Annotated in this window: 83 protein-coding genes, 2 tRNA genes and 4 rRNA genes (2 of these 89 running past the window's edge); 47 read left to right on the top strand and 42 right to left on the bottom strand. The window is 62.2% G+C overall.

The annotated features are described in order from the left end of the window. Nucleotides 1–802 carry the 5' portion of a phosphate regulon sensor histidine kinase PhoR gene (gene phoR, locus ACTYOL_RS27235; RefSeq protein WP_197891693.1) on the bottom strand. 506 nt of this gene lie to the left of the window's left edge, so only the first 802 of its 1,308 coding nucleotides appear in the window; its start codon is at nucleotides 800–802; the stop codon falls past the left edge of the window. A gap of 45 nt (nucleotides 803–847) precedes the next feature. Next, nucleotides 848–1,537, bottom strand: coding sequence for a phosphate regulon transcriptional regulator PhoB (phoB, locus tag ACTYOL_RS27230; RefSeq protein WP_003253341.1), 690 nt, complete (start codon nucleotides 1,535–1,537; stop codon nucleotides 848–850). A gap of 170 nt (nucleotides 1,538–1,707) precedes the next feature. Between phoB and ACTYOL_RS27225 the strand changes: the two genes are divergently transcribed. Then, nucleotides 1,708–2,079, top strand: a complete 372-nt coding sequence (locus ACTYOL_RS27225) for a COG4315 family predicted lipoprotein (protein ID WP_063541824.1) — start codon at nucleotides 1,708–1,710, stop codon at nucleotides 2,077–2,079. Nucleotides 2,080–2,183: 104 nt separating this feature from the next. Here the strand turns inward: ACTYOL_RS27225 and ubiA are convergent, their stop codons facing one another. Further along, nucleotides 2,184–3,074 (bottom strand): 4-hydroxybenzoate octaprenyltransferase, encoded by an 891-nt coding sequence (gene ubiA / locus ACTYOL_RS27220; protein WP_197891692.1) that lies wholly within the window; start codon nucleotides 3,072–3,074, stop codon nucleotides 2,184–2,186. Continuing rightward, nucleotides 3,074–3,631 carry a chorismate--pyruvate lyase family protein gene (locus ACTYOL_RS27215; RefSeq protein WP_153774185.1) on the bottom strand — a complete coding sequence of 186 codons (558 nt, stop codon included), beginning with the start codon at nucleotides 3,629–3,631 and terminating at the stop codon, nucleotides 3,074–3,076. Before ACTYOL_RS27215 ends, ubiA begins: the two co-directional genes overlap by 1 nt. A 202-nt stretch (nucleotides 3,632–3,833) precedes the next feature. On the opposite strand from ACTYOL_RS27215, the gene ACTYOL_RS27210 reads away from it, so the two are divergent. From ACTYOL_RS27210 to ACTYOL_RS27195, 4 genes are all read left to right on the top strand, one after another. Next, nucleotides 3,834–4,001 carry a rubredoxin gene (locus tag ACTYOL_RS27210; RefSeq protein WP_011536423.1) on the top strand — a complete coding sequence of 56 codons (168 nt, stop codon included), beginning with the start codon at nucleotides 3,834–3,836 and terminating at the stop codon, nucleotides 3,999–4,001. 30 nt (nucleotides 4,002–4,031) lie between these two features. Continuing rightward, nucleotides 4,032–5,180, top strand: coding sequence for an NAD(P)/FAD-dependent oxidoreductase (locus ACTYOL_RS27205; RefSeq protein ID WP_444757364.1), 1,149 nt, complete (start codon nucleotides 4,032–4,034; stop codon nucleotides 5,178–5,180). 187 nt (nucleotides 5,181–5,367) lie between these two features. Continuing rightward, nucleotides 5,368–5,667: an HU family DNA-binding protein gene (locus ACTYOL_RS27200; protein ID WP_054894882.1), complete on the top strand. Its 300-nt coding sequence runs from the start codon at nucleotides 5,368–5,370 to the stop codon at nucleotides 5,665–5,667. Between the two features lie 152 nt (nucleotides 5,668–5,819). Then, nucleotides 5,820–6,197 (top strand): hypothetical protein, encoded by a 378-nt coding sequence (locus ACTYOL_RS27195; protein ID WP_054894881.1) that lies wholly within the window; start codon nucleotides 5,820–5,822, stop codon nucleotides 6,195–6,197. A gap of 39 nt (nucleotides 6,198–6,236) precedes the next feature. Here the strand turns inward: ACTYOL_RS27195 and ACTYOL_RS27190 are convergent, their stop codons facing one another. The 6 genes from ACTYOL_RS27190 to exbB all read right to left on the bottom strand — a co-directional run bounded on the left by ACTYOL_RS27190 (nucleotide 6,237) and on the right by exbB (nucleotide 12,949). Continuing rightward, nucleotides 6,237–7,640, bottom strand: a complete 1,404-nt coding sequence (locus ACTYOL_RS27190) for an aminoacyl-tRNA deacylase and HDOD domain-containing protein (protein WP_153774186.1) — start codon at nucleotides 7,638–7,640, stop codon at nucleotides 6,237–6,239. 80 nt (nucleotides 7,641–7,720) lie between these two features. Continuing rightward, nucleotides 7,721–9,799 carry an ATP-dependent DNA helicase RecG gene (recG, locus tag ACTYOL_RS27185; RefSeq protein ID WP_063541818.1) on the bottom strand — a complete coding sequence of 693 codons (2,079 nt, stop codon included), beginning with the start codon at nucleotides 9,797–9,799 and terminating at the stop codon, nucleotides 7,721–7,723. Nucleotides 9,800–9,803: 4 nt separating this feature from the next. Continuing rightward, complete coding sequence (locus tag ACTYOL_RS27180) at nucleotides 9,804–10,730, bottom strand: hydrogen peroxide-inducible genes activator (protein ID WP_065864604.1); 927 nt, start codon at nucleotides 10,728–10,730, stop codon at nucleotides 9,804–9,806. 93 nt (nucleotides 10,731–10,823) lie between these two features. Further along, nucleotides 10,824–11,558, bottom strand: a complete 735-nt coding sequence (locus ACTYOL_RS27175) for an energy transducer TonB (RefSeq protein WP_063541816.1) — start codon at nucleotides 11,556–11,558, stop codon at nucleotides 10,824–10,826. Beyond that, nucleotides 11,555–11,983 carry a TonB system transport protein ExbD gene (gene exbD, locus ACTYOL_RS27170; RefSeq protein WP_054894876.1) on the bottom strand — a complete coding sequence of 143 codons (429 nt, stop codon included), beginning with the start codon at nucleotides 11,981–11,983 and terminating at the stop codon, nucleotides 11,555–11,557. Before exbD ends, ACTYOL_RS27175 begins: the two co-directional genes overlap by 4 nt. A gap of 3 nt (nucleotides 11,984–11,986) precedes the next feature. Further along, nucleotides 11,987–12,949 (bottom strand): tonB-system energizer ExbB, encoded by a 963-nt coding sequence (exbB, locus tag ACTYOL_RS27165; protein ID WP_153774188.1) that lies wholly within the window; start codon nucleotides 12,947–12,949, stop codon nucleotides 11,987–11,989. A gap of 192 nt (nucleotides 12,950–13,141) precedes the next feature. Between exbB and ACTYOL_RS27160 the strand changes: the two genes are divergently transcribed. After that, nucleotides 13,142–13,993 (top strand): SDR family oxidoreductase, encoded by an 852-nt coding sequence (locus tag ACTYOL_RS27160; protein ID WP_197891688.1) that lies wholly within the window; start codon nucleotides 13,142–13,144, stop codon nucleotides 13,991–13,993. A 92-nt stretch (nucleotides 13,994–14,085) separates the two neighbouring features. Here the strand turns inward: ACTYOL_RS27160 and ACTYOL_RS27155 are convergent, their stop codons facing one another. The 5 genes from ACTYOL_RS27155 to ACTYOL_RS27135 form a co-directional block, all read right to left on the bottom strand. Beyond that, entirely contained in the window at nucleotides 14,086–14,817 is a 732-nt protein-coding gene (locus ACTYOL_RS27155; protein ID WP_444757363.1) for a hypothetical protein, read from the bottom strand. 55 nt (nucleotides 14,818–14,872) lie between these two features. Next, entirely contained in the window at nucleotides 14,873–15,253 is a 381-nt protein-coding gene (locus ACTYOL_RS27150; RefSeq protein WP_029612280.1) for a RidA family protein, read from the bottom strand. A 23-nt stretch (nucleotides 15,254–15,276) separates the two neighbouring features. After that, nucleotides 15,277–17,385, bottom strand: a complete 2,109-nt coding sequence (gene spoT, locus ACTYOL_RS27145) for a bifunctional GTP diphosphokinase/guanosine-3',5'-bis pyrophosphate 3'-pyrophosphohydrolase (RefSeq protein WP_054894872.1) — start codon at nucleotides 17,383–17,385, stop codon at nucleotides 15,277–15,279. 59 nt (nucleotides 17,386–17,444) lie between these two features. Beyond that, nucleotides 17,445–17,708 (bottom strand): DNA-directed RNA polymerase subunit omega, encoded by a 264-nt coding sequence (gene rpoZ, locus ACTYOL_RS27140; RefSeq protein WP_003253383.1) that lies wholly within the window; start codon nucleotides 17,706–17,708, stop codon nucleotides 17,445–17,447. Between the two features lie 216 nt (nucleotides 17,709–17,924). Beyond that, nucleotides 17,925–18,797: a LysR family transcriptional regulator gene (locus tag ACTYOL_RS27135; protein ID WP_054894871.1), complete on the bottom strand. Its 873-nt coding sequence runs from the start codon at nucleotides 18,795–18,797 to the stop codon at nucleotides 17,925–17,927. Nucleotides 18,798–19,006: 209 nt separating this feature from the next. Here ACTYOL_RS27135 and ACTYOL_RS27130 point away from each other — a divergent pair, with 209 nt between their 5' ends. The 3 genes from ACTYOL_RS27130 to ACTYOL_RS27120 all read left to right on the top strand — a co-directional run bounded on the left by ACTYOL_RS27130 (nucleotide 19,007) and on the right by ACTYOL_RS27120 (nucleotide 22,829). Further along, complete coding sequence (locus ACTYOL_RS27130; RefSeq protein ID WP_054894870.1) at nucleotides 19,007–20,389, top strand: glutamine synthetase family protein; 1,383 nt, start codon at nucleotides 19,007–19,009, stop codon at nucleotides 20,387–20,389. A 4-nt stretch (nucleotides 20,390–20,393) separates the two neighbouring features. Next, complete coding sequence (locus ACTYOL_RS27125) at nucleotides 20,394–21,167, top strand: gamma-glutamyl-gamma-aminobutyrate hydrolase family protein (RefSeq protein WP_444757362.1); 774 nt, start codon at nucleotides 20,394–20,396, stop codon at nucleotides 21,165–21,167. Nucleotides 21,168–21,281: 114 nt separating this feature from the next. Further along, nucleotides 21,282–22,829, top strand: a complete 1,548-nt coding sequence (locus ACTYOL_RS27120) for an APC family permease (protein ID WP_444757361.1) — start codon at nucleotides 21,282–21,284, stop codon at nucleotides 22,827–22,829. Nucleotides 22,830–22,909: 80 nt separating this feature from the next. On the opposite strand, the gene gmk is transcribed toward ACTYOL_RS27120, so the two are convergent. Then, nucleotides 22,910–23,530 (bottom strand): guanylate kinase, encoded by a 621-nt coding sequence (gene gmk / locus ACTYOL_RS27115; protein ID WP_444757360.1) that lies wholly within the window; start codon nucleotides 23,528–23,530, stop codon nucleotides 22,910–22,912. A gap of 12 nt (nucleotides 23,531–23,542) precedes the next feature. Beyond that, on the bottom strand, nucleotides 23,543–24,406 hold the full coding sequence (locus ACTYOL_RS27110; protein ID WP_054894866.1) for a YicC/YloC family endoribonuclease: 864 nt from the start codon (nucleotides 24,404–24,406) through the stop codon (nucleotides 23,543–23,545). 226 nt (nucleotides 24,407–24,632) lie between these two features. Here ACTYOL_RS27110 and rph point away from each other — a divergent pair, with 226 nt between their 5' ends. Continuing rightward, nucleotides 24,633–25,355 carry a ribonuclease PH gene (gene rph / locus ACTYOL_RS27105; RefSeq protein ID WP_063541806.1) on the top strand — a complete coding sequence of 241 codons (723 nt, stop codon included), beginning with the start codon at nucleotides 24,633–24,635 and terminating at the stop codon, nucleotides 25,353–25,355. Nucleotides 25,356–25,381: 26 nt separating this feature from the next. Then, a complete protein-coding gene (locus ACTYOL_RS27100) occupies nucleotides 25,382–25,750 on the top strand; it encodes a DUF4870 domain-containing protein (protein ID WP_054894864.1) in 369 nt (122 codons plus the stop codon). 10 nt (nucleotides 25,751–25,760) lie between these two features. Here ACTYOL_RS27100 and ACTYOL_RS27095 read toward each other — a convergent pair whose 3' ends face one another. The 10 genes from ACTYOL_RS27095 to ACTYOL_RS27050 all read right to left on the bottom strand — a co-directional run bounded on the left by ACTYOL_RS27095 (nucleotide 25,761) and on the right by ACTYOL_RS27050 (nucleotide 35,592). Then, nucleotides 25,761–27,719, bottom strand: coding sequence for a DUF7844 domain-containing protein (locus ACTYOL_RS27095; protein WP_444757359.1), 1,959 nt, complete (start codon nucleotides 27,717–27,719; stop codon nucleotides 25,761–25,763). Beyond that, nucleotides 27,716–28,036 (bottom strand): DUF2388 domain-containing protein, encoded by a 321-nt coding sequence (locus ACTYOL_RS27090; RefSeq protein ID WP_054894862.1) that lies wholly within the window; start codon nucleotides 28,034–28,036, stop codon nucleotides 27,716–27,718. The genes ACTYOL_RS27095 and ACTYOL_RS27090 overlap by 4 nt, the downstream gene beginning before the upstream one ends. A gap of 36 nt (nucleotides 28,037–28,072) precedes the next feature. Further along, nucleotides 28,073–28,366, bottom strand: coding sequence for a DUF2388 domain-containing protein (locus tag ACTYOL_RS27085; protein WP_054894861.1), 294 nt, complete (start codon nucleotides 28,364–28,366; stop codon nucleotides 28,073–28,075). 86 nt (nucleotides 28,367–28,452) lie between these two features. Then, nucleotides 28,453–28,770, bottom strand: coding sequence for a DUF2388 domain-containing protein (locus ACTYOL_RS27080; RefSeq protein ID WP_065864593.1), 318 nt, complete (start codon nucleotides 28,768–28,770; stop codon nucleotides 28,453–28,455). Nucleotides 28,771–29,084: 314 nt separating this feature from the next. Further along, nucleotides 29,085–29,297: a DUF1127 domain-containing protein gene (locus ACTYOL_RS27075; RefSeq protein WP_054894859.1), complete on the bottom strand. Its 213-nt coding sequence runs from the start codon at nucleotides 29,295–29,297 to the stop codon at nucleotides 29,085–29,087. Nucleotides 29,298–29,674: 377 nt separating this feature from the next. Then, nucleotides 29,675–31,168 (bottom strand): acetyl-CoA hydrolase/transferase family protein, encoded by a 1,494-nt coding sequence (locus ACTYOL_RS27070; protein ID WP_151925827.1) that lies wholly within the window; start codon nucleotides 31,166–31,168, stop codon nucleotides 29,675–29,677. A gap of 189 nt (nucleotides 31,169–31,357) precedes the next feature. Continuing rightward, complete coding sequence (locus ACTYOL_RS27065; protein WP_054894857.1) at nucleotides 31,358–32,809, bottom strand: NAD(P)(+) transhydrogenase (Re/Si-specific) subunit beta; 1,452 nt, start codon at nucleotides 32,807–32,809, stop codon at nucleotides 31,358–31,360. A gap of 2 nt (nucleotides 32,810–32,811) precedes the next feature. Continuing rightward, entirely contained in the window at nucleotides 32,812–33,126 is a 315-nt protein-coding gene (locus ACTYOL_RS27060) for an NAD(P) transhydrogenase subunit alpha (RefSeq protein WP_023378063.1), read from the bottom strand. A gap of 11 nt (nucleotides 33,127–33,137) precedes the next feature. Continuing rightward, nucleotides 33,138–34,259, bottom strand: coding sequence for a Re/Si-specific NAD(P)(+) transhydrogenase subunit alpha (locus tag ACTYOL_RS27055; protein WP_197891678.1), 1,122 nt, complete (start codon nucleotides 34,257–34,259; stop codon nucleotides 33,138–33,140). Nucleotides 34,260–34,692: 433 nt separating this feature from the next. Next, complete coding sequence (locus ACTYOL_RS27050) at nucleotides 34,693–35,592, bottom strand: LysR substrate-binding domain-containing protein (protein ID WP_444757358.1); 900 nt, start codon at nucleotides 35,590–35,592, stop codon at nucleotides 34,693–34,695. 165 nt (nucleotides 35,593–35,757) lie between these two features. On the opposite strand from ACTYOL_RS27050, the gene ACTYOL_RS27045 reads away from it, so the two are divergent. The 8 genes from ACTYOL_RS27045 to rrf (ACTYOL_RS27010) all read left to right on the top strand — a co-directional run bounded on the left by ACTYOL_RS27045 (nucleotide 35,758) and on the right by rrf (ACTYOL_RS27010) (nucleotide 44,104). Beyond that, nucleotides 35,758–36,939 carry an acyl-CoA dehydrogenase gene (locus ACTYOL_RS27045; protein ID WP_054894853.1) on the top strand — a complete coding sequence of 394 codons (1,182 nt, stop codon included), beginning with the start codon at nucleotides 35,758–35,760 and terminating at the stop codon, nucleotides 36,937–36,939. Between the two features lie 15 nt (nucleotides 36,940–36,954). Then, a complete protein-coding gene (locus tag ACTYOL_RS27040) occupies nucleotides 36,955–38,175 on the top strand; it encodes a CaiB/BaiF CoA transferase family protein (RefSeq protein WP_444757357.1) in 1,221 nt (406 codons plus the stop codon). 568 nt (nucleotides 38,176–38,743) lie between these two features. Then, a 16S ribosomal RNA gene (locus ACTYOL_RS27035) occupies nucleotides 38,744–40,280 on the top strand. Between the two features lie 76 nt (nucleotides 40,281–40,356). After that, nucleotides 40,357–40,433, top strand: a tRNA-Ile gene (locus ACTYOL_RS27030). 6 nt (nucleotides 40,434–40,439) lie between these two features. Then, a tRNA-Ala gene (locus ACTYOL_RS27025) sits at nucleotides 40,440–40,515 on the top strand. A 222-nt stretch (nucleotides 40,516–40,737) separates the two neighbouring features. Next, nucleotides 40,738–43,630, top strand: a 23S ribosomal RNA gene (locus ACTYOL_RS27020). Nucleotides 43,631–43,763: 133 nt separating this feature from the next. Beyond that, a 5S ribosomal RNA gene (rrf, locus tag ACTYOL_RS27015) occupies nucleotides 43,764–43,879 on the top strand. Between the two features lie 109 nt (nucleotides 43,880–43,988). After that, a 5S ribosomal RNA gene (gene rrf / locus ACTYOL_RS27010) occupies nucleotides 43,989–44,104 on the top strand. The 16S, 23S and 5S rRNA genes sit together here with 2 tRNA genes alongside, the layout of an rRNA operon. A 118-nt stretch (nucleotides 44,105–44,222) precedes the next feature. Here rrf (ACTYOL_RS27010) and ACTYOL_RS27005 read toward each other — a convergent pair. The 6 genes from ACTYOL_RS27005 to ACTYOL_RS26980 form a co-directional block, all read right to left on the bottom strand. Then, complete coding sequence (locus ACTYOL_RS27005) at nucleotides 44,223–44,690, bottom strand: SRPBCC family protein (protein ID WP_444757356.1); 468 nt, start codon at nucleotides 44,688–44,690, stop codon at nucleotides 44,223–44,225. Between the two features lie 35 nt (nucleotides 44,691–44,725). Then, nucleotides 44,726–48,157, bottom strand: coding sequence for an amino acid adenylation domain-containing protein (locus tag ACTYOL_RS27000; RefSeq protein ID WP_444757355.1), 3,432 nt, complete (start codon nucleotides 48,155–48,157; stop codon nucleotides 44,726–44,728). A 10-nt stretch (nucleotides 48,158–48,167) separates the two neighbouring features. Next, nucleotides 48,168–49,097: a diiron oxygenase gene (locus ACTYOL_RS26995; RefSeq protein WP_112899478.1), complete on the bottom strand. Its 930-nt coding sequence runs from the start codon at nucleotides 49,095–49,097 to the stop codon at nucleotides 48,168–48,170. Continuing rightward, a complete protein-coding gene (locus ACTYOL_RS26990) occupies nucleotides 49,094–49,870 on the bottom strand; it encodes a DUF3050 domain-containing protein (protein WP_444757354.1) in 777 nt (258 codons plus the stop codon). Before ACTYOL_RS26990 ends, ACTYOL_RS26995 begins: the two co-directional genes overlap by 4 nt. A 590-nt stretch (nucleotides 49,871–50,460) precedes the next feature. Then, entirely contained in the window at nucleotides 50,461–51,045 is a 585-nt protein-coding gene (locus ACTYOL_RS26985) for a thioesterase II family protein (protein ID WP_444757353.1), read from the bottom strand. A 72-nt stretch (nucleotides 51,046–51,117) separates the two neighbouring features. Next, nucleotides 51,118–51,810 (bottom strand): GntR family transcriptional regulator, encoded by a 693-nt coding sequence (locus ACTYOL_RS26980; protein WP_112899477.1) that lies wholly within the window; start codon nucleotides 51,808–51,810, stop codon nucleotides 51,118–51,120. A gap of 204 nt (nucleotides 51,811–52,014) precedes the next feature. Here ACTYOL_RS26980 and lapG point away from each other — a divergent pair, with 204 nt between their 5' ends. After that, nucleotides 52,015–52,776: a cysteine protease LapG gene (gene lapG, locus ACTYOL_RS26975; protein WP_172964801.1), complete on the top strand. Its 762-nt coding sequence runs from the start codon at nucleotides 52,015–52,017 to the stop codon at nucleotides 52,774–52,776. Nucleotides 52,777–52,785: 9 nt separating this feature from the next. After that, complete coding sequence (lapD, locus tag ACTYOL_RS26970; protein WP_065862969.1) at nucleotides 52,786–54,732, top strand: cyclic di-GMP receptor LapD; 1,947 nt, start codon at nucleotides 52,786–52,788, stop codon at nucleotides 54,730–54,732. A 98-nt stretch (nucleotides 54,733–54,830) separates the two neighbouring features. Here lapD and ACTYOL_RS26965 read toward each other — a convergent pair whose 3' ends face one another. Together ACTYOL_RS26965 and ACTYOL_RS26960 are read right to left on the bottom strand one after the other, a co-directional pair. Then, nucleotides 54,831–55,172 (bottom strand): hypothetical protein, encoded by a 342-nt coding sequence (locus ACTYOL_RS26965; RefSeq protein ID WP_054895500.1) that lies wholly within the window; start codon nucleotides 55,170–55,172, stop codon nucleotides 54,831–54,833. Nucleotides 55,173–55,331: 159 nt separating this feature from the next. Continuing rightward, nucleotides 55,332–74,582 (bottom strand): retention module-containing protein, encoded by a 19,251-nt coding sequence (locus ACTYOL_RS26960; protein ID WP_444757352.1) that lies wholly within the window; start codon nucleotides 74,580–74,582, stop codon nucleotides 55,332–55,334. 338 nt (nucleotides 74,583–74,920) lie between these two features. Here ACTYOL_RS26960 and ACTYOL_RS26955 point away from each other — a divergent pair, with 338 nt between their 5' ends. The 7 genes from ACTYOL_RS26955 (at nucleotide 74,921) to ACTYOL_RS26925 (ending at nucleotide 83,729) form a co-directional block, all read left to right on the top strand. Further along, entirely contained in the window at nucleotides 74,921–76,258 is a 1,338-nt protein-coding gene (locus ACTYOL_RS26955) for a TolC family outer membrane protein (protein WP_063541776.1), read from the top strand. Between the two features lie 45 nt (nucleotides 76,259–76,303). Beyond that, nucleotides 76,304–78,460, top strand: a complete 2,157-nt coding sequence (locus ACTYOL_RS26950; protein ID WP_444757351.1) for a type I secretion system permease/ATPase — start codon at nucleotides 76,304–76,306, stop codon at nucleotides 78,458–78,460. After that, the gene (locus ACTYOL_RS26945) at nucleotides 78,450–79,826 is read left to right on the top strand and encodes an HlyD family type I secretion periplasmic adaptor subunit (RefSeq protein WP_065862335.1); all 1,377 of its coding nucleotides are present in this window, start codon (nucleotides 78,450–78,452) and stop codon (nucleotides 79,824–79,826) included. The genes ACTYOL_RS26950 and ACTYOL_RS26945 overlap by 11 nt, the downstream gene beginning before the upstream one ends. 215 nt (nucleotides 79,827–80,041) lie before the next feature. Continuing rightward, on the top strand, nucleotides 80,042–80,941 hold the full coding sequence (locus ACTYOL_RS26940) for a TauD/TfdA dioxygenase family protein (protein WP_063541772.1): 900 nt from the start codon (nucleotides 80,042–80,044) through the stop codon (nucleotides 80,939–80,941). An 18-nt stretch (nucleotides 80,942–80,959) separates the two neighbouring features. Then, complete coding sequence (locus tag ACTYOL_RS26935; RefSeq protein WP_444757350.1) at nucleotides 80,960–81,979, top strand: ABC transporter substrate-binding protein; 1,020 nt, start codon at nucleotides 80,960–80,962, stop codon at nucleotides 81,977–81,979. 6 nt (nucleotides 81,980–81,985) lie between these two features. Beyond that, nucleotides 81,986–82,849 (top strand): ABC transporter ATP-binding protein, encoded by an 864-nt coding sequence (locus ACTYOL_RS26930; RefSeq protein WP_054895006.1) that lies wholly within the window; start codon nucleotides 81,986–81,988, stop codon nucleotides 82,847–82,849. A gap of 16 nt (nucleotides 82,850–82,865) precedes the next feature. Further along, on the top strand, nucleotides 82,866–83,729 hold the full coding sequence (locus ACTYOL_RS26925; protein WP_054895005.1) for an ABC transporter permease: 864 nt from the start codon (nucleotides 82,866–82,868) through the stop codon (nucleotides 83,727–83,729). 39 nt (nucleotides 83,730–83,768) lie between these two features. On the opposite strand, the gene ACTYOL_RS26920 is transcribed toward ACTYOL_RS26925, so the two are convergent. Continuing rightward, the gene (locus ACTYOL_RS26920; protein ID WP_444757349.1) at nucleotides 83,769–84,326 is read right to left on the bottom strand and encodes a WYL domain-containing protein; all 558 of its coding nucleotides are present in this window, start codon (nucleotides 84,324–84,326) and stop codon (nucleotides 83,769–83,771) included. 204 nt (nucleotides 84,327–84,530) lie between these two features. Between ACTYOL_RS26920 and ACTYOL_RS26915 the strand changes: the two genes are divergently transcribed. The 8 genes from ACTYOL_RS26915 to gcvP all read left to right on the top strand — a co-directional run bounded on the left by ACTYOL_RS26915 (nucleotide 84,531) and on the right by gcvP (nucleotide 95,849). Next, complete coding sequence (locus tag ACTYOL_RS26915) at nucleotides 84,531–85,343, top strand: tetratricopeptide repeat protein (protein WP_063541768.1); 813 nt, start codon at nucleotides 84,531–84,533, stop codon at nucleotides 85,341–85,343. A gap of 140 nt (nucleotides 85,344–85,483) precedes the next feature. Continuing rightward, on the top strand, nucleotides 85,484–85,927 hold the full coding sequence (locus ACTYOL_RS26910) for a MarR family winged helix-turn-helix transcriptional regulator (RefSeq protein WP_063541766.1): 444 nt from the start codon (nucleotides 85,484–85,486) through the stop codon (nucleotides 85,925–85,927). Next, nucleotides 85,924–88,011, top strand: coding sequence for an FUSC family protein (locus tag ACTYOL_RS26905; RefSeq protein ID WP_444757348.1), 2,088 nt, complete (start codon nucleotides 85,924–85,926; stop codon nucleotides 88,009–88,011). Before ACTYOL_RS26910 ends, ACTYOL_RS26905 begins: the two co-directional genes overlap by 4 nt. Further along, nucleotides 88,008–88,220 (top strand): DUF1656 domain-containing protein, encoded by a 213-nt coding sequence (locus ACTYOL_RS26900; protein ID WP_054895000.1) that lies wholly within the window; start codon nucleotides 88,008–88,010, stop codon nucleotides 88,218–88,220. The genes ACTYOL_RS26905 and ACTYOL_RS26900 overlap by 4 nt, the downstream gene beginning before the upstream one ends. Continuing rightward, entirely contained in the window at nucleotides 88,217–89,092 is an 876-nt protein-coding gene (locus ACTYOL_RS26895; protein ID WP_063541762.1) for an efflux RND transporter periplasmic adaptor subunit, read from the top strand. Before ACTYOL_RS26900 ends, ACTYOL_RS26895 begins: the two co-directional genes overlap by 4 nt. Beyond that, entirely contained in the window at nucleotides 89,089–90,507 is a 1,419-nt protein-coding gene (locus ACTYOL_RS26890; protein WP_444757347.1) for an efflux transporter outer membrane subunit, read from the top strand. The genes ACTYOL_RS26895 and ACTYOL_RS26890 overlap by 4 nt, the downstream gene beginning before the upstream one ends. 375 nt (nucleotides 90,508–90,882) lie before the next feature. Further along, on the top strand, nucleotides 90,883–92,859 hold the full coding sequence (locus ACTYOL_RS26885; RefSeq protein WP_444757346.1) for a methyl-accepting chemotaxis protein: 1,977 nt from the start codon (nucleotides 90,883–90,885) through the stop codon (nucleotides 92,857–92,859). A 116-nt stretch (nucleotides 92,860–92,975) separates the two neighbouring features. Next, complete coding sequence (gene gcvP / locus ACTYOL_RS26880; RefSeq protein WP_444757345.1) at nucleotides 92,976–95,849, top strand: aminomethyl-transferring glycine dehydrogenase; 2,874 nt, start codon at nucleotides 92,976–92,978, stop codon at nucleotides 95,847–95,849. A gap of 77 nt (nucleotides 95,850–95,926) precedes the next feature. Here gcvP and ACTYOL_RS26875 read toward each other — a convergent pair whose 3' ends face one another. The 3 genes from ACTYOL_RS26875 to ACTYOL_RS26865 form a co-directional block, all read right to left on the bottom strand. Further along, nucleotides 95,927–96,241 (bottom strand): DUF2388 domain-containing protein, encoded by a 315-nt coding sequence (locus tag ACTYOL_RS26875; protein WP_054894995.1) that lies wholly within the window; start codon nucleotides 96,239–96,241, stop codon nucleotides 95,927–95,929. A 92-nt stretch (nucleotides 96,242–96,333) separates the two neighbouring features. Next, entirely contained in the window at nucleotides 96,334–98,013 is a 1,680-nt protein-coding gene (locus ACTYOL_RS26870) for a GspE/PulE family protein (protein ID WP_444757344.1), read from the bottom strand. Nucleotides 98,014–98,114: 101 nt separating this feature from the next. Beyond that, complete coding sequence (locus tag ACTYOL_RS26865) at nucleotides 98,115–98,441, bottom strand: hypothetical protein (RefSeq protein ID WP_153774818.1); 327 nt, start codon at nucleotides 98,439–98,441, stop codon at nucleotides 98,115–98,117. A 126-nt stretch (nucleotides 98,442–98,567) separates the two neighbouring features. Here ACTYOL_RS26865 and ACTYOL_RS26860 point away from each other — a divergent pair, with 126 nt between their 5' ends. After that, nucleotides 98,568–99,038 carry an Lrp/AsnC family transcriptional regulator gene (locus tag ACTYOL_RS26860; protein ID WP_153774819.1) on the top strand — a complete coding sequence of 157 codons (471 nt, stop codon included), beginning with the start codon at nucleotides 98,568–98,570 and terminating at the stop codon, nucleotides 99,036–99,038. Between the two features lie 60 nt (nucleotides 99,039–99,098). Here ACTYOL_RS26860 and ACTYOL_RS26855 read toward each other — a convergent pair whose 3' ends face one another. Further along, nucleotides 99,099–100,478: a CYTH domain-containing protein gene (locus ACTYOL_RS26855; RefSeq protein ID WP_063541748.1), complete on the bottom strand. Its 1,380-nt coding sequence runs from the start codon at nucleotides 100,476–100,478 to the stop codon at nucleotides 99,099–99,101. Between the two features lie 104 nt (nucleotides 100,479–100,582). Between ACTYOL_RS26855 and argE the strand changes: the two genes are divergently transcribed. Both argE and argA read left to right on the top strand, forming a co-directional pair. After that, the gene (gene argE, locus ACTYOL_RS26850) at nucleotides 100,583–101,725 is read left to right on the top strand and encodes an acetylornithine deacetylase (protein ID WP_065862346.1); all 1,143 of its coding nucleotides are present in this window, start codon (nucleotides 100,583–100,585) and stop codon (nucleotides 101,723–101,725) included. Between the two features lie 125 nt (nucleotides 101,726–101,850). Continuing rightward, nucleotides 101,851–103,149 (top strand): amino-acid N-acetyltransferase, encoded by a 1,299-nt coding sequence (argA, locus tag ACTYOL_RS26845; RefSeq protein WP_063541744.1) that lies wholly within the window; start codon nucleotides 101,851–101,853, stop codon nucleotides 103,147–103,149. A 151-nt stretch (nucleotides 103,150–103,300) separates the two neighbouring features. On the opposite strand, the gene ACTYOL_RS26840 is transcribed toward argA, so the two are convergent. Then, nucleotides 103,301–104,677 (bottom strand): glutamine synthetase family protein, encoded by a 1,377-nt coding sequence (locus ACTYOL_RS26840; protein WP_054894988.1) that lies wholly within the window; start codon nucleotides 104,675–104,677, stop codon nucleotides 103,301–103,303. Nucleotides 104,678–105,345: 668 nt separating this feature from the next. On the opposite strand from ACTYOL_RS26840, the gene ACTYOL_RS26835 reads away from it, so the two are divergent. The 7 genes from ACTYOL_RS26835 to ACTYOL_RS26805 all read left to right on the top strand — a co-directional run bounded on the left by ACTYOL_RS26835 (nucleotide 105,346) and on the right by ACTYOL_RS26805 (nucleotide 113,657). Further along, nucleotides 105,346–106,704 carry a glutamine synthetase family protein gene (locus tag ACTYOL_RS26835; RefSeq protein ID WP_054894987.1) on the top strand — a complete coding sequence of 453 codons (1,359 nt, stop codon included), beginning with the start codon at nucleotides 105,346–105,348 and terminating at the stop codon, nucleotides 106,702–106,704. Nucleotides 106,705–106,752: 48 nt separating this feature from the next. Further along, the gene (locus tag ACTYOL_RS26830) at nucleotides 106,753–108,114 is read left to right on the top strand and encodes an aspartate aminotransferase family protein (RefSeq protein WP_197890527.1); all 1,362 of its coding nucleotides are present in this window, start codon (nucleotides 106,753–106,755) and stop codon (nucleotides 108,112–108,114) included. Nucleotides 108,115–108,283: 169 nt separating this feature from the next. Then, nucleotides 108,284–109,381, top strand: a complete 1,098-nt coding sequence (locus ACTYOL_RS26825) for a polyamine ABC transporter substrate-binding protein (protein ID WP_063541740.1) — start codon at nucleotides 108,284–108,286, stop codon at nucleotides 109,379–109,381. 162 nt (nucleotides 109,382–109,543) lie between these two features. After that, on the top strand, nucleotides 109,544–110,638 hold the full coding sequence (locus ACTYOL_RS26820) for a polyamine ABC transporter substrate-binding protein (protein WP_444757343.1): 1,095 nt from the start codon (nucleotides 109,544–109,546) through the stop codon (nucleotides 110,636–110,638). Between the two features lie 69 nt (nucleotides 110,639–110,707). Beyond that, complete coding sequence (locus ACTYOL_RS26815) at nucleotides 110,708–111,850, top strand: ABC transporter ATP-binding protein (RefSeq protein ID WP_054894983.1); 1,143 nt, start codon at nucleotides 110,708–110,710, stop codon at nucleotides 111,848–111,850. A gap of 35 nt (nucleotides 111,851–111,885) precedes the next feature. Further along, nucleotides 111,886–112,767 carry an ABC transporter permease subunit gene (locus ACTYOL_RS26810; protein WP_178117587.1) on the top strand — a complete coding sequence of 294 codons (882 nt, stop codon included), beginning with the start codon at nucleotides 111,886–111,888 and terminating at the stop codon, nucleotides 112,765–112,767. Continuing rightward, the gene (locus ACTYOL_RS26805; protein ID WP_065862352.1) at nucleotides 112,764–113,657 is read left to right on the top strand and encodes an ABC transporter permease subunit; all 894 of its coding nucleotides are present in this window, start codon (nucleotides 112,764–112,766) and stop codon (nucleotides 113,655–113,657) included. The genes ACTYOL_RS26810 and ACTYOL_RS26805 overlap by 4 nt, the downstream gene beginning before the upstream one ends. 666 nt (nucleotides 113,658–114,323) lie before the next feature. Here ACTYOL_RS26805 and ACTYOL_RS26800 read toward each other — a convergent pair. Further along, nucleotides 114,324–114,779 (bottom strand): REP-associated tyrosine transposase, encoded by a 456-nt coding sequence (locus ACTYOL_RS26800; RefSeq protein ID WP_444758182.1) that lies wholly within the window; start codon nucleotides 114,777–114,779, stop codon nucleotides 114,324–114,326. 274 nt (nucleotides 114,780–115,053) lie between these two features. Here ACTYOL_RS26800 and ACTYOL_RS26795 point away from each other — a divergent pair, with 274 nt between their 5' ends. After that, nucleotides 115,054–115,343: the beginning of an efflux RND transporter periplasmic adaptor subunit gene (locus ACTYOL_RS26795; protein ID WP_054891095.1), read on the top strand. It continues 799 nt past the right edge of the window; the window shows 290 of its 1,089 coding nt (coding positions 1–290); the start codon lies at nucleotides 115,054–115,056; its stop codon lies off the right edge, out of view.

The following is a 115,343-nucleotide window of genomic DNA, read 5'->3' as shown; positions in this document are numbered from 1 at the left end:
TGGCCAGTAACAACAGGTCGTTGAGCAGGGTCTGCATGCGCGAGCCTTGCTGGCTCATCTGCTGCAGCGCGCGAGCCCAGCGCGGGTTCACGTCCTCGACGTTATCCAGCAGCGTCTCGAGGTAGCCGGCGATCACCGTCAGCGGCGTGCGCAGTTCGTGGGAGACGTTGGCGACGAAGTCCTTGCGCATCTGTTCGAGCTGGTGGATGCGGGTTACATCGCGCACCAGCATCAGGTGCTCGTTGTTGCCGTAGCGGGTGATGTGCAGTTGCACGCGCAGGCGGTCGTTGATTGGTGAGGGGATTTCCAGCGGTTCGATGTAGTTTTCCGCTTCGAAGTATTCCTTGAAGCGCGGATGACGGACCAGGTTGGTGACCGGTTGCCCGCCATCTTGGGGCGTCTTGAAGCCCAGCAGGGTCTCGGCGGCGCGGTTCCACCACTCCAGGTTGCCATCGCTGTCGAGCATGATCACCGCATCGCGCAGGGCAGCGGTGGACTCCTGGACTCGGTCGATCACCGCTTGCAGGCGCCCGCGGACACGCTGGTCGCGGCGCTGCAGGTGGTAGATGCTGTCGAACACTTCGCCCCACAGCCCGTAGCCGTCCGGCGGCGCCTCGTCGGGCTGGTGGTTGCGCAGCCATTCGTGCAGGCGCAGCAACTGCTTCAGGGTCCAGCCCAGGTAGAGCGCCAGGCCAACCGCCAGGCTCCAGCCGTATTGCCCGCTGATCAGCCCGCCGAGCAGGCAGACGCTGATCAGCAGGAGCAGGTGGCGAATCAGGGTCGCGTGCCAGTTCGGGTTCAATTCACAGTCCTTGTACAGCGGCTTGCAGTGAAGCGTGCGGGCGCGTCAGCTCTTGGTCGAGAAACGGTAGCCGGTGCCGCGGACGGTTTGTACCAGATTTTCGTAGGCTTCACCCAGTGCCTTGCGCAGGCGACGGATGTGCACGTCGACGGTGCGCTCCTCGACATAGACGTTGCCGCCCCAGACCTGGTCGAGCAGCTGGCCACGGGTGTAGGCGCGCTCCTGGTGGGTCATGAAGAACTGCAGCAGGCGGTATTCGGTCGGGCCCATCTCGGCGGGTTTGCCGTCGATGGTAACGCGGTGGCTGATCGGGTCGAGCAGCAGGCCGCCGACTTCGATCGGTGCCTCGCTGTCGCTCGGGCCGGTGCGGCGCAGCACGGCCTTGAGGCGGGCCACCAGCTCGCGGGGCGAGAACGGCTTGGTGATGTAGTCGTCGGCACCGACTTCCAGGCCCTGGATCTTGTTGTCCTCTTCGCCCTTGGCGGTGAGCATGATGATCGGGATGTCCCCGGTCAGCTCGTCGCGCTTGAGACGGCGTGCCAGTTCGATGCCGGAGGTGCCGGGCAGCATCCAGTCCAGCAGGATCAGGTCCGGCTTGCGGTCGACGATAATGGCGTGGGCCTGCTGAGAGTTCTCTGCCTCGAGGCAGTCGTAGCCGGCCATTTCCAATGCAACGGCGATCATCTCGCGAATAGGCGCTTCGTCGTCGACGATCAGAATGTTCCTGCCAACCATGCTCAAAACTCTCCCATCTATGATGTCTTGGCCCGCATTAGATAACGGAATTATTGCAGCTGTGTGACAGGGCGTTGGCCGTTCTGGCGACATTGCATGACTGCGCTAGGCTTCACAGGGCCGCTGCGGCGGTGTTTCTCCTTCTTCCCCCCGACACGATGGTGATTCCAATGACACGACATACGCTGAGCTGGATGGCCCTTTTCGCTGCGCTGGCATTGCCGGGGGTGGCGTCGGCGCACCACGCGATGGAGAAGGACGGCATGTGGGTCGACCATGCCGGCATGACCCTGTACACCTTCGACAAGGATGCCGGAGGCAAGTCGATGTGCAACGGTGATTGCGCAACCAACTGGCCGCCGCTGCTGGTCAAGGCCGAGGATGAAGCGGCCAAGGACAAGTGGACGGTGATCGAGCGCGATGATGGCAAGAAGCAGTGGGCCTATGATGGCAAGCCGCTGTACACCTTCATCAAGGACAAGAAAGCCGGGGACAAGACCGGTGATGGCGTGAAGGATGTCTGGCATATCGCCAAACCCTGACGCGTGGTCGGTCTTTGTGGGAGCGGGCTTGCCCCGCGATTGCGTCAGTGAATTCACCAGTGCGATCGCGCGGCAAGTCGCAGCGGCGAACCGCTGCGCTCCCTTCAGCGCAGCGCGTAGTCCAGCACCACGCCGATGAAGATCAGCAGGCCCGCCCAGTGGTTGTGCAGGAACGCCTTGAAGCAGGCATCGCGATCCAGCGTGCGGGTCGACCAGAACTCCCAGGCGAAGCATGCCAGGGCGCCCAACAGGCCCAGGTGGAACCAGCCACCCAGTTCGAAGTGGTTGCCGGCCAGCAACAGGCAGCCGAGCGACAGCACCTGCAAGGTCAGGATGATCACCCGATCGGCCTCGCCGAAGAGGATCGCCGTGGATTTCACGCCGATCTTCAGGTCGTCGTCGCGATCTACCATCGCATAGTAGGTATCGAAGGCTACCGTCCACAGCAGGTTGGCGATGTACAGCAGCCAGGCCGCCGCTGGCAACTCACCCCCTGCAGCGGTGAAGGCCATTGGGATGCCCCACGAATAAGCGGCGCCCAGCACCACCTGCGGGTAGTAGGTGTAGCGCTTCATGAACGGGTAGCAGAACGCCAGGGCAACGCCGCCAAATGACAGCCACACGGTGCTGGCGTTGGTGCACAGCACCAGCAGGAAACTGATCCCTGTCAGCACCACGAACAGCATCACCGCTTCGCGGGGCTTAATCCGGCCGCTGGCCAGGGGGCGATCGGCGGTGCGCTTGACGTGGCCGTCGACCTTGCGGTCGGCGAAGTCATTGATCGCGCAGCCCGCCGCGCGCATCAGCGCAACTCCGAGGCCGAAGATCAGCACGTTGGCCAGGGTTGGTGCACCCCTGGCGGCGATCCACACGGCCGCGAGCGTAGGCCACAGCAACAGGTAGATGCCGATGGGACGGTCCAGGCGGCTGAGCTGGACGAAGTCCCAGGCTCTGGGGTGCAGGCGGTTGAGCGACTTGAGCAGCTGCAGGTACATCAGGGCGATACCTCCTTGTCCGCCTGCCACATCGCTGGCAGGAATACCTCGGCGACCAGCAGGTCCAGGCCATCGCGTTCGAAGCGCGAACGGCGGCCCCAGAGGTTGGCGCTGGCAACCTCCGTCGGCATCCACGCCTGTGGGTACGTACACACCTCGATGGGGTGGCGAATGAACGCCTGGTCGCAGAACAGCAGTTCGCCGAGCGAGCGGCTGCCCAGGGTCGCCAGATCAAGACCGCCGCGCTCCAAGGCTTCGCGGCTGGCGACGCTGCGGGCGAATACCCAAGGCTGGTCATGGCCGCGCAGATAGACTTCACGCACCCATCCCTGCGCGCCTGGCGCAAGATTCAGGGCGAGGCATTCGTCGTCACGCAGTGGTTGCCAGCCTTCGAACAGCGGCGTCACGCAGAAGTGGTCGTGGGAGAGGCGGGTCAGGCGACGGGTCAGGGAGCCTTCGTCGAACAGCCAGTCGAGGGTGCGCTGGTCGAGGTCGCTCGCCAGCTGTGGATACGCCAGCCACGCGACAGCGGCTGCTTGCGGGGATTCGTACGACACGTCGGTATGCTTGTTACATCCAGAGAGGCGGCGAGCTTAGCATGATTGCCGGGTTTGCTTGCATACTGCCGGCCGGGCCAGTACAAAGCCCGTCATGAATTGCGCGGTGAGTGCTTCGCGGGGGAGCCCGCTCCTATGCAGGGGCGGGTTCAGCCATGAGAGAACCATCAGCGGCAACACAACGCCTGACCGAGGAACCCTGATGAAGAAGTGGCAATGCATTGTCTGTGGCCTGATCTACGACGAGGCCGAGGGCTGGCCGGACGACGGGATCGCTCCAGGCACCCGCTGGGAAGACGTGCCGGAAGATTGGCTGTGCCCCGATTGTGGTGTAGGCAAGAGCGACTTCGAAATGATCGCCATCGGCTGATCGACGACCCCCTGCAAGAGGAAGCACGACATGACGTCCCCTGTGGTGATCATCGGCACTGGCCTTGCGGGCTATAACCTGGCCCGGGAATTTCGCAAGCTCGACGCTGACACGCCGCTGTTGCTGATCACCGCCGACGACGGTCGCTCCTATTCCAAGCCGATGCTCTCCACCGGCTTTGCCAAGCACAAGGACGCCGACGGCCTGTGCATGGCCGAGCCGGGCGCCATGGCCGAGCAGCTCAAGGCCGAGATTCGTACCCATACCCGTATCAGCGGCATCGACCCTGGTCACAAGCGCTTGTGGATCGGCGAGGAGGCGGTGCAATACCGCGACCTGGTGTTGGCCTTGGGTGCGCAGACGGTACAGGTGCCGATTGAGGGCGACGGCACCGAGCTGGTCTTTCCGATCAACGACTTGGAAGACTACGCGCGCTTTCGTGCCGCCGCCGCGGGCAAGCAGCGCGTGTTGCTGCTGGGTGCCGGGCTGATCGGCTGCGAGTTTGCCAACGATCTGACCCTCGGCGGCTACCAGTGCGACGTGGTGGCGCCCTGTGAGCAGGTGATGCCGACCTTGTTGCATCCTGCTGCCGCCAGTGCGGTGCAGGCTGGCCTGGAAGGGCTGGGCGTGCGCTTCCATCTGGGCCCGGTGCTGACCCGCCTGCAACGCACCGGCGGCGGACTCGAGGCTCACTTGTCCGACGGCAGCGTGATTGCCTGTGATCTGGTGGTCTCGGCCATCGGCCTGCGACCGCGTACAGACCTTACCGCCGCTGCCGGGCTGCAGGTGAACCGGGGGGTGGTGGTGGATCGCCAACTGCGGACCTCCCACGCGAACATCTTCGCCCTGGGCGATTGCGCCGAAGTGGATGGCATCAACCTGCTCTACGTCATGCCGCTGATGGCTTGCGCCCGCGCGCTGGCGCAGACGCTCGCCGGCAACCCCACGGGTGTGAACTATGGCCCGATGCCTGTCACGGTAAAGACGCCCGCGTGCCCGCTGGTTGTTTCGCCAGCACCGATGGGCCGAGAGGGAACCTGGCAGGTCGAAGGGCAGGGCAGCGACCTGAAAGTGCTGTGCTACAGCGCCGATGGCCAGTTGCTGGGCTATGCCCTCACGGGGTCGGCGGTGATGGAAAAGCTGGCGCTGAATCGGCAGCTTCCGCCTCTAATGGCCTGAATGCCGTTCGAACTGTCGTATTTGGCCTGTTCTTGGCGCGACAATGGCCGCTCAGACACTGGCGCGGCCACGGTGAGCGTGCCATTCTCACTTCCGTCTGCCGCAGATTAGAGCCTGCGGCGCCTTGGGCGCTGCTTTCGCAGGTAGCACGGCATAACAACAAAAATCCCGTCAAAGAGGCTTCACTATGCGTAAACCAGAACTCGCCGCCGTCATCGCCGAAAAGGCCGATCTGACCAAGGAAAAGGCCAATCAGGTGCTGAACGCGATTCTCGACAGCATCACTGGCGCGCTCGACAAGGATACCGTCACCCTGGTCGGTTTCGGCACCTTCGAGAAGCGTCACCGCGGCGCGCGCACCGGCAAGAACCCACAGACTGGTCAACCGGTGAAGATCAAGGCCAGCAACACTGTTGCCTTCAAACCTGGCAAGAACCTGCGTGACAGCGTCAACGTTCCCGCCAAGCCAGCCAAGAAAGGCAAGTGATCGATTCCTGACACTCGAGTGTCATCCGAACGGGCGCCCCAGGGCGCCCGTTGTGCTTTCTGGCATGCAGAAACAATGCGGCGAGCTGGCGTAAAAAGTTTAAGAAAGGGATAAACTGCGCGCTTCAGTCATATTTCAATCGAGGCGCGCTGATGAAGTTTCGCTTTCTTCTCTGGGCCATGGGGCTGCTGATGGCCAGGGCCAGCCGTAACAACCCGGCGTTCCAGCAGCAACTGCGCGACAAGGACCTGGTGTTCCAGATGCAGACCTTGGATGGCAAAGTGGCCCGGCATTTCACGGTGAGTGGTGAGCGCATCAGCAGCAAGGGTGGCCTGCACCCTCAACCGGCCTTTGCCATCGCCTTCAAGGATGCCGCGTTCGGCTTTGCCACCTTGCAGGCTGGCAACAAGCAGTTGGCGTTCATGCAGGGGATCCAGGACAAGAACATCCAGATCAAGGGCAACCCGGCATTGGTGATCTGGTTCCAGGGGCTGATGAAATACCTCAAGCCCCGCAAGAAAAAGGCCTGAATCCGCCTGTGTACGAGCGGGCAAACCCGCTCTTGCCAGTCAGTGTGGGGCCTGGAACTGCGAGGCCAGTTCGCGCAGCAGCGCTTCGGCTTCCAGCACCTTGCTCACTACGTCCTCCGCCTTGTCGCGGGTCAGCCCAAGGCGTTCGAGCAGCGCCTCCGGAATCTCTTCCTGCGGTCCTGAGCCAATGCCCCGCGAACGCAGCAGCGACGTGGCCAGGCACACGAGGTTCGGGTAGGCCGAATACTCGCCTTCATAGCTTGGGTCGTGCTGGAAGCGCAGCGCCGCGGACAGCTCATCCGGCATGTCCCACAGCTTCATCAGCCAGGCGCCGATCTGCTCGCGGCTGATGCCCAGCAGGTGCTGCTCGACATAGCTGTGGTACAGGTGCGGGTTGACCTCAAGATGACGACAGATCAACGAGAAATGCGGCGGGAACACGTGGGCCAGCAGCAGATAGCCGAAGTTGTGCAGCAGCCCCGCCAGGTAGGTTAGACCCGCTTCGGGGCGTTCGGCGCGCGGCATGGCGCGGGTCAGGCCTTCGATCACTGCGGCTGTGTAGATCGACTGCTGCCAGTAAGGCGTGGCCTGCTGCGGATGGTCTTTCGGCAGGCTCAGGGTCTTGCCCAGGGCCAGGCCCAGCGCAAGGTTGATCACCAGGTCGAAGCCCAGCACGCGAACGATGGCATCTTCCACCGAGCGGATCTTGCCGGGTGACGCGTAGTAGGGCGATGCGGCCCAGCTCACCACCTGTGCGGCCAGTGCCGGGTCGGTTTCGACCACGCCGGTGATGTCGTCGACGCTGGCGTTGGGGTCGACGCGCAGCTTGATGATCTTCTGCGCGGTGTCGGCCAGTGGCGGGATCTCGATGGTCTGCTCCAGGCGCTGCTGGATGCGTCGGGCAGTGAAAGCCTGGACCGCGTTGGAGATTTCCTTGGTGTCGTCGTGGGGGCGGTCGAGGTTGCGCTGGATGCTTTCGACTTCAAGGCCAAAGCTGCCTGCGCTGGCCTTGCTCAGCATGCGCTTGAAGTTGTCGCGGGCCACTTCCAATAGCAGCCCAGCCTCACCGGACTGGATCAACAGGCTATCGGCGTTGAGCAGCCGTTCGTCGTACAGGCACGGTGAGCTGGTCAGGGCCGGGATTGCCGGCAAGGCCTTGAGCTGGTGCTTGTCGAGCATCTTCTTCAATCGCTCCAGCGGCACGGCCTTGAGTTTGCGACCGGTCAGCTCTTCCAGGCGCTTCAGGTCCAGCAGATGGCTTTGTGGGAACAGCACCATGAGCGCGCCGACTTCATCGTCCAGCAGAACGGCCTGGACGCGCGATTTCGCGGGCAGCCGCGGGTGTTCGGACACCTCGCGATAGGCTACGCCGAGCTTTTCCAGCAGCAGTCGGATGACCGACGGAGCGTGCGGGGTTGCGGTGTCCAGGGCCACTTCAGTCATGGTCTGTTTCCAAAGGTGTCTTTTCAAACGCGAAGTATAACCATCCTGAGCCCCGAGCTGGGGCACGAATGGGACCGGTGTCACACTTGGCCGTATTGTTGGCCGTGACGCAGCCACCGATCCAGTAGCGGGCTGACATGATCGGGCCAGCGTGCCAGCAATGCCTGTGCGGCGTCGCGTACTGCGGGCAGCAGGTCGGCGTCACGCATCAGGTCGGCGACCTTGAATTGCAGCAGGCCGGTCTGTCGGGTGCCGAGCATTTCGCCGGGGCCGCGCAGCTCAAGATCCTTCTCGGCGATGACGAAGCCATCGTTGGTCTCGCGCATGATCCCTAAGCGTTCGCGGCCGATCTGTGACAGTGGCGGGTGATAGAGCAGCACGCAATGGCTGACGGCGCTACCCCGACCGACCCGGCCACGCAGCTGGTGAAGCTGGGCCAGGCCCAGGCGTTCAGGGTTTTCGATGATCATCAGGCTGGCGTTGGGCACGTCCACCCCCACCTCGATCACCGTGGTGGCCACCAGCAATTGCAGATGGCCGGCCTTGAATTCGGCCATCACCGCGGCTTTTTCCGCAGGCTTCATGCGCCCGTGGATCAGGCCCACACGCAGCTCGCCGAGCGCGCTGCCCAGCTCTTCGAAAGTACTTTCGGCGGCCTGGCAGGTCAGCTCTTCGGATTCCTCGATCAGGGTGCACACCCAGTATGCCTGGCGCCCTTCGGCGCAGGCAGCGCGGACCCGCTCTACCACCTCGAAGCGGCGACTGTCGGCCACCAGCACGGTATTGACTGGCGTTCGGCCGGGCGGCAGCTCATCAAGAATGGAGGTATCGAGGTCGGCGTAGGCGCTCATGGCGAGCGTACGCGGGATGGGGGTGGCGGTCATGATCAACTGGTGCGGACACAGCGTGCCGTTCACGCCCTTCTTGCGCAGAGCCAGCCGTTGCTGCACGCCGAAACGGTGCTGTTCGTCGATGATCGCCAGGGCCAGGTGGCGAAACTTCACTTCTTCCTGGAACAGCGCATGGGTGCCGACCACCATGGGGGCGCCGCCGGCGATTTGCTCCAGCGCACTGGCGCGAGCCTTGCCTTTGAGCTTGCCAGCCAGCCAGGCGACTTCTATCCCCAAGGGTTCGAGCCAGCGCTTGAAGGTGATGTAGTGCTGTTCGGCGAGGATCTCGGTGGGCGCCATCAGCGCGACCTGGTAACCGGCCTCCAGCGCCTGCAGCGCTGCCAGCGCAGCAACCACGGTCTTGCCGGCACCCACGTCACCTTGCACCAGGCGCATCATCGGCTCTGGCTGGCTGAGGTCATAGGCGATCTCGTTGCCTACCCGCTGCTGGGCACCGGTGGGAGTGAATCCGAGGTTGGCCAGGTACTGTCCGGGCAGGCGGCTGGCCTTGGGCAGCACCGGGGCTCGCAGGGCACGCAGGCTCTCACGCAGACGCTGCTGGGAGAGCTGGTGCGTGAGCAGTTCCTCGAATGCGAGGCGGTGCTGGGCCCAGTGCTGGCCTTCGGCAAGCTCGTCGAGGTCGGCGTCGGCGGGTGGGTTGTGCAGGTAGCGGATGGCGTCGTCCAGTGGCGCCAGGTGATAGTCGCGGGCCAGCTCATCCGGCAGCCAGTCGGGCAGGCTGCGCGGGCCGAGCTTGCTCAGGCTGAGCTGGCAGAGCAGGCGCAGACGCTGCTGGGTGAGGCCTTCGGTTGTCGGGTAGATCGGCGTCAGGGTCTGCTCGACCGGCGGTGGCGGTTCGTCGCCGTTGAGCGCGCGGTACTCCGGATGATAGATCTCAAGGCCAGAGGCACCGGGGCGTGCCTCACCGTAGCAGCGCAGGTGGGTGCCACGCTTGAGGCCTTCTTTCTGCGCATTGCTGAAGTGATAGAAGCGCAGGCTAAGCACGCCTGTGCCGTCGCCCAGGCGTACCACCAGGCTGCGGCGTTTGCCCATGGTCACGTCAGCCCCGCTGACCACGCCCTCGATCACGGCATCCTGACCGGGACGCAGGGCGCCGATCGGTACGACGCGGGTGCGGTCCTGGTAGCGCAGTGGCAGGTGGAACAGCAAGTCCTGCAGGCTTTCCAGGCCGACCTTGGCGAGTTTTTCCGCCATGGCCTCGCCGACGCCCTTGAGCTCGGTGACCGGGACCTTCGACAACTCCGTCATGGCATCAGGCCGGCTGTGGCGCAGGCGTCTTGGCGACCGAACAGAGGCGGATCGAATCGGCGAGGATCTCGATTGCCTTTGGCCGCGGGAAGCTGGCGCGCCAGGCGATGGCAACGGTTCGGAACGGTGCAGGCGCTGTCAGTGGACGCACTTCGATGACGCCAGGGGCGTAGTGATGACTGTGCACCGCCGACAACGGCAGGATCGAAACACCTAGGCCCGAGGCGACCATATGACGGATGGTCTCCAGCGAGCTGGATTCGACCGTGGTGTGCTTCGAGGCATCGTTACCCTTGTTCAGGGTCGGGCAGGCTTCGAGCACCTGGTCGCGGAAGCAGTGACCTTCGCCGAGCAGCAGCAGGCTCTTGTCGTTGAGCAGGGCGGTGTCGATGGTCTTCTTGGCGGTCCAGGGGTGATCGGCCGGCATCAGCGCGCAGAATGGCTCATCGTACAGCGGTAGCGTCAGCACGTCGGCCTCGTTGAACGGCAGCGCGATGATCACCGCGTCCAGTTCGCCGTTGCGCAGTTTCTCGCGCAGCACGTGGGTGAAGTTCTCTTCGATGTACAGCGGCATCTGCGGGGCAACCCGGTGCAACTGTGGAATCAGGTGCGGGAACAGGTAGGGGCCGACGGTATAGATGGCGCCGACTTTCAGTGGAGCAGTGAGCTGGTTCTTGCCGGCCTGGGCCAGTTCGCGGATGCCTTGGGCCTGCTCGAGCACCTTCTGCGCCTGGGCGACGATGCTTTCGCCAACCGGTGTCAGGCGTACGGCGCTCTTGCTGCGCTCGAAGATCAGCACGCCCAGCTCGTCCTCAAGCTTCTTCACCCCGACCGACAGGGTCGGCTGGCTGACGTGGCAACGCTCGGCGGCATGGCCGAAGTGCTGCTCCTGAGCGAGTGTGACGATGTAGCGGAGTTCAGTGAGGGTCATAACGTGCGTCCATGAAGTTGCGGCCCCAGCATAGCGGGTGCAATCGATAGACGCACGTTATCAGACTTGCGGTTTTGTGACAGATGCAATGTATCAGCGCTTGTCCAACGAGTAGACGAAGGGCGCCACTACCTCGATCGTGCCATTGTTCAACAACTCCGCAGGCGGCTTGGGTACCGTGCCGGCGCGGCGGATCATGTCCATCGTCGCGCGGTCCAGTGCAGCACTGCCTGAGCCTCCGGCCAGTGAATACGACAGCACCTTGCCCTCGGCATCGACCACGAAGCGCAGCCGGTTGATCCCTTGCAGGCCACGGCGACGCGCGTCTTCCGGGTACTTCTTGTACTTCGCCAGGTGACGCAGCAGGTCGCTTTGCCACGTCGGCAGGGCGTTGCTGTTGGAGGCGATACTCGGCTGCGGCGCTGCCGACTTCTGCGGCGGAGCGTTGCTTGGCGCGGTATCGGCCACTTGTTCCTTGGCCGGTGGTTCGTCCTTCGGCGGCTCAGGCTTTTTCTCGGGCTTGGGCGGCTGGGGCTTGGCCTTCGGCTTGGGCGGCTTAGGGATCGCGATCTTCGGTTTCGGAGCCTCCACCAGCTTGGGCAGCGGTGGCTCTTCGACCGGCGCAGGCGGCTGTGGAGCCGCTTTCGGTGGCGGCGGTGGCGCAGGCTCGGGGACCGGTGCCAGCTCGACCATCATCGCTGCCGGCGGCAGCTCGATGGCCTGGGGCACCGACCAGTTGAGCGTCAGCACTACGGCGATCACGTGCACACCGAGCACGGCTGCCAGGCTGGCACCGTAGCGCACCAGGTTGGAGCGCTTGTTCGTCATTTCTTGGCTGCCGTCTCGAGTCCGACCAGACCGACCTTGAGGTAGCCGGCCGCGCGCATGGTGTTCATCACTTCCATCAGGTCGCCGTAGTCAACACCCTTGTCGGCCTGGAAGAAGATGGTGGTTTCCTTGTCGCCCTTGGTCTTGGCGTCGAGCATCGCGCCAAGCTGTTCGGGCAGGGCCACCGCGTCATCGCCGACGTACAGCTTCTTGTCGGCCTTGACGCTGACAAACACCGGTTTCTCGGGCCTCGGTGCAGGTTTTGCGGTCGAGGCTGGCAGGTCGACCTTGATGTCGACCGTCGCCAGTGGTGCGGCAACCATGAAGATGATCAGCAGTACCAGCATCACGTCGATGAACGGCGTGACGTTGATTTCGTGGTTTTCGGCGAGGTCGTCGCCACCTTCGTTGAGATGCAGGCCCATGGCTTACCCCACTTTCACCATGTGCGGGGCGGCGCGCTCGCCAGCCTGATGGTCCAGGTCACGGCTGACCAGCAGCAGGACCTGCGCCGAGGCGTCGGAGACCTGCGCCTTGTAGCCGGCGATGGAACGGGCGAAGACGTTGTAGATGACCACGGCCGGAATCGCGGCGACCAGGCCCAGGGCGGTGGCCAGCAGGGCTTCGGCGATGCCTGGGGCAACGACGGCGAGGTTGGTGGTCTGGGTCTTGGCGATGCCGATGAAGCTGTTCATGATGCCCCACACGGTGCCGAACAGGCCGACGAATGGCGCGGTGGAGCCGATGGTGGCCAGCACGCCGGTGCCGCTGCTCATGTTGCGACCGCTGGCAGCGACCAGGCGCTCCAGGCGGAAGCTGACGCGTTCCTTGATGCCTTCCTTCTCGCGGGTGTTGGCCGACAGGCGCATTTCCTCGAGGGCGTCGTGGATCAGGGTATGAGCCAGGGTGCCCTCCTTGTCGGCGACGCTGCTGGCTTCTTTCAGGCTGGCAGATTTCTTCAGCAGGGCGATTTCACCGCGCAGGCGGCGCTTGGCGCCCATCAGCTCGAAGCCCTTGGCGATCCAGATGGTCCAGGTGATGATGGAGGCGATGGCCAGGCCGATCATTACCGCCTTCACGACGATATCGGCGTTCTTGTACATGCCCCATGGGGACAGGTCGTGGGCCATGCCCAGCGAGGTGTCTTCGACCAGTGCTTCGACGTTCTCGCCTGCTGGCGCCTGGGCCTCGGCGGGCTCAGCGGCGTTCGCGGATGCCTGGCCAGTGGCGGCCGGGTCAGCCGGAGCGACTGCAGCAGGAGGGGTGGCGCCGTTGGCGGCAGGCTCTTCAGCCATGGCGGCCGGGGCCAGCACCAGGCTGAACAGCAGCGCGGCGATGGCGCGCCAGGCGCGCGACGTGGTTGGCGAAGCGGAAGGTTGAGTACGAGTCATGCTGGCCGGACCTGATGAAGAAAAATAAGGTGGTGTTCTCCATGGCCTCGAGGCGGGCCGAGAACTGATCAGGGCGCCATTATTGCAAGTAATTCTTGTTAACAAAAGTAATAGAGTAACTTTTTTTACGCTTTGGATAGCCGCTGATCGTCTAATACGGCTAGCCTGGGCCTTTCGTTCTGGAGTGAAGTGATGTCGGATCTGTCCGCGATGATCGTAGGTTGTGGTGATGTAGGCAGCCGCCTGGCCCGGCAACTGCTCGCCTGCGGCTGGCAGGTACATGGGCTGCGTCGCACGGTGGCGCAGCTGCCCGCAGGCGTTCTGCCGGTGGCAGCCGATCTGTCCGACGCCAGCATTCCTGCAGGCTGGCCTGAGCGTTCGCCGGACTATCTTGTGTATTGCGTGGCTGCCAGCCAGCACGATGAAGCCGGTTATCGATCCGCCTATGTGGAGGGTTTGCGCCATGTGCTGAGCTGGTTGGCGGACAAGGGGCAGCACCCGCGCCGCTTGCTGTTCGTGTCCAGCAGCAGCGTCTATGCGCAGCAGGGCGGCGAGTGGGTCGAGGAAGGTGCGGCCACCGAGCCCGAGGGGTATTCGGGGCGGATCATGCTGGAGGCCGAGCGCTTGGCGCTCGAGAGCGGGATTCCCGCCAGCCTGGTGCGTCTGACGGGGATCTATGGCCCCGGCCGCGAGTGGCTGCTGAGCCAGGTGCGCCAGGGATATCGGGTGGCCGAGGAGCCGCCGCTGTACGGCAATCGCATTCATGCCGAGGACGCGGCCGGTTTGCTGGCGTTCCTGCTGCAGGCAGACGCGGACGGGGTGGCGCTGGAGGACTGCTACATCGGTGTCGACGACGATCCGGCCCCGCTGGCCGAGGTGGTGGCCTGGCTGCGCCAGTACATGGGCGTTACCGAGTGGTCGGACGAGCAGCGCGTGCGCCGCACCGGCAGCAAGCGCTGCAGCAACGCGCGGGCACGGGCGCTGGGCTGGGTGCCGCAGTATGCGAGCTACAAGGAAGGCTACGCGGCGATCCTGAAAGGCTGACCGGGTGCCCGTAGGAGCGGCGAACCGCCGCTCCCAAGGCTTGAGCGGGCTGTCAGATTCTGGACGAGACAATTGCTCCTGCGAGTAGTGGATCAGTCGCGCTCAAGCACCCACTGCCGCGCGCCAGCCGCGAGTTCTGGCATTTCGTCGGGCTGCGCACGGTTGACTGCACGGAAGATCTCCAGCTTGTCGTCATCACGCTTGAACAGCCAGGGGGCGCCGCGTTGGTCGCGCTCCAGCCAGAGGCTGTCGTTGTCGCCGCCCATGGTCGCGCAATCGCCGGCCAGGCAAAGGGCGTAACGGTCCAGATCGGGCAAGCCGGTCACGCCGCCGTCGTCGGCGAAGCGGACCTTGGCTCCCTGGCCTGGGCCTTCGACGATTTTCCATTCGCCACCCAGGTACGCCTTGTACAGCGCCTTCTCGAAGCTGCCACCCAGCGGTGCGTCGGCGGGTGTCGGGGGCTTGCTGCGCACGAAGGTCTGCTTGGCGCCGGAGGCGTCGGTTGTTTGCAATTCGTCGCCATCGAGGCTCAATTGCTCGCTCTGGCCGCCTTCGAAATTGGCTTGCCATTGCTTGTCCGCCGCGACGAGGCTGCCCTCAGCGGCTTCGAAACCATTGCTGTAGCGGGCTTGCTGGCTGACGACGTCAATCTTCCATTCGAATACCGGGCCATGGCTGGACAGCGCCTTGCGCAAGCTGTCGCCCTTGACGGCGGCGTCGATGGCATCCTGGTTGATCCAGGTACCGTTGAAATCTTCAGGTTTGTGGCTGGCGCAGCCGCCCAGAAGCAGGGCTGCCAGCGCGAGAGGCAGGGCATGACGCATGGTGGGAACCTTCAGGAAGGAAAGGCGGCAGGCCGGGCGCCCGCCGCCTGGGGCATCACTCGATGACGAGGATGGCGTCCATCTCGACTTGCGAGCCCTTTGGCAGGGCAGCCACGCCAATCGCGGCACGGGCTGGGTAGGGCTGCTCGAAGTAGCGACCCATGACCTCGTTGACCTTGGCGAAGTGGCTCAGGTCGGTGAGGAAGATGTTCAGCTTGACGATATCCTTGAACGAACCGCCAGCGGCCTCGGCAACAGCCTTGAGGTTTTCGAAGACCTGCACGGTCTGTGCCTCGAAGCCTTCAACCAGCTCCATGGTCTTGGGATCCAGAGGAATCTGGCCCGACATGTAGACGGTGTTGCCAGCCTTGATCGCCTGGGAGTAGGTGCCGATGGCGGCAGGGGCCTTGTCGCTGTTGATGACGGTCTTGGTCATGTTGACTCCTTGCGGTTGACGGACTACGCACGCGTTCGGGTGATGCGGACCACGCCGGTCAGGGTGCGCAGCTTCTTGATCACGCGAGCCAGGTGCACGCGGTCGCGCACGCTGACCACCAGTTGGACCACGCTGACGCGACCGTCGCGCTCATCCATGCTGATCTTCTCGATGTTGCCGTCGGCGGCGTTGACGCTGCTGGCCAGCAGGGCGATCAGGCCGCGCTGGTGTTCCAGTTCGACACGCAGTTCGACATTGAACTCGCCGGTGACGTCCTTGGCCCAGGAGAGCTGCAGGCACTTCTCCGGGTTGTGTCGGATTTCACTGATGTTGCGGCAGTCTTCCAGGTGCACGACCATGCCCTTGCCCGCCGACAGGTGGCCGACGATGGGGTCCCCCGGGATCGGCGTACAGCACTTGGCGTAGCTGAGCACCAGGCCTTCTGTGCCGCGGATCGCCAGCGGGCCCTCTGGCGATGGTAGTTGCTCGCCTTCGGCCGACAGCAAGCGGCGTGCGACCACGTAGGCCATGCGGTTGCCCAGGCCGATGTCTTCGAGCAGGTCTTCGACGAGCTCCAGGCGGTATTCGGTGAGGATGGCCTGGACGCGCTCGGCGGCGATCTTGTCCAGGCTGCTGTCGAAGCCTGTCAGCACTTTGTTCAGCAGACGTTCGCCGAGGCTGATGGATTCGGAGCGGCGCTGCTGTTTGAGCGCATGGCGAATGTGCGTGCGTGCCTTGCCGGTAACCACGAAGTTGAGCCAGGCCGGGTTTGGGCGTGCGCCCGGTGCACTGACGATCTCGACCGTCGAGCCACTTTGCAACGGCTCGGAGAGCGGTGCCAGGCGACGGTTGATGCGGCAGGCGATGCAGCTGTTGCCGACGTCGGTGTGCACCGCGTAGGCGAAGTCGACGGCAGTGGAGCCTTTGGGCAGCTCCATGATCCGGCCTTTGGGCGTGAAGACATAGACCTCGTCCGGGAACAGGTCGATCTTCACACTCTCGATGAACTCCAGCGAGTTGCCGGCCCGCTGCTGCAGCTCGAGGATGCCCTTGACCCATTGACGGGCGCGGGCGTGGCTGCCCTTGGGCTGTTCTTCCTCGTTCGACTTGTACAGCCAGTGCGCGGCGATGCCGTTGTTGGCCATCTCTTCCATTTCGCGGGTGCGGATCTGGATTTCGATGGGCACACCGTGCATGCCGAACAGCGTGGTGTGCAGCGACTGGTAGCCGTTGGCCTTGGGAATCGCGATGTAGTCCTTGAAGCGCCCCGGCAGCGGCTTGTACAGGTTGTGCACGGCACCCAGCACGCGGTAGCAGGTGTCGACCTTGTCAACGATGATGCGGAAGGCGTACACGTCCATGATCTCGTTGAAGGCGCGGCGCTTGCCGCGCATCTTCTTGTAGATGCCATAGAGGTGTTTCTGCCGGCCGCTGACCTCGCCCTCGATGCCGTCCGCCGCCAGGCAGTTGGCCAGCGAGGTCTCGATCTTGGCGACGATTTCCTTGCGGTTGCCGCGCGCGCTCTTCACCGCCCGGTGAATGAGCGAGGAGCGCATGGGGTGCATGGCCTTGAAACCAAGATCCTCGAACTCCACGCGCACGGTGTGCATGCCCAGCCGATTGGCAATGGGGGCGTAGATCTCGAGGGTTTCCTTGGCGATGCGCCGGCGCTTTTCACCGGACAGCACTTCCAGGGTGCGCATGTTGTGCAGGCGATCGGCCAGCTTGACCAGGATCACGCGGATATCGCGGGCCATGGCCATGGCCATTTTCTGAAAGTTCTCGGCTTGCGCCTCGGCCTTGGTCTCGAAATTCATCTGGGTCAGCTTGCTGACCCCGTCGACCAGCTCGGCGACGGTTTCGCCGAACTGCTGGCTGAGAGCTTCCTTGGCGATGCCGGTATCTTCGATAACGTCGTGCAGCATGGCGGCCATCAGGCTCTGATGGTCCATGTGCATGTCGGCGAGAATGCTGGCGACTGCCAGCGGATGGGTCACGTAGGGCTCGCCACTGCGGCGGCGTTGCCCGTCGTGTGCCTGTTCGGCATAGAAATAGGCCCGGCGAACAAGATTGACCTGTTCGGGGCCCAGATAGGTCGACAGCCGCTCGGCGAGGGCTTCTATACCCGGCATGGTTTCACCTCTTGCAGAGGAAGAGGATCGTGTGCCGCGCGACGTCGACCGGGCATGAATCAGACGGCCTCGTTGTTCTCGTCCTCGAACGCAGCGAACACCGGATCCTCGGTGACGATCTCTTCGGCGGCGATGAATTCATTGGTCACGATGCCTTCGGCAATTTCGCGCAGGGCGACGACGGTTGGCTTGTCGTTTTCCCACGCCACGCGTGGCTCCTTGCCGCCGGTGGCCAGTTGGCGGGCGCGCTTGGTCGAGAGCATGACCAGCTCGAAGCGGTTATCCACGTGTTCCAGGCAGTCTTCAACAGTTACGCGGGCCATGGTCTTCCTCAGTAGCAGATGCGATTAGCGTGCAGCCCAGAATGGGCAGGCGGACTCGATAGTTTAAAAAATCACCAGCCAATAGGGAAGGGCTGTTTTGTCTGGTGATCCGTGTCACCTGCTCGTGGGGGCGGGCTTGCCCGCGAAAGGGCCGTAACAGACAGCCTCTCGCTTGAACCTGACGATAACGCTTCCCGTCCCGCGAACACAACAGCTTCAGCGCATCGCGTCGCGCAAGCGTGGGGTCAGTTCCTCGAACAAGGTCTGTACCGAACGCAGCGCTCGACAATCGGGGCGGGTCAGCAGCCACAGTTGGGTGTCACAGCCTGGCAGCGCGCCGCTCAAGGCCTCGACACCGGGCAAGGTGTCGACCATGTAGTCGGCGAGCGCCGCCACTCCCATGCCGGTGCTGACCAACTGAGCAATCGTCGACATGCCACTGCACTGGTAGCGTGGGATCAGGTCGGGGTGCTGCTGGTTGCGCCAGACTACCGTGGGGTGGTCCTGCATGGCGTCGTCAGGGGCGATCCACGGCACGCTGTTTGGCGACTCGGCCAGGCGCTCGCGAAACTCCGGGCGTCCGCAGATTACATAGGACGTCGAGCCCAGGCAGCGTCCGACCAGATGCTCCGGCGGTGTGTTGGTCAGGCGCAGGGCGATGTCGGCGTCGCGTCGGCTCAGGTTGGCGAAGGTGTTGGAGGTGCCCATTTCCAGCGACAGCGCGGGGTAGTTGGGCATGAATTCGGCCAGTGCGGGCAGCAACAGGCTGTGCAGCACGGCTTCGGTGCAGGTCAGGCGCACGGTACCGCTGACCACCTGCTCGCCGCTGGTCAGGGCGATGCGCGCGGCGTCCAGCGCCTGCTCGGCCCGTTCAGCCTGTTCGGCCAGGGCCTGTGCGGTGTCGGTTGGCAGGTAGCCCTTGCGGCTCTTGACGAACAGGGCGGTGCCCAGCGCCGACTCCAGTCGCCGGATCGAGCGAAACACCGTCGAAACATCGACCTTGAGCAGCTCGGCGGCCTTGGCCAGTGAGCGACCACGTTCCAGCGCCAGGACCAGGGCGAGGTCCGCGTGATTGATCTGATATTGCATTTGTGCACGCTCTGCTTGCCGATTTGCCAATGTCTGTTGCACTGGAGCCCACTTTATAGTGGAACGGCCCCCGGGAATCAATGCACCGGGCGAGCCACAGAATTTCCCCACGATGGGGCAGTGAAAAGAACAACAGCAGCAACCATCGTCGCCCTCGAGGCGCCAGCCATATCCCCACATCGCCGCTCCGAATCAAAGGATGTACAGCCATGACGTCGGTCTCCCCGTGCGCCCGTTCTTCCCGCGAGATGAATGAATTCCTGGAAGCCCACCCGGACACACAGTACGTCGACCTGTTGATTTCCGACATGAACGGCGTGGTGCGTGGCAAGCGCATCGAGCGGGCCAGCCTGCACAAGGTGTACGAGAAGGGCATCAACCTGCCGGCTTCGCTGTTCGCCCTGGATATCAACGGCTCGACCGTCGAAAGCACGGGTCTCGGCCTGGATATCGGCGATGCCGACCGCATCTGCTATCCGATCCCAGGCTCGCTCTCCAACGAACCCTGGCAGAAACGGCCGACGGCGCAGTTGCTGATGACCATGCACGAAATCGAAGGCGAGCCGTTCTTCGCCGACCCGCGTGAAGTGCTGCGCCAGGTGGTGAGCAAGTTCGATGCGCTTGGCCTGGATATTTGCGCAGCGTTCGAGCTGGAGTTCTACCTGATCGACCAGGACAATCTGAACGGTCGGCCGCAGCCGCCACGCTCGCCGATCTCGGGCAAGCGCCCGCAGTCCACCCAGGTCTACCTGATCGACGACCTGGACGAGTACGCCGACTGCCTGCAGGACATGCTCGAAGCCGCCAAGGAGCAGGGTCTGCCGGCGGATGCGATCGTCAAGGAAAGTGCCCCGGCGCAGTTCGAGGTCAACCTGCATCACGTCGCCGATCCGCTCAAGGCTTGCGACTACGCGATCCTGCTCAAGCGCCTGATCAAGAACATCGCCTACGACCACGAGATGGACTCGACCTTCATGGCCAAGCCCTACCCGGGCCAGGCGGGCAACGGCCTGCACGTGCACATCTCGCTGCTGGACAAGAAAACCGGCAAGAACATCTTCGCCAACGACGATGCGCTGCAGAGCGAAACCCTGCGTCACGCCATTGGCGGTGTGCTGGAAACCATGCCGGCGTCGATGGCCTTCCTGTGTCCGAACATCAACTCTTACCGTCGCTTTGGTGCTCAGTTCTATGTGCCGAACGCCCCGAGTTGGGGTCTGGACAACCGCACCGTCGCCCTGCGCGTGCCCACCGACAGCAGCGATAACTTGCGTATCGAGCACCGCGTCGCAGGTGCCGATGCCAATCCTTACCTGATGCTTGCCGCGATTCTCGCTGGTATCCACCACGGCCTGACCAACAAGGTCGAACCCGGCGCGCCGATCGAGGGCAATTCGTACGAGCAGCTTGAGCAGAGCCTGCCGAACAACCTGCGTGATGCCTTGCGAGCGCTGGATGACAGCGAGGTCCTCAACCAATACATCAGCCCGGAATACATCGACATCTTCGTGGCCTGCAAGGAAAGCGAGCTGGCGGAGTTCGAAGTGTCGATCTCCGACCTCGAATACAACTGGTACCTGCACACGGTGTAAGCCCATGAGCGCAATCGCGGTTCCCTTGATTGGTGTCACCGCCTGCCGCCAGCAGGTTGGGAAGAACTCGTCGCACACGGTGGGCGACAAGTATGTCGAGGCGGCAGGTTTTGCCGGGCTGCCTGTGATCCTGCCGGCGCGCGACACGGCCAGCGACCCGCAAGCGCTGCTGGCGCGTCTGAATGGCATTCTTTTTACCGGCTCGCCTTCAAATGTCGAGCCGCATCATTACAATGGCGCCCCCAGCGTGGACGGTACCCGGCACGACGTTGCGCGTGACCGCCTGACCCTGCCGTTGCTGCAGGCCGCCATAGCCGCCGGCGTGCCGGTGTTGTGCATCTGCCGTGGATTCCAGGAACTCAACGTGGCCTTGGGCGGCACTTTGCACCAGCGGGTGCATGAACTGCCCGGCTGCCTGGACCACCGCGAACCTGAGGACGCACCCCTGGAGGTGCAATACGGGCCTCGACACACGGTCGGCATTGCGCCGGGCGGGCTGTTCGAGCGCCTGGGCCTGGCGGAGCAGTTCGAGGTCAACTCGCTGCACAGCCAGGGCATCGACCGTCTGGCCCCGGGCCTGCGTGTCGAGGCACGGGCCCCGGATGGCCTGATTGAAGCGGTGTCGATGAGTGATGCGTCGGGCTTCGTGCTTGGCGTGCAATGGCACCCGGAGTGGCGTTTCGCCGAAAACCCGGTCTCCCTACGTCTGTTTCAGGCGTTTCGTGAGGCCTGCATTGCCCATGCTGCTCGGGAGGGCTCGCGCCAGAAGGCATTCTGACGTTACCCGAAGGTCTCGGATGACCCATCCCCTGCAGCAAGCTTTCAATGAGTGAAAGCGGGCCTTGTTCGCAAGGCCTGTGAAAACAATACCAATAGCAACGGCAAATAACTCATGAGCGAATACACAGAAGCCGGCCGCCCTCCCGATGTGGCGGCCGACGCGGGCAGCAACACCCAGCGCGCCAGCAAAGGCCTGGCCAAAGGTCGCCTGGGCCTGCTGGCCAGCGTGGTGCTGGGCATCTCCACCATTGCCCCGGTCTACACCCTGACCGGCGCCCTTGGCCCGACCGTGCGTGAGGTCGGCGCCCATCTTCCAGCGGTCTTCATCGTCGGCTTCCTGCCGATGTTGCTGGTTGCCCTCGGCTACCGTGAGCTGAACGCCGCGGAGCCCGACAGCGGCACCTCTTTCACCTGGTCGGCACGTGCCTTCGGCCCGATGATCGGCTGGATCGGTGGCTGGGGGCTGGTCGTCGCCACTACCATCGTGCTGTCGAACCTGGCCGGTGTGGCGGTCGATTTCTTCTACCTGTTCATCGGGCAGATCACCGGGCATCACGAGTATGCCGCGCTAGCGGACAACCTGTTGATCAACGTCACTACCTGTTGTGCGTTCATCGCCCTGGCGGTGTGGATCTGCTGCCGGGGCATGGGTACCACCATGACCGTGCAGTACGGCCTGGTTGCCCTGCAATTGCTGGTGTTGGTGGGCTTTGGTTTTGCTGCGTTCGGCGAGACCACCGCGCCACCGCAGCTGGAATTCGATTTCGCCTGGTTCAATCCCTTCGGGGTCGAATCGTTCTCGGCCTTCGCGGCCGGGCTGTCGCTGTCGATCTTCATCTTCTGGGGCTGGGACGTGTGCCTGACCGTCAGCGAAGAGTCCATCGGCAGCGACGAAGTGCCTGGCAAGGCTGCCACCTGGACGGTACTGCTGATCCTCGGCCTGTACCTGTTCACCGCCATTGCCACCCTTCAGTTCGCCGGCATCAGCGACACTGGCCTGGGCCTGGGCAATCCGCGTATCCAGGAGAACGTCTTCGCCCACCTGGCAGGTCCGGTGATGGGGCCGCTGGCGATCCTGATGTCGATTGCGGTGCTGGCCAGCACGGCGGCGTCGCTGCAGTCGACCTTCGTGTCGCCGGCGCGCACCCTGCTCGCCATGGGCTACTACGGTGCGGTGCCGCAGCGCTTCGCCAGTGTCTGCCCGCGCTCGCAGACGCCGCGTTACGCGACCATTTGTGCGGGCGTGGCTGCGGCCTTGTTCTACCTGACCATGCGTACCCTGAGCGAGAACGTGCTGGCAGACACCATCACCGCACTGGGGATGATGATCTGCTTCTACTATTCGCTGACCGCGTTCGCCTGTGTCTGGTACTTCCGCGACAGCCTGTTCGACAGCCTGCGCCACTTCTTCATGCGCGGCCTGTGCCCGCTGGTGGGTGGGGTGATCCTGTCGGTGATCTTCGTGCGTACCGCGATCGACAGCGCCTCGCCCGACTTTGGCAGCGGCTCGCATGTCGGTGGGCTGGGGCTGGTGTTCGTGATCGCGGCGATCATCTCGGTGCTGGGGATCGTGCTAATGATGCTGTCGCGACTGCGTGCGCCGGCGTACTTCCTCGGCGCGACCTTGCAGCAGCAGGCGAAGTTGCAGTTGCAGGAATAAGGCGCAAGGGGTGGCTGCTGCGCAGCCCAATCGCGGGGCAAGTCGTTGCGACTTGCCCCGCGCTGGTTTCAGCGCGTGGTTCAGCCGACCAACTGCTTCAATAGCTCACCATGGCGCTGCTGCTGCTTCTTGAGCAGCAACCGGTTCGAACGGAACACCGACTTCAGGTCTTCGAGGGCGTCTTCGAAGTCATCGTTGACGATGACGTAGTCGAATTCGTTGTAATGCACCATCTCGCTGACCGCTTCCTTCATGCGCCCGGCGATGATCTCTTCACTGTCCTGGCCGCGCCCGTCCAGACGCTGGCGCAGGGCTTCCTGGCTCGGTGGCAGGATGAAGATCGACTGGGCCTCGGGCATCAGCTTGCGCACTTGCTGCGCACCCTGCCAGTCGATTTCCAGGATCAGGTCGAAGCCTTGGTCGAGGGTTTCCTGCAGCGCGCTGCGGGAGGTGCCGTAGAAGTTGCCGAACACCTCGGCGTGCTCGAGGAAGTCGCCTTGGGCAATCAATGCCTTGAACTCCTCGTGAACCACGAAGTGATAGTTCACTCCGTGGATCTCGCCTGGGCGCATGGCACGGGTGGTGTGGGAGACAGAGACGCGGATCTGCTGGTCTTGCTGGGTCAGAGCAGTGACCAGGCTGGTCTTGCCAGCGCCGGAAGGCGCCGAAACGATGTAGAGGGTGCCGCTGCTGTGCTTCATGGTGGGGTGGCCTTACTCGATGTTCTGTACTTGTTCACGCATCTGTTCGATCAGCACCTTCAGGTTGACCGCTGCTTGGGTGCTGCGCGGGTCGAAGGCCTTTGAGCCGAGCGTGTTCGCCTCGCGATTGAGTTCCTGCATCAGAAAGTCCAGGCGTCGCCCGGCGGCGCCGCCCGACTTGAGCACGCGGCGCACCTCGGTGACATGGGTGCTGAGACGGTCGAGCTCTTCGGCGACGTCGCTCTTTTGTGCCAGCAGCACCATCTCCTGCTCCAGGCGCTGCGGGTCGAGCTCGGCCTGCAGGTCGTTGAAACGGTCGACGATGCGCTGGCGCTGGGCGGCCAGCATTTGTGGCACCAAGGCGCGCAGGGTGGCGACTTCGGTGGTCATGGCGTCCAGGCGCTCGTTGATCAGTCGGGCCAGCTCCTGGCCCTCGCGCAGGCGGCCGGCCTTGAGCTCGGCGAGCGCCTCGTCGAACAGTGCCATCGCCTCGGTGTTCAGCGCCTGTGGGTCGGCGGCATCGGCTACCAGCACGCCGGGCCAGGCCAACACTTCGAGGGGATTGAGCGGGGCTGGCTGATTGATCAGCCCGGCCACGGTCTCGGCGGCAGCGACCAGTTGCGCGGCGCGCTCGCGATCGACCTGCAACGGCTTGCCGGTGCTGTCTTCGGACAGGCGCAAGGTGCATTCGACCTTGCCGCGCGACAGCCCCTGGCGCAGGCCTTCGCGTACCGCGCCCTCAAGATCGCGCAGGGCTTCGGGCAGGCGCAGGTGCGGTTCGAGATAGCGGTGGTTGACCGAGCGCAGCTCCCAGGCCAGGGTGCCCTGGCTGCCGGCGCGCTCGACGCGGGCAAAGGCGGTCATGCTGTGCACCATGGGGAGTACCTCGCGAATTCGGTTTGTACGGGGAAGCCTTTCGGCTGCAAGGCGCAGGATTGTAGCGCAGTGCGGCGATGGCGCCCAATCGGACCATGCTACAGGGCGTCGCAGGCATAGGTGGAAAAAGTCGACGGGTTGCGAGGCCGCGACAATAGGCATGTCCTCGCAGGACGCACGGCTCTATAATGGCCACCTGATTCGAATTCCAGTACAGGTATCCCAGATGAAACGTCCAAGTGGTCGCGCTGCCGATCAGCTTCGCTCGATCCGCATCACCCGCAACTACACCAAGCACGCCGAGGGGTCGGTACTGGTCGAGTTCGGTGACACCAAGGTCATCTGCACGGTCAGCGTCGAGAACGGTGTACCACGCTTCCTCAAAGGCCAGGGGCAGGGCTGGTTGACGGCCGAGTACGGCATGCTGCCGCGCTCCACTGGCGAGCGTAACCAGCGTGAGGCCAGTCGTGGCAAGCAGGGCGGCCGCACCCTCGAGATCCAGCGCCTGATCGGCCGTTCGTTGCGCGCAGCCCTGGACATGAGCAAGCTGGGCGACATCACGCTGTACGTCGACTGCGATGTGATCCAGGCCGACGGCGGCACCCGCACCGCTTCGATCACCGGCGCAATGGTGGCCCTGTGCGACGCCCTGGCGGTGATCAAGAAGCGTGGCGGTCTCAAGGGCGGCAACCCGCTCAAGCACATGATCGCCGCGGTGTCGGTGGGCATGTACCAGGGCGAGGCAGTGCTGGACCTCGACTACCTCGAAGACTCGGCTGCCGAAACCGACCTCAACGTGGTCATGACCAGCGCCGGTGGCTTCATCGAAGTGCAGGGCACTGCTGAAGGCGCGCCGTTCCAGCCTGAAGACTTCAACGCCATGCTGGCGCTGGCGCAGAAGGGCATGACCGAGATCTTCGACCTGCAGAAGGCTGCATTGGCCGACTGAAGCTGCGCCAAGGAGGCGATGGACCCATGAGTGAGACGAATCTGCCGATCGAAACGCCGAGCGCCGAAGTTCGGCAATGGGCGATGTTCTGCCACTTCAGCGCCTTGCTCGGGCTGGTGATGCCGCTCGGGCATCTGCTCGGGCCACTGGTGATGTGGATCTGGAAGCGTGAGGTCGATCCGTTCGTCGATGCCCAGGGCAAGGAAGCGCTGAACTTCCAGATCAGCGTCACCATTGCCGGATTCATCTGCTTCCTGCTGATGTTCGTGGTGATCGGCATCGTGCTGTTCGCCATCCTGGCGGTGGCAGTGCTGATCCTGATCATCCTGGCAGGGGTTCGGGCCAATGAAGGCAAGCCGTACCGCTACCCGCTGATCTGGCGGCCGATCAAGTAGCCCTATGCGCTCAAGGCAGCTGCAAACCGCCCGCTGCCTTGTGCAGGGTGCGCAGGTGTTCTCCTATCTGCTTCACGTTGGCCTCGATGGCCGCAATTTCCTTCGCGCGGGCTGGCTCCAGCAGCGCTCTGACTTCCTTGTCCAAATCGGTACTCAGGCGTAGCAACTGCGCCTGCCGTTCACTGCTGACCTTTTCCAGGTGCACCCGCTCCTGGGGTTGCGGCAAGCCGTAGCCATCCGCTTCGAGCAGCTCGGCCGGTCGGCTGAGGAAGCCACTGTTGGCAAGCATCTGCTGCAGCGTGGCATTGGCCTTGTCGATGCTGCCGTCCTTGAGTGCGGTGGCATTGAGGTAGCGTTGCTTGACTTCGTCCTGGGCCAGCAGCAACTGGCGGCGCAGGCTGGCCTGCTCAAGCAGCAGCAAGGCCGCACTGGTGCGCAAGTCGGCCTGGGCGAACCAGGGGCGGCGTTGCTCGGCATCCTGGGCCAACCAGTCTTCCACGGCGCTCTGTTTGATCGGCAACTGCTTCTTCAGCACTTCGAACATGGCCTGGTAGCGGTCGCGATAAGAGTCGAAGCGATAGCCCAGGCGCAGCGCTTCGCGCGGATCGTCGAGTACGCTGGTGTCGGCCAGACCCCTTCCCTTGAGGACTTCGAGCAAGCCGTTGGGCATGATCGCGTCGAGATCGCTGAAGCGCTGGTCGGCGGTGCCGCTGCGCATCAGCTTGAGGGTTTCCACCGCGCAATTGTTGGACAGGAAATAGTAATTGCCGTCGTAGCTCCAGTGCATTTCGGCAGCCTGGCGCACCAGGTCCTCGATCTGCTGGCGATCGAGCTTGAGCGGCACGGAGGCCAGGCTGCGCAGTTCGGTCTTGGTGTACTCGTCGATCACCTGGCCCAACGGCAGGACGAACAGGCGCGACGGATAGGCGCCAGTCAGGCCGTCCCAGCTGGACAACTGCACATCATTGACGAACGCGCGGTACGACAACACTAGATGACGGTCCAGGTCCAGGCGGCAGTCCGGCCCGCGTGGGCGGCCCGGTGCACAGATCACCAGGCGCAGCATGCTGTGTCCCCAGCGGCTGACCCAGTTCTGATTGGCCTCGGCAAGCAGGTAGTCGACTTCGTAGACGCGCTCGGGGTCGATTTCGCCCAGCGGCTCGCGAGCGAAGTCACTGCCGGCGTTAAGGAACGGCAGGCCCTTGGCGCAGGTATCTTGCTGAGGTGCCCAGCCGAAATGATCGTGCAGGTACTGGTTCAGGGCCGGGCGCCGGCAGCCATAGCTCGGGTCGAGGAGGAAGTACTCCATGTTGACCGCGACAAACTCCTTGGGGCTGCTCAGCTCATAGCTGTCCGGGGTGCGTACCAGTTGACCGTTGTGCTGTTCACGCTCGCCACGGCGGCCGACGTACTGCGGCCAGCCGGCAAGGTCGAGCAGGCGCGGATCGTCACTCAGGGTGAAGCGGCGAGCAGTCTGACCACGGCATTGCTGGGGCAGGCCGATCTGGCCGAGGGTGCCCTGCTGGCGGTTGCAGCGGGCGATCAGCGAGCGCTCGGCACTGGGCCACAGGCGCGCGCGATCATAGATGTGGGTGAGCTCGTGCAGCACGGTGGCCAGCAGTTCTTCCCGCACCGTGCCGTGGGGGCGATGGGTTTTTTCCGTGGCGGCACTGCCATCGGCTAGCCCTGGTAGCAGGCGGCTATTGAGATCTAGCGTCGAGACTGGCGAGGCCTGGCCGTAGGCATCGGCGGGCATCTTGTCGGTCCAGCCGACCTGGATACGGCGATCCAGGCGCTGTTTGAAGGAGGGGGGCAGCTTCGAAAGCGCCTCATCCAACAGCTGCTGGGAGGCCTGCTGCTGTCGAGCGTCCAGGCCGACAGTCTGCAGCTCGAGCTGCAGGTCGGCCAGGGCGGGCGTGCCGAGCAGCGTCAGGGCGCAGCCGAGCAGCCAGGCACGCACGCGCTTCACAGTGACAGGATGGCTTCGGCCAGTACCTGGTCGCTGGCGTCGCGCGCTTCAGGCACACGCTCGCGCAGGGTGTCGAATGCAGCTTCGAGCTGGGCGCCACGGATATCGCCATTGCTGGCGACGAAGCTGGCGGCGTCGTCGCGGGCCTCGCGCACGACCTTGGAGTCGCGGATCGAGGTGGTGGTGTCGGATGTGAAATCGATCGAGCGGCCAAAGGCGCGAACGATGATATTGCTGGTGGCCACCAGGGTTTGCGCCTGGGCCAGGTCGGCCAGCAGCAACATGCCGAGGGTAGCGGCGATCAGCGGTTTACGCATGGAGCATCTCCGAAAAATACAGGGAGTCAGGTGTGATCATTGGACGAGAATTGCTTCTGCCAGTTCAAGGTCACCGACGGACTGACGCGAATAGATATGGCGCAGTTCCGTCAGTGCGGCTTGCAACCGCGCGCCACGAATCCGGCCGTCACTGGCGACGAATGCGGCCGCATCATCATGGGCCATGCCGACGATCTTGCGGTCGAACGGCGCAGTGGTCACCTGGCTGGTGACATAGCCGGTCATGACCGGAAACTGGGTCGTGACATCCATGGCATGGGCGCTTCCCATACTGGCAATGGCGAGCAGCAAGGGCACAAGGTAACGCATGGGCTTGGACAACGCTCTGTCGGCAGGGTGAATGCTGTTCCCGCAGGCGACGGGGGCGCCGTGGCCTGCGGGTACGATGGTTGGCGTCAGAGGGCCAGGATGGCCTGCGCCAGTTGCGTGTCGCTGGCTTGCAGTGCAGGCATCTGCTGGCGGATATGGATGAAGGCACTTTCCAGCTTCGCGCCGCGGATATCCCCTTGGCTGCCAACGAAGCTGGCAGCGTCGTCACGGGCGGCCTGGACGATCTTGTCGTCACGGAACGAAGAGGAGACGTCGGAAGTGGCGTCGGTGGACGCGGCCACTGCGCCAACCACGGCATCGGTGGTGACGACGAAGCTGGTGGCGTGGGCGGTGCCCGCCAAGCTCAGCAGCATGGCAGCGCCAAACAGGTGTTTACGGGACATGGTAGGGGCTCCTGCGGGGGGGTAGTTCTGGTTATTCGGACGCTCGCACTGCTCGTCACGGTACTTTAGATAATAGGCAGCGCGTTTGACCAAGCTAACAGGCCGTTGTCGCAAGCGTATCACGTGGCTCTGTTTCCAGATGTGAAGGACGAGACCAGACGGAACTGTTACGGTCCTTTTTTAATTATTGGAAATTGTACTGCTTCTGTGTCGAGCTGCTCAACTGCGGGGGTTTGAAACAAAAAACCCGTCGCAGTTCCCTGCGACGGGTTTTGAGAATTCGCGGTGCCGGCGTGGTGCCGGCAAGCCGGAGCTTAGCGCCAGAAAGGCTTGCTCAGCTCTTGGTAGCGCTGGGACTCGCTGATACCGGCGTCGGCCAGCAGGCGGGCATCCAGACGAGCCAGTTGACGGCGGCTGGCGATGCGACGCTGCCACAGCAGCAGGGTCGACAGGGCGCGCAGAGGAGCCGAGGCTTTGGATTCAACGTTGTTTTCGAAAACCAGACCGGAACTGAGGGTACGTTCCATGATGTGTCATCCTTCCGCTTGTGGCGGGATTAGGTAGTGATTTAACTGATGCCAATGATCCTCCTCTGTCGTCCATAACAGTAGATACAGTTCACCAGTATTGCGATGGGCCAGTTAACTGTTAAACGCTACTGTTGCACTCCGAATTGGCATAACTGTACTGGTCTGCACTGTTTTCGTGCATTTTCGCTGCGTTTTAAAATATCGGCGGGATTGATGCGGGGATTTTAGCGGTACAGTAGTACAGTTTTATAGATTTAACCGTTTAACTGTTTTTTCACGGCAGACATGATCGCGGGACGAGCCCGCTCCTACAGCTGAAGTGTAGGAGCGGGCTTGTCCCGCGATGGGCTCAGAAGACCGATACAGCTGGCCGATCAGCCAGCCAGCATCCGCCCGCTTTCTTCCAGGTTTTCGTGCCAGCTCAGTGCTTCGCGCAGGATATGCGGGGTGTGCCCGCCTCGCTGGCAGGCGCGGTCGAAGTAGTCGTTCAGTGCGGCGCGGTAGTCCGGATGCACGCAGTTGTCGATGATCGCCCGGGCACGTTCGCGCGGTGCAAGGCCGCGCAGGTCGGCCAGGCCCTGTTCGGTAACCAGGATGTCCACATCATGCTCGGTGTGATCGACATGGCTGACCATCGGCACCACGCTGGAAATTGCACCACCCTTGGCAATCGACTTGGTCACGAACACCGCGAGGTGGGCGTTGCGGGCGAAGTCGCCAGAACCACCGATACCGTTCATCATCCGGGTGCCGCACACGTGGGTGGAGTTGACGTTGCCGTAGATGTCGAACTCCAGCGCGGTGTTGATCCCGATGATGCCCAGGCGACGCACCACTTCAGGGTGATTGGAAATCTCCTGCGGGCGCAGCACCAGTTTGTCCTTGTAACGCTCGAGGTTGCCGAATACGTCGGCATTGCGGCGGGTCGACAGAGTGATCGAGCTGCCCGAGGCGAAGCGCAGCTTGCCTGCATCGATCAGGTCGAACGTCGAGTCCTGCAGCACTTCGGAGTACATGGTCAGGTCTTCGAACGGCGATTCGATCAGCCCGCACATCACGGCATTGGCGATGCTGCCGATGCCGGCCTGCAGCGGGCCAAGGCTGTTGCTCATGCGTCCGGCATCAACTTCCTGCTTGAGGAAGCCGATCAGGTGGTTGGCGATGGCCTGGGTCTCGTCATCCGGTGGCAGGACGGTGGATGGCGAGTCTGGTTGGTCGCTGATGACGATGCCGACGATCTTCGCTGGATCGATCGGGATCGCGGTGCTGCCGATGCGGTCATCGACCTTCACCAGCGGGATCGGCGTGCGGGTCGGACGGTAGGTCGGGATATAGATGTCGTGCAGCCCTTCGAGGTTGGGGTTGTGCGACAGGTTGATCTCGACGATGACCTGCTTGGCGAAGATCGCGAAGCTGGCCGAGTTGCCCACCGAGGTGGTCGGCACGATGTGGCCCTGTTCCGTGATCGCCACCGCTTCGATGACTGCGATGTCCGGCAAGGTCAGCTGCTTGTTGCGCAACTGCTCGACGGTTTCCGACAGGTGCTGGTCGATGAACATCACCTGCCCGTCATTGATGGCCTTGCGCAGGGTGCTGTCCACCTGGAAGGGCATGCGCCGGGCAAGTACACCGGCCTCGGTCAGTTGCTTGTCCAGGTCGTTGCCCAGGCTGGCGCCAGTCATCAGGCTGATCTTCAGTGGCGACTGCTTGGCACGTTCGGCCAGGGCGTGTGGCACTGCCTTGGCTTCACCGGCGCGGGTGAAGCCGCTCATGCCGACGGTCATGCCGTCCTCGATCAGGCCAGCGGCATCGGCCGCACTCATTACCTTGCTGTGCAGGGAGGACAAGCGGATACGATCACGGTACATGGATTGTTATCTCGGGCTACTTGGGCTACTGCAGCGCAGTCTAGAGATTTAGCCCGATGCCGTCCCGCGACCATGGTCGTATGAGAAGCCCGGAAATAGAGCCGTTGATCTGGATCAGCAAAACGACAAGGCCCCAGGAAGAATCTTCCCGGGGCCTTCTAAAACGGTGTCGTCCAGCTCGGAAAAGGACTACTCCACTGCCTTGACCATGTCCTCGATGACTTTCTTGGCGTCACCGAACACCATCATGGTCTTGTCCAGATAGAACAGTTCATTGTCCAGGCCCGCATAACCGCTGGCCATGGAGCGCTTGTTGACGATGATGGTCTTGGCCTTGAAGGCTTCGAGGATCGGCATGCCGGCAATCGGCGACTTGGGATCGTTCTTCGCTGCGGGGTTGACCACATCGTTGGCGCCCAGCACCAGCACAACGTCGGCCTGACCGAACTCGGCGTTGATGTCCTCCATTTCGAACACCTGGTCGTACGGCACCTCGGCTTCGGCCAGCAGCACGTTCATGTGCCCGGGCATGCGCCCCGCCACCGGGTGAATCGCATACTTCACGGTTACACCGTTGTGGGTCAGCTTCTCGGTCAGCTCTTTCAGGGCGTGCTGGGCGCGGGCCACCGCGAGGCCGTAGCCGGGAACGATGATCACGCTGTCGGCGTTGCTCAGCAGGAAGGTTGCATCGTCGGCCGAACCGGATTTCACCGGGCGTTGTTCTTTCGTGCCGGCCGCCGCGCCGCTATCGGTGTCGCCACCGAAGCCGCCGAGGATGACATTGAAGAACGAGCGGTTCATCGCCTTGCACATGATGTACGAGAGGATTGCACCGCTGGAGCCGACCAGGGAGCCTGCGATGATCAGCATCGAGTTGTTCAGCGAGAAGCCAATGCCTGCCGCGGCCCAGCCCGAGTAGCTGTTGAGCATCGACACCACCACCGGCATGTCGGCACCGCCGATCGGGATGATGATCAGCACACCCATGACGAAGGCGAGGACCAGCATCAGGGTGAAGGCGCTGTAGTGTCCGGTGAAGGTGAACAGCAAGCCCAGGGCGAGGGTGGTGATGCCAAGGATCAGGTTCAGCTTGTGCTGGCCGGCGAACTGTACGGGTGCGCCCTGGAACAGGCGAAACTTGTACTTGCCCGACAGCTTGCCGAAGGCGATCACGGAGCCGGAGAAGGTGATCGCGCCAATGGCTGCGCCGAGGAACAGCTCCAGGCGATTGCCGGTGGGGATCGGGTCGCTGATGCTGGCAACGATGCCCAGCGATTGCGGCTCGAGCACCGCGGCGATGGCGATGAATACCGCGGCCAGGCCGATCATGCTGTGCATGAAAGCGACCAGCTCTGGCATCTTGGTCATCTCGACGCGCTTGGCCATGATCGACCCGGCGCTGCCGCCGATCAGCAGGCCGACGAGGACATAGCCGATACCCGCGGTGGCGCCGCCGCTACCGACCGAGAGTGCAGCAAGCTTATAAATGAGGCCGATGGTGGTGAGCATGGCGATGCCCATGCCGATCATGCCGAACAGGTTGCCGCGCCGGGAGGTGGTCGGGTGCGACAGGCCTTTGAGAGCCTGGATGAAGCAGACCGAGGCGACCAGGTAGAGAAGGGTGACCAGATTCATGCTCATGCTTACTTCTGCCCCTCGTTCTTGGTTTTCTTCTTGAACATTTCCAGCATGCGGCGGGTGACCAGGAAGCCCCCGAACACATTGACCGCGGCCAGGGCCACGGCAAGGGTGCCCATCAGCTTGCCGGCCGGGGTGACGGTCAGCGCTGCGGCGAGCATCGCGCCGACGATGACGATCGCGGAAATCGCGTTGGTCACCGCCATCAGCGGGGTGTGCAGCGCCGGGGTGACGTTCCAGACCACGTGGTAGCCAACGTAGATGGCCAGCACGAAGATGATCAGGTTGTAGATTCCGTGGGAAATCAGCATGTCTTCCATTGTCGTGCTCCTCAGCCGTTCTTGCGCACGACCTGGCCGTCGCGGCACATCAGGCACGCGGCGACGATGTCGTCTTCCAGGTTGATCACCAGCGTGCCGTCGTTGTCGAACAGCAGCTTCATGAAGTCCAGCAGGTTGCGTGCGTACAGCGCAGAGGCGTCGGCAGCCAGCTGGGCGGGCAGGTTGGTCGGGCCGACGATGGTGACGCCGTGTGCCATCACTACCTGATCGGCCACCGTGAGCGGGCAGTTGCCGCCTTGGGCCGCCGCGAGGTCGATGACTACCGAGCCGGGTTTCATCTGCGCCACGGTCTCGGCGCTGAGCAGCGTCGGTGCCTTGCGGCCGGGGATCAGTGCGGTGGTGATGACGATGTCGGCCTGCTTCGCGCGTTCGTGCACCGCCTGGGCCTGGCGTTGCATCCAGCTGGCCGGCATCGGGCGGGCGTAACCGCCTACGCCTTCGGCGCACTCGCGTTCTTCGTCGGTCTCATAGGGGACGTCGATGAACTTGGCGCCAAGGGATTCGATCTGTTCTTTCACTGCGGGCCGTACGTCCGACGCCTCGATCACTGCCCCGAGGCGCTTGGCCGTGGCGATGGCCTGCAGGCCGGCGACACCGGCACCGAGAATCAGCACGCGCGCGGCTTTCACGGTGCCCGCAGCGGTCATCAGCATGGGCATGAAGCGTGGATAGTGGTGCGCCGCAAGCAGCACGGCCTTGTAGCCGGCGATGTTGGCCTGCGATGACAACACGTCCAGGCTTTGCGCGCGCGAGGTGCGCGGAGCGGCTTCAAGGGCGAAGGCGGTGATGCCGTGTTCGGCCATCCTTGCGATGAGCTCGCTGTTGAAGGGGTTGAGCATGCCCACCAGGATACTGCCGGGATTGATCCGGGCCAGTTCCTGGTCGCTGGGCGCCACTACCTTGAGCACCAACTGCGCGCCCAAGGCATCGCCAGCGTCACCCAAGGAAGCACCTGCGGCCTCATAGGCGCTGTCCGGGATGCTGGCTTTGAGTCCGGCGCCCCGTTCGACAGTGACCTGATGGCCCTGGCCGACCAGTTTCTTGATGGTTTCCGGGGTCGCGGCGACCCTCGCCTCACCCGTCTGCGTCTCTAGAGGAACACCAATGTGCACGACTTTGTCTCCTGCGGTGACCTTGTCATTGTTGATTCCAGCGCACTTCGGGTGGTGCTGCTGGAGCGGTCGTTGAGCAATGCATACCGCCGGTTCCGGGGCGGGCGAGGCATTTTGCAGACGAACCGCAGGTGCATCAACCGGTTCTGGAGCGAAACGAAGTTAAAACTACAAGTCACCCTGTGACCACTTGTCGCAACCATCCGCATCCAGGCCGTCAAGAACGCGCTATTGGGAGCTTAGGAGAAAAAATCGAAAATTTTTGGCGGTTTTCGTCCGTAGCTTGCTGGATGTCGTAAAAACAGCGGCAAACCCTCGCGGTTACTAGGGTTGATACGGTTTTTTTCGCTAATGGAACAGTTTATGGATTTGCGACAAATCCATATATCTGTAGGTGTTTAAAATAATTGACTACGAGGTCAGCTTTTGGGTTTCATGCGCCTGCGGCGTAGTCGCGCGCCTGAATCACCAGCCAGTCGCGGAAGGCGCGCAGCGAAGCTGACTCCACCTTGCGCTCGGGAATCATCAGATAGTAGGCCTTGTCGCTCGACAGGGCATGCTTGTTTGCGACCACCAGTCGGCCCTCCGCCAGCTCGCGCTGGATGAGGAACGGCGGGATCAAGGCTATGCCCATTTCGTGCATTGCCGCCTGGCCCAGCATGGAAAACAGCTCGTAGCGCGGGCCGTTCATGTCGCGTTCCACGCTCATGCCCAAGCTGTCGAACCACTGCCGCCAGGCGTAGGGGCGGGTGGTCTGCTGCAGCAATGGCAGCTCGGCGATGTATCTGGCGTCTAGTGCGTCTCGTCCGTCGAGCCATTGCGGGCTGCACACCGGCACCGGATTTTCACCCATCAGGCGATGTGACTGGGTGCCAGACCAGTCGGCGTCGCCGAAGTAGATGGCGGCATCGAAGGTGGTGTCGGCGAACAGGAAAGGCCGCGTGCGGTTGGTGAGGTTGACCGTTACCTCTGGGTGGCGTTGCTGGAAGTCCTTCAGACGAGGGAGCAGCCACTGGGTGCCGAAGGTCGGCACTACGGCCAGTTCGAGGACGTTGGCGCCCTGCTGGCGCATCACTGACAGGGTATCCCGTTCCACCGCGTCCAATTGCGCCGAGACCTGGCGGCTGTACGACAGACCAGCCTCGGTCAACTTCACACCCCGGCGCGAGCGTCGGAAAAGCTCCACATTGAGAAAGCCCTCCAGGCCACCGATTTGCCGACAGACGGCACCTTGGGTCAGCGCCAGTTCCTGGGCGGCCTTGGTAAAGCTCTCGTGGCGGGCGGCCGCCTCGAAGCAGACCAGGGCGGTGGTGCTGGGTATCTTGCGCCGCATGTACGTCATTCTCACTTATAAGAAGCGTTAGATAGGGATTTCGCTTATTACGGAGTGAGAAAATAGCACTAATAGGTGCGCAATCCTCGTTTGTCCGCCGACAGGTTCCGGCCTAGGATCAAGGCAACAAGAAATTTCGTCACATACCTTTCGAGGACTCTGCCCATGGCCGGTAAAGCAAGCTTCAACTGGATCGATCCGCTGCTGCTGGATCAGCAGCTCACTGAAGAAGAGCGCATGGTGCGTGACAGCGCTTATCAGTTCGCCCAGGACAAGCTTGCTCCGCGGGTGATCGAGGCGTTCCGTCACGAACAGACCGATCCGGCAATCTTCCGTGAGATGGGCGAGGTCGGACTGCTGGGGGCGACCATTCCGGCGGAGTATGGCGGTAGTGGTCTCAACTATGTGTGCTATGGGTTGATCGCCCGTGAAGTGGAGCGCATCGACTCGGGCTACCGCTCGATGATGAGTGTGCAGTCTTCGCTGGTCATGGTGCCGATCAATGAGTTCGGCAGTGAAGCGCAAAAGCAGAAGTACCTGCCCAAGCTGGCCAGTGGGGAATGGATCGGTTGCTTCGGTTTGACCGAACCCAACCACGGCTCCGACCCTGGCGCGATGATCACCCGTGCTCGCAAGGTCGAGGGTGGCTACAGCCTGACGGGCAGCAAAATGTGGATCACCAACAGTCCGATCGCCGATGTGTTCGTGGTCTGGGCGAAGGACGATGCCGGCGATATTCGTGGCTTCATTCTGGAAAAGGGATGGAAGGGTCTGAGCGCTCCAGCCATTCATGGCAAGGTTGGCCTGCGTGCGTCGATCACCGGTGAGATCGTCATGGACGGCGTGTTCGTGCCGGAAGAGAACATCTTCCCCGAGGTCCGTGGTCTGAAAGGCCCGTTCACCTGTTTGAACTCGGCGCGCTATGGCATTTCCTGGGGCGCGCTGGGTGCGGCGGAGGCTTGCTGGCACACTGCACGCCAGTACACCCTGGACCGCAAGCAGTTCGGTCGCCCTCTGGCCGCCAACCAACTGATCCAGAAGAAGCTCGCCGACATGCAGACCGAGATCACCTTGGGGCTGCAAGGCTGCCTGCGGCTGGGGCGGATGAAGGACGAGGGCACTGCGGCGGTGGAGATCACCTCGATCATGAAGCGCAACTCCTGCGGCAAGGCGCTGGATATCGCCCGTCTGGCGCGCGACATGCTCGGCGGTAACGGGATCTCCGACGAGTTCGGGGTGGCGCGTCACCTGGTCAACCTCGAGGTGGTCAACACCTATGAAGGGACGCATGACATCCATGCGTTGATTCTCGGCCGCGCACAGACCGGCATCCAGGCGTTCTATTAATAGAGGGGCGCGGCCATGGGAGCACTGTCACATCTGCGGGTGCTGGACCTGTCGCGTGTGTTGGCCGGGCCGTGGTCCGGCCAGATTCTCGCCGACCTCGGGGCTGACGTGATCAAGGTCGAGCGCCCGGACAGCGGCGATGACACCCGGGCGTGGGGCCCGCCCTTCCTGCGGGACGCCCGAGGCGAGAACACCAGCGAGGCGGCCTACTATCTGTCGGCGAACCGGAACAAGCGTTCGGTGACTATCGACTTCACCCAGCCCGAAGGTCAGCGCCTGGTGCGTGAACTGGCGGCAAAGTCGGATATCGTCATCGAGAATTTCAAGGTGGGCGGGCTGGCGAGCTATGGGCTGGACTACGAACGCCTGAAGGCGGTCAATCCAAGGCTTATCTATTGTTCGATCACCGGCTTTGGCCAGACTGGGCCCTATGCCAAGCGCGCGGGCTACGATTTCATGATCCAGGGACTGGGCGGATTGATGAGTCTGACCGGGCGGCCTGAGGATGAGCAGGGTGCCGGGCCCATGAAGGTGGGAGTAGCGCTGACTGACATTCTCACCGGGCTTTATTCCACGGTGGCGATCCTTGCAGCGCTGGCGCATCGCGATCAGTCGGGGGACGGCCAGTATATCGATATGGCTCTGCTGGATGTGCAGGTGGCGTGCCTTGCCAACCAGGCAATGAACTACCTGACCACGGGCACACCGCCCAAGCGCCTGGGTAATGCGCATCCCAACATCGTGCCTTACCAGGACTTCCCGACGGCTGATGGTGACTTCATCCTTACGGTGGGTAACGACGGGCAGTTCCGCAAGTTCGCGGAAGTGGCCGGTCAGCCGCAGTGGGCAGATGATCCGCGCTTTGCCACCAACAAGCAGCGGGTTGCGCATCGGGCGGAGCTTATTCCTCTGATTCGACAGGCGACGGTGTTCAAGACCACTGCCGAGTGGGTGGCGGAGCTGGAAAGGGCTGGAGTGCCGTGCGGGCCGATCAACGACCTGGCGCAGATGTTCCAGGATCCGCAGGTCGTGGCGCGCGGCTTGAAGGTGGATGTTCCTCATCCGCTGGCGGGCAGTGTGCCTCAGGTGGCGAGCCCGATCAGGTTGTCGGAGACGCCCGTGGAGTATCGTCGGGCCCCACCTTTGCTGGGGGAGCATACCGAGGCGGTGCTGATGGATGTCTTGGGATTGGATGCAGCGGCTGTTCAGGTGCTGCGTTCTGCAGGGGTGCTGTGACAGCGTCTCAGCTATATAGAGAAGCGGGGAGGCCGACAGGCCTCCCCGCTGTGTTTTCAGCGATCTGAAAGATTCTTGAAATAAAAGGTTGACGCCCTCTCAGATCCCCTTATAATGCGCCCCACTTCCGCAGCAAACGGAACGCAAAACTTCTTGTTAATCAACGAGTTAAGCGAGTTCGGTGAAGCGTGAAGAGCTTCGATCTCCTGATCGGCAGCGGTGAAAAAGGCGGTTGACAGCATCTTCGAGTGCTGTATGATTCGCCTCCCGCTACGAGAGATCGCAGCGAGTCAAGTGTTTGAAGCTAAACGAGTTTCTCGGAAAAAACTTCAAAATAAACGCTTGACAGCAAATGAGGAAAGCGTAGAATGCGCGCCTCGGTTGAGACGAAAAGCTCTTAGCCAACCGCTCTTTAACAAATCGAATCAAGCAATTCGTGTGGGTGCTTGTGAGTACGGACTGATAGTCGCCAAGATTATCAGCATCACAAGTGGCCATGCGAGAAATCACATAGTCATTTGAGATTGCTGAGCCAAGTTTAGGGTTTCTTAAAAACCCAAGCAGTATTGAACTGAAGAGTTTGATCATGGCTCAGATTGAACGCTGGCGGCAGGCCTAACACATGCAAGTCGAGCGGATGACGGGAGCTTGCTCCTTGATTCAGCGGCGGACGGGTGAGTAATGCCTAGGAATCTGCCTGGTAGTGGGGGACAACGTTTCGAAAGGAACGCTAATACCGCATACGTCCTACGGGAGAAAGCAGGGGACCTTAGGGCCTTGCGCTATCAGATGAGCCTAGGTCGGATTAGCTAGTTGGTGAGGTAATGGCTCACCAAGGCGACGATCCGTAACTGGTCTGAGAGGATGATCAGTCACACTGGAACTGAGACACGGTCCAGACTCCTACGGGAGGCAGCAGTGGGGAATATTGGACAATGGGCGAAAGCCTGATCCAGCCATGCCGCGTGTGTGAAGAAGGTCTTCGGATTGTAAAGCACTTTAAGTTGGGAGGAAGGGCAGTAAGTTAATACCTTGCTGTTTTGACGTTACCGACAGAATAAGCACCGGCTAACTCTGTGCCAGCAGCCGCGGTAATACAGAGGGTGCAAGCGTTAATCGGAATTACTGGGCGTAAAGCGCGCGTAGGTGGTTCGTTAAGTTGGATGTGAAAGCCCCGGGCTCAACCTGGGAACTGCATCCAAAACTGGCGAGCTAGAGTATGGTAGAGGGTGGTGGAATTTCCTGTGTAGCGGTGAAATGCGTAGATATAGGAAGGAACACCAGTGGCGAAGGCGACCACCTGGACTGATACTGACACTGAGGTGCGAAAGCGTGGGGAGCAAACAGGATTAGATACCCTGGTAGTCCACGCCGTAAACGATGTCAACTAGCCGTTGGAATCCTTGAGATTTTAGTGGCGCAGCTAACGCATTAAGTTGACCGCCTGGGGAGTACGGCCGCAAGGTTAAAACTCAAATGAATTGACGGGGGCCCGCACAAGCGGTGGAGCATGTGGTTTAATTCGAAGCAACGCGAAGAACCTTACCAGGCCTTGACATGCAGAGAACTTTCCAGAGATGGATTGGTGCCTTCGGGAACTCTGACACAGGTGCTGCATGGCTGTCGTCAGCTCGTGTCGTGAGATGTTGGGTTAAGTCCCGTAACGAGCGCAACCCTTGTCCTTAGTTACCAGCACGTTATGGTGGGCACTCTAAGGAGACTGCCGGTGACAAACCGGAGGAAGGTGGGGATGACGTCAAGTCATCATGGCCCTTACGGCCTGGGCTACACACGTGCTACAATGGTCGGTACAGAGGGTTGCCAAGCCGCGAGGTGGAGCTAATCTCACAAAACCGATCGTAGTCCGGATCGCAGTCTGCAACTCGACTGCGTGAAGTCGGAATCGCTAGTAATCGCGAATCAGAATGTCGCGGTGAATACGTTCCCGGGCCTTGTACACACCGCCCGTCACACCATGGGAGTGGGTTGCACCAGAAGTAGCTAGTCTAACCTTCGGGAGGACGGTTACCACGGTGTGATTCATGACTGGGGTGAAGTCGTAACAAGGTAGCCGTAGGGGAACCTGCGGCTGGATCACCTCCTTAATCGAAGACATCAGCCTGCTGATGAGCTCCCACACGAATTGCTTGATTCATTGTGAAGACGATCAAGACCCTATATAGGTCTGTAGCTCAGTTGGTTAGAGCGCACCCCTGATAAGGGTGAGGTCGGCAGTTCAAATCTGCCCAGACCTACCAATATGCGGGGCCATAGCTCAGCTGGGAGAGCGCCTGCCTTGCACGCAGGAGGTCAGCGGTTCGATCCCGCTTGGCTCCACCACTTACGCTGTACCTTGATCAGAACCTAGAAATGAGCATTCGTTGATGAATGTTGATTTCTGGCTTTTGTCAGATCGTTCTTTAAAAATTCGGATATGTGATAGAAATAGACTGAATGCCAGTTTCACTGCTGGTAGTTCAGGCTAAGGTAAAATTTGTGAGTTCTCACGAATTTTCGGCGAATGTCGTCTTCACAGTATAACCAGATTGCTTGGGGTTATATGGTCAAGTGAAGAAGCGCATACGGTGGATGCCTTGGCAGTCAGAGGCGATGAAAGACGTGGTAGCCTGCGATAAGCTTTGGGGAGTCGGCAAACAGACTGTGATCCAGAGATCTCTGAATGGGGGAACCCACTCAGCACAAGCTGAGTATCTTGTACTGAATACATAGGTGCAAGAGGCGAACCAGGGGAACTGAAACATCTAAGTACCCTGAGGAAAAGAAATCAACCGAGATTCCCTTAGTAGTGGCGAGCGAACGGGGACCAGCCCTTAAGTTGATTTGAGATTAGTGGAACGCTCTGGAAAGTGCGGCCATAGTGGGTGATAGCCCCGTACACGAAAGTCTCTTTTCAATGAAATCGAGTAGGACGGAGCACGAGAAACTTTGTCTGAACATGGGGGGACCATCCTCCAAGGCTAAATACTACTGACTGACCGATAGTGAACCAGTACCGTGAGGGAAAGGCGAAAAGAACCCCGGAGAGGGGAGTGAAATAGAACCTGAAACCGTATGCGTACAAGCAGTGGGAGCCTACTTTGTTAGGTGACTGCGTACCTTTTGTATAATGGGTCAGCGACTTATATTCAGTGGCGAGCTTAACCGAATAGGGGAGGCGTAGCGAAAGCGAGTCTTAATAGGGCGCTTTAGTCGCTGGGTATAGACCCGAAACCGGGCGATCTATCCATGGGCAGGTTGAAGGTTAGGTAACACTGACTGGAGGACCGAACCGACTACCGTTGAAAAGTTAGCGGATGACCTGTGGATCGGAGTGAAAGGCTAATCAAGCTCGGAGATAGCTGGTTCTCCTCGAAAGCTATTTAGGTAGCGCCTCATGTATCACTGCTGGGGGTAGAGCACTGTTTCGGCTAGGGGGTCATCCCGACTTACCAAACCGATGCAAACTCCGAATACCAGCAAGTGCCGAGCATGGGAGACACACGGCGGGTGCTAACGTCCGTCGTGAAAAGGGAAACAACCCAGACCGTCAGCTAAGGTCCCAAAGTCATGGTTAAGTGGGAAACGATGTGGGAAGGCTTAGACAGCTAGGAGGTTGGCTTAGAAGCAGCCACCCTTTAAAGAAAGCGTAATAGCTCACTAGTCGAGTCGGCCTGCGCGGAAGATGTAACGGGGCTCAAACCATGCACCGAAGCTACGGGTATCACCTTTGGTGATGCGGTAGAGGAGCGTTCTGTAAGCCTGTGAAGGTGAGTTGAGAAGCTTGCTGGAGGTATCAGAAGTGCGAATGCTGACATGAGTAACGACAATGCGAGTGAAAAACTCGCACGCCGAAAGACCAAGGTTTCCTGCGCAACGTTAATCGACGCAGGGTTAGTCGGTCCCTAAGGCGAGGCTGAAAAGCGTAGTCGATGGAAAACAGGTTAATATTCCTGTACTTCCAGTTATTGCGATGGAGGGACGGAGAAGGTTAGGCCAGCCTGGCGTTGGTTGTCCAGGTTTAAGGTGGTAGGCTGAAATCTTAGGCAAATCCGGGATTTCAAGGCCGAGAGCTGATGACGAGCGCTCTTTAGAGTGCGAAGTGGTTGATACCATGCTTCCAAGAAAAGCTCCTAAGCTTCAGATAACTGGGAACCGTACCCCAAACCGACACAGGTGGTTAGGTAGAGAATACCAAGGCGCTTGAGAGAACTCGGGTGAAGGAACTAGGCAAAATGGCACCGTAACTTCGGGAGAAGGTGCGCCGGCGAGGGTGAAGGACTTGCTCCGTAAGCCCATGCCGGTCGAAGATACCAGGCCGCTGCGACTGTTTATTAAAAACACAGCACTCTGCAAACACGAAAGTGGACGTATAGGGTGTGACGCCTGCCCGGTGCCGGAAGGTTAATTGATGGGGTTAGCGCAAGCGAAGCTCTTGATCGAAGCCCCGGTAAACGGCGGCCGTAACTATAACGGTCCTAAGGTAGCGAAATTCCTTGTCGGGTAAGTTCCGACCTGCACGAATGGCGTAACGATGGCGGCGCTGTCTCCACCCGAGACTCAGTGAAATTGAAATCGCTGTGAAGATGCAGTGTATCCGCGGCTAGACGGAAAGACCCCGTGAACCTTTACTATAGCTTTGCACTGGACTTTGAGCTTGCTTGTGTAGGATAGGTGGGAGGCTTTGAAGTGGGGACGCCAGTTCTCATGGAGCCATCCTTGAAATACCACCCTGGCAACCTTGAGGTTCTAACTCAGGTCCGTAATCCGGATCGAGGACAGTGTATGGTGGGTAGTTTGACTGGGGCGGTCTCCTCCCAAAGAGTAACGGAGGAGTACGAAGGTGCGCTCAGACCGGTCGGAAATCGGTCGTAGAGTATAAAGGCAAAAGCGCGCTTGACTGCGAGACACACACGTCGAGCAGGTACGAAAGTAGGTCTTAGTGATCCGGTGGTTCTGTATGGAAGGGCCATCGCTCAACGGATAAAAGGTACTCCGGGGATAACAGGCTGATACCGCCCAAGAGTTCATATCGACGGCGGTGTTTGGCACCTCGATGTCGGCTCATCACATCCTGGGGCTGAAGCCGGTCCCAAGGGTATGGCTGTTCGCCATTTAAAGTGGTACGCGAGCTGGGTTTAGAACGTCGTGAGACAGTTCGGTCCCTATCTGCCGTGGACGTTTGAGATTTGAGAGGGGCTGCTCCTAGTACGAGAGGACCGGAGTGGACGAACCTCTGGTGTTCCGGTTGTCACGCCAGTGGCATTGCCGGGTAGCTATGTTCGGAAGAGATAACCGCTGAAAGCATCTAAGCGGGAAACTTGCCTCAAGATGAGATCTCACTGGGATCTTGAATCCCCTAAAGGGCCGTCGAAGACTACGACGTTGATAGGTTGGGTGTGTAAGCGCTGTGAGGCGTTGAGCTAACCAATACTAATTGCCCGTGAGGCTTGACCATATAACACCCAAGCAATCTGCCCTGCAGATTGTGGTGGTGAAGACGAAACGAACCGAAAGTTCGAAGCGACTCACAAAGATCACATATCCAAATTGGCTGGCGTGTCTGCAAAGACGCACTGGCAACCGAATTTCTTGACGACCATAGAGCATTGGAACCACCTGATCCCATCCCGAACTCAGCAGTGAAACGATGCATCGCCGATGGTAGTGTGGGGTTTCCCCATGTGAGAGTAGGTCATCGTCAAGATTCATTTCGCAAAACCCCTATCTGCGCGAGCAGGTAGGGGTTTTGTCTTTAAGTAGAGAGTACAGAGATTCGCAGGCACGTCCTTGAGACGGGCCAGCACACAGAATTTCTTGACGACCATAGAGCATTGGAACCACCTGATCCCATCCCGAACTCAGCAGTGAAACGATGCATCGCCGATGGTAGTGTGGGGTTTCCCCATGTGAGAGTAGGTCATCGTCAAGATTCATTTCGCAAAACCCCTAGCTGCGTGAGCAGGTAGGGGTTTTGTCTTTCTGGCGTCCAAGAAAAACCGCTGCTGTGGTCAGCGCACTTCCCACAACAGCGGCCTGAGTTATCGCCTTCAGTTCAGCAGATTGCGCACGTTCGCCATCGCCTCATCGGCAAAGCCCTGGAGAAATGCCTGGAAGCCTGGCAATGCCTCCGGGCCGCCTTCCCAAGGTTCGGCCTGGATAGTCCAGACCGCACGGCTGCGATGCGCATCCAGCGCCTCGACCTGCATCGCAGCCCACAGGTTGCCGATATTCAGGCTGGTGTAGATCAGGCTCCAAGTCATCTGCATTGTCTGCTCGTCTCGCGAGTTCAACTGCTCGATGACCACATTGCCGTCCTTGAACAGTTTCTTGCGCACCGAACGTACGCCGCTCCCAGTCATGTCGATGTGGGCCAAAGCGGGGATGAACACCGGGAAGCCAGCGAAGTTGCCAACGATGTTCCATACCGCCTCCGCCGGGGCTGCAATGTCCACGCTGGATACCACCAGGCAGCCTTGTGGATTACGGATCAGCGTGTCGGGTTTGAGTGTTTGCATGCGATGTTGCTCCTGTTGTGGATGAATCGAAGGAATCAGAGAAAGCCGATAGCGCTCAGGTAGCGGCAGCCGCGACGCAGCAACTGCGCGTCCTTGGCCGGGTAGCAGACACCCATGCGCCGAACGCCCTCGCGGGCATTACCGTGCTCGATGCTGGAGATATCGCCGATGTCTTCCTCGAAGCCGTCGAGGTAAAAGCCCAGGACATCGAACAGCGCGTTGTCGCGATCTACCCGACTCAACTGGCCTTGCCACTGCTCCACCTCGACCAGCTCGAAGTGGTGGCCCTGCTCGCGGAACGCGGCCAGGTAGTCTTGCCAACGCAGCGGTTCGGGGTTGTGCAGGTTGAAGACGCATTGCGCGGGGTGGTGCCTGCTGCTGTGGAAGGCGATGAAGCGGGCGAGGAAGTCCACCGGCATGAGGTCGAAATCGATCTCCAGTCGTGGTACTTGGCCCAGCTGCAGTGAGCCCTTGAGCATCAGCATCAAGCGATTGCGCTGGGGCTGGCATACGCCATTGCGGCTGTCGAAGCTGATATTGCCGGGGCGGAACAGATTTACCCGTACCCCTGCTTCACGCGCCCGCTGGAGAATACGTTCGCCGACCCATTTGCTCAGGTTGTAGCCGTTGCGGATGTAGATCGGCGGAGTCGACACGGGGCCTTGCTCCAGCACGCGGCCGTCGCTGTCCATTGCGCTACACGCAGAGAGCGTCGAGACGAAGTTGAAGACCTTCTTGCGCCGCCCTTCGCAAAGGCGCAGGCACTCGAACAGCGGTTCGATGTTGTCGCTGGCCAGGGCCTGGTAGTCGAGTACGTGATTGACCTGGGCGGCGTTGTGCACCAGTGCACCGTAGTTCAAGTCGAGATCGTCGTAGTCCGCGTCGCTCAACCCCAGCCGAGGCCGGCGCAGGTCCGCGTCGAATACCCGCACGCGCTCATCATCGAGGCTCAGCTGATTGTCTGTCAGCGCCTGCCTGAAGCGTTCACTGGCCGTCTGGGTTGCGTTGCTACGTACCAGGCACGCCACCTCCGTGGCCCCCCAGCCGAGCAGTGCTTCGACCAGATGCACGCCGAGAAAGCTGTTGGCGCCCGTGACGATGACCTTGTGCACATCTCCCATGGCCTGCAGGGGCAGTACCTGAAGGTTCAAGTCACGGTTGGCGTCCTGCTCCAGGCGTTCGAGTGAACTGTCCAGTGCGTCAGCGTCACCGTCGAGCAGCGCACCCAGGCGCTGTAGCGTCGGCTGTTCGATGAAGCGATTGATCGCCACGCCGCGGCCGAAGGCCTGGCGCACTTCCAGCAGCAGCCTCGACAGCAGGATCGAATGTCCGCCCAGGCTGAAGAAGCTGTCGTCGGCGGAAATATCCGCCTGGTCCAGTTCCAGCAGCTCACTCCAGAGCCCCAGCAGACGCTGCTCGGTTGGTGTGCCGGGTGCTACTCGCTGTGCCGCTGGCAACGTCAGTGGCAGCGTCCGCAACGCCAGGCGGTCGACCTTGCCGTTAGCGGTGTAGGGCATCTGCTCCAACACCTGATAGAACCCCGGACGCATGTAGTCGGGCAGATGCCGCTCAGCATGCTGACGCAGTGCAGTGTCGGCCTGATGGCTTGTCGGCTGCGCAGCGAAAGCCAGCACGCGGCGCTGGGCATCGATCACCACCGCGATCTGTGCATACAGGCCGCTGTTGCGCAGGCAGTGTTCGATTTCTTCCGGCTCTACGCGAAATCCACGGATTTTCACCTGATTGTCGCGTCGCCCGCACAGCTCGATGCCCTGTGCGGTCCATTTGCCAATGTCACCTGTACGGTAGGTACGCAGCGAACGGCCATCGGGCAAGTCGAGTGCGATGAAACGCTCGGCGGTCAGTTCTGGATTGTTGAGATACCCCAGCCCGACCCCCGGGCCGCAGATGTACAGTTCTCCGGGCGTCTCCTGAGTGACCGGCTGCAAATCGTCGTCCAGGATCAGCACCTGAGTATTGGCGATCGGCACCCCCAGGTTGCGATTACTGTCACCGGCAGCGCAGATGCGAGTAGTCGCCAATACCGTGGTTTCGGTTGGGCCATAGATGTTGTGCATCCGGCATTGTTCGCTGTACCGAGCGATGACCTGGGGCTCGCAGACATCGCCTCCGGTGATCAGGTGGCGCAGGCCAAGCGGTTCATCAGGCGGGAGGATGCTCAGCAGTGCTGGCGGCAGAAACGCATGGCTCACGGCCTGGCTGTGGATAAGTTGCACCAGTAGCTGCGGATCACGGCGCTGGTCATCGCTGGGAATGACCAGTTCCGCGCCGCAGGCGAAGGTCGGCAGGATATCCAGCAGCGAGGCATCGAAGCCGATGGTTGAGAACTGCAGCACCCGGCTGTGCGCATCCAGCGCGACATGCTCGCGATACCAGGCGATGAAGTGGGTGAGGTTGCGCTGGCTGAGCAACACGCCTTTCGGTTGGCCGGTGGTGCCAGAGGTGTAGATCGCCACGCAGGCCCGCTCTGCTGTCCCTTGTCGCAGGACCAGCGAGGGCAGGCAACTGTCAGTGGCCGCCTGCAGCGTGCGCACATCCAGCAGGGCCAGTCCGGCATGTGGCTGGCCGTCATGCAGCAGTACCCGCGCCCCGGAGTCCTGCAGGATACGTTGGCGACGCTCTGTGGGCGTCGTCGGGTCCAGTGGCAGGTAGATTGCGCCACAACCCAATATCGCCAGCACGCTGGCATAGAGTGCCGACGACTTGGCCAGGCACACGCCCACCACCACAGGCTGATCGTCCTGATCAGGCAGTAATGGCAACAGTGCCCGTTGCAAGGTCACGGCGAGAGCGTGCAGGTCGTGATAGCTGCTGCGCTGGCCATCGCGGTTCAGCGCCGGTTTCTGCGCGTACTGGCGCAGAGGCTGCTCCAGGCCCTCCATCAAGCCGACTTCACTCGATACCAGCAGGTCTGCGCGCTGGGAGCGGTTGAACGGATGACGGTAGGCCAGCGTTTGCAGCCAATCCAGGCCGTGCTCACGCATCTGTAGGCCAGGCTCGACGGTGCACGTTTCGCTCAGGTGTTGCGGATCGCGGGCGAGGCAGGCGACCTGATGGGTGACCTGCTCCTCCAAAGCTCGCACGGCATCTTCACGCAGTTGCTGGCCATTGCCCGAGGAGGGTGCGACCAATGATACCCGGCTGATCAGGCGCGCAGCCGTGGCACTGGCGCACCAGCACAGCAGTTCCAGGTGTGGCAGGGTGTCGCCGTGGCTGGCGCCCAGGCGGATCCTGAGCAACGGCGTTTCCCCCAGGAGGGCCCAGTCACTGGTGCACAGCACCAGGCTGCCGTCTTCCAGAACCAGAGAGTGATGGCTGGCCAGGGCCTGGCGTAGCGCCGAGGGTGTACCGGCCAGCAGGGTGCCGTGGCCCTGCTCGTCGAGTATCCGGGCCAGGTTGCGCAGCGCGAGGCTGTGGCCGACCAATAGTATGTCGAGACGTCGCATGCGGATCTCCTCAGGGCAGGTAGCCGCGCAGGGCTTCCTGCACGCAAGGCGACTCGAGCATCGAGCTGCTGCGGAAGAAGCGCAGGATGTTGCCCAGCAACGGATGCTGGTGGTTGATCGGATAGGCCAGGCCGAGCACTTCTTCGCGCAGCGACTGGCGCAGTGTTTCGTTGACTGGCAACGCCTCGATCAGGTTGAAGTCGAAGGCCTGCTGGATGTCGTTGGTCAGGTACTGGCCCAGGAACACGGGCAGCACCTGGGCGATCATCTGGCGATCGACCTCCGGCGCGCCTTGCCAATAGATCCGCGTCAGACGCGCCCAGAAGCTCGAATGCCGACCCTCGTCGAGCAGGTGATCGGCCATCAGCCCCTTCACCGAAGGCTTGACCGTGTCATCGCGGGCAAAGGCGGCGACATCGTCGGTCAGGGTGTTTTCGGCGATGCCGACGCAGATCAGCTCAAGGGCGTCCCGCAGCGCTTCTGGCACCTGTGCCAGTGCAGAGGGGATCGCACGGCTGAGTTCGATCTCTGTAGGCAGGGCGATCGGCTCGAGGCCGGTCAGGGCGATGGTCTGCTGCAGGAAGTCCATGGCCACCAGCGCGTGGTAGTCCTCGTCGACCACCACGGTCATTGCGTCGTAGCGACAGGCGAAGGGAAAACGCACGGTGAAGCGGTCCTTGGCAATCCGCCGGGCCGTGCGGTCGACGATCTCGGTCTCGAAGATCACCACGTCGTTGATGAACTTGTAGAGGCTCTGCACCAGCACGAAATCACGCAGGTGTGGGCAAGCCCGTTGGAACGTGGCGCTTTGCACCAATGGTTGGCGGCTGAGCGGGTAGATCAGCCGCTGGTCGTCCTCGATCCGACGCCGCGGGCGGGTGCGGATGGTGGCACGCTCCTCCCATGCGTCGGCGAAGGAGCGGTATTCGAGCGCATTCATGGCGTGACCTCGCTGGCGGCTACCTGCAGCGAGGCGCGCAGACGGTCCCACAACGCGGTGCGGCTCTGGACAGCGGCGATGGCGGCTTCGTACACCTCGTGCTGACGTTGCGGGTCATCGTTCACCAGGCGCGCCAGCAGCGCTTCGGCGGCCGGGCCGTGATCTTCGGCGTCGACCTCGATGTGGCGCTGCAGGTAATAGCGAAAAGTCGGGGCCTGCGCCTGGCCGATGCCCCACTCGTCGAGGATCTGCTGGAACATCGCCGGAATGACACTTTCGCGGCCATGCAGGAAGGCTGCTGCCACGCGATGGGCAGGCGCGTTGAGTGCCACGTCGAGTGTGTCGACGACGAAGTGCCTGGCTGCCTCGCTGGCGCCGCAGCGCTGCAGGGCGGTGGCGTAGTCGAGCCCCTGTTGTTGCAGGTGGACGAAGTGCTCGATTGCCTGCGTGTTGGCACCGACTTCGCGCATGGCGTCCAGGTACAGTTCGAAGTGGCTGTAGTGGCCGTGCTGCGGGCAGTCATCAGACTCTTCGCCGAGCACGATTTCGTTGATCAGCCGGGCAGCGGCGGGGTCTGCAGGTGGAAGCCAGGGCAGGCTTACGCAGGTCAGTTCCCGTTGCAGGCGCTTGGTCAGCGACATGAAGTCCCACACCGCGAAAACATGGGTTTCCATGAAGCGTTGCAAGGTTTCAACGGTGTCGATTTCTGAAAAGAGTGGATGTTGTGCGAGCGTGGCTTTATGACTGGAAAGTGTGCGCTTCAATGTGCTCATGAGTAATATCCATTGTGCGAAAGTTGGCGTGTTTTCCCGATAAGTTGCAGCCTCTGAAATACATCGGGCGAACGCGGGCCTCGACATATACTCGATGGCTGAACAGTCTCAGGGATAATGGCCGCCCCTTGATTCATCTGGCTTGTGTGGAGTCAAGCCGTGGTGGGTGCCGGCGATATAAAAGTTAGAACAACATTAAAGTTTGTCGCAAATGGTTTTTGAAATATTTTTAATATTCAAAAAATTTCATTAATAGTGATCCGAATAAAACATTTTGAATGTTTTATTTTGGCAAGACAGGCCCCTTCCGATAATTAATCATCAGAAAACGAAGTTGAGTGAATGCCTCACTCGAAGCACTGGTGAATGGGAGTGCGAGGATATTCCACTGTTGAGGGGCGGCTGATCGCCACGCGGCCCTTGCCCCGGTGTCGGGCTCCTTCTGCGGGTAAATGGAAGGCATACGACCGGGCCCGGGATGGACGATCAGCAGTCGCAGCGCGACTAGAGTGGGCTCAAACGACTCGCGCTGCCATGGCCATCGGCAGCGTATCGGGGGAAACAATGACCTCAAGAGGGGCGTTGCGTGCTTAGAAGCCCAGCAAGCCAAGATGCGTGTTGAAGATTCTGACGAGTCTTTGGTCTTGATATGACTTGTCGACGCTGTGCTCGGGCAGCTCGATGAGCTCCAGTTCGCGCCGGATGAAGGCGTGCCAGCCAAGCATTTCGGGGAGTGTTCCATGTGGGTAGAGCACCGTCACCGGTATCCGTATGGCATTCGCGCTGGCAGCAGGCTCGGCGACCCTTGGGCTGTCACAGCTGGAAACAAACAAATGGCGGGTCTGCTCGGGGTATTCGCGTTCCGCGAGTTGGGCCAGCTCGAACGCCATGTGGGCGCCCAGGCGCTGACCAAAAAGGGCATGGGGCCCTTCAAGGTACGGATGCAGGTACTTGGCCACGGTTCGGGCGAGGGCGGAGGGGCCTTGCAGCGGATTACACGGGCTGCATTCGGCATGGCGTCTGACATCCACCGCTACCAGTTCGATATGGTCGCTCAGGGCATTGGACCAGGCGCGGTATTGCCCCAGGTGCTCCTGGCTGCAGGCAAGGCAGATGAGACGGGTTCTCGGGGGTTGCCCGGAGTGCTCTTTTACCGATAGTTTCTGGACGTGCACTGTCTGTCCTTCGCTCCGTTCGGTAACGGAGCTTCATGGCTGACACGGTTTGTGGCTGTGTCAGCGGGTGATTCACCTGGCGGCTTGGCTGTTCAGGTAGTTCCTGATGGTGCGGGATGCCGTATTGAGGTGCCTTTCCAGCACGTCGATGGCCTGGTCGACCAACTTGTCGCTGGCCGCGTCCACCAGTGCGATATGGTCGTCCTGAGTCAGCTTTCCCAGGCCCATCGACGACAGGTGGAAGCGCAGGAAACGCTCCTCTTCGTTGAGTTCGATCTCGATCATGCGCAGCAACTTGTGGTTGTGCGCCTTGCTGTACAGCGTCATGTGGAACAGGCGGTTGAGGCGTCCGATCTCGGCGTGGCGCGTCTCGTTTTCCAGTTGCTGGATATAGCTGCGAGCGAGGGCGATGTCGCTTGCGTCCAGGTGGGGAATCGACTGGCGCAGCGCTTCTGTCTCGAGCAGAACGCGCAGGCCGTAGGTGTCGACGGCGTCCTCGTCGATCAGCGGTGCGACCACGGCGCCCTTGTGCATCACTACCTTGAGCAGTGATTGCGCCTCGAGCTGGCGCAGCGCCTCGCGTACCGGCATCCGGCTGACCCCGAACAGGCCAGCGAGTTCCTGCTGGCGCAAGGCAGTGCCAGGAGGCAGCCGGCCATCGACAATGGCGCTGCGCAGACGCTCTTCGATCACGCTGCGGGCCAGGTGTGCTGGCACCTGCTCGTTACCCAGCACGGAGCTGAGGAATCTGGTTTTCTCGGCCACGCGGAGTCTGCCTCGATGATTGCGATGATTGGATCCAATAACCCTAGTCAGCGGGGTGATGGCTTGTCAAACCGCGGTGACGGACGCCTGCGGCCGATGGAGTGCGGCTATCGTGAATGAAGTCATCGAGCAAAGGAAGTCGGACTTTTCCTGGCTCGATGATCGCAACCTCCTACGCTTTTTCAAGTGCACCGTGATTGTAAGGTGCCATTGTCTTTTCCCCCGGCAAGCCGCACCATCGCTGCTTTCGACTGGTCTGGATGGGTGTTCGCAGTGGCGATACCTGGAATGCTCAATTTGGCCGTGCGTCGCCTCGGCCTCGCCGTACTGCTTGGCTGCCTGCTGCTGGGCGGCCTGCATGCGGATTGGGATTTCGCCCAGATCAGCCGTCGCGCGCAACAGCTGTACGGCCCGCTTGGCCCAGGGCAGGGGCGTATCGACGCCTGGCAGAACCTGATGGCCACGCAGAACCAAGGCAGCGAGCTGGACAAGCTGCAGGTTGTAAATCTGTTCTTCAACAAGCAGCTGCGTTATGTCGAGGACATCGACCTGTGGCATGAAGTCGATTACTGGGCCACGCCGGTCCAGTCGCTGATCAAGGGCGCCGGCGACTGCGAGGACTACGCCATCGCCAAGTATTTCAGCCTGCGCCGCATGGGCGTGCCCGCCGAAAAACTGCGCATCACCTACGTCAAGGCGTTGCGCCTGAACCGGGCGCACATGGTTCTGACCTATTATTCAAGCCCACAGGCCCAGCCGCTGGTGCTGGACAGCCTGATGGACGCGATCAAGCCGGCCAGCCAGCGCAACGACCTGCTGCCGGTCTATGCCTTCAATGGCGAGGGTTTGTGGCTGACCGGCGCCGGCGGCAACAAGAAGGTCGGCGACACCAAGCGCCTGTCACGCTGGCAGGACGTGCTGAAGAAAATGCAGGCCGAAGGGTTCCCGGCCGAACCGGTTTATTGAGGAGCACAGATGTCACTGTTCAAACAATTGTTGCTTGCCATATGCCTGCTCCTGGCCATCGCCTTCAGTGGCAGCTTCATGGTCAGCCTGGAGAGTTCGCGCAGCCAGTACGTCAACCAGCTGCGCTCCCACGCCCAGGACGCGGCGACGGCGCTGGCCTTGTCGCTCACACCCAACATCGATGATCCGGCAATGGTCGAGCTGATGGTCAGCTCGATCTTCGACAGTGGTTATTACTCGAGCATCAAGGTCATCGACCTGGACTCCAACGCCGTCCTGGTCGAGCGTCATGCCGAGCCGGACAGCAACGGGGTACCAGGCTGGTTCATCGGCCTGATCGGGCTTGAGCCGGCCGGCGGCGATGCCATTGTCAGCCGGGGATGGCAACAGGCCGCGCGGGTCGAGGTAATCAGCCACCCGATGTTCGCCCTGGCCAAGCTCTGGCAGAGTGCCCTGGGCAGCCTGGGCTGGTTGCTGCTGTGTGGCGTGGTGAGTGCGGTGCTGGGTGCACTGCTGCTGCGCCGTCAACTGAGGCCGCTGGACTACATGGTGGCGCAGTCCCACGCGATCGCCCGCCGTGAGTTCCTCAGCCTGCCTGAGCTGCCGCGCACGCCAGAACTGCGTCGGGTGGTGCAGGCGATGAACCAGATGGTCGAGAAGCTCAAGGCACTGTTCACCGAACAGGCCGAGCGCAGTGAAAAGCTGCGCAGCGAGTCGTACCAGGACAGCCTCACGGGGCTGGCCAACCGGCGCTACTTCGAAATGCAGTTGAACACGCGTGTCAGCAACCTCGAAGAGGCCCGAGCCGGTTATCTGCTGTTGCTGCGTGTGCAGGACCTGGCCGGCCTCAACGCCCGCCTGGGTGGTCAGCGCACCGACCAGTTGTTGCAGGCGGTGGGCGAGCAGCTGCGGCGCACATGCGCCAGCTATCCGGAAACCAAGGACCTGATTACCCGCAGCCGCGGTGGCGAGTTTGCTGTTCTGGCACCGGGCATGGTGCATGAAGAGGCGGTGCAACTGGCACAGGCCCTCGAGGCGACCTTGCAGAGCCTGCATGTGACGGGTGCCAGCGATGTCGACCCGGTGGCGTGTATCGGATTGGCGCCGTTCAGCCCTGGGGACGCACCGCAAGCCCTGTTGAAGCTGGCTGACGAGGCGCTGGCACGGGCCGAGAGCCAACCGGAGCCAGGCTGGGTCTGCCTTGAACAGGGCGCCGCGGCCCAGGCTGCCGACAGCCATCACGCCTGGCATTCACGTCTTGACCAGGCTCTGGACAAGGGCCAGTTCCAACTGTTCTTCCAGCCTGTGGTGGACTGCCATGCGCCAGAGCGAGTCCTGCACTACAAAGTGATTTCGCGCCTGTACGACGGACAGGACGAGGCGCTTGTCGCAGGGCGCTTCCTGCCGTGGCTCGAGCGTTTCGGCTGGATGCCACGGCTCGACCTGCTGGTGCTGGAGAAGGTGTTGCGGCATCTGCAGCAGCATGGTGAGTCGCTGGCGCTGAACCTGTCTGCCGCCACCCTGGCCGATGCCAAGGCATTGCAGCGAGTCTACGAACTGCTGGGGCAGCATGCGGCATTGGGGCCGAGGTTGACCTTCGAGATCGGCGAGGAGCAACTGCCAGAACAGGCACAGCTGGAAAAACTGACCCGCCATTTGCACAAGCTCGGCTTCGGCCTGGCGCTGCAGCGCTTCGGCGGGCGCTTCAGCATGATCGGCAACCTGGCTCACCTGGGCTTGGCGTACCTGAAGATCGATGGCGGTTATATCCGCAGCATCGACCAGGAGCGGCACAAGCGGCTGTTCATCGAAGCGATCCAGGGGGCGGCGCACAGCATCGACCTGCCGTTGATTGCCGAGCGCGTGGAGACCGAAGGGGAGCTGCAGGTGTTGCGCGAGATGGGTGTGCAGGGGATTCAGGGGCAGTTGGTGGGCGAGCCGGCGCCCTGGAAATAAGGACGGTGTTGCGATCCGTAAAAGTGTGCTGCTCTTTTCGCGGGTAAATCGGCGTCCCGATTCACACGCGAAACGAGCAGCGCGGTATCAGCAACTCTTCAGATCAACCCGCCTTCTTCGTCTTCTTCGATCAGGTTGTTCAGGCTTCCCAGCGCCTTGCGCGCGGTGGAGCGGTTGAGCAGTTTTGCTTGGGCGCCGGGAGGCAGGTCGGTGATGCTGAACACGCCTTTGGCGGTCAACACCTCGATCAGGTCCTCGAGCACACGGATCATGTCCAGATCGCTCTGTTTGAGCTGCTTGAGACTGTTCTCCACGACGTCATCGGCGAACCATTCCTGGATTTCGGCATGGTCGGCCGGCAGCGCTTCGGTGTACTCGGCAAAGGCAGCTGCTTCTACCCGCAGCAACTGGCCGTTGGCGTCGCGTTGCACGTAGAACATGGCATCGACCCTCGTCACGATGATTCCTTCTTGGTTGTCAGCAGCATAGGCAAAGTTCAACAGGCCTGCCGGGCCCGGCAAGCGAGTATGCGCCGTGAGGCGACGGCAGGAAAGCGCCAAGCCCCTGGCGGCCGGTGAAGGCCGTCAGGGGCGTGGGCATCAGCTGTTGGAGTTGTCGATCTTGATGGTCGGGTCGGCGCCACTGATCAACGAGTTGATCGTGGTGTTCGACCAGTTCACACCCTCGAGCTTGATCGACACATCCGCGTTGGCCAGGCCACCGGCGGCATTGAGCTTGCCCTCGGTGCTGACCTGCAGGGTCGACTCACCGTTCACGGTGGTGATCTTCAGGAAGTTGTCGATGGTGCTGGCCTTCTCGCCCTGCAGCAGGTCGCGCAGATCGAGGCGGTCGCCCTCACTGGCCTTGAAGTCCTTGATCACATCGTTGCCCAGGTCGCCGGCCTTCCACACGAAGGTGTCGGCACCGGTGCCACCGATGAGGATGTCATCGCCCTTGCCACCGATCAGCACGTCGTTGCCGGCACCACCGATGAGGAGGTCGTTGCCTTCACCGCCCAGCAGGGTGTCGTTGCCGGTGCCGCCGAGCAGGATGTCGTTGCCACGACCACCGTCGATATAGTCGTCGCCACCCTGGCCGAAGATGATGTCGTCACCATCGCCGCCCATCAGCGTGTCGTTGCCATCGTTGCTGCGCGAGACATCGAACTCGGTGTAGTGCTCGGTGATGTACTTGTGCATCGCCCGCCCATCTACATCGCCCGCATCGAGGCCCAGCTTGTTGGCGACATAACCGCGAATCGCATCGACACCGGTACCTGCGACCGAGTCGAAGGTGACCAGGTCACCGAAGATGATGTCGTTGCCATCACCGCCGTTGACCGTGTCGTTACCTGGCTGGGTGACCTCGGTGTGCCCAAGGATGGCCTCGGCCAGCTTGCTCGGGTCGATGTTGGTCTGTGGCTTGCCATCGGTGTCGAACGGCTTGAGGTCATTGGCCTTGATATCGCTGTTCAGGCCGATGGCCTCGACCTGCGACAGCCCCGACAGCAGCTTGAAGGCGGCGGTCGAGTCGTTCAGGGTCGCGGTCGTGGTATCGGAGCCGTTACCGGCGCGGGAGGACAGTTCGTAGCCACCGTTACCTTCGGCACGTACATCGCCGCTGGTGGTCACGGTCCAGCCGCCCCAGGAGTAGGTCTGGACGGTCAGCTTGCCGGTGCTGTCGATGGTTATGTAGTTGGTATTGTTCAGGTACGTGGAGATCGTATTGCCTGGTTTCCAGTTGTTCGCAGTCAGGAAGCTGTCCAGCGTGGTGCTGGTGCTGCCCAGGGTCGGGTTGCCGCGCTCGCTGGTCTGGTAGTAGGTCGGCTTGCCGTCGGTGACGAAGAACGTCTGGTTGCTGCCGGTGTTGCCAGCATTCTGGAGGTTCTGGAACCAGTTGGCGGTGGTCTTGAAGGCATCCTCGTAGTTGGTACCACCGTCGGAGTTCAGCGTCTTCAGAGCGTTGAGCAGGGTCTGCAGGCCGGCATCGTTGAGGGTCACCGAGACCGTGGATTTCACCTGGCTGGCGAAGTCCACGAGCAGGATGTTCACGGTACCGGATTGGTCGCCCTTGACGCTGGCGGCCAGGGTCTTGAACACCGACTCCAGCGACTTCTTCGCCGCATCCACGCCAGACGAGCCCATGCTGCCCGAGGTGTCGACGATGAAGGCGATGTTGTAGTTCTGACCTGGCACCACGTGCAGGCCGACCACGTCGGCGACGACGATATCGTTGCCATCGGTACCGGCAAAGTTGTCGCCTTCGGAGGTCAGGTTGCTGGTGTTGTAGGTCTGCGGGTACACCGTGACCTTGATGGTGCCCTCGTTGGTCGCGGTGCTGCCGCCAACGCTTTCGCTGGAGGTCGAGCTGACCTTCACGTCGAACTGGCCGCTGTAGTAGGCCGGTGGCTTGATTGCCAGGCTGCCCAGGTTCCAGCCGGTGACATCCACCGCGCTGCTGCCGACGGTGAAGCTGTGGCCTGCGTTGTCGCTGATCACCGAACCTGCCGGGATGCCGCTGAGCTTGACGCTCAGGGTTTCCGAACCGTCGGTGTCGGTCAGGTTGGTGCTGATGCCCACCAGCTTGACCGGCGCGCCATTCTCACGGCCTTCGTTGAGCTTGTAGCCTTCGTAGTAGCCTTGGCCGTTGCTGCCGTGCAGGTCAGAGACCGTCAGGCCTGCATTGGTCATGGAGCCTACGTTCGGGTACATCGGGATGGTCGAGCTGTTCAGGTCGGTGACCGCGCCGTTGCCCACCTTGATGTTGATGTCCAGGCTGCCAGGGCCGGCCTGGTTGGCGTTGTAGATCTCCAGGGTGTAGTAGCCGCTGGTGGTCGGGGTGTAGCTGCCGGTGATCGCGCCGCTGGCGTTGCCCCAGGTGCCGCTGGCGACGTTCTTGCCACCAATGACGATTTGCAGGCTGTCGTCGGCCGTACCGCTGAAGGTGTAGGTTTTGCCGGCTTCCAGATAGATCAGGCCGGAGGTCTTCGAGCCGGTGCCCGGGGTCACGGTGGCGGTGGTGTCGACGGTCGTGACCTGCTCGCTCTTGTTCGCGTTGCCGGAGTTGGCGAACACGCTCTTGAGTTGGTCGCCGGTGATGCCGTTACCGTTGTTGCCCAGGCCGTTGAGGCTGTTCCAGGTTTCCTTGGTCAGGCCGATCGAGTTGACGTTGTTGTTGCCGATCGACAGGTCAGGCCTGTCGGCGACCGGCGCGATGTCGACCTTCATGGTCACTTCGCTGCCGGTGTTGGTGCCGTCGTTGGGCTTGTACTTGATCTGCGCGTAGTCGGCCTGCTTGTTGCCCACGCCGCTGCCACCGTAACCGTCGACGCCCGACTGGTTGGCCAGCGGAACGAACTTGAGCTTGCCGGCGGCGATGTCGGCCTGGCTGATGGTCTGGTTGAGCGACACGTCGACCCACGAAGTGCCGTTGAAGAACTTCAGGTTGCCCAGATCCGGCAGCTTGCTGATCGTCACGCCGAGGCCAGTGTTGCCATCGGCGTCGGTGACCTTGAAGTCGCCCCACTGGAACACGTAGTCGGTGTCTTCGGTGCCGGTGACGGCGCCGCCTGGCGATACCGGCATGTGGTCATTGTCGATGATCGTGGTAGTGACGCTCGACTTGCTCGGGTTGACCTGCAGGTTTTCGAAGCCGCCGCCGCTGACACCGCTGATCTGGATGGTGAAGTTTTCCGAGCCTTCGACGAGCTGGTCGTCAATGGTCTTGATGTCGAAGTTGGCGGTGTTGGCGCCGGCCGGAATCTTCACGGTGACCACACCGGTGTAGTCCTGGCCGTTGGTGGCGGTGCCGCTGTAGCTCAGGGTGACAGTGACCTCGGTCTTGGACGGATTGGTCAGGGTCAGGGTGTAGTGCGCGGTGTCGCCTTCGGTCACCGAGGTGTCGCCGCTGATGCCCACGGTGGTCAGGTCGCCCTGGCCGCTCGGCTCGTCGGTGACGGTGGTGGTGACGGTGTTGCTGCCGAGGGTCAGTTTCTCGAAGTTGTCGCCGCCGGTGACCGATTCGATCTTGTTGACGATCGGCGCCTGGCCGCCCACATAGACGTCGTCCTTGGCGGTGATGGTGAAGGTACCGGTGGCGCTGCCAGCCGGAACGGTCACTTTCGTGCCGTCGCTGAGGGTGAACACCAGGCCGTTGTGGCCGGTGACCGACAGGCCCTGGGCGTTGGTCAGGGTGACGGTGTAGGTCACCTGGCCGCCTTCGGTGACGGTGGTCTTGTCGGCGGACAGCGTTGCGACGACTTCGCTGATGGTGTCAGCGATCTGTACGGTGGCCGAGCCACCCAGTTCGAGGTTCTCGAAGGTCTTGCCCGGAACGGTGGCGTCGCTGATGCCCACGGTCAGAGAGCCCGAGTCTTTGAAGACATCATCGCCCTGGGCTGGCGCCTTGTACTCGACCTGGGTCTGACCCGCAGCGATGGTGACCTTGTCGCCGTTGCTCAGGGTGACGGTCAGCGGACGATCCAGTGGCTGATTCACTTTGACGGTGAAGCTTGGCTGCTGGGCTTCGTTCACATCGCCATTGCTGACGATGGTGACCGAGACCTTGTCGCCCTGGTTACCCGAGCCCGGCGTGCCCACGCCAGGTTCGTCGGTAACGGTGGTGGTGACGGTATTGCTGCCGAGGGTCAGCTTCTCGAAGTTGTCGCCGCCGGTAACCGATTCGATCTTGTTGACGATGTTCGGCTGGCCGCCGACATAGACGTCGTCCTTGGCGGTGATGGTGAAGGTGCCAGTGGCACTGCCCGCCGGCACGGTGACCTTGGTGCCGTCGCTGAGGGTGAACACCAGGCCGTTGTGGCCGGTAACCGACAGGCCTTGGGCGTTGGTCAGGGTGACGGTGTAGGTGACCTGGCCGCCTTCGGTGACGGTGGTTTTGTCGGCGCTGAGGGTAGCGACTACTTCGCTGATGGTGTCGGCGATCTGTACGGTGGCCGAGCCGCCGAGCTCCAGGTTTTCGAAAGTCTTGCCTGGTACGGAAGCGTCGGAAATACCAACGGTCAGCGAGCCCGAGTCCTTGAAGACGTCATCGCCCTGAGCTGGTGCCTTGTATTCCACCTGGGTCTGACCCGCAGCGATGGTGACCTTGTCGCCGTTGCTCAGGGTGACGGTCAGCGGACGATCCAGTGGCTGATTCACTTTGACGGTGAACGACGGTTGCTGATCTTCAGTGACATTGCCATTGCTGACGATGGTGACCGAGACCTTGTCGCCCTGGTTACCCGAGCCCGGCGTGCCCACGCCAGGTTCGTCGGTGACGGTGGTGGTGACGGTGTTGCTGCCGAGGGTCAGCTTCTCGAAGTTGTCGCCGCCGGTGACGGACTCGATCTTGTTGACGATGTTCGGCTGGCCGCCGACGTAAACGTCGTCCTTCGCGGTGATGGTGAAGGTGCCAGTGGCGCTGCCCGCCGGAATGGTGACCTTGGTGCCGTCGCTGAGGGTGAACACCAGGCCGTTGTGACCGGTAACCGACAAGCCTTGGGCGTTGGTCAGGGTGACGGTGTAGGTGACTTGGCCACCTTCGCTGACGGTGGTCCTGTCTGCGGACAGGGTCGCGACGACTTCGCTGATGGTGTCGGCGATCTGTACGGTGGCCGAGCCACCAAGTTCGAGGTTCTCGAAGGTCTTGCCCGGAACGGTGGCGTCGCTGATGCCCACGGTCAGGGAGCCCGAGTCTTTGAAGACATCATCGCCCTGGGCTGGCGCCTTGTACTCGACCTGGGTCTGACCCGCAGCGATGGTGACCTTGTCGCCATTGCTCAGGGTGACGGTCAGCGGACGATCCAGTGGCTGATTCACTTTGACGGTGAACGACGGCTGCTGGTCTTCAGTGACATTGCCATTGCTGACGATGGTGACCGAGACCTTGTCGCCCTGGTTGCCGGAACCCGGCGTACCCACACCAGGTTCGTCGGTGACGGTGGTAGTGACGGTGTTGCTGCCGAGGGTCAGCTTCTCGAAGTTGTCGCCGCCGGTGACGGACTCGATCTTGTTGACGATGTTCGGCTGGCCGCCGACGTAAACGTCGTCCTTGGCGGTGATGGTGAAGGTGCCAGTGGCGCTGCCCGCCGGAACGGTGACCTTGGTGCCGTCGCTGAGGGTGAACACCAGGCCGTTGTGACCGGTAACCGAAAGGCCTTGGGCGTTGGTCAGCGTGACGGTGTAGGTCACCTGGCCGCCTTCGGTGACGGTGGTCTTGTCGGCGGACAGCGTTGCAACGACTTCGCTGATGGTGTCCGTGATCTGCACGGTGGCCGAACCACCGAGCTCAAGGTTCTCGAATGTCTTGCCTGGAACGGTAGCGTCGCTGATGCCAACGGTGAGCGAACCGGAATCCTTGAAGACATCGTCGCCTTGCGCTGGCGCCTTGTACTCGACCTGAGTCTGGCCCGCGGCGATGGTAACTTTGTCGCCATTGCTCAGAGTGACGGTGAGCGGACGATCCAGCGGCTGGTTCACTTTGACGGTGAACGACGGCTGCTGGTCTTCAGTGACATTGCCATTGCTGACGATGGTGACCGAGACCTTGTCGCCCTGGTTACCCGAGCCCGGCGTGCCCACGCCAGGTTCGTCGGTAACGGTGGTGGTGACGGTATTGCTGCCGAGGGTCAGTTTCTCGAAGTTGTCTGCGCCGGTGACTGACTCCAGCTTGTTGAGCAGCGAAGGCTGGCCGCCAACGTACACGTCATCCTTGGCGGTGACGGTAATCGAGCCGGTCTTCTGGCCGGCTGCCACGGTGATCTTGGTGCCGTCGCTCAGGGTGAATACCAGACCTCCGTGGGCAATGACCGGGAAGGCCGGCGGGCTGACCAAGGTCACGGTATAGGTGACCTGGCCGCCTTCGGCGACGGTGCTCTTGTCCACGGACAGGTTGGCGAACACCTCGGTGATGGTGTCGCTGATCTGCACGGTGGCCGAGCCGCCGAGCTCCAGGTTCTCGAAGGTCTTGCCTGGAACGGTGGCATCGGTGATGCCGACGGTGAGCGAGCCTGCGTCCTTGAAGACGTCATCGCCCTGAGCTGGCGCCTTGTACTCGACCTGGGTCTGGCCTGCAGCAATGGTGACTTTATCGCCGTTGCTCAGGGTGACGGTCAGCGGGCGATCCAGGATCTGGCTGACTTTCACGGTGAAGCTTGGCTGTTGTGCTTCGTTCACATCGCCGTTGCTGACGATGGTGACCGAGACCTTGTCGCCCTGGTTGCCGGAGCCCGGCGTGCCGGTGCCGGGTTCGTCGGTGACAGAGGTGGTGACGGTATTGCTGCCGAGGGTCAGTTTCTCGAAGTTGTCGCCGCCGGTGACGGACTCGATCTTGTTGACGATGTTCGGCTGGCCGCCGACGTAAACGTCGTCCTTCGCGGTGATGGTGAAGGTGCCAGTGGCGCTGCCCGCCGGAATGGTGACCTTGGTGCCGTCGCTCAGGGTGAACACCAGGCCATTGTGGCCGGTGACCGACAGGCCCTGGGCGTTGGTCAGCGTGACGGTGTAGGTGACTTGGCCACCTTCACTGACGGTGGCCTTGTCTGCGGACAGGGTCGCGACGACTTCGCTGATGGTGTCGGCGATCTGTACGGTGGCCGAGCCACCCAGTTCCAGATTCTCGAAGGTTTTGCCCGGTACGGTGGCATCGGAAATGCCGACGGTCAGGGAGCCGGAGTCCTTGAAGACATCGTCGCCTTGGGCTGGCGCCTTGTACTCGACTTGGGTCTGGCCTGCAGCAATGGTGACCTTGTCACCATTGCTCAGAGTGACGGTCAGCGGACGATCCAGAATCTGATTCACCTTCACGGTGAACGACGGCTGTTGATCTTCGGTGACATTGCCGTTGCTGACGATGGTGACGGAGACCTTGTCGCCTTCGTTGCCGGTGCCTGGGGTGCCGGTACCTGGTTCGTCGGTGACGCTCGTCTTCACTTCGTTCTGACCCAAGGTCAGCTTCTCGAAGTTGTCAGCGCCAGTGACGCCTTCCAGCTTGTTGACGATCGCTGGCTGGCCGCCAACGTACACGTCATCCGGCGCATGGATGGTGATGGTTCCGGTGGCGCTGCCCGCTGGAACGGTGACTTTGGTGCCGTCCGAGAGCGTAAAGACCAGGCCATTGTGGCCTTTGACGTCCAGGCCCTGGGCGTTGGTCAGGGTCACGGTGTAAGTGATCTCGCCGCCTTCGCTGACAGTAGTCTTGTCGGCGGTCAGGGTCGCGATGACTTCGCTTTCGGTGTCAGCGATCTGCACGGTGGCCGAACCACCCAGCTCCAGGTTTTCGAAGGTCTTGCCTGGAACACTGGCGTCGCTGATCCCAACGGTGAGCGAGCCCGAGTCTTTGAAGACATCGTCGCCCTGGGCAGGCGCCTTGTACTCGACCTGGGTCTGACCCGCAGCGATGGTGACTTTGTCACCATTGCTCAGGGTGACGGTCAGCGGACGATCCAGCGGCTGATTCACTTTGACGGTGAACGACGGTTGCTGGTCTTCGGTGACGTTGCCATTACTGACGATGGTGACGGAGACCTTGTCGCCTTCGTTGCCGGTGCCAGGAGTACCAGTGCCTGGCTCGTCCGTCACTGTGGTGGTGACGGTGTTGTCGCCGAGGGTCAGCTTCTCGAAGTTGTCGCCGCCAGTGACCGATTCGATCTTGTTGACGATGTTCGGCTGGCCGCCGACATAGACGTCGTCCTTGGCGGTGATGGTGAAGGTGCCAGTAGCACTACCCGCCGGAACGGTAACCTTGGTGCCATCGCTCAGGGTGAATACCAGACCGCCATGGCCGGTGACAGACAGACCTTGGGCGTTCGTCAGGGTGACGGTGTAGGTGACCTGGCCGCCTTCGCTGACGGTGGTCTTGTCGGCGCTGAGAGTAGCGACTACTTCGCTGATGGTGTCGGCGATCTGCACGGTGGCCGAACCACCGAGCTCGAGGTTTTCGAAGGTTTTACCTGGAACGGTAGCGTCGCTGATGCCAACGGTGAGCGAACCAGAATCCTTGAAGACGTCATCGCCCTGGGCTGGTGCCTTGTACTCGACCTGAGTCTGACCTGCCGCGATGGTGACCTTGTCGCCGTTGCTCAAGGTGACAGTCAGCGGACGATCCAGCGGCTGGTTCACTTTGACTGTGAACGACGGCTGCTGGTCTTCGGTGACGTTGCCATTGCTGACGATGGTGACGGAGACCTTGTCGCCTTCGTTGCCGGTGCCAGGGGTACCAGTGCCTGGCTCGTCCGTCACTGTGGTGGTGACGGTGTTGTCGCCGAGGGTCAGCTTCTCGAAGTTGTCGCCGCCAGTGACCGATTCGATCTTGTTGACGATGTTCGGCTGGCCGCCGACATAGACGTCGTCCTTGGCGGTGATGGTGAAGGTGCCAGTAGCACTACCCGCCGGAACGGTAACCTTGGTGCCATCGCTCAGGGTGAACACCAGACCGCCATGGCCGGTGACAGACAGACCTTGGGCGTTCGTCAGGGTGACGGTGTAGGTGACCTGGCCGCCTTCGCTGACGGTGGTCTTGTCGGCGCTGAGAGTAGCGACTACTTCGCTGATGGTGTCGGCGATCTGCACGGTGGCCGAACCACCCAGTTCGAGGTTCTCGAAAGTCTTGCCCGGTACGGTGGCGTCGCTGATGCCAACGGTGAGCGAACCGGAATCCTTGAAGACGTCATCGCCCTGGGCTGGTGCCTTGTACTCGACCTGAGTCTGACCTGCCGCGATGGTGACCTTGTCGCCGTTGCTCAAGGTGACAGTCAGCGGACGATCCAGCGGCTGGTTCACTTTCACGGTGAACGACGGCTGCTGGTCTTCGGTGACGTTGCCATTGCTGACGATGGTGACGGAGACCTTGTCGCCTTCGTTGCCGGTGCCCGGAGTACCAGTGCCTGGCTCGTCCGTCACTGTGGTGGTGACGGTGTTGTCGCCGAGGGTCAGCTTCTCGAAGTTATCGGCGCCAGTGACCGATTCCAGCTTGTTCCCGATGCTTGGCTGGCCGCCAACGTACACGTCATCAGGCGCATGGATGGTGATAGTCCCGGTGGCGCTGCCAGCCGGAACGGTGACTTTGGTGCCGTCGCTGAGCGTGAAGACCAGGCCGTTATGGCCAGTAACGGACAGACCTTGGGCGTTGGTCAGGGTGACGGTGTAGGTGATCTCGCCGCCTTCGCTGACGGTGGTCTTGTCGGCGGTAAGGGTCGCGACGACTTCACTTTCAGTGTCAGCGATTTGAACGGTCGCCGAACCACCCAGCTCCAGGTTCTCGAAAGTCTTGCCTGGTACGGAAGCGTCGGAAATACCAACGGTCAGGGAGCCCGAGTCTTTGAAGACGTCATCGCCTTGAGCTGGGGCTTTGTACTCAACTTGGGTTTGACCCGCAGCGATGGTGACTTTGTCGCCATTGCTCAGAGTGACAGTCAGCGGACGATCCAGCGGCTGGTTCACTTTCACGGTGAACGACGGCTGCTGATCTTCAGTGACATTGCCGTTGCTGACGATGGTGACGGAGACCTTGTCGCCTTCGTTGCCGGTGCCCGGAGTACCGGTACCCGGCTCGTCAGTCACCGTCGTGGTGACGGTGCCGTCACCCAGCGTCAGCTTCTCGAAGTTATCGGCGCCAGTTACACCTTCCAGCTTGTTCACGATGCTTGGCTGACCGCCAACGTAGACGTCGTCAGGAGCGTGAATGGTGATGGTGCCGGTGGCGCTGCCCGCCGGAACAGTCACTTTCGTGCCATCCGACAGAGTGAAGACCAGACCATTGTGGCCTTTGACGTCTAGGCCCTGAGCGTTGGTCAGAGTAACGGTGTAGGTGATCTCACCGCCTTCGCTGACAGTAGTCTTGTCGGCGGTCAGGGTCGCGATGACTTCGCTTTCGGTGTCAGCGATCTGAACGGTGGCCGAGCCGCCGAGCTCCAGGTTCTCGAAGGTTTTGCCTGGAACACTGGCGTCGCTGATACCAACGGTGAGCGAACCAGAATCCTTGAAGACGTCATCGCCCTGGGCTGGTGCCTTGTACTCGACCTGAGTCTGACCTGCCGCGATGGTGACCTTGTCGCCGTTGCTCAAGGTGACAGTCAGCGGACGATCCAGCGGCTGGTTCACTTTGACAGTGAACGACGGTTGCTGGTCTTCAGTGACATTGCCGTTGCTGACGATGGTGACGGAAACCTTGTCGCCTTCGTTGCCGGTGCCAGGAGTGCCGGTGCCTGGCTCATCGGTGACATCGGTTTTCACTTCGCCCTGACCCAAGGTCAGTTTCTCGAAGTTATCCGCACCAGTAACACCTTCCAGCTTGTTCACGATCGACGGCTGGCCGCCAACATAAACGTCGTCTGGAGCAGTGATAGTGACCGTACCGGTAGCACTGCCCGCCGGAATGGTGACCTTGGTGCCATCCGAAAGGGTGAAGGTCAGGCCGCCATGGCCAGTGACATCCAGGCCCTGACCATTGGTCAGGGTGACGGTATAGGTGATCTCGCCGCCCTCGCTGACGGTGGACTTGTCGGCGGTGAGGGTCGCGACGACTTCGCTTTCGGTGTCAGCAATCTGAACGGTGGCCGAGCCACCCAGTTCCAGATTCTCGAAGGTCTTGCCCGGAACGCTGGCATCGGTGATGCCGACAGTCAGAGAGCCTGAGTCTTTGAAGACGTCATCGCCTTGGGCTGGCGCCTTGTACTCGACCTGGGTCTGGCCTGCAGCGATGGTGACCTTGTCGCCATTGCTCAGGGTAACGGTCAGCGGACGATCCAGCGGCTGGTTCACTTTGACAGTGAACGACGGCTGCTGGTCTTCGGTGACGTTGCCATTGCTGACGATGGTGACGGAGACCTTGTCGCCTTCGTTGCCGGTGCCTGGCGTACCGGTACCCGGCTCGTCAGTCACAATAGTGGTGACGGTGCCGTCACCCAGCGTCAGTTTTTCAAAGTTGTCAGCGCCAGTAACGCCTTCGAGTTTGTTGACGATCGAAGGCTGGCCGCCAACGTAGACGTCATCCGGCGCATGGATGGTGATGGTGCCGGTGGCGCTGCCCGCTGGAACGGTAACTTTTGTGCCGTCCGAGAGCGTGAAGACCAGACCATTGTGGCCTTTGACATCCAAGCCCTGAGCGTTGGTCAGTGTCACGGTGTAAGTGATCTCGCCGCCTTCGCTGACAGTAGTCTTGTCGGCAGTCAGGGTCGCGATGACTTCACTTTCGGTATCGGCGATCTGAACGGTGGCCGAGCCGCCGAGCTCCAGGTTCTCGAAGGTTTTGCCTGGAACACTGGCGTCGCTGATACCAACGGTGAGCGAACCAGAATCCTTGAAGACGTCATCGCCCTGGGCTGGCGCCTTGTACTCGACCTGGGTCTGGCCCGCCGCGATGGTGACCTTGTCGCCGTTGCTCAAGGTGACAGTCAGCGGACGATCCAGCGGCTGGTTCACTTTCACGGTGAACGACGGCTGCTGATCTTCAGTGACGTTGCCATTGCTGACGATGGTGACGGAGACCTTGTCGCCTTCGTTGCCGGTGCCCGGAGTGCCAGTACCTGGTTCGTCTGTCACTGTGGTGGTGACGGAGTTGTCGCCTAGGGTCAGCTTCTCGAAGTTATCGGCGCCAGTGACGGATTCCAGCTTGTTCACGATGCTTGGCTGGCCGCCGACGTACACGTCATCAGGCGCATGGATGGTGATAGTCCCGGTGGCGCTGCCAGCCGGAACGGTGACTTTGGTGCCGTCGCTGAGCGTGAAGACCAAGCCGTTATGGCCGGTAACCGACAGACCTTGGGCGTTGGTCAGTGTGACGGTGTAGGTGATCTCGCCGCCTTCGCTGACGGTGGTCTTGTCGGCGGTAAGGGTCGCGACGACTTCACTTTCAGTGTCAGCGATCTGCACGGTGGCCGAGCCGCCGAGCTCCAGGTTCTCGAAGGTCTTACCTGGAACACTGGCGTCGCTGATACCAACGGTGAGCGAACCAGAATCCTTGAAGACGTCATCGCCCTGGGCTGGCGCCTTGTACTCGACCTGGGTCTGGCCCGCCGCGATGGTGACCTTGTCGCCATTGCTCAGGGTGACAGTCAACGGGCGATCCAACGGTTGGTTCACTTTGACAGTGAACGACGGCTGCTGATCTTCGGTGACATTGCCGTTGCTGACGATGGTTACAGAGACTTTGTCGCCTTCGTTGCCGGTGCCCGGAGTACCGGTACCTGGCTCATCGGTGACATCGGTTTTCACTTCGCCCTGACCCAGGGTCAGCTTTTCGAAGTTATCGGCACCAGTGACGGACTCCAGCTTGTTCACGATCGATGGCTGACCGCCAACGTATACGTCGTCCGGCGCATGGATCGTGATAGTCCCGGTGGCGCTGCCAGCCGGAACGGTCACCTTGGTGCCATCCGAAAGAGTGAAGGTCAGACCGCCGTGGCCTTTGACGTCAAGGCCTTGGGCATTGGTCAGAGTAACGGTGTAAGTGATCTCACCGCCTTCGGAGACGGTGGTCTTGTCGGCGGTGAGGGTCGCAATGACTTCGCTTTCGGTGTCAGCAATCTGAACAGTGGCCGAACCACCGAACTCGAGGTTTTCGAAGGTTTTGCCCGGAACACTGGCATCGGTGATGCCGACAGTCAGGGAGCCCGAGTCTTTGAAGACGTCATCGCCCTGGGCTGGTGCCTTGTACTCGACCTGAGTCTGACCTGCCGCGATGGTGACCTTGTCGCCGTTGCTCAAGGTGACAGTCAGCGGACGATCCAGCGGCTGGTTCACTTTGACTGTGAACGACGGCTGCTGGTCTTCGGTGACGTTGCCATTGCTGACGATGGTGACGGAGACCTTGTCGCCTTCGTTGCCGGTGCCTGGAGTACCAGTGCCTGGCTCGTCCGTCACTGTGGTGGTGACGGTGTTGTCGCCGAGGGTCAGCTTCTCGAAGTTATCGGCGCCAGTGACCGATTCCAGCTTGTTCACGATGCTTGGCTGGCCGCCAACGTACACGTCATCAGGCGCATGGATGGTGATAGTCCCGGTGGCGCTGCCAGCCGGAACGGTGACTTTGGTGCCGTCGCTGAGCGTGAAGACCAGGCCGTTATGGCCAGTAACGGACAGACCTTGGGCGTTGGTCAGGGTGACGGTGTAGGTGATCTCGCCGCCTTCGCTGACGGTGGTCTTGTCGGCGGTAAGGGTCGCGACGACTTCACTTTCAGTGTCAGCGATCTGAACGGTAGCCGAGCCGCCGAGCTCCAGGTTCTCGAAGGTTTTGCCTGGAACACTGGCGTCGCTGATACCAACGGTGAGCGAACCGGAATCCTTGAAGACGTCCTCGCCTTGTGCCGGTGCCTTGTACTCGACCTGGGTCTGGCCTGCAGCGATGGTGACCTTGTCGCCATTGCTCAGGGTAACGGTCAGCGGACGATCCAGCGGCTGGTTCACTTTCACGGTGAACGACGGCTGCTGATCTTCAGTGACATTGCCATTGCTAACGATGGTGACGGAAACCTTGTCACCCTCGTTGCCAGTACCCGGAGTGCCAGTGCCTGGCTCATCGGTGACATCGGTTTTCACTTCGCCCTGACCCAAGGTCAGTTTCTCGAAGTTGTCTGCACCAGTAACGCCTTCCAGCTTGTTGACTATTGCTGGCTGGCCGCCGACGTACACGTCATCAGGGGCGTGGATGGTGATAGTCCCGGTGGCGCTGCCAGCCGGAACGTTGACCTTGGTGCCGTCCGAGAGGGTGAACACCAAACCGCCATGAGCTTTGACGTCCAGGCCTTGGGTGTTGGTCAGCGTAACGGTATAGGTGATCTCGCCGCCTTCGGACACAGTGGTCTTGTCGGCGGTAAGGGTCGCGACGACTTCACTTTCAGTGTCAGCGATTTGAACGGTCGCCGAACCACCCAGCTCCAGGTTTTCGAAAGTCTTGCCTGGTACGGAAGCGTCGGAAATACCAACGGTCAGGGAGCCCGAGTCTTTGAAGACGTCATCGCCTTGAGCAGGAGCCTTGTACTCGACCTGCGTCTGGCCCGCAGCGATGGTGACCTTGTCGCCATTGCTCAGGGTAACGGTCAGCGGACGATCCAGCGGCTGGTTCACTTTGACAGTGAACGACGGCTGCTGGTCTTCGGTGACGTTGCCATTGCTGACGATGGTGACGGAGACCTTGTCGCCTTCGTTGCCGGTGCCTGGCGTACCGGTACCCGGCTCGTCGGTCACGGTAGTGGTGACGGTACCGTCGCCGAGGGTCAGCTTCTCGAAGTTGTCAGCGCCAGTGACGGATTCCAGCTTGTTCACGATGCTTGGCTGGCCGCCAACGTACACGTCGTCCGGCGCATGGATGGTGATAGTCCCGGTGGCGCTGCCAGCCGGAACGGTGACTTTGGTGCCGTCGCTGAGCGTGAAGACCAGGCCGTTATGGCCAGTAACGGACAGACCTTGGGCGTTAGTCAGCGTAACGGTGTAAGTGATCTCGCCGCCTTCGGACACGGTGGTCTTATCGGCTGTCAGGGTCGCGACGACTTCGCTTTCGGTATCTGCGATCTGCACGGTGGCTGAACCGCCCAGCTCCAGGTTTTCGAAAGTCTTGCCTGGTACGGAAGCGTCGGAAATACCAACGGTCAGGGAGCCCGAGTCTTTGAAGACGTCATCGCCTTGAGCTGGGGCCTTGTACTCAACTTGGGTTTGACCCGCAGCGATGGTGACTTTGTCGCCATTGCTCAGGGTGACAGTCAGCGGACGATCCAGCGGCTGGTTCACTTTGACAGTGAAGCTTGGCTGCTGGTCTTCGGTGACGTTGCCATTGCTGACGATGGTGACCGAAACCTTGTCACCTTCGTTGCCAGTGCCCGGAGTGCCAGTGCCTGGCTCGTCGGTCACGGTAGTGGAGACAGTATCGTCACCGAGGGTCAATTTCTCGAAGTTATCTGCACCCGTAACGCCTTCGAGTTTGTTGACGATCGAAGGTTGGCCGCCAACGTAGACATCGTCAGGGGCGTGAATGGTGATGGTGCCAGTGGCGCTGCCTGCTGGAACGGTAACTTTGGTGCCGTCGCTAAGCGTAAAGACCAACCCATTGTGGCCTTTGACGTCCAAGCCCTGAGCGTTGGTCAGCGTGACGGTATAGGTGATCTCGCCGCCTTCGGACACAGTGGTCTTGTCGGCAGTCAGGGTTGCGACAACCTCACTTTCGGTGTCAGCGATCTGCACGGTTGCCGAACCACCGAGCTCCAGGTTCTCGAAAGTCTTGCCTGGTACGGAAGCGTCGGCAATACCAACGGTCAGGGAGCCCGAGTCTTTGAAGACGTCATCGCCTTGAGCTGGGGCTTTGTACTCAACTTGGGTTTGACCCGCAGCGATGGTGACTTTGTCGCCATTGCTCAGAGTGACAGTCAGCGGACGATCCAGCGGCTGGTTCACTTTGACAGTGAAGCTTGGCTGCTGGTCTTCGGTGACGTTGCCATTGCTGACGATGGTGACGGAGACTTTGTCGCCTTCGTTGCCAGTGCCCGGAGTGCCAGTGCCTGGCTCATCGGTGACATCGGTTTTCACTTCGCCCTGACCCAGCGTCAGCTTCTCGAAGTTATCGGCGCCAGTCACGCCTTCGAGTTTGTTGACGATCGAAGGCTGGCCGCCAACGTACACGTCGTCAGGAGCGTGAATGGTGATGGTGCCGGTGGCGCTGCCCGCGGGAACGGTGACTTTTGTGCCGTCCGAAAGGGTAAATACCAGGCCGCCATGACCTTTGACGTCCAGGCCCTGAGCGTTGGTCAGAGTCACGGTGTAAGTGATCTCGCCGCCTTCGCTGACAGTGGTTTTGTCAGCAGTCAGGGTGGCGACAACCTCACTTTCGGTGTCAGCAATCTGAACAGTGGCGGAGCTTCCCAGCTCAAGGTTTTCGAAGGTTTTGCCCGGAACACTGGCATCGGTCACGCCAATGGTGAGCGAGCCAGAATCCTTGAAGACGTCATCGCCCTGGGCTGGCGCCTTGTACTCGACCTGAGTCTGGCCCGCCGCGATGGTGACCTTGTCGCCGTTGCTCAAGGTGACAGTCAGCGGACGATCCAGCGGCTGGTTCACTTTGACAGTGAAGCTTGGCTGCTGGTCTTCGGTGACGTTGCCATTGCTGACGATGGTGACGGAGACTTTGTCGCCTTCGTTGCCAGTGCCCGGAGTGCCAGTGCCTGGCTCATCGGTGACATCGGTTTTCACTTCGCCCTGACCCAGCGTCAGCTTCTCGAAGTTATCGGCGCCAGTCACGCCTTCGAGTTTGTTGACGATCGAAGGCTGGCCGCCAACGTACACGTCGTCAGGAGCGTGAATGGTGATGGTGCCGGTGGCGCTGCCCGCGGGAACGGTGACTTTTGTGCCGTCCGAAAGGGTAAATACCAGGCCGCCATGACCTTTGACGTCCAGGCCCTGGGCGTTGGTCAGAGTCACGGTGTAAGTGATCTCGCCGCCTTCGCTGACAGTGGTTTTGTCAGCAGTCAGGGTGGCGACAACCTCACTTTCGGTGTCAGCAATCTGAACAGTGGCGGAGCTTCCCAGCTCAAGGTTTTCGAAGGTTTTGCCCGGAACACTGGCATCGGTCACGCCAATGGTGAGCGAACCAGAATCCTTGAAGACGTCATCGCCCTGGGCTGGCGCCTTGTACTCGACCTGAGTCTGGCCCGCCGCGATGGTGACCTTGTCGCCGTTGCTCAAGGTGACAGTCAGCGGACGATCCAGCGGCTGGTTCACTTTGACAGTGAAGCTTGGCTGCTGGTCTTCAGTGACGTTGCCGTTGCTGACGATGGTTACAGAGACTTTGTCGCCTTCGTTGCCGGTGCCCGGAGTACCGGTACCCGGCTCGTCAGTCACCGTCGTGGTGACGGTGCCGTCACCCAGCGTCAGTTTCTCGAAGTTATCCGCACCAGTAACACCTTCCAGCTTGTTCACGATCGACGGCTGGCCGCCAACATAAACGTCGTCTGGAGCAGTGATAGTGACCGTACCGGTAGCACTGCCCGCCGGGATGGTGACTTTGGTGCCATCCGAAAGGGTGAAGGTCAGGCCGCCATGGCCCGTAACATCCAGGCCCTGACCATTGGTCAGGGTGACGGTGTAGGTGATCTGGCCGCCTTCGGACACGGTGGTCTTGTCGGCAGTCAGAGTCGCGACGACTTCGCTCTCGGTATCGCTGATCTGGACGGTGGCCGCACCGCCAAGCTTCAGATCCTCGAAAGTCTTGCCCGGAACGCTGGCGTCGGTCACGCCCAAGGTCACGGAGCCCGCGTCCTTGAATACGTCGTCACCCTGCGCCGGCAGGCTGTAGGTAGCCTGGGTCTGGCCAGCAGCAATGGTGACCTTGTCGCCATTGCTCAGGGTCACGGTCAGGTCGTGGTCGAGCTTCTGGCTGACTGAAACGGTGAAGGTCGGCTGCTGAGCTTCCGTCACGTTACCGTTGCTGGCAATGCTGACAGTCACAGTGTCGATGCTGTCGCTGACCACGGTCTGAGCCGGGGTCGGGTTCGGCACCAGGTTCTCGAAGTTACCGCCGGTGGTGCCGGTAATGGTGGTGCTGACCGTGCTGCCATTGACGAAGACATCGTTGGCCGGGGTCTGGAAGTCGACCGAGCCACTGGTCTTGCCAGCTTCGACGGTGACGGTCTGGCCGTTGGACAGGGTGACGGTGACTGGCGTCTGTGCCGGGTTGGTCAAGGTCACGGTATAGGTGATCACGCCGCCTTCGGTGACGCTTGGCGAAGCAGTCAGGGTGGCGGTGGTGGTGTCGACCGAGTCGTTGATCACGGTCTGCGCCGGGGCCGGGTTCGGCACCAGGTTCTCGAAGTTGCCACCGGTGGCGCCGGTGATGGTGGTGCTGACCGTGCTGCCGTTGTTGTAGACGTCGTTGGGCGGGGTCTGGAAGTCGACCGAGCCGCTGGACTTGCCAGCCTCGACGGTGATTGTCTGGCCGTTGGACAGGGTGACGGTGACCGGCGTCTGTGCCGGGTTGGTCAGGGTCACGGTGTAGGTGATCACGCCGCCTTCGGTGACGCTTGGCGTCGCGGTCAAGGTGGCGGTGGTGGTGTCGATGGTGTCGGTGATCTGGGTCACCGCCGGGGTCGGGTTCGGGGTAATGACCAAGCCGTTGCCGCCGGTGGTGCCGGTGATGGTGGTGGAGATCTGGCCGCCATCGATGTAAGGCGTGTCGTTGGCCGGAATGTTGACGTTGACCGAGCCGCTGGTCTGGCCAGCCGGGATCACGATCACCGCGCCGTTGGACAGGGTGACGGTCAGGTTGCTCTGCGGCGCCTGGCCGACGGTGGCGGTATAGACGATGACGCCACCCGCTTCGCTGATCGAAGGGGTGGCGCTCAGGCTCAGGCCGGTTGGAATGGGATTGTTGTTGGTGGTGGTGTCGTTGTTGCTATCCAGCCCACCGACTTCTTCGTTTGCCAGGCCTGCGGCGAAGCCCAGGGGGCCGGTGGGGAACCCGATGCTCGGGTCGACCACGCCTGCGGTTTCTTCCAGCAGCACGAAGCTGTGACCACCACCGACCGAACCGCCGCCTGCGGCAGCAGGGCCGGCAGCAGGCGCTTCCAGCTCGGTGGTCGGGTCGACACCGGAGGCAATGGCCTGTTGCAGCTCTTCGACCGAGGGCGCGGCCTGCGCGGTGGCCTGGGCCAGGTCGGTGCTGCTGTCGGGCGCATCGGCGCTCCATTGAGTGTCGCGGCCCAGGTCGAGCATGCGACCGTCGGCCAATTCCAGGGTCACGGCGCCGCCCGGGCCGGTAAGGACTTCCTCGCCTGCGAACAGGCGATCGCCTTCGATCAGCACGCGCTTGATGCCTTCCGGGGATACTGCGATGACTTGGCCAACAATGCTTTTGACGATGGCAACGACAGTGCTCATGGAACTCTCCGGGATGTGTCTCAATTGGCTTCCGGCCGGCGTGCGAACCTGCTTCCGCTGGAATGTTACAAAAATGATTTGACGCTTTTATTCGTCAAATTTCTGTCAATAATTTTCGGCTATTAAGTTTATGCCAAAGTATTGACCTTCGTCTCGCCATCCTAAACAATCGGCAAACTAATGTCACATTGATATTTGAGTAAAAACCTCTTCCTTTCGTATTAATTACGTACAGTCTCGCAAGCTCGCCAATCGTTCAGTTCAGGCCGCCATTTTCAGGGGCCAGACCCGCTTCGGCCGTGATTTGGGACAACAGCGCCACTTGGGAATCAGTAAAAATGCGTGCGTCACTTTTCACCGTTCTTCCTCTCGCCCTTGCAGCCTCCATTGCCCAAGCACAAACCCTGCCGCAAGCCATGCAACAGGCCTTGGACGTGCACCCGGAAATCCAGGCCGGGGTCAACGCCCGCACCGCCGCGGACTATCAACTGCGCGCCGCGCAGGGTGGTTACCTGCCGCGCGTCGACATGACCGCCGGCTACGGCCGCGAGGGCAGCGATTCGCCGAGTACGTCGCATCGCTGGGAGACTTTGAACCGGGGTGAGTCAAGTATCCGTCTCCGCCAAATGGTTTTTGACGGTTTTGCCACCTCCAGCGAAGTGGGCCGTCAGCAAGCCACGGTCAACGCTCGTGCCTACTCCCTGATGGGCACCTCCGAGCGCACCGCGCTGACCGTTGCCCAGGTCTATCTCGATGTCCTGTCGCGCCGCGAGATGGTGCGCCTGGCCGAAGACAACCTGCGCAACCACGAACGCATCCTCGACCAGATCAAGCTGCGCACCAGCCGTGGCGTCGGCCGCCTGGCCGACCTCGACCAGGCCGAAGCGCGCCTGGCGCAGGCGCGTAACAACCTGATCACCGAGCAGACCAACCTGGCCGATGCCAATACCAACTACCTGAGCGTGATCGGGCAAATGCCCGACGAACTGAGCGCGCCTGCGCCGTTCATCGACCTGCTGCCGGCCACCCTGGACGAGGCTCGTCACCAGATGGTCGAGAGCAGCCCGATCCTGCGCTCGGCAGAATCCGACATCGCTGCCGCCGAGAAGCAATACGAAGCGGCAAAGTCTAGTTTCTATCCGCGTTTTGATGCAGAGCTCGGACGGACGGCAGACAACAACCTCGACGGTTCGGTCGGCCACAACAATGAGTGGCAGGCCATGCTGCGCATGAACTTCAACCTTTACGCCGGTGGCAGCAACAAGGCCGACCTGGAATCGAAGTCGTATCTGGCCAACCAGGCGCTGGATATTCGCAACAACGCCTTGCGTCAGCTCAATGAGGAGTTAGGCTTGGCATGGAATGCTCTGGACAACGCCAACGCCCAGTTGCCGATCGCCCAGCAGTATGTCGATCACAGCACCCGGGTGCGCAGCGCCTACCAGCAGCAGTTCGGCCTGGGCGAGCGAACCCTACTGGACCTGCTCGACAGCGAGAATGAAACCTTCACCGCGCAACGTCGTCTGGTAGAAGTGAAGAACACTCAGTTGTTTACTCAGTACCGAATCAAGGCGACCATTGGTCAACTGCTGAAGAGCCAGGGTGTCGTAGCCCCCATGGCGACCGTCGTACAGAACGACCTGAAGCCAAAGGTGAACCTGCCAGGCATGAACTGAAGGCGCACCTGTCCTATCCAACCGCAAGGATGAAGAGAGCGCCGCGTGGAATCTGAAGTCAGTCGAGTACAACTCAACCATGATCCACGCAGTCAGCATGACGATCCGCTACTGGACAGCCTGCTGACCCTGTGTGTCCTGCACCAGAAACCCGCCAGCCGGGCCATGCTCACCACCGGCCTGCCGCTGCCGGCGCAGCGCCTGAGCGTCGAGCTGCTGCCGCGTGCCGCAGCTCGCGCGGGTCTGCAGGGGCGCCTGCTGCAACGCAAGCTCGAGCAGATCCCCAGCATTGCCATGCCGGCGATGCTGCTTCTGAAGGAAGGGCGCAGTGCTGTCCTGCTCGGCTGGGAAAATGAAGACACCGCACGCCTGTTGCTCAGCGAGAGCGACGGCGGGGAAGTGCTGGTCACCCGCGAGGCGCTGCTCAGCGACTACAGCGGCAAGGTGTTCTTCGCCCAGCCGCAGCACAAGTTCGACGTCAACCACGGCAACCTGATCCCGCGCGCGCGCTCCTGGTTCCGCGACACCCTGATGCGCAGCAAATGGCTGTACATCGACGCCATCGCCGCCAGCCTGGTGATCAACCTGATTGCCCTGGCGGCGCCGCTGTTCGTGATGAACGTCTATGACCGCGTGGTGCCCAACCAGGCCACCTCGACGCTTTGGGTGCTGGCAGTGGGCATCGCCGGTGCCTACGTCTTCGACCTCATCCTCAAGGGGCTGCGCAGCCTCTGTCTGGACCTTGCCGGCAAGAAGACCGACCTGATCATTTCCGCGACGCTGTTCGAGCGTATCGTCGGCATGTCGATGAAATACCGCCCCGCGCGGGTCGGCAGCTTTGCGCAGAACATCCACGAGTTCCAGGGGCTGCGCGACTTCCTCGCTTCGCTCACCCTCACCAGCCTGATCGACCTGCCGTTTACCCTGCTGATCCTGACGGTGATCGCCATCATCGGTGGGCACCTGGTATGGATCCCGATATTGGCCTTCCCACTGGCCCTGAGCATCGGCTATGCCCTGCAGAAACCATTGATGGCGACGATGGAGCGCACCATGGCGCTGGCTTCCGAGCGCCAGTCCAGCCTCATCGAGACCCTTGCCGGGCTGGATGCGGTCAAGGTCAACAACGCCGAGAGCGAGCGCCAGTATATGTGGGAGCAGACCCTCGGCACCCTCAGCCGCCTCGAACTGCGGGTCAAGGTACTGTCGGGCCTGGCGATGAACATCACCATGCTGATCCAGCAGCTCGCCGGTGTGGCGATGATCTGCGTTGGCGTGTACCTGATCATCGACGGCAACCTCAGCATGGGCGGCCTGGTGGCCTGCTACATGCTCAGTGGTCGCGCGCTTGGCCCGCTGGGCCAGCTCAATGGTCTGCTGGCCCGCTACCAGCAGGCCAAGGTGACCATGGTCGCCACCGACCAGATGATGGAGCTGCCCCAGGAGCGCAATTTCGAAGAGCGTCCGCTGAGCCGCCAGGTGCTGCAGGGTGCGGTCGAGTTCCGCGGCGTCGAGTTCACCTATCCGAACCAGCAGAACCAGGCGCTCAAGGGCATCAACCTGGTCATTCGACCTGGCGAGAAGGTCGGCATCATCGGCCGCAGTGGTTCGGGCAAGAGCTCGCTGGCCAAGTTGATCGTCGGCCTGTATGAAGCCGACGGCGGCTCGCTGCTGGTCGATGGCGTCGATATCCGCCAGATCGACGTCAGCGAGTTGCGCCACAATATCGGCTATGTGCCCCAGGATATCCAGTTGCTGGCCGGGACCCTGCGCGACAACCTGGTCAGCGGCGCCCGCTACATCGAGGATGAGCTGATCCTGCAGGCTGCAGAGCTGGCCGGCGTGCATGAATTCGCCCGTCTTCACCCCGACGGCTATGAGCTGCAGGTTGGCGAGCGCGGCCAGAATCTCTCCGGCGGCCAGCGCCAGAACGTCGCCCTGGCCCGTGCCTTGCTGCTCAATCCGCAGATCCTGCTGCTCGACGAACCCACCAGCGCCATGGACAACACCGGCGAAGAACGTCTCAAGCAGCGCCTGGGTGCGGTGATCGAAGGCAAGACCGTGTTGCTGGTCACGCACCGGGCTTCGTTGCTGTCGCTGGTGGACCGGTTGATCGTCATCGATCGTGGACAGATCGTCGCGGATGGCCCGAAAGCCGCCGTCATGGAAGCGCTGAAGAAGGGGCAGATCAGTGTTGCATAAGCTGGATTTCGGGCGTTTCAAGGACAACCTGCGCCGCTATTTCAAAGGCTCCGAATCGCTGGCAGGCCAGCCGCTGCCAGAGGTCAACAAGGCGCTGATCGAGGATGCGCCGCGCATCGTGCGCCTGACCATCTGGGGCGTGATTGCCTTCTTCGTGTTCCTGATCGTATGGGCCAGCGTTGCGCCCATCGATGAAGTGACGCGCGGCGAAGGCAAGGCTATTCCTTCGTCCAAGGTACAGAAGGTGCAGAACCTCGAGGGCGGCATCGTCGCGCAGATCTACGCGAAGGAAGGCGAGATCGTCGAAGTCGGCCAACCGCTGCTGCGTCTGGACGAAACCCGCTTCGCCTCCAACGTCGACGAGACCGAGGCCTCGCGCCTGGCCATGGCCCTGCGCGTGCAGCGCCTGAGCGCCGAGGTCGACGACACGCCGCTGCAGATCGATGAAGAACTGCGCAAGGCCGCGCCGAGCCAGGCTGCCAGCGAACAGTCGCTGTACCAGAGCCGACGCCAGCAGTTGCATGACGAGATCAGTGGCCTGGAGCAGCAACTGGTGCAGAAGCAGCAGGAACTGCGCGAGTTCAACTCCAAGCGCGCCCAGTACGCCAACAGCCTGCAGTTGCTGCGCCAGGAAATCGCCATGTCCGAGCCGCTGGTGGCCCAGGGGGCGATCTCGCAGGTCGAGGTGCTGCGCCTGCGTCGCGCCGAAGTCGAGAACCGTGGCCAGATGGACTCTACCGCCCTGGCCATTCCCCGTGCCGAAGCGGCGATCAAGGAAGTGCAGAGCAAGATCGAGGAGACCCGCGGCAAGTTCCGCAGCGAGGCCCTCACCCAGCTCAACGAGGCTCGCACTGAGCTGAACAAGGCGACGGCCACCAGCAAGGCGCTGGATGACCGGGTCAACCGCACCATGGTCACATCGCCCGTGCGCGGTATCGTCAAGCAACTGCTGGTGAACACCATCGGCGGCGTGATCCAGCCGGGCAGCGACATCATCGAGATCGTGCCGCTGGACGACACGCTGGTGGTAGAGGCGAAGATCCTGCCCAAGGATATCGCCTTCCTGCACCCCGGCCAGGAGGCCACGGTGAAGTTCACTGCCTACGACTACACCATCTATGGCGGCATGAAGGCCAAGCTCGAGCAGATCGGTGCCGACACCATCACCGATGAAGACAAGAAGACCACCTACTACCTGATCAAGCTGCGCACCGACAGAAGCCACCTGGGCTCTGACGAGAAGCCGCTGCTGATCATCCCCGGTATGGTCGCCACGGTGGATATCCTCACCGGCAAGAAGACCATCATGAGCTACCTGCTCAAACCGATCATCAAGGCGCGCTCCGAGGCGTTGCGCGAGCGGTGATCCTGTGTGGGAGCGGCGCTCCTGTAAGCCCGCTCCTGTATATGCATATTCGCTAAAGATATTTAAATTTCCATTCTTATGACTTTATAGTCACTGCCACTGCGTACCTGCCGACCAATCGGCGCGCCGCACGACTCGAACCCACACGGGAAATCCCCGTGCGTTTCTGAATCGATGCGCGCCCCTGAAAGTCGCGCACTGCGTGGGAGTGAACAATGTCAGCCGCCTCGAACGCCTTGTCGTCCATCGACAGCGCACAGCCGCAACGCTTCGAAATCCGCCCCTTCTCCGGTGCCGTCGGTGCCGAGATCATTGGGCTGGACCTGTCCCGGCCGGTCAACGCCGAAGATTTCAACCGTATTCATCGCGCCCACCTGGACCATCACGTCCTGGTGTTCCGCGACCAGCGCATCACCCCCGAACAGCAGATCGCCTTCAGCCGCCGTTTCGGCGTACTGCAGATCCATGTGCTCAAGCAGTTCCTGCTGGAAAACCACCCCGAGATTCTGATCGTTTCCAACATCATCGAGGACGGTCGCAACATTGGCCTGGGTGATGCCGGCAAGTTCTGGCATTCGGACCTCTCCTACAAAGAGCTGCCGAGCCTCGGCTCGATGCTGCACGCCCAGGAACTGCCCAGCGAGGGTGGCGACACCCTGTTCGCCGACATGCACAAGGCCTGGGACGCGGTGCCCGATGCGCTGCGCAAGGTGGTCGAGGGACGCAGCGCTGCGCATTCCTATACCGCTCGTTATTCGGAAACCAAGTTCGAGGGCAACTGGCGCCCGACCCTGACCGCCGAGCAACTGGCCCAGGTCAACGAAGTCATCCACCCGGTGGTACGCACTCACCCGGAGAACGGCCGCAAGGCGCTGTTCGTCAGTGAGGGCTTCACCACTCGCATCGTCGGCCTGCCCGATGACGAGAGCCGCGATGTACTGCAGCAGCTCTACGCCCTGAGCGTGCTTGAGCAGAACATCTACCGCCACGCCTGGCAGCCCCACGACATGGTGTTCTGGGACAACCGTTCGCTGATCCACCTGGCTGCCGGCTGCCCCGCGCACCTGCGCCGCAAGCTCTACCGCACCACCATCCAGGGCGATGCCCCGTTCTGACGACTGAGGACCCTCATCATGCGTAAATCCATCAGCCGCCTGGCGGCCAGCATCGGCCTGGGCGCCAGCCTGATCGTAGGCGGCCTCGTGGCGCCGGCGGTGGCCCAGGCCGAAGGCAAGATCCGTATCGCCGAGCAGTTCGGCATCGTGTACCTGTTGCTCAACGTCGTTCGTGACCAGCAACTGATCGAGAAGCACGGCAAGGAGCAGGGCATCGACATTCAGGTCGACTGGGCGCAGCTTTCCGGGGGCGCGGCGATCAACGATGCGTTGCTGTCGGGCTCTGTGGACATCGCCGGCGCCGGCGTCGGGCCGTTGCTCACCGTCTGGGATCGCACCTACGGCCGGCAGAACGTCAAGGCCGTGGCCTCGCTGGGCAACTTCCCGTACTACCTGGTCAGCAGCAACCCCAATGTGAAGACCATCGCCGACATTTCCGAGAAGGACCGTATCGCCGTGCCTGCGGTGGGTGTTTCGGTACAGTCGCGCTTCCTGCAATACGCGGCGGCCAAGCAGTGGGGCGACAAGGAGTACAACCGCCTCGACAAGTACACCCTGGCCGTGCCGCATCCAGATGCCACAGCCGCGCTGCTGGCCGGCGGCACCGAACTCAACGGGCATTTCTCCAACCCACCGTTCCAGGACCAGGCGCTGGCCAACAAGAACGTGCACATCGTGCTCAACAGCTACGACCTGCTCGGCCCCAACTCGCCAACCCTGCTGTTCGCCACCGAGAAGTTCCGCAAGGACAACCCCAAGACCTACAAGGCATTCGTCGATGCGCTCGCCGAAGCCGCCGACTTCGCCCAGAAAGACAAGGCCGCAGCCGCCGATACCTACATCCGCGTGACCAAGGCCAAGATCGATCGCAACGCGTTGATCAAGCTGATCGACAACCCGCAGTACGAGTTCACCATCACGCCGAAGAACACTTACCCACTGGCCGAATTCCTCTACCGGGTCGGCGCCATCAAGCACAAGCCCGAGTCGTGGAAGGACTACTTCTTCCAGGATGAGCGCCCATTGCAAGGGAGCTGATCGACCATGACCGCCCCATTGCCAGGCCACACGGCCAGCAACCTGAGCCGTGTCGACACCCCACCGCTGCTCAAGGTGGACAATCTCAGCCTCGAATACCGCACCGCGCAGCGCGTGGTGCGGGCTACTCACCAGGTCAGCTTCGAAGTCGATCGCGCCGACCGCTTCGTACTGTTGGGCCCGTCCGGGTGCGGCAAGTCGACCTTGCTCAAGGCCGTGGCCGGTTTCATCGAGCCGCGCGAAGGGCAGATCCTGTTGCAGGGCCAGCCGGTCAAGGGCCCAGGTCCTGACCGCATTGTCGTGTTCCAGGAGTTCGACCAGTTGCCGCCATGGAAGACGGTCAAGCAGAACGTCATGTTTCCGCTGCTGGTCTCTGGCCAACTCAAGCGCGCCGAGGCCGAGGCGCGGGCGCTGCACTATCTGGAGAAGGTCGGCCTGGCCGCCTTTGCCGATGCCTACCCGCACACCTTGTCTGGCGGCATGAAGGCGCGTGTGGCGATTGCCCGCGCGTTGGCCACGCAGCCGAAGGTGCTGCTGATGGACGAGCCCTTCGCCGCGCTCGACGCCCTGACCCGACGCAAGATGCAGGAAGAATTGCTGCTGTTGTGGGAAGAGGTGCGCTTCACGTTGCTGTTCGTCACCCACTCTATCGAGGAGGCGCTGGTGGTGGGTAACCGCATCCTCTTGCTGTCGCCGCATCCGGGACGGGTACGGGCCGAGGTGCACAGCCACCAATACGATCTGGGCAGCCTGGGTGGCAGCGATTTCCAGGCCAGCGCCCGGCGTATCCATCGCCTGCTGTTCGACGAGGCCGGTGAGCCGGAGCAGGCCTCGGACCTGGGCTTCAACGATATCCGCATCGCTTACTGACAGGAGGAGCCTGCGCATGACGACCACACCTGCACGCCAGGAATACGAAGTGCCGCTGCAGCCCCTGCCAGGGCTTTCGCTGGAGCGTGATCTGCCGCTTGCCCAACGTCTGTGGCAACAGGCCTGGTTGCGCAAGACCGTGATTCTTGTGCTGCTCGCCTTGATCTGGGAGGCGGTGGCGCGCTACACCGCCAACGACCTGCTGCTGCCGACCTTTCTGCAAACGGCGGTGGCGTTCTGGGACGGGATGGTCAGTGGCGAGCTGCCGGCGAAAGTCGGGGTCTCGCTGGTGGTGCTGCTCAAGGGCTATGTGCTGGGGATCGTACTGGCCTTCGGGTTGACCAGCCTGGCGGTCTCGACCCAGTTCGGCCGCGACCTGCTGGGTACCCTGACCTCCATGTTCAACCCACTGCCGGCCATCGCACTGTTGCCGCTAGCCCTCTTGTGGTTTGGCCTGGGCGACAACAGTCTGATCTTTGTGCTGGTGCACTCGGTGCTCTGGGCACTGGCGCTCAACACCTACGCGGGCTTTCTCGGCGTGTCCGAGACCCTGCGCATGGCCGGGCGCAACTATGGCCTGCGTGGGTTGCGCCTGGTGCTGCACATCCTGGTGCCGGCGGCATTGCCGTCGATTCTCTCGGGTCTGAAGATCGGCTGGGCCTTCGCCTGGCGCACCCTGATCGCCGCCGAGCTGGTGTTCGGCGCCAGCAGCGGCAAGGGCGGGCTGGGCTGGTACATCTTCCAGAACCGCAACGAGCTGTATACCGACAAGGTGTTTGCCGGGTTGGCGGTGGTGATCCTGATCGGCTTGCTGGTGGAGGGCCTGGTGTTCAATACCCTCGAGCGGTTGACCGTACGGCGTTGGGGGATGCAGAGGTAGTTCCGCGCGCAAGCAGGTTGGGTGGCTGTTTCCGCGTTATCAGGTCAGGTATCGGGCGGCCGCATTACTCAGCGTCTTGTGAATCTCATCTCTCAGCGCCTGCGGCTGCTCGACCACCACGGCCTCACCCTGGCCCAATACCCACCAGCGTAACGTCCAGCCGTCTTCTACTGTCGCCCGCAGTCGATGGCCATGGTGCAGCGCCGTCAACTGCATGTTCGCGCTCAACGGCACTTCTCGCAGCTGTCGCGCCAGCTGATCGCTGACCCACGCCTGCAGTTCCAGCCCCGTGCCCTGACGGGGCTGCTGCGGGTCGCCACGCAGGTAGTCGAGCAAGTCGAAATTGCCACGCGGCTCGCCCATGGCGCTGGCCGACCAATGCCAGCCGAATGGAATGCTCTTGTCATTGCGCTCCAGCGGAAAGATCAGCGACAGCTCGTTGAGGTCGCGCTCGACCGTACGCTTGCTGACATTGAAGCCGACATCGCGCAGGCGCCAGACCAGTTCGGCGCTGGTGACTCCCGGTGAGCGGCTGGGCAATTGACGCAGCAGCGCCCACTGGCGGCTGAGGGTGGCGCGGGTAGTGGCGAACGGCAAAGGGTAACGTCCTTGTCTAGGCTTGCGGCATTAGCATGGCGGGCACCGCGGCAGATGGCAATTCGCTACTTTGCGCTGAGATCGCGGAACTGCGATTTGGTTGCGTCGAGGTGAATCGTTCGCGACAGGTTTCGTCGTGTCGTCGCGCAGAATCGCCTCATCACAGTCGAGGTCGGAACTGTGGGACGTTCAATGAGGATGAACATGTCTGCTGCCAGCAATATCCATTCGCTGCTCGCCCGTCTCCTGCCCGAGCGCATCGTGCCTGCGCCAGCCATTCCCCGGCGACACCTGCGCCTGTTCGCTGGCGTCGGCATGCCCACCCAGTGGGCGGTGCTGGGTGAGCGCTCTGCGCTGGTGAGCCGTCTGGACGAGGCAGTGGATGTGCAGGCGATCTATGCCGACCTGCGGCACCAGGCACTGGAGGGCAATGCCGCGGTGCTCAACGACCTAGGCTGGATCTGGCTCAATGGCCGCTACTGGCGCGCCGACACGGCGCTGGCCAGCCATCTGCTGCGCATGGCCGCGCTGCAGGGCAACGCCGCGGCCTGGTTCAACCTGGGGCAACAGCACTATTTCGGCAAGGGTGTGACGGTGTGCTATGCCACCGCCGCGGAGCATTACCGGCATGCTTTCGAACGTGGCCTGTCGCACGCTGCTGCGGCCCTGGGCGACCTGTACGAGGAAGAAGTCTGCGACGCCGATCAGGACTGGGAGGTAAACCCGGCCGAGGCATACCAGTGGTTCCTGCGCGGGGCCCAGCGTGGCGAGGCACGTTGCCGGTTCGAGGTGGGCTACCGGCTGTTGCATGGACTGCATGTCGAGTCGGATACGCGGGCGGCGCTGTACTGGCTGGAGCTTGCCGCGGGGGCGGGGGTGATGCAGGCGGCCGAGGAGCTGGCGGTGCATTTCAGTCGCAGCGATGAAGGACGCTACCTGGAGTGGCGCGACCAGGCGATCGCGCTGGGCAGCACCCTGGCCTTGACCATGAAGCTGGAGGACCAGGTTCAGCCTTGAGTCCGGTGGGATGGTGGTGAGGCCTTCGCGGGCAAGCCCGCTCCCACGAACACACTGTTCATCGCCCCCGGTTGACGAAGGGGGGAGGGCTGGGCGTATATTGATAGTTAGCAAACTATGAATATCCTCGGTTCTTCCACATGACACTCGACGCACTGCACCTGAAAGTCAGCAGCGGCATGGTCGTTGCCGGTCGCCACTGGCGGCGCATCTGCCATGCGGCACTGACCGGCTATGGCATCTCCGAAGCCTGTGCGGTGCCGTTGCTGATGATCGTGCGCCTGGGCGATGGTGTGCACCAGGTGGCCGTGGCCCAGGCCGCCGGCCTGGAAAGCCCGTCGCTGGTGCGTCTGCTCGACCAACTGTGCAAGGCCGGGCTGGTGTGCCGCACCGAGGATCCGCTCGACCGACGTGCCAAGGCGCTGAGCCTGACCGCCGAAGGCCGCACCCTGGCCGAATCCATCGAGCGCGAGCTGGTACGTCTGCGCCGCGAGGTGCTGCACGGTATCTCGGCCGCCGACCTGGAAGCCACCCTGCGGGTCATCCACGCCTTCGAAGTCGCTGCACAGGGGGCGCCGGTGTGAACGGCTTCTTCAGTTCGGTACCGCCGGCGCGCGACTGGTTCTATGGCGTGCGTACCTTCGCCGCGTCGATGATTGCCCTGTACATCGCCTTGCTGATGCAACTGCCGCGCCCCTACTGGGCGATGGCCACGGTCTATATCGTGTCCAGCCCCTTCGTCGGCCCCACCAGTTCCAAGGCCTTGTACCGCGCAGTCGGCACGCTGCTCGGTGCTGGCGGCGCGGTGCTGCTGGTGCCGCCGCTGGTGCAGTCACCGTTGTTGCTGAGCATCGCCATCGCCCTGTGGACCGGCACCTTGCTGTTCCTCTCGCTGAACCTGCGCACGGCCAACAATTACATGCTGATGCTGGCCGGCTACACCTTGCCGATGATCGCCCTGGCCGTGGTCGACAACCCGCTCGCGGTGTTCGATGTCGCCTCGTCGCGGGCGCAGGAAATCTGCCTTGGCATCGTCTGCGCCGCGGTGGTGGGTGCGATCTTCTGGCCGCGTCGCCTGGCGCCGGTGGTGGTGGGCGCCACGGGCACCTGGTTTGGCGAGGCGATCCGCTACAGCGATCTGTACCTGAGCCGAGACACTGACGCCGGAAAGGTCGCGGGCCTGCGCGGCTCGATGGTTGCCACTTTCAACAGCCTGGAGCTGATGATCGGCCAGCTCGGCCACGAAGGCGCCGGCCCGCACACCGTGAAGAACGCCCGGGAACTGCGCGGCCGCATGATCCACCTGCTGCCGGTGATCGATGCCCTTGATGATGCGCTGGTCGCCCTCGAAGGTCGCGCGCCGGAGCAGTTCGCACAGGTCCAGCCGCTGCTGGCATCGGCCCGAGAGTGGCTCAAGGGCACCGCCGACAGCGCTTCGGTCGCGCGCTGGACCGCGCTGCACGAGCAGATCGACCGCCTGCAACCGCACGCCGATGCGCTCGATCAGCGCCATGCCCTACTGCTGTCCAACGCCCTCTACCGCCTCAGCGAATGGCTCGATCTCTGGCAGGACTGCTGCACCCTGCAGCATGCCCTGCGCCTGGACGACACCAAGCCCTGGCGGGCGGTCTACCGTCATTGGCGGCTGGGCCGCCTGACGCCATTCTTCGATCGCGGCCTGATGCTGTATTCGGTGTTCTCCACCGTCACCGCGATCATCGTCGCCTGTGGCCTGTGGATCGGCCTGGGATGGAACGACGGCGCCAGTGCCGTGATCCTCGCCGCCGTGGCCTGCAGCTTCTTTGCGGCGATGGATGATCCGGCGCCGCAGATCTACCGCTTTTTCTTCTGGACGCTGATGTCGGTGATCTTCTCCAGCGTCTACCTGTTCCTGGTGCTGCCGAACCTGCACGACTTCCCGATGCTGGTGCTGGCATTCGCCGTACCCTTCATCGTGGTCGGCACCCTCACCGTGCAGCCGCGTTTCTACCTCGGCACCCTGCTGACCATCGTCAACACCTCGACCTTCATCAGCATCCAGGGCGCCTACGATGCCGACTTCTTCACCTTCCTCAATGCCAACCTGGCAGGCCCGGTCGGGCTGCTTTTTGCCTTCATCTGGACCTTGGTGGTGCGCCCGTTCGGTGTGGAGCTGGCCGCCAAGCGCATGACCCGCTTCACCTGGCGCGACATCGTCGAGATGACCGAGCCTGCGACCTTGGCTGAACAGCGCAAGGTCGGTGTGCAGATGCTCGACCGCCTGATGCAGCATCTGCCGCGCCTGTCGCAGACCGGTCAGGACAGCGGCGTTGCCCTGCGCGACCTGCGTGTGGGCCTGAACCTGCTCGACCTGCTGGCCTACATGCCGCGTGTCGGCCAGCAGGCCCGCCAGCGCTTGCAGACGGTCATCGAGGAAGTCGGCGGTCACTACTCGAGCTGCCTGCGCGCCGGCGAGCGCCTGCACGCACCTGCAGCGCTGCTGCGCAACATGGAGCGGGCACGCCTGGCGTTGGCACTGGACGAGCTGAACGAGCGCGGCGAGCCCCGCGTTCACCTGCTGCATGCCCTGGCCGGCTTGCGTCTGGCGCTGTTGCCGGGCGTCGAGGTGATGCTCGAGCCGGTCGAACAACCGCAACTGCCACCTGGAATCGACGGAGCGCCGCTGTGATCGGTGAACTGGATATCAGCGGGGTGTTCCTGCCCACGCTGCTGGTGATGATGTTTGCCACCTACCTGCTGTTCCTGGGCGTGCACGCTGTGCTGGTGCGCCTGCATTTCTACCGCCTGGTCTGGCACCGGGCGTTGTTCAACGTTGCTCTCTACGCCGTACTGCTGGGTGCGGTGGATCACTTTTGCCGAAGCCTGATGCTGCCATGAAAAAACCGTTGTTGACCTTGGGCCGTGTGGTCCTGACATTGCTGGTGGTGACCTTCGCGGCCGTGCTGGTCTGGCAGATGGTCGTGTACTACATGTTCGCGCCCTGGACCCGCGACGGCCATATCCGCGCCGACGTGATCCAGATCGCCCCGGATGTGTCCGGGCTGATCCAGAAGGTCGAGGTGCGCGACAACCAGGTGGTCAAGCGTGGTGACGTGCTGTTCACCATCGATCAGGACCGCTTTGGCCTGGCCTTGCGCCAGGCCCGGGCGACCCTGGCCGAGCGCGAGGAAACCCTGGCCCAGGCCGCCCGCGAAACCCGGCGCAATCGCAAGCTGGGCAACCTGGTGGCGGCCGAGCAGCTCGAAGAGAGCCAGTCACGCGAGGCTCGTGCCCGCTCGGCGGTGAGCGAGGCGCAGGTGGCGGTCGATACCGCGCAGCTCAACCTCGACCGTTCGGTGGTGCGCAGCCCGGTGGACGGCTACCTCAACGACCGCGCTCCGCGGGCCCATGAGTTCGTCACTGCGGGCCGACCGGTGCTGTCTGTGGTCGACAGCGCCTCGTACCATGTCGATGGCTACTTCGAGGAAACCAAGCTCAGTGGCATCCATGTCGGCGATGCCGTGGACATCCGCGTGATGGGCGATGACACACGCCTGCGCGGCCATGTCGAAAGCCTGTCGGCAGGGATCGAGGACCGTGACCGCGTCAGTGGCGCCAATCTGCTGCCCAACGTCAACCCGGCGTTCAGCTGGGTGCGCCTGGCCCAGCGGATCCCGGTGCGTATCGCCTTCGATGAGGTGCCGGCAGATTTCCGCATGATCGCCGGGCGTACTGCCACGGTGTCGATCATCGAGGGCCAGCGGCCATGAAACGCCTGATGCTTGCAGGGATGGCGCTGTCGCTGGGGGCCTGCGCCATGGTCGGTCCCGATTACCAGGTACCCGAGGATGCCGCGGTGCAGCGCAGCGACCTGAACGGCCCGTTGCGCCAGGATGCCGCGAGCGTGGTGTCGGCGCCGGTGCCGGATGACTGGTGGCAGTTGTACCAGGACCCGCGCCTGAATGCGCTGGTGCGCCAGGCGTTGAGCGCCAATACCGAGCTGCGCGTGGCGGCGGCGAACATCGCCAAGGCTCGCGCACAGGTCGAGGTCGCCGAGTCGCAGGGGGGCTTCAGCGGCGGCGCGAAGGCCGGCGCCCAGCGCCTGCAGGAGTCTGGCGAAGCTTTCCTGCTGCCGGAAAAAGTCCCGGTGGCCAACATCGGCGAGGCGATTCTCAGCGCCTCGTACCAGTTCGACCTGTGGGGTACCTTCAAGCGCGGCACCGAAGCTGCCAAGGCCAATGCCGACGCGGTGCAGGCCGCCGCCGACACCGCGCGCATCACCCTGGTGGCCGATGTGGTCAAGGCCTACACCCAGGTGTGCTCGGCCAATGAGGAGTACCACATCGCCCGCGAATCGCTCGACCTGCAGCAGCAAAGCGTGCAGTTGAACCAGCGCTTGCGCGATGCTGGCCGTGGCGACGAGACCCTCGTTACCCGCTCGCAGACCCAGTTCAAGTCGTTGCGTGCCGAGTTGCCGCGCTTCAAGGCCGAGCGCGAGGCCGGGCTCTATACCCTCGCCGCATTGCTGGCCAAACCGGTCGACCAGTTGCCGCCGGGCACCGCCGAGTGCGCCGAGCTGCCGCATCTGGCCCAACTGATTCCGGTGGGCGATGGCGCGGCGCTGCTCAAGCGCCGTCCCGACGTGCGTCAGGCCGAGCGCCAACTGGCGGCTGCCACTGCGACCATTGGCGTGGCCACTGGCGCCCTGTATCCGAACATCAGCATTGGCGCCCAGGTCGGCACCATCGGCATTCTCGAAAACCTCGGCGAGCCTTCGACCAACCGTTGGGGCTTCGGCCCGCAGATCAGCTGGGCCATCCCCACCAACGGCACCCGTGCCCGAATTCGCGAAGCCGAAGCCTCGACCCAGGCCGCGCTGGCGCATTTCGATGGCGTGGTGCTCAACGCCATCCGCGAAACCCAGACCCGCCTGGCGCAGTACAGCGCCTTGCTGGACCGTCGCGAAGCACTGGCCGATGCCGAGCGCTCGGCGCAGGAAGCGGCCGAACAGACCCATCGCCGCTATGAGGCCGGGCGCGAGTCGTTCCTCGCCGACCTGCAGGCGACCCGCGCCTATACCGACGTGCGTGCGCAACTGGCGGCGGCCAATACCCAGGTGGCGATGGGGCAGATCGGTGTGTTCCTGGCCTTGGGTGGCGGCTGGAAGGCGACAGCGGTGCAGTGAGTGGCACCGCGTCGTGGTATTCGTGGGCCTGTAGGAGCGGCGGTTCGGCGCCCCGACTTGTCCCGCGAACACGGGCGTAGCCCGTGCCAGGCAGCGCGGTGTCTTTTTCGCGGGTAAATCGGAGCGCCGAACCGCCGCCCCACAAGGTCTGCGCTATCTCTGGAGCGGGCTTGCCCGCGAAGCAGGCGCCCCCATTCCACGAGCAAACCGCGTAGAAAACGTTTGCGTATTTCCCGGTCCGACACTCAAGTATTCCTCCGCGACGCCGATCTACTAGCACCAGCGTCCCGGAAGAGGGCGCGATTTCCCGTTCAATAATAAAGCGGGTGGTCAGCGTGATCAGGATGATCCCGGCCTCTTGCCAGGAGCTTCGCCATGTCTCGACCCCGTGCCCGGATTGCCTCGCAACTCGGCGTCGCCCTCGCCATCGTGCTGGCGCTGGTGATCACCGGCAGTACCCTGTTCGCCCTGCGCTCGCTGGACGACGCCAACCTCGCCACCCGCCAGCAACACCTGGCCAGTGAAGCGCGGCTGCTGGCCGACCAGCTCGACACCTTCCACGGCTCGCTCAAGGACAACACCCAGCGCCTGAGTGGCCTGTTCGAGCGCCGCTTCGCCTCGGGCCTGTCGCTGCATGCCGGCGAGACCGTGCAGGTGGCCGGCCAGGCCACGCCTGCCCTGTACCTGGGCGATCAGCTGATGAACAACGACTTTCGGGTAGTCGATGAATTCCAGCAGATGACCGCCGGCATCGCGACGCTGTTCGTGCGCAGCGGCGACGACTTCGTGCGCATCACCACCAACCTCAAGAAACAGGACGGGAGCCGGGCCATTGGCACCCAGCTGGACCGCCAGCACCCGGCCTACAGCAAGCTGCTCGCCGGGCAGATGTATGTAGGGCGTGCGGTGCTGTTCGACCGTAACTACATGACCCGTTACGTGCCGGTGAGCGATGCCAGCGGCCGGGTGATCGCCGTGCTGTTCGTCGGTTTCGACTACACCGATGCGCAGAACGCTCAGTTCGCCAATCTCAAGCGCTTCCGCATCGGCCAGACCGGCTCGCTGGCGCTGCTCGACAACCAGGGCCAGTGGCTGGTGCCGCCTGCCGGCGTGGCCGATGCGCAGGCTGCGGTTGCCGCTGTGGCCGGCCTGGGCGAAAAAGGCCGCTTCTGGACCAACGGCCAGCAGCAACTGTTCAGCGTGGTCGAGCCCTTTGCCGAGGGGCCGTGGACCGTTGTGGCGAGCATGCCCGAGGCGGAAATTCGCGACGTGACCTGGAGTGTTGGCCTACGCCTGGCGATCGGCAGCCTGCTGGCGATGGTCCTGGCGGTGCTCGCCACGCTCTGGCTGCTGCGGCGCAAGCTTCGCCCACTGGACGACCTGGTGCGCCAGGCCGAAGCCCTGGGCGCGGGTGACCTCAGTGCACGCCTGGCGGTGACCAGCGAAGACGAGATCGGCCAGTTGGCGCGCAGCTTCAACCAGATGGGGGATGCCCTGGCGACCATGGTCGAGCACATTCGCAGTGCTTCCGAGCAGGTCAGCGCGCGCTCGCGCTCCCTGGCCGGGCTTTCGTCCGGTGCCTGCGAGGGCATGGAGCAGCAGTCAGGCGAGATCACCAGCATGGCTGGCGCCGTCGAGGAGTTCAGCGCCACCTCGATGAACATCGCCGAGAACATGGCCGGCACCGAGCGCATGGCCCAGGACAATACCCAGCAGACGCGCATCGGCCGCAGCGCCATGGACCAGGCCTCCGTCTCGCTCAAGCAGATCGCCGAGGCGCTGGGTGGCACCGCCACAGTGATGGACAGCCTGGGCGCGCGTTCCCAGGAAATCGGCGGCATCGTCGGGGTCATCACCGCGATTGCCGAGCAGACCAACCTGCTGGCGCTCAACGCCGCCATCGAGGCGGCCCGCGCTGGCGAGCAGGGCCGTGGTTTCGCCGTGGTTGCCGACGAAGTACGTGGCCTGGCCGCGAGAACCCGCCAGGCCACCGATGAAATTTCCGGAATGATCGCCAGTATCCAGCAGCAGACCGGGCATGCGATCAGCACCCTGGAGCAGGGCAATCGCCTGATGCAGGAAGGCCTGGAACGCAACGAAAAGGTCGCCGAGGCACTGGCGCGCATCGACGAGCAGAGCCGCGCGGCGGGCGAACAGTTCACCGCCATCAGCACTGCGACCCAGGAGCAGAGCAGCACCGCGAACCTGCTCAGCCGTAACCTGCAGAGCATCGCCCAGGCCAACAGCGAGCAGCACGACGTGGCCAATGAGCTGGCGGCCACGGCCAAGGAGCTCGAGGGCCTGGCCGGGCAGTTGCGCCAGGAAGTGGATCGCTTCCGGGTAGGTGGTTGATCTGATCTGACCAGGGCTGCAATGCAGCCCTGTACGCAAGTTTTTCCGCACTGTCGTCGATCCCTTCCTAGACTTGTAAGTCTCCACGAGAACTGGTCCAGGAAGAGAAGATCGCCATGTCCCAGTCGCCATCCCTGTTGCAACTGCAAGTGCCCAACCCTTTTCTGCAGCGTCATCTGGGCCCGGATACCCGCGAACAGAGCGCCATGCTCGCGGCGCTGGGGGTTGCCAGTCGCGATGCCCTGATCGAGCAGACCGTCCCGCCAGGTATCCGTTTCGGTCGCCCGCTTGACCTGCCCCCGGCCCTCGACGAGCAGGCAGCCCTGGCCAGGCTGGCCGGATACGCCGGGCAGAACCAGGTGTGGACCAGCCTGATCGGCATGGGCTATCACGGTACCGTCACGCCAACCGTCATCCTGCGCAACGTGCTGGAAAACCCCGGCTGGTACACCGCCTACACACCGTATCAGCCGGAGATTGCCCAAGGCCGCCTCGAGGCGCTGCTCAATTTCCAGCAGATGATCATCGACCTCAGCGGCCTGCCGCTGGCCAACGCCTCGCTGCTCGATGAGGCGACGGCCGCCGCCGAGGCCATGGCCCTGGCCAAGCGGGTCGCACGCAGCAAGAGCAATGCGTTCTTCGCCGACGAGCACTGCCACCCCCAGACGCTCTCGGTCTTGCGAACCCGTGCCGAAGGTTTCGGCTTCGAGCTGATCGTCGATTCGCTGGAGAACCTGGGCAAGCATCAGGTATTCGGTGCGCTGCTGCAGTACCCCGACACCCATGGCGAGGTTCGCGACCTGCGGCCGTTGATCGAGCAGTTGCATGGCCAGCAGGCGCTGGCCTGCGTTGCCGCCGACCTGTTGAGCCTGGTAGTGCTGACACCGCCTGGCGAAACCGGGGCCGACGTGGTGCTCGGCTCAAGCCAGCGCTTCGGTGTGCCGATGGGCTATGGCGGGCCTCATGCGGCGTATTTCGCCTGTCGTGACGACTACAAGCGGGCGATGCCCGGACGCATCATCGGCGTGTCCCGCGATGCCCGCGGCAACACCGCCCTGCGCATGGCCCTGCAGACCCGCGAGCAACACATCCGCCGCGAGAAGGCCAACTCCAACATCTGTACCGCCCAGGTACTGCTGGCCAATATCGCCGGTTTCTACGCCGTCTACCATGGCCCCGAAGGCCTGCGGCGCATTGCCCAGCGTGTGCAGCGCCTGACCCAGATCCTGGCGGCCGGGCTGCAGTCCAAGGGCATCAAGCGCCTCAATCAGCACTTCTTCGACACCCTCACCCTCGACGTTGGCGGCACCCAGGCCGCGATCATCGAAAGTGCCGAAGAAGCACGCATCAACCTGCGCATTCTAGGGCGCGGGCATCTGGGCGTGAGCCTGGACGAGACCTGTGACGAAGCGACGGTGCTCAAACTGTTCGACATCTTCCTCGGTGTCGACCACGGGCTGGATGTCGCCACCCTCGATCAGCAGCCTTTGCCCCCGGCAGTGCCGGACACTCTGCTACGCAGCACGCCGCTGCTCGAACATCCGGTGTTCAACCTGCACCACAGCGAAACCGAGATGCTGCGTTACCTCAAGCAGCTGGAGAACAAGGACCTGGCGCTGAACCAGTCGATGATCCCGCTGGGCTCGTGCACCATGAAACTCAACGCCACCAGCGAGATGATTCCCATCACCTGGCCTGGCTTTGCCCTGCTGCATCCCTTCGCACCGGCTGCACAGGTGCAGGGCTACAAGGCGATGATCGACGAGCTGGAGGGCTGGCTGTGCGCGATCACCGGTTTCGATGCGATCTGCATGCAGCCCAACTCCGGCGCCCAGGGTGAATATGCCGGGCTGATGGCCATCACCCGCTATCACCGCAGCCGCCATCAACCGCAACGCACCCTGTGCCTGATTCCGTCGTCGGCCCATGGCACCAACCCGGCCTCGGCGCAGATGGCCGGAATGGAGGTGGTGATCGTCGACTGCGACGAGGCGGGCAACGTCGACCTCGATGATCTCAAGGCCAAGGCGCGCCAAGCCGGGGATCGATTGTCGTGCCTGATGATCACCTACCCCTCGACCCATGGGGTGTACGAGGAGGGCATTCGCGAAATCTGCGAGGTGGTCCATCAACAGGGCGGGCAGGTGTACATGGACGGCGCCAACCTCAACGCCCAGGTGGGCCTGGCGCGTCCGGCGGATATCGGCGCCGACGTCTCGCACATGAACCTGCACAAGACCTTCTGCATCCCCCATGGCGGTGGTGGGCCGGGCATGGGGCCGATCGGGGTGCGCGCACACCTGAAGCCCTTCGTCGCCAGCCATCCGGTGGTGCCGGTACCGGGCCTGGACCCGAACAACAGCGCCGTCAGCGCAGCGCCCTGGGGCAGTGCCAGTATCTTGCCGATCAGCTGGATGTACATCGCCCTGATGGGGCCACAGCTGGCCGATGCCAGCGAGGTGGCGATCCTCAGCGCCAACTACCTGGCCAACCGCCTGGCGGGGGCCTTTCCGGTGCTCTATCGCGGGCGTAACCAGCGCGTGGCCCATGAATGCATCCTCGACCTGCGTCCGCTCAAGGCGCAGACCGGGATCACCGAGGAGGACGTGGCGAAGCGCCTGATGGACTATGGCTTCCACGCGCCGACCATGTCGTTCCCGGTGCCGGGCACGCTGATGGTCGAGCCGACCGAGAGTGAGTCGAAGGCGGAACTGGATCGCTTTGTCGAGGCGATGCTGGCGATCCGAGACGAGATTGCCCAGGTGCAGGAGGGGAATTGGCCAGCGGAGGACAATCCGCTCAAGCATGCGCCGCACACGCTGGCCGATGTGCTGGCACCCTGGAATCGGCCATATAGCCTGGAGCAGGCGGTCGCGCCCAGTGCGCATGTGCGCTTGCACAAGTACTGGCCGACGGTGAATCGGGTGGACAACGTGTACGGCGATCGCAATCTGTTCTGTGCTTGCGTGCCGGTGGACGCGTATCGCTGAATCCGGGCCTGCTGTGGAGGCGGTGCTGCGCAGGTCTGCTCGCGCAGCCCGCTCCCGCAGCGGGCGTCGAATGCAGGTTACTGAGCGGTGAGATTACGGGCCAGGATCGCGTTGGCCAGTTCCATGTCGCTGGCCTGGACGCCAGGGTTGTCGGCGCGCACCTGACGCATCGCCGCTTCCAGGTAAGGGCCGCGGATCGAACCTTCGCTTGCCACGAAGCTGCCGGCATCGTCCTGGGCGGCCGCGACCAGTTTGTGGTCCTTGAACGTCAGATAGGTCGAGCCGGTGGTCGCACCGGACGAAATGACGTTGCGCCAGAAGCCGTCGGCCATGGCGGAGCCGATCGGCAGGGACAGCAGGGCAGCAGCCGCAATGGCGGTTTTGAAACGCATGTGAATTACCTCGAACGATGAGGGCGGGGGGATGCGAGGTTGGATCGCCGCGCGGGCCGCAAGTTCCTTTGCACGCCGCGTATGCCGGGCGCTCAGGCACATACCCGAAGGACTTCCGCGAGGCTGGTCATGCCCCGAGCCACCCTGTCTTCACCGCAGCGGCGCAGGTCGCGCATGCCCTGTGCCAGAGCCTGCTGGCGCAGGCTGGCAAGGTCGCTGTCCGGGCCGATCCGAGTTCGCAGGGCGTTGTCCAGCACGAGCAGTTCGAATAGCCCCGTGCGCCCTTGGTAACCGGTACCGCGACAGTGGCGACATGCCGTTTCACGAGTGCCGGGGCGTCCCTTGCAGGTGCTGCAGAAGGTGCGTGCCAGGCGCTGGGCCATCACGCCGATCAACGTGGCCTTTATCAGGTAATCGGCCACACCCAGCTCCTGCAGGCGAGTAATGGCGCTGCAAGCGTCGTTGGTGTGCAGGGTCGATAGCACCAGGTGTCCGGTCAACGCCGCCTGGACCGCCACCTGGGCGGTTTCGCGGTCGCGTATCTCGCCGATCATGATGATGTCCGGGTCCTGGCGCAGCAGCGCGCGCACGCCGTTGGCAAAGCCGAGGTCGAGGCCGGGCTGGACCTGCAACTGATTGAAGCCGGGCTCCATGCGCTCGATCGGATCTTCGATGGTGCACAGGTTGACCTCTGGCGTGGCCAGGTGCTTCAGGCTGGCGTAGAGCGTGCTGGTCTTGCCCGAGCCGGTGGGGCCGGTGAGCAGGATGATGCCCTGGCGCTTTGCCAACAGCGCGTGCCACTGCTCCAGCAAGGCACCTTCGAGCCCCAGGCGCTCCAGGTCTTCGTGCAGTTGTTCGGGATCGAAGAGGCGCAACACCAGTTTTTCGCCGAACGGTGTCGGCAGGGTCGACAGGCGCAACTCGACTTGCGCGCTGCCGGGCAGGCGGCTTTTCAGGCGTCCGTCCTGTGGGCGGCGCTTCTCGGCGACATCCATTCGCCCGAGGTGCTTGAGGCGGCTGACCAGCGCCAGGACCACGCCGGCGGGAAACTGGTAGACCGTATGCAGCAGGCCGTCGATGCGGTAGCGCAAGCGACCCTCGTCGTGGTGTGGTTCGAGATGGATATCGCTGGCACGCTGCTCGATGGCGTACTGCAGCAGCCAATCGACGATATGCACGATGTGCGCATCATCGGCGCTGATGGCGGTGCTGCGCCCACCGAGCTCCAGGAGCTGCTCAAGTTCGCCCAGGCTTGCGCGCTGCTGCTGGTGGGCGCCCTGCACGGATCGCGACAGGCGCTGGAACGTGTCGCCGAGCTGGCGCAGTTGCACAGGGCTGGCCAGCACCCGGCGAATCGGCTGGCCTAGGCTGCGGCTGAGGTCGGTTTCCCACTCGCGTTGGTAGGGCTGTGCGCTGGCCACGGTAATGCCGGTCGCATCCAGCGCCACGGCGAGGATGCCGTGGCGCTGGGCGAAAGCGGGCGAGATCAGGCCGGCGACGCGAGCCAGATCGACCTGCAACGGGTCCAGGCGCAGAAAGGGTTGGCCGACCCTTTCTGCGAGCCATTGGCACAGGGTGTCGAGGTCCAGGGTATGACCGGGGCGCAGGCAGTCGCTCAGGGCCAGGCTGGCGAGGACTTCGAGCGGGTGGCCGGGCTGGCTGGCGGCGTGTTCGAGTGCACGCAGGGCATCGCCGGGGGCCAGGCGATGTTCGGCGAGCAGCGTGTCGAGGAGGCGTTTGAGGTCGAGGCTGTGATCGTGAGGGTTGTGCATGGCGGCGTCCTTGCCGAGGCTGCTGAGAGGCCCAGGCAAGGGTAGCTGCAGAGCGGGGCAGGGCTTTGGCGAAGGCGTTTCCGAATCTTGCGGGGCAGACGTCAGCCCGCCGCCACCTCAGACAGTTTCGGCACGCTTTCCAGAAAGACCTCGCCGACACACACCAGGTTACGCATCTTCTGTGCGATCACCCCGGCGCGGTGCCAGCTGAGGCCGTCGATACCGATCTCCAGCTCCAGCAGGCCGTCGCGCTGGCACACCTGCACGCTGTGCGGTGTGAGGAACTGCAGGGCGAAGAGATTGAGTACCCGGCACAGGCTGTCCGGCTCGGCCTCGATGTCGAGGCGGTAGCGGACCTCGCCATGCAGGGCGCTGGCGGCCCAGGCGTCGCTACGGGGCTGGGGGGTGTGCCGTTCGAGTGCATTCATGGAGCGTCTCCTTCGATGTGGAGAAATTCTCGCAGGTCGAAACCGGCATTTCTTCGCTATGATTGCCCTTGTTTTGTAGTTGGACGAATAATAATTGTCGTATTTTTGGCATCTGGAGAATAAATCATGCAAAGCGAGCTGGATGCCTACGACAGGCGCATTCTTGAACTGCTGCAGGAGGATGCGTCGCTGTCCAGCGCGCAGATCGCCGACCGTGTCGGGCTGTCGCAGTCGCCTTGCTGGCGTCGGATACAGCGCCTGAAGGATGAAGGGGTTATTCGCGCCCAGGTCACCTTGCTGGACCGCAAGAAGGTCGGTCTGAACACGCAGATATTTGCCGAGGTAAAACTCAACGCCCATGGGCGTTCGAACTTCACCGAGTTCACCGAGGCGATCCGCGGCTTTCCGGAAGTACTGGAGTGTTATGTGCTGATGGGGGCGGTCGACTTCCTGCTGCGTATCGTCACCTCGGACATCGAGGCCTACGAGCGGTTCTTCTTCGAGAAGCTGTCGAACGTACCGGGGATACAGGAAGTGAATTCGATCGTGGCGCTCTCGGAGATCAAGTCCACCACCTGCCTGCCGCTATCGAGGTGAGGCCTTCGCAGGTAAATCGGGTCGGTGCCCCGATTTACCTGCGAAGAAGCCGACGCGCGACTACACCTTGAGCAGGTGTTTCCAGGCGCGGCTCTGGTCGATGGCGCGAGCCTGCTCGATGCGGGCTTCGAAGAGCGCGTCCGACTGCTCTTCGGCCAGCGGCTGCTCGGCCAGTTCGTGCAGCTTCTTCAGATCGCCGTACAGGCGGTCCAGTTGCGGCACTTCCAGCACCTGGCGGGCGTGGTGCAGCCAGGTCAGCAACTGCTCGATGCGCGGCAACTGCTCCCCCAGATCCTCTGGGCGCTGGGTGTACAGCGGCAGTTTCAGCGCGCGGCCTTCTTCACCCAGTTGGTGGTGCAGCCAGCTGGCCAGTTGCGCCTTGCCCTGGCGCTCGCCGCGGCCCTTGCGCTCCACGGTCCAGGCGCGCGCCAGCAGCCAGCGCGAGGTTTCCAGGGAGAACTGGCCCCAGCGGGTGTCTTCCAGCTCTTCGGCGAACTGCTCGGGCGCGGCGCGGCGGATGTCTTCGTCCTCGTTGCCGGCCTGTACCAGCGGGCGCCAGTCTTCGAGCAGGGCGTCGAGGCGGGCGCGCAGGTCACGGGTGGTAGCTCGTGGCGCGGCCTGGCCCAGGCTGCTGGTGAGGGCGCGCAGCTCTGCCAGGCACTGCACCCATTCCTGCAGCAGGCGCCAGTGGCCGTTATGACGGTACTGTTCTGCCAGGCGCTGGCTGCTGCCCAGCAGTTGCCAGGCGAGCGCGGCGTAGGCGTCATCCACAGCCATTTCGGCGTCCAGCTCGGTGTGTGGCAGGCTCAACTCGTAGCTATCTGGCTCGAGCAGGCGGTAGCCGCGCTCGGCCTTGCTGATGTCGCAGGGCATCAGGGCCAGCGTGGCGGAGAGCTCGGCAGCCAGCTCCAGCAGGGCTTCAGGGGCGCCTTCACGCAGCTCCAGCTCGAGCTCGCAGATTTCTTCCTTGCGTTTGCCGGCAATGACGAAGCCTTGGTCGAGCGCGGCTTCGATCACCACCTTGGCCTTGCCGCGCCCCCAGGAGATCTCGGCGTATTCGCGGGTGAAATCGGTGGTGAACAATGGCTTGATGGTCTTCTTGTCCAGCTCGGCCAATTGCTCGGGCCAGCAACTGGCGTCGAGTTTCTTCAGGTCCAACTTGACCTTGTCCAGGTACCACTCGTACTCGTTGCGCTCGGACAGGCCGGCAACGCTCTGCCCACGGCACTTGAGGGTCTGGATGATGACCTCGCCGTCGCGGCGCAGGCGAAGGGCGACGCGGGCTGCAGAGAGCTCGCGGTCGGGGGTGTCGAAGTACTGGTTGAGCAGTTCGCGGGTCTGCCAGCCGGACTTGTTGCGCTTCTTCAGCAAGGGGTGCTCGCGCAGGGCGGCAAGGGTCTCGCGGCTGGCGCGGAGCTTGAGTTCGGTTTCTTTGTGCATCGCTGGCTCGAAGGAAGGCGTGGTTGCCGGAGAGTCTACAGGAGTTGCCCTGCCAAGGGACGGCATTGCTATGATGACCGCCATGCTTTACGAGGAGTTCGTGCATGCCGTTGCCATCGCTCAAAGACCAGTTCGCCGCCCTGATCGCCGCCCCCTCGGTCAGCTGCACCCAGGCCGCACTGGACCAGTCCAACCGCCAGGTCATCGACCTGCTCGCCAACTGGTTGGGCGATCTGGGTTTCCGTTGCGAGGTCCAGGAGGTCACTCCAGGCAAGTTCAACCTGCTCGCCAGCCGCGGTACCGGCCCGGGCGGCCTGGTGCTGGCCGGCCACAGCGATACGGTGCCGTTCGATCCACAGTTGTGGAGCAGCGACCCGTTGAAGCTCACCGAAGTGGATGGCCGCTGGGTAGGGCTGGGCAGTTGCGACATGAAGGGCTTCTTCGCCTTGGTGATCGAGGCGGTGATCCCGCTGCTGGAGCACGACTTCAAGCAACCGCTGCTGATCCTCGCCACCTGCGATGAAGAAAGCTCGATGTCGGGCGCTCGCGCCCTGGCCGAAGCGGGACAGCCGCTGGGCCGGGCGGCGGTGATCGGCGAACCCACTGGGCTGAAGCCGATCCGCATGCACAAGGGCATCCTCATGGACCGCATCGATATTCTCGGGCGCAGCGGCCATTCGTCGGATCCAAGCCTGGGCCACAGTGCCCTGGAGGCCATGCACGCGGTGATGGGCGAACTCATGGGCCTGCGCCAGCAGTGGCAGCAGACCTACCGCAATCCGCAGTTCACCGTGCCCACCCCGACGATGAACTTCGGCTGCATCCACGGCGGCGACAACCCCAATCGCATCTGTGGCCAGTGCGCCCTGGAGTTCGACCTGCGCCCGTTGCCAGGGATGGACGTGGAGCAACTGCGTGCGGCTATACGGGCAAAGCTCAAACCTGTGGCCGAGCGCCATGAAGTGCGCATCGACTATGCGCCGCTGTTCCCCGAGGTACCGCCGTTCGAGCAGGCCGCCGACGCCGAGCTGGTGCAACTGGCCGAGCGTCTGACCGGTCATCGTGCCGAAGCGGTGGCCTTTGGCACCGAAGCGCCTTATCTTCAACAGCTGGGTTGCCAGACCATCGTGCTCGGCCCCGGCGACATCGCTTGCGCCCATCAGCCGGGCGAGTACCTTGAAATGTCACGAATCGAGCCTACCGTGCGTCTATTGCGTGATCTTGTCCGGCACTATTGCCTGAGCTAAACGTCCACTGACCTGATTCGTTCCTGCCTAGAGGAGACCGCGCGTGACCGCAAGCCTGTTCCGACGATGACTTTCGAACGTTGTGCGCCTTCACCCGTCTCGTTCACTTATCCACAGGCCCTGTCATGCCCGAATACGTCAACTGGCTGCGTCATGCCTCCCCGTACATCAATGCCCATCGCGACTGCACCTTCGTGGTCATGCTCCCCGGCGATGGTGTCGATCACCCCAACTTCGGCAATATCGTCCACGACCTGGTGCTGCTGCACAGCCTGGGCGTGCGCCTGGTACTGGTCCACGGCTCGCGCCCGCAGATCGAAAGCCGGCTGGCTGCCCGCGGCCTGACCCCGCATTACCATCACGGCCTGCGCATCACCGACGCCGCGACCCTGGAGTGCGTGATCGACGCCGTCGGCGCCCTGCGCCTGGCCATCGAAGCGCGCCTGTCGATGGATATCGCCGCATCGCCCATGCAGGGCTCGCGCCTGCGTGTGGCCTGCGGCAACCTGGTGACTGCACGGCCTATCGGCGTGCTGGAGGGGGTCGACTACCACCACACCGGCGAGGTGCGGCGCATCGATCGCAAGGGCATCAGCCGCCTGCTCGACGAGCGCTCCATCGTGCTGTTGTCGCCACTGGGCTATTCGCCGACCGGCGAGATCTTCAACCTGGCCTGCGAAGACGTCGCCACCCGTGCCGCCATCGAACTGGGCGCTGACAAGTTGCTGTTGTTCGGCGCCGAGCCGGGCCTGCTGGACGACAAAGGCAAGCTGGTGCGTGAGCTGCGGCCGCAGCAGGTTCCGGCGCACCTGCAACGCCTGGGCAGCGACTATCAGGGTGAGCTGCTCGATGCCGCCGCCGAGGCCTGCAAGGGTGGGGTAGCGCGCAGCCACATCGTCAGCTACGCCGAGGATGGTGCGCTGCTCACCGAGCTGTTCACCCGCGACGGCGGTGGCACGCTGGTAGCGCAGGAGCAGTTCGAGATCGTTCGTGAGGCGACCATCGAGGATGTCGGCGGCCTGCTCGAGCTGATCAGCCCGCTGGAAGAGCAGGGCATTCTTGTGCGCCGTTCGCGCGAGGTGCTGGAGCGGGAAATCGAGCAGTTCAGTGTGGTGGAGCGTGACGGCATGATCATCGCCTGCGCGGCGTTGTATCCGATTGCCGAGTCCGAGGCGGGCGAGCTGGCGTGTCTGGCGGTGAATCCGGAGTACCGGCATGGGGGCCGGGGTGACGACCTGCTCGAGCGTATCGAGACCCGTGCGCGGCAGCTGGGCCTCAATACCCTGTTCGTGCTGACGACACGTACGGCGCACTGGTTCCGCGAGCGCGGGTTCCAGCCCAGTGGCGTGGAACGGCTGCCGGCGGCGCGGGCTTCGCTGTACAACTACCAGCGCAATTCGAAGATTTTCGAGAAGTCGTTGTAGGTCAGTACCGGCCCTATCGCGGGACAAGCCCGCTCCCACAGGCACCCCTCCGACTGTGAGACCAGCGGGTGCCTGTGGGAGCGGGTTTACCCGCGAAGCAGACACCGCGAACCTCAATGAAAAACGCCGCCCCTGAGGGCGGCGTTTTCGTTTACACGGTATGCAGGTACCAGTTGTACTCGAGGTCGGAGATCGAGTGTTCGAACTCCTCCAGCTCGCTCTCCTTGCACGCGACGAAAATGTCGATGTACTTCGGATCGATGTACTTGTTCAGGATCTCGCTGTCGTCCAGCTCGCGCAGGGCATCGCGCAGGTTGTTCGGCAGGCTCTGTTCCAACTGCTCGTAGGAATTGCCTTCGATCGGCTCACCCGGCTCGATCTTGTTGGTCAGGCCGTGGTGCACACCAGCCAGGACCGCCGCCATCATCAGGTACGGGTTGGCGTCGGCGCCGGCCACGCGGTGCTCGATGCGCACGGCGTCCGGCGAGCCGGTTGGCACGCGCAGGGCCACGGTGCGGTTGTCCAGGCCCCAGCTCGGCGCGTTCGGTACGTAGAACTGTGCGCCGAAACGGCGGTACGAGTTGACGTTCGGGCAGAGGAACGCCATCGATGCGGGCAGGGTCTCGAGCACACCGCCGACAGCGTGACGAAGCGCGGCGTTCTGCTCGGGATCCTCGCTGGTGAAGATGTTGTTGCCATCTTTGTCCAGCACGGAGATGTGTACATGCAGGCCATTGCCAGCCTGGCCCGGGTAGGGCTTGGCCATGAAGGTGGTGTCCATTTCATGGTCGTAGGCGATGTTCTTGATCAGGCGCTTGAGCAGCACTGCGTAGTCACAGGCCTTCAACGGATCGGGCACGTGATGCAGGTTGACCTCGAACTGCGCCGGGGCGCTTTCCTTGACGATCGCGTCGGCCGGGATGCCCTGCTCCTTCGCGCCTTCGAGGATGTCCTGCAGGCAGTCGGCATACTCGTCCAAGTCGTCGATCAGGTAGACCTGGGTCGACTGTGGACGCTTGCCCGAGATCGGCGAGCGCGGCGGCTGCGGACGGCCGTTCACGTTCTCCTGGTCGATCAGGTAGAACTCCAGCTCGAATGCGGCGCAAATGGTCAGGCCCATGTCGGTGAACTTGCTCACCACCTGGCGCAACACTTCACGCGGGTCGGCGAAGAACGGCTCGCCTTCGATTTCGTGCATGGTCATCAGCAGTTGCGCGGTCGGGCGCTTCTGCCAAGGTTCGTTGGAGAGGGTGCCAGGGATCGGATAGCAGATGCGGTCGGCGTCGCCGATGTCCAGGCCAAGGCCCGTGCTTTCGACGGTCGAACCGTTGATATCCAGGGCGAAGAGGGAGGCGGGCAGGTTGATGCCTTTCTCGTAAACCTTGTGAAGGCTCGTGCGTTCGATACGCTTGCCACGAACCACACCATTCATATCTGCAATCAGAAGGTCAACGTAGAGAACCTCAGGATGTTCCTTAAGGAACGCGTTCGCTTCGTTAAGCTGAACGGCACGCGGGGGTACCGACATGATGCAACACCTTTGTTGTTAAAAATATCAATCAAGGGGGGCTTGCAGACCCAGTCAATCGAAAAGACAAACTGATGTCAAGCCAACCTCCTGATGCCCTGAAATGGCACATCAACGGCGGATTTGCTGCATATAAGGGCATGCCATTATCCGCTAAATCTGTAGGAAAGGGCTACGGCGATGGTGGCGTATTTTATTTTTTACGGAGGTGTTGTGAAAAAAAATGAACGAGGCTAAGCTCGGTCGCAACCCATAACAGTAATAATACGAGGGTCACATGGTCCGCCAGTCGCGACCTGAAAGCGCCGCCTGCGCTGTGCAGTCAGGTATTTTCACCGCTTGCCGAAAGGCCCTCGCGCGCCTGGCCCATTCCAGGAACAGACTGGCCGCAATAATTGACGACCGGCACAGTCAGCCCTCGCCCCGTAGCAGTTTACTGCACGCTTTTCTTACTTCCTGCCCTTTGCTTTCGAGATCGACACGCGTTTTGCGCGTGGATCGGCTGCCGTCCTGCGCATGGGTTTTTGCTTTGGCAACGTACTCCATCCAGAATCAATGCGTGGGCCTTGCCAGGCCCTGCCGCGCCGAATGCGCCGACATTGACCGACGCCAGGCGTCAGTAGCGCCCGCCCCGCTGGGGCTGGGTCAAATGACCTCCTGAGGTATTTATGAGTAACAACCTCGACCAGCTCACCGATTGGTTGAAAGAGCACAAGATCACCGAAGTCGAATGCCTGATCAGCGACCTGACCGGCATCACCCGTGGCAAGATCTCGCCGACCAACAAATTCATCGCCGAAAAGGGCATGCGCCTGCCCGAAAGCGTTTTGTTGCAAACTGTGACTGGCGACTACGTCGACGACGACATCTATTACGACCTGCTCGACCCGGCCGACATCGACATGATCTGCCGCCCCGACCAGGATGCGGTGTTTTTGGTGCCTTGGGCCATCGAGCCGACCGCCCAGGTGATCCACGACACCTATGACAAGAAGGGCAATCCGGTCGAACTGTCGCCGCGCAACGTCCTCAAGAAGGTGCTCAAGCTCTATGCCGACAAGGGTTGGCAGCCGATCGTCGCGCCAGAGATGGAGTTCTACCTGACCAAGCGCAGCGAAGATCCGGACTTCCCGCTGCAACCACCGGTGGGTCGCTCTGGTCGTCCGGAAACCGGACGCCAGTCGTTCTCCATCGAGGCCGCCAACGAATTCGACCCGCTGTTCGAAGACGTCTATGACTGGTGCGAACTGCAGCAGCTGGACCTCGACACGTTGATCCACGAAGACGGCACGGCGCAGATGGAGATCAACTTCCGTCACGGCGACGCGCTGCACCTTGCCGACCAGATCCTGGTGTTCAAACGCACCATGCGCGAGGCCGCGCTCAAGCACAACGTGGCCGCGACCTTCATGGCCAAGCCCATGACCGGCGAGCCCGGCAGCGCCATGCACCTGCACCAGAGCGTGATCGACATCGCCACCGGCAAGAACATCTTCTCCAATGAAGACGGCAGCATGAGCACGCTGTTCCTGCATCACATCGGCGGCCTGCAGAAACTCATTCCCGAGGCATTGCCGCTGTTCGCACCGAACGTCAACTCGTTCCGCCGTTTCCTGCCTGACACCTCGGCACCCGTGAACGTGGAGTGGGGCGAAGAGAACCGTACCGTCGGCCTGCGCGTACCGGATGCCGGCCCGCAGAACCGCCGCGTGGAAAACCGCCTGCCGGGCGCCGACGCCAACCCCTACCTGGCCATCGCCGCGAGCCTGCTGTGCGGCTTCATCGGCATGGTCGAGGGCATCGAGGCCAGCGCGCCAGTCCAGGGCCGTGGCTATGAGCGGCGCAACCTGCGCCTGCCGCTGACCATCGAGGACGCCCTGGAGCGTATGGAGAACAGCCGGTCGCTGGTGCAGTACCTGGGCAAGAAGTTCATTACCGGCTACGTCGCCACCAAGCGCGCAGAGCATGAAAACTTCAAACGCGTCATCAGTTCCTGGGAGCGTGAGTTCCTGCTGTTTGCCGTGTGATCAACCCTGGGGCCGCCGCAACGCGGCCATCGGATAGTGGAGAAGCAGATGAGCGTCAACAACCCGCAAACCCGTGAATGGCAAAACCTGAGCGGCGAGCACCACCTGGCACCCTTCAGCGATTACAAGCAACTGAAGGAGAAGGGGCCGCGCATCATCACCAAGGCCCAGGGTGTGCATTTGTGGGACAGCGAGGGGCACAAGATCCTCGATGGCATGGCCGGCCTGTGGTGCGTGGCAGTTGGCTATGGTCGCGAAGAGCTGGTCCAGGCGGCAGAGAAGCAGATGCGCGAGCTGCCGTACTACAACCTGTTCTTCCAGACCGCTCATCCGCCAGCACTGGAGCTGGCCAAGGCCATTACCGACGTGGCGCCCGAAGGCATGAGCCATGTCTTCTTCACTGGCTCCGGCTCTGAAGGCAACGACACCGTGCTGCGCATGGTCCGCCACTACTGGGCGCTCAAGGGCAAACCAAACAAGCAGACGCTCATCGGCCGGGTCAACGGCTACCACGGCTCCACCGTCGCTGGCGCTAGCCTTGGCGGCATGAGCGGCATGCACGAGCAGGGTGGTTTGCCGATCCCGGGCATCGTGCATATCCCGCAGCCGTACTGGTTCGGCGAAGGTGGCGACATGACCCCGGAGGCGTTCGGAATCTGGGCTGCCGAGCAGTTGGAGAAGAAAATTCTTGAGGTCGGTGAAGACAACGTCGCCGCCTTCATCGCCGAGCCGATCCAGGGCGCCGGCGGGGTGATCATTCCACCCGAGACTTACTGGCCGAAGATCAAGGAGATCCTCGCCCGCTACGACATCCTGTTCGTCGCCGACGAAGTGATCTGCGGCTTTGGCCGTACCGGCGAGTGGTTCGGCTCCGATTATTACGACCTCAAGCCTGACCTGATGACCATCGCCAAGGGCCTGACCTCCGGTTACATCCCCATGGGCGGTGTGATTGTGCGTGACAAGGTGGCCAAGGTGCTCAGCGAAGGTGGCGATTTCAACCACGGCTTCACCTACTCCGGCCACCCGGTGGCAGCGGCGGTGGGGCTGGAAAACCTGCGCATCCTGCGTGACGAGAAGATCGTCGAGCGCGCACGCACAGAAGTGGCACCGTACTTGCAAAAACGTCTTCGCGAACTGCAAGACCACCCGCTGGTGGGCGAGGTACGCGGCCTGGGCCTGCTCGGCGCAATCGAGCTGGTCAAGGACAAGGCGACCCGCAGCCGTTACGAAGGCAAGGGCGTGGGCATGGTTTGCCGCAACTTCTGTTTCGACAACGGCCTGATCATGCGCGCAGTGGGCGACACCATGATCATCGCGCCGCCGCTGGTAATAAGCCGCGAAGAAGTGGACGAACTGGTGGAAAAGGCGCGCAAGTGCCTGGATCTGACCCTGGAAGCGATTCGATAGGCGTTTGCTAGGCTAGCGATGTGACATTAAGTCGTTACAAGGCCCTGCTTTCCTTGAAACAGCGCCTTGTAACTTGCCAGACTAGCGGTTGTTTCAGTCGTCCAGCGCTTGCACCACGGGACCTGGCAGCTGAACAGATGGCTACTAAAAAAATTCTGGAGCATAACGCATGAAGAAAATGGGCAAGACGTTGCTGGCCGCCGCCCTGATGGGTGCCATGGCCACTGCTGTTCACGCTGAAGACAAGGTGCTGAACGTCTACAACTGGTCGGACTACATCGCTCCGGACACCATCGCCAAGTTCGAGAAGCAGACCGGCATCAAGGTCAAGTACGACGTCTTCGACAGCAACGAAACCCTGGAAGCCAAGCTGCTGGCAGGCAAGTCGGGCTACGACATCGTCGTGCCGTCCAACAACTTCCTGGCCAAGCAGATCAAGGCCGGCGTTTACGAGGAGCTCGACCGCTCCAAGCTGCCGAACTGGAAGAACCTCGACGAAGACCTGCTCAAGGCCGTTGGCGACGCCAGCGACAAAGGCAACAAGTACGCCTTCCCGTACATGTGGGGCTCCATCGGCATCGGCTACAACCCGGCCAAGGTCAAGGCCGCGCTGGGCGTCGACAAGATCGATTCATGGGACGCCGTGTTCAAGCCGGAGAACATCGCCAAGCTCAAGAGCTGCGGTGTGAGCTTCCTCGATGCGCCGACCGAAATGCTTCCGGCCGCGCTGCATTACCTGGGCAAGCCGACCGACAGCACCACCAAGGAAGACCTGAAGGCGGCCGAGGACCTGTTCCTGAAGATTCGTCCTTCGATCACCTACTTCCACTCCTCCAAATACATCGGCGACCTGGCCAACGGCAACATCTGCGTGGCCGTCGGCTACTCGGGCGACCTGGAGCAGTCCAAGGCCCGCGCCCACGAAGCCGGCGACAAGGTCAAGCTGGACTACATCATTCCGAAAGAAGGCGCTGGTACCTTCTACGACATGGTCGCCATCCCGAAAGATGCCGAGCATAAAGATGCCGCCTACCAGTTCATGAACTTCCTGCTGCAACCGGAAGTCATGGCCGAGATCACCAACGCCGTGCGCTTCCCGAACGGCAACAAGGCCGCGACCCAGTTCGTCGACAAGGACATCACCAGCGATCCGAGCATCTATCCGCCGGCTGATGTGAAGAAACAGCTGTATGCGATCGCTGCTCCTGAAGCGGCCGCACAGCGTTTGATCACCCGTAGCTGGACCAAGATCAAGTCGGGCAAGTAAGCCCGATGCGGGGCTCTCTGGGTCGGGGTTTTCCGGCCCAGGGGGCATAAACCTCGATTGTCGATTGCGACATCCCAGCCACGCAGGTAAGTTGCGCGCCGGTTTTGCGTGTACGGCTGCTCCCAGCCGCCACCGAAGGCTCTGATTGTGAGGACCAACCACTTGTCTATTTCTGTATTGCGCAAGGCCATGATGGCTGGAGCAGGTCTGACGCTGGCCTGCAGCGTTCAAGCGGCGCCCACGGTGCACTTCTACAACTGGTCCGACTATGTCGGCCCGACCACGCTCGCGGACTTCGAGAAAGAGACGGGCATCAAGCCCGTGCAGGATGTCTTCGACTCCAACGAAACCCTGGAAGGCAAGCTGCTGGCCGGTAACACCGGCTATGACGTAGTGGTGCCGTCCAACCATTTCCTCGGCAAGCAGATCAAGGCGGGCGCGTTCCAGAAGCTCGACAAGCATCTGCTGCCCAATTATTCCAACCTGGACCCGGCGCTGATGAAGCGTCTGGAAAAGAACGATCCGGGCAACGAGTACGCCGTGCCTTACCTGTGGGGCACCAACGGCATCGGCTACAACGTCGACAAGGTCAAGGCCACGCTGGGCGTGGACAAGATCGACTCCTGGGCGGTGCTGTTCGAACCCGAGAACATGAAGAAGCTCTCCAAGTGCGGTGTGGCCTTCCTCGACTCGGCGGACGAGATGCTCCCGGCGGTGCTCAACTACATGGGGCTCAACCCCAACAGCACCGATCCAAAGGATTACGCCAAGGCCGAGAAGAAGCTGCTGGCGGTACGCCCGTACGTGACCTACTTCCACTCGTCCAAGTACATCACCGACCTGGCCAACGGCGATATCTGCGTCGCGGCAGGCTTCTCCGGCGATGTATTCCAGGCCAAGGCCCGTGCTGAAGAAGCCAAGAAGGGCGTGAACCTGGCCTACGCCATTCCCAAGGAAGGCGGCAACCTCTGGTTCGACGTGCTGGCGATTCCCAAGGACGCCAAGAACGTGAAAGAGGCCCACGCCTTCATCAACTATTTGCTGAAACCTGAGGTTATCGCCCAGGTCAGTGATTACGTCGGTTATGCCAACCCCAACCCCAAGGCTGGCGACCTGATGGACCAGGCTGTGAGAACTGACGCTGCGGTTTACCCATCGCAGGAAGTGCTGGACAAGATGTTCGTCAACGCGGAGTTGCCCCCCAAGGTGCAACGTCTGATGACCCGCAGCTGGACCAAGGTCAAGTCGGGCAAGTAAAAATCCAGACCCGACGCGGCCCTGCACACAGGCCGTTCGGGCACAAAAATCTTGTTGGGAGTTTCACTCATGGCAGTTGCCTCCGGTGCCTATAAGAAAGCCCTCGAGGGTGACCAGCAGCCCAAGCAGGTGCTGGTCAAGATCGACCGGGTCACGAAGAAGTTCGACGAAACCATCGCCGTGGACGATGTGTCCCTGGAAATCCGCAAAGGCGAGATCTTCGCCCTGCTGGGCGGCTCCGGTTCCGGCAAATCCACCTTGCTGCGGATGCTTGCAGGCTTCGAGCGCCCGACCGAAGGTCGGATCTTCCTCGACGGTGTCGACATCACCGACATGCCGCCCTACGAGCGGCCGATCAACATGATGTTCCAGTCCTATGCGCTGTTCCCGCACATGACCGTGGCGCAGAACATCGCCTTCGGCCTGCAGCAGGACAAGATGCCCAAGGCCGACATCGAAGCCCGCGTGGCCGAGATGCTCAAGCTGGTGCACATGACCCAGTACGCCAAGCGCAAGCCGCACCAGCTCTCCGGCGGCCAGCGTCAGCGCGTGGCCCTGGCCCGCTCGCTGGCCAAGCGTCCGAAACTGCTGCTGCTCGACGAGCCGATGGGCGCGCTGGACAAGAAACTGCGTTCGCAGATGCAGCTGGAGCTGGTCGAGATCATCGAGCGGGTCGGTGTGACATGCGTGATGGTGACCCACGACCAGGAAGAGGCCATGACCATGGCCCAGCGCATCGCCATCATGCACCTGGGCTGGATCGCCCAGATCGGCTCGCCTGTGGATATCTACGAGACGCCAACCAGTCGCCTGGTGTGCGAGTTCATCGGCAACGTCAACCTGTTCGAAGGTGAAGTGATCGACGACGCCGAAGGCCACGCGCTGATCGCCTCGCCGGAGCTCGAGCGCAAGATCTACGTCGGCCACGGTGTCACCACCTCGGTCGAAGACAAGCACATCACTTATGCGCTGCGTCCAGAGAAGCTGCTGGTGACGACGACGCAGCCCGATTTCGAGCACAACTGGTCGCGCGGCAAGGTCCACGACATCGCCTACCTGGGCGGTCACTCGGTGTTCTACGTCGAGCTGCCGAGCGGCAAGATCGTCCAGTCGTTCGTCGCCAACGCCGAACGCCAGGGCGCCCGCCCGACCTGGGGCGATGAAGTCTACGTGTGGTGGGAAGACGACAGCGGCGTGGTACTGCGCTCATGAAACCGCGAAAGCTCAAACGAGCCCTCCAGCGCATCATCCCCGAGGGACGCCATCTGGTGATCGGCGTGCCGTTCATCTGGCTGTTCCTGTTCTTCATGCTGCCGTTCTTCATCGTACTGAAGATCAGCTTCGCCGAAGCCGACGTGGCGATCCCGCCGTACACGGAGATTTACACCTACGTCGAGGACAAGATCCAGCTGGTGCTGAACCTGGCCAACTATGGCCTGCTCACCGAGGATGACCTGTACATCTCGGCCTACCTTGGTTCGCTCAAGGTCGCCCTCTTCAGCACCCTGCTGTGCCTGCTGATCGGCTACCCGATGGCCTACGCCATCTCCAAGGCCGAGAAGTCGCTGCAGACCGTTCTGCTGCTGCTGATCATGATGCCGACCTGGACCGCGATCCTGATCCGCGTCTATGCCTGGATGGGCATCCTCAGCAACAACGGGCTGCTCAACAGCTTCCTGCTGTGGACCGGGCTGATCGACCAGCCGCTGCAGATCCTCAACACCAACCTGGCGGTGTATATCGGTGTGGTCTATTCGTACCTGCCATTCATGATCCTGCCGCTGTACGCGAACCTGGTGAAGCATGACCAGAGCCTGCTGGAAGCGGCGAGCGACCTGGGCTCGAGCACCTTCAACAGCTTCTGGAAGATCACCGTGCCGCTGTCGAAGAACGGCATCATCGCCGGTTGCATGCTGGTGTTCATCCCGGTGGTGGGCGAGTTCGTGATCCCTGAACTGCTCGGCGGTCCGGAAACCCTGATGATCGGTAAAGTGCTGTGGCAGGAATTCTTCAACAACCGTGACTGGCCGGTGGCATCCGCGCTGGCAGTGGTGATGCTGGCGATCCTGATCGTGCCGATCCTGCTGTTCAACCGCAGCCAGGCCAAAGAGATGGAGGGTCGGGCATGAAGCGCTTCAGTTTCTCCAAGCTGATGCTGGTGCTCGGCTTGCTGTTCATCTACCTGCCGATGCTGATCCTGGTGATCTACTCGTTCAACGCCTCGAAGCTGGTGACGGTGTGGGGCGGCTGGTCGGTGAAGTGGTACGTCGGCCTGCTCGACAACACCCAGTTGATGGGTTCGGTGATGCGCTCGCTGGAGATCGCCTGCTACACGGCGGTGGCTGCGGTGGCGCTGGGCACCCTGGCGGCCTTCGTGCTGACCCGGGTCACTCGCTTCAAGGGCCGCACGCTGTTCGGTGGTCTGGTCACCGCGCCGCTGGTCATGCCCGAGGTGATCACCGGTCTGTCCCTGTTGCTGCTGTTCGTGGCCATGGCGCAGATGATCGGCTGGCCGCAGGAGCGTGGCGTCGTCACCATCTGGATCGCCCACACCACCTTCTGTGCCGCTTATGTGGCGGTGGTGGTGTCGGCTCGCCTGCGTGAGCTGGACCTGTCGATCGAGGAAGCGGCGATGGACCTGGGCGCCAAGCCGTGGAAGGTGTTCTTCCTGATCACCATCCCGATGATCGCGCCTTCTCTGGCAGCGGGCGGCATGATGTCGTTCGCCCTCTCGCTGGATGACCTGGTGCTGGCCAGCTTCGTGTCCGGCCCGGGCTCGACCACCTTGCCGATGGAAGTGTTCTCGGCCGTGCGTCTGGGTGTGAAGCCCGAGATCAACGCCGTGGCCAGCCTGATCCTGCTGTCGGTGTCGTTGGTGACCTTCCTGGTCTGGTACTTCAGCCGTCGCGCCGAAGAACGCCGCCGCCGGGCGATCCAGCAAGCCATCGAGGAAGGTGCTGCAGCGAACGTCGGCCAACCTCAGGTACGGCGTCCGGCACAGGCTGCTGCGTCGGCCTGACCGGCCCTTTCGCGGGTAAATCGGAGCGCCGAACCGCCGCCCCCACAGGATCACCACTGCTTTTGACGCTTGTGGTGATCCTGTTGGAGCAACTGTCTTGCTCAAGAATCTAGGCCTGGCCAATCCCTGTGGGAGCGGGCTTGTCCCGCGAGCACGGGCGTAGCCCGTGCCAGGCAGCGCGGTGTCTTTTTCGCGGGTAAACCCGCTCCTACAGGATCACCACTGCTTTTGACGCTTGTGGTGATCCTGTTGGAGCAACTGTCTTGCTCAAGAATCTGAGGCCTGGCCAATCCCTGTGGGAACAGGCTTGTCCCGCGAGCACGGGCGTAGCCCGTGCCAGGCAGCGCGGTGTCTTTTTCGCGGGTAAACCCGCTCCCACAGGATCACCACTGCTTTTGACGCTTGTGGTGATCCTGTTGGAGCAACTGTCTTGCTCAAGAATCTAGGCCTGGCCAATCCCTGTGGGAGCGGGCTTGTCCCGCGAGCACGGGCGTAGCCCGTGCCAGGCAGCGCGGTGTCTTTTTCGCGGGTAAACCCGCTCCCACAGGATCACCACTGCTTTTGAAGCTTGTGGTGATCCTGTTGGAGCAACTGTCTTGCTCAAGAATCTGAGGCCTGCCCAATCCCTGTGGGAGCGGGTTTACCCGCGAAGGCTTCACCGCAGATTCAAAGCCAGACGGCATCCCAATGTGGATAGTCCCCAACATGATCGACCAGGCCCGCCCGCAATGGGTTGGCGACGATGTACCTCGCAGCGCTTTGCAGGCTTTCTTCTCTGCGCAAGGCCCGATCATGGTAGCCGGGTTGCCACACCGGATACTGGCTGACCCCCGCTTTGTGCAGAGCCAGGCTCGATCGCGACTTGAACCTGCGCATCAAACTCCCAAGCGTCACCCCCCTCAATTCGATCAACCAGTGCAGATGGTCCGGCATCAGCACCCAGGCCAGCGTGCGGCTGGCGTTTTCCTGATCTGACAGGCGTAGCTGTTTCACCAGCAGCCGGGCGCTGCGCAGGTCGTGGAACAGGGGTTGTCGTTCGTGGGTGACGGCAGTCAGCAGGTAGCACCTGCCAGGCTCTGAGCAGCGGCCGCGGCGCAGGCGGTGGGAATGGGCCAGGGGCATCGAATTTCCTCCATGAAATTGACCTTTGGAGGTTAGCGGTGCTGTTCCGACCTTGGCGCCAGTCATGGTTTCCGGATTTTGCAGTGGCCTTTTCGCGGGCAAGTCGGAGCGCCGAGCCGCCGCTTCCACAGGCCCACCCCCCTGTAGGAGCGGGCTTGCCCGCGAAAGCTTCACCGCCGATCCAAAGCCGAACCCCACAGTGCCGTTTATTGAACCCTGGACTACGCTGACAGTCGCATCCCACGAATCATTTGCGCGCAAGCAAGGAGCCTGCATGACGTTTACGCGTGCGCTGTTGGTCGTTTGCCTGGGGTTGTTGTCAGTGCTGTCAGGCTGCAAGGAACAGGCGTCCAGCCCTGAACTGCCACGCGTCGGCGTGGCACGGGTCGAACCTACCGATTTCGCCGCCAACGTCACCCTCACCGGTGATGTGCAGGCGCGCGTACAGACCGACCTTTCATTTCGCGTGGGCGGCAAGATCATCGCCCGCAGCGTCGACGTGGGCGACCACGTCAAGGCCAACCAGGTGCTGGCGCGCCTGGACCCGAAAGACCTGCAGAACAA

Origin of the sequence: Pseudomonas sp. A014 (assembly GCF_052378495.1) — a bacterium.
Taxonomy (GTDB): Bacteria; Pseudomonadota; Gammaproteobacteria; order Pseudomonadales; family Pseudomonadaceae; genus Aquipseudomonas; species Aquipseudomonas machongensis.
The sequence above is the reverse complement of the archived record's forward strand: the minus strand, read 5'-3'. Positions and strand labels throughout refer to the sequence as shown.

Excerpts from the sequence above, each read along its gene's own strand:
- phoB (WP_003253341.1), bottom strand. The coding sequence starts at position 1,537 with ATGGTTGGCAGGAACATTCTGATCGTCGACGACGAAGCGCCTATTCGC.
- ACTYOL_RS27225 (WP_063541824.1), top strand. The coding sequence starts at position 1,708 with ATGACACGACATACGCTGAGCTGGATGGCCCTTTTCGCTGCGCTGGCA.
- ubiA (WP_197891692.1), bottom strand. The coding sequence starts at position 3,074 with ATGTACCTGCAGCTGCTCAAGTCGCTCAACCGCCTGCACCCCAGAGCC.
- ACTYOL_RS27210 (WP_011536423.1), top strand. The coding sequence starts at position 3,834 with ATGAAGAAGTGGCAATGCATTGTCTGTGGCCTGATCTACGACGAGGCC.
- ACTYOL_RS27205 (WP_444757364.1), top strand. The coding sequence starts at position 4,032 with ATGACGTCCCCTGTGGTGATCATCGGCACTGGCCTTGCGGGCTATAAC.
- ACTYOL_RS27200 (WP_054894882.1), top strand. The coding sequence starts at position 5,368 with ATGCGTAAACCAGAACTCGCCGCCGTCATCGCCGAAAAGGCCGATCTG.
- ACTYOL_RS27195 (WP_054894881.1), top strand. The coding sequence starts at position 5,820 with ATGAAGTTTCGCTTTCTTCTCTGGGCCATGGGGCTGCTGATGGCCAGG.
- ACTYOL_RS27190 (WP_153774186.1), bottom strand. The coding sequence starts at position 7,640 with ATGACTGAAGTGGCCCTGGACACCGCAACCCCGCACGCTCCGTCGGTC.
- recG (WP_063541818.1), bottom strand. The coding sequence starts at position 9,799 with ATGACGGAGTTGTCGAAGGTCCCGGTCACCGAGCTCAAGGGCGTCGGC.
- ACTYOL_RS27180 (WP_065864604.1), bottom strand. The coding sequence starts at position 10,730 with ATGACCCTCACTGAACTCCGCTACATCGTCACACTCGCTCAGGAGCAG.
- ACTYOL_RS27175 (WP_063541816.1), bottom strand. The coding sequence starts at position 11,558 with ATGACGAACAAGCGCTCCAACCTGGTGCGCTACGGTGCCAGCCTGGCA.
- exbD (WP_054894876.1), bottom strand. The coding sequence starts at position 11,983 with ATGGGCCTGCATCTCAACGAAGGTGGCGACGACCTCGCCGAAAACCAC.
- exbB (WP_153774188.1), bottom strand. The coding sequence starts at position 12,949 with ATGACTCGTACTCAACCTTCCGCTTCGCCAACCACGTCGCGCGCCTGG.
- ACTYOL_RS27160 (WP_197891688.1), top strand. The coding sequence starts at position 13,142 with ATGTCGGATCTGTCCGCGATGATCGTAGGTTGTGGTGATGTAGGCAGC.
- ACTYOL_RS27155 (WP_444757363.1), bottom strand. The coding sequence starts at position 14,817 with ATGCGTCATGCCCTGCCTCTCGCGCTGGCAGCCCTGCTTCTGGGCGGC.
- ACTYOL_RS27150 (WP_029612280.1), bottom strand. The coding sequence starts at position 15,253 with ATGACCAAGACCGTCATCAACAGCGACAAGGCCCCTGCCGCCATCGGC.
- spoT (WP_054894872.1), bottom strand. The coding sequence starts at position 17,385 with ATGCCGGGTATAGAAGCCCTCGCCGAGCGGCTGTCGACCTATCTGGGC.
- rpoZ (WP_003253383.1), bottom strand. The coding sequence starts at position 17,708 with ATGGCCCGCGTAACTGTTGAAGACTGCCTGGAACACGTGGATAACCGC.
- ACTYOL_RS27135 (WP_054894871.1), bottom strand. The coding sequence starts at position 18,797 with ATGCAATATCAGATCAATCACGCGGACCTCGCCCTGGTCCTGGCGCTG.
- ACTYOL_RS27130 (WP_054894870.1), top strand. The coding sequence starts at position 19,007 with ATGACGTCGGTCTCCCCGTGCGCCCGTTCTTCCCGCGAGATGAATGAA.
- ACTYOL_RS27125 (WP_444757362.1), top strand. The coding sequence starts at position 20,394 with ATGAGCGCAATCGCGGTTCCCTTGATTGGTGTCACCGCCTGCCGCCAG.
- ACTYOL_RS27120 (WP_444757361.1), top strand. The coding sequence starts at position 21,282 with ATGAGCGAATACACAGAAGCCGGCCGCCCTCCCGATGTGGCGGCCGAC.
- gmk (WP_444757360.1), bottom strand. The coding sequence starts at position 23,530 with ATGAAGCACAGCAGCGGCACCCTCTACATCGTTTCGGCGCCTTCCGGC.
- ACTYOL_RS27110 (WP_054894866.1), bottom strand. The coding sequence starts at position 24,406 with ATGGTGCACAGCATGACCGCCTTTGCCCGCGTCGAGCGCGCCGGCAGC.
- rph (WP_063541806.1), top strand. The coding sequence starts at position 24,633 with ATGAAACGTCCAAGTGGTCGCGCTGCCGATCAGCTTCGCTCGATCCGC.
- ACTYOL_RS27100 (WP_054894864.1), top strand. The coding sequence starts at position 25,382 with ATGAGTGAGACGAATCTGCCGATCGAAACGCCGAGCGCCGAAGTTCGG.
- ACTYOL_RS27090 (WP_054894862.1), bottom strand. The coding sequence starts at position 28,036 with ATGCGTAAACCGCTGATCGCCGCTACCCTCGGCATGTTGCTGCTGGCC.
- ACTYOL_RS27085 (WP_054894861.1), bottom strand. The coding sequence starts at position 28,366 with ATGCGTTACCTTGTGCCCTTGCTGCTCGCCATTGCCAGTATGGGAAGC.
- ACTYOL_RS27080 (WP_065864593.1), bottom strand. The coding sequence starts at position 28,770 with ATGTCCCGTAAACACCTGTTTGGCGCTGCCATGCTGCTGAGCTTGGCG.
- ACTYOL_RS27075 (WP_054894859.1), bottom strand. The coding sequence starts at position 29,297 with ATGGAACGTACCCTCAGTTCCGGTCTGGTTTTCGAAAACAACGTTGAA.
- ACTYOL_RS27070 (WP_151925827.1), bottom strand. The coding sequence starts at position 31,168 with ATGTACCGTGATCGTATCCGCTTGTCCTCCCTGCACAGCAAGGTAATG.
- ACTYOL_RS27065 (WP_054894857.1), bottom strand. The coding sequence starts at position 32,809 with ATGAGCATGAATCTGGTCACCCTTCTCTACCTGGTCGCCTCGGTCTGC.
- ACTYOL_RS27060 (WP_023378063.1), bottom strand. The coding sequence starts at position 33,126 with ATGGAAGACATGCTGATTTCCCACGGAATCTACAACCTGATCATCTTC.
- ACTYOL_RS27050 (WP_444757358.1), bottom strand. The coding sequence starts at position 35,592 with ATGCGGCGCAAGATACCCAGCACCACCGCCCTGGTCTGCTTCGAGGCG.
- ACTYOL_RS27045 (WP_054894853.1), top strand. The coding sequence starts at position 35,758 with ATGGCCGGTAAAGCAAGCTTCAACTGGATCGATCCGCTGCTGCTGGAT.
- ACTYOL_RS27040 (WP_444757357.1), top strand. The coding sequence starts at position 36,955 with ATGGGAGCACTGTCACATCTGCGGGTGCTGGACCTGTCGCGTGTGTTG.
- ACTYOL_RS27005 (WP_444757356.1), bottom strand. The coding sequence starts at position 44,690 with ATGCAAACACTCAAACCCGACACGCTGATCCGTAATCCACAAGGCTGC.
- ACTYOL_RS27000 (WP_444757355.1), bottom strand. The coding sequence starts at position 48,157 with ATGCGACGTCTCGACATACTATTGGTCGGCCACAGCCTCGCGCTGCGC.
- ACTYOL_RS26995 (WP_112899478.1), bottom strand. The coding sequence starts at position 49,097 with ATGAATGCGCTCGAATACCGCTCCTTCGCCGACGCATGGGAGGAGCGT.
- ACTYOL_RS26990 (WP_444757354.1), bottom strand. The coding sequence starts at position 49,870 with ATGAGCACATTGAAGCGCACACTTTCCAGTCATAAAGCCACGCTCGCA.
- lapD (WP_065862969.1), top strand. The coding sequence starts at position 52,786 with ATGTCACTGTTCAAACAATTGTTGCTTGCCATATGCCTGCTCCTGGCC.
- ACTYOL_RS26965 (WP_054895500.1), bottom strand. The coding sequence starts at position 55,172 with ATGTTCTACGTGCAACGCGACGCCAACGGCCAGTTGCTGCGGGTAGAA.
- ACTYOL_RS26960 (WP_444757352.1), bottom strand. The coding sequence starts at position 74,582 with ATGAGCACTGTCGTTGCCATCGTCAAAAGCATTGTTGGCCAAGTCATC.
- ACTYOL_RS26955 (WP_063541776.1), top strand. The coding sequence starts at position 74,921 with ATGCGTGCGTCACTTTTCACCGTTCTTCCTCTCGCCCTTGCAGCCTCC.
- ACTYOL_RS26940 (WP_063541772.1), top strand. The coding sequence starts at position 80,042 with ATGTCAGCCGCCTCGAACGCCTTGTCGTCCATCGACAGCGCACAGCCG.
- ACTYOL_RS26935 (WP_444757350.1), top strand. The coding sequence starts at position 80,960 with ATGCGTAAATCCATCAGCCGCCTGGCGGCCAGCATCGGCCTGGGCGCC.
- ACTYOL_RS26930 (WP_054895006.1), top strand. The coding sequence starts at position 81,986 with ATGACCGCCCCATTGCCAGGCCACACGGCCAGCAACCTGAGCCGTGTC.
- ACTYOL_RS26925 (WP_054895005.1), top strand. The coding sequence starts at position 82,866 with ATGACGACCACACCTGCACGCCAGGAATACGAAGTGCCGCTGCAGCCC.
- ACTYOL_RS26915 (WP_063541768.1), top strand. The coding sequence starts at position 84,531 with ATGTCTGCTGCCAGCAATATCCATTCGCTGCTCGCCCGTCTCCTGCCC.
- ACTYOL_RS26910 (WP_063541766.1), top strand. The coding sequence starts at position 85,484 with ATGACACTCGACGCACTGCACCTGAAAGTCAGCAGCGGCATGGTCGTT.
- ACTYOL_RS26895 (WP_063541762.1), top strand. The coding sequence starts at position 88,217 with ATGAAAAAACCGTTGTTGACCTTGGGCCGTGTGGTCCTGACATTGCTG.
- ACTYOL_RS26890 (WP_444757347.1), top strand. The coding sequence starts at position 89,089 with ATGAAACGCCTGATGCTTGCAGGGATGGCGCTGTCGCTGGGGGCCTGC.
- ACTYOL_RS26885 (WP_444757346.1), top strand. The coding sequence starts at position 90,883 with ATGTCTCGACCCCGTGCCCGGATTGCCTCGCAACTCGGCGTCGCCCTC.
- gcvP (WP_444757345.1), top strand. The coding sequence starts at position 92,976 with ATGTCCCAGTCGCCATCCCTGTTGCAACTGCAAGTGCCCAACCCTTTT.
- ACTYOL_RS26875 (WP_054894995.1), bottom strand. The coding sequence starts at position 96,241 with ATGCGTTTCAAAACCGCCATTGCGGCTGCTGCCCTGCTGTCCCTGCCG.
- ACTYOL_RS26870 (WP_444757344.1), bottom strand. The coding sequence starts at position 98,013 with ATGCACAACCCTCACGATCACAGCCTCGACCTCAAACGCCTCCTCGAC.
- ACTYOL_RS26865 (WP_153774818.1), bottom strand. The coding sequence starts at position 98,441 with ATGAATGCACTCGAACGGCACACCCCCCAGCCCCGTAGCGACGCCTGG.
- ACTYOL_RS26860 (WP_153774819.1), top strand. The coding sequence starts at position 98,568 with ATGCAAAGCGAGCTGGATGCCTACGACAGGCGCATTCTTGAACTGCTG.
- ACTYOL_RS26855 (WP_063541748.1), bottom strand. The coding sequence starts at position 100,478 with ATGCACAAAGAAACCGAACTCAAGCTCCGCGCCAGCCGCGAGACCCTT.
- argE (WP_065862346.1), top strand. The coding sequence starts at position 100,583 with ATGCCGTTGCCATCGCTCAAAGACCAGTTCGCCGCCCTGATCGCCGCC.
- argA (WP_063541744.1), top strand. The coding sequence starts at position 101,851 with ATGCCCGAATACGTCAACTGGCTGCGTCATGCCTCCCCGTACATCAAT.
- ACTYOL_RS26840 (WP_054894988.1), bottom strand. The coding sequence starts at position 104,677 with ATGTCGGTACCCCCGCGTGCCGTTCAGCTTAACGAAGCGAACGCGTTC.
- ACTYOL_RS26835 (WP_054894987.1), top strand. The coding sequence starts at position 105,346 with ATGAGTAACAACCTCGACCAGCTCACCGATTGGTTGAAAGAGCACAAG.
- ACTYOL_RS26830 (WP_197890527.1), top strand. The coding sequence starts at position 106,753 with ATGAGCGTCAACAACCCGCAAACCCGTGAATGGCAAAACCTGAGCGGC.
- ACTYOL_RS26825 (WP_063541740.1), top strand. The coding sequence starts at position 108,284 with ATGAAGAAAATGGGCAAGACGTTGCTGGCCGCCGCCCTGATGGGTGCC.
- ACTYOL_RS26815 (WP_054894983.1), top strand. The coding sequence starts at position 110,708 with ATGGCAGTTGCCTCCGGTGCCTATAAGAAAGCCCTCGAGGGTGACCAG.
- ACTYOL_RS26805 (WP_065862352.1), top strand. The coding sequence starts at position 112,764 with ATGAAGCGCTTCAGTTTCTCCAAGCTGATGCTGGTGCTCGGCTTGCTG.
- ACTYOL_RS26800 (WP_444758182.1), bottom strand. The coding sequence starts at position 114,779 with ATGCCCCTGGCCCATTCCCACCGCCTGCGCCGCGGCCGCTGCTCAGAG.